The sequence below is a fragment of the Geodermatophilus sp. SYSU D00663 genome (genome assembly GCF_054050655.1).
Genome location: NZ_JBJGZT010000008.1, coordinates 55,257 through 163,895 on the forward strand (window position 1 = coordinate 55,257; position 108,639 = coordinate 163,895).

At 76.0% G+C, this 108,639-nt stretch carries 125 protein-coding genes and 1 pseudogene (2 of these 126 running past the window's edge); 72 read left to right on the plus strand and 54 right to left on the minus strand.

The features are described from left to right. The 8 genes in view from ACI79Z_RS08010 to ACI79Z_RS08045 are tightly spaced (each overlapping or abutting the next) and all read right to left on the minus strand, a layout consistent with a single transcriptional unit that may run on beyond the window. Positions 1-404, minus strand: partial view of a glycosyltransferase family 4 protein gene (locus tag ACI79Z_RS08010; RefSeq protein ID WP_456902280.1) — the start only. It extends 805 nt beyond the left edge of the window; the window shows 404 of its 1,209 coding nt (coding positions 1-404); it begins with the start codon at positions 402-404; its stop codon lies beyond the left edge, outside the window. Then, on the minus strand, positions 401-1,234 hold the full coding sequence (locus ACI79Z_RS08015) for a sugar phosphate isomerase/epimerase family protein (RefSeq protein WP_456902281.1): 834 nt from the start codon (positions 1,232-1,234) through the stop codon (positions 401-403). Before ACI79Z_RS08015 ends, ACI79Z_RS08010 begins: the two co-directional genes overlap by 4 nt. Next, positions 1,231-2,709, minus strand: coding sequence for a YcaO-like family protein (locus tag ACI79Z_RS08020; RefSeq protein WP_456902282.1), 1,479 nt, complete (start codon positions 2,707-2,709; stop codon positions 1,231-1,233). Before ACI79Z_RS08020 ends, ACI79Z_RS08015 begins: the two co-directional genes overlap by 4 nt. After that, positions 2,706-3,680, minus strand: a complete 975-nt coding sequence (locus ACI79Z_RS08025) for an MBL fold metallo-hydrolase (RefSeq protein ID WP_387986395.1) — start codon at positions 3,678-3,680, stop codon at positions 2,706-2,708. Before ACI79Z_RS08025 ends, ACI79Z_RS08020 begins: the two co-directional genes overlap by 4 nt. After that, the gene (locus ACI79Z_RS08030; RefSeq protein ID WP_456902283.1) at positions 3,677-4,681 is read right to left on the minus strand and encodes a Gfo/Idh/MocA family protein; all 1,005 of its coding nucleotides are present in this window, start codon (positions 4,679-4,681) and stop codon (positions 3,677-3,679) included. The genes ACI79Z_RS08025 and ACI79Z_RS08030 overlap by 4 nt, the downstream gene beginning before the upstream one ends. Further along, positions 4,678-5,700, minus strand: a complete 1,023-nt coding sequence (locus ACI79Z_RS08035; protein ID WP_456902284.1) for a methyltransferase domain-containing protein — start codon at positions 5,698-5,700, stop codon at positions 4,678-4,680. The genes ACI79Z_RS08030 and ACI79Z_RS08035 overlap by 4 nt, the downstream gene beginning before the upstream one ends. Beyond that, entirely contained in the window at positions 5,697-6,611 is a 915-nt protein-coding gene (locus ACI79Z_RS08040) for a hypothetical protein (protein WP_456902285.1), read from the minus strand. Before ACI79Z_RS08040 ends, ACI79Z_RS08035 begins: the two co-directional genes overlap by 4 nt. Continuing rightward, the gene (locus ACI79Z_RS08045; RefSeq protein ID WP_387986387.1) at positions 6,608-7,798 is read right to left on the minus strand and encodes an inositol-3-phosphate synthase; all 1,191 of its coding nucleotides are present in this window, start codon (positions 7,796-7,798) and stop codon (positions 6,608-6,610) included. Before ACI79Z_RS08045 ends, ACI79Z_RS08040 begins: the two co-directional genes overlap by 4 nt. A gap of 208 nt (positions 7,799-8,006) precedes the next feature. Here ACI79Z_RS08045 and ACI79Z_RS08050 point away from each other — a divergent pair, with 208 nt between their 5' ends. From ACI79Z_RS08050 to ACI79Z_RS08060, 3 genes are read left to right on the plus strand one after another with little or no spacing between them, the layout of a single operon-like run. Further along, positions 8,007-8,627, plus strand: a complete 621-nt coding sequence (locus tag ACI79Z_RS08050) for an LURP-one-related/scramblase family protein (protein WP_387986385.1) — start codon at positions 8,007-8,009, stop codon at positions 8,625-8,627. Further along, a complete protein-coding gene (locus tag ACI79Z_RS08055; RefSeq protein WP_456902286.1) occupies positions 8,624-9,409 on the plus strand; it encodes a glycoside hydrolase family 16 protein in 786 nt (261 codons plus the stop codon). Before ACI79Z_RS08050 ends, ACI79Z_RS08055 begins: the two co-directional genes overlap by 4 nt. Positions 9,410-9,442: 33 nt before the next feature. Beyond that, complete coding sequence (locus ACI79Z_RS08060; protein ID WP_456902287.1) at positions 9,443-9,772, plus strand: DUF6204 family protein; 330 nt, start codon at positions 9,443-9,445, stop codon at positions 9,770-9,772. A 1-nt stretch (position 9,773) separates the two neighbouring features. Here the strand turns inward: ACI79Z_RS08060 and ACI79Z_RS08065 are convergent, their stop codons facing one another. From ACI79Z_RS08065 to ACI79Z_RS08085, 5 genes are all read right to left on the minus strand, one after another. After that, positions 9,774-10,325 carry a PaaI family thioesterase gene (locus ACI79Z_RS08065; protein ID WP_456902288.1) on the minus strand — a complete coding sequence of 184 codons (552 nt, stop codon included), beginning with the start codon at positions 10,323-10,325 and terminating at the stop codon, positions 9,774-9,776. After that, positions 10,315-10,821, minus strand: coding sequence for a winged helix-turn-helix transcriptional regulator (locus tag ACI79Z_RS08070; protein ID WP_456902289.1), 507 nt, complete (start codon positions 10,819-10,821; stop codon positions 10,315-10,317). Before ACI79Z_RS08070 ends, ACI79Z_RS08065 begins: the two co-directional genes overlap by 11 nt. A gap of 114 nt (positions 10,822-10,935) precedes the next feature. After that, positions 10,936-11,709: a succinate dehydrogenase/fumarate reductase iron-sulfur subunit gene (locus tag ACI79Z_RS08075; protein ID WP_387986373.1), complete on the minus strand. Its 774-nt coding sequence runs from the start codon at positions 11,707-11,709 to the stop codon at positions 10,936-10,938. Continuing rightward, on the minus strand, positions 11,709-13,655 hold the full coding sequence (locus tag ACI79Z_RS08080) for a fumarate reductase/succinate dehydrogenase flavoprotein subunit (protein ID WP_387986370.1): 1,947 nt from the start codon (positions 13,653-13,655) through the stop codon (positions 11,709-11,711). The genes ACI79Z_RS08075 and ACI79Z_RS08080 overlap by 1 nt, the downstream gene beginning before the upstream one ends. Before the next feature lie 11 nt (positions 13,656-13,666). After that, a complete protein-coding gene (locus ACI79Z_RS08085; protein WP_387986368.1) occupies positions 13,667-14,371 on the minus strand; it encodes a succinate dehydrogenase cytochrome b subunit in 705 nt (234 codons plus the stop codon). A 156-nt stretch (positions 14,372-14,527) separates the two neighbouring features. On the opposite strand from ACI79Z_RS08085, the gene ACI79Z_RS08090 reads away from it, so the two are divergent. Then, entirely contained in the window at positions 14,528-15,136 is a 609-nt protein-coding gene (locus ACI79Z_RS08090) for a sulfite oxidase-like oxidoreductase (RefSeq protein ID WP_387986365.1), read from the plus strand. Next, positions 15,129-15,911 (plus strand): FAD-binding oxidoreductase, encoded by a 783-nt coding sequence (locus tag ACI79Z_RS08095; protein WP_456902290.1) that lies wholly within the window; start codon positions 15,129-15,131, stop codon positions 15,909-15,911. Before ACI79Z_RS08090 ends, ACI79Z_RS08095 begins: the two co-directional genes overlap by 8 nt. 12 nt (positions 15,912-15,923) lie before the next feature. On the opposite strand, the gene ACI79Z_RS08100 is transcribed toward ACI79Z_RS08095, so the two are convergent. Next, on the minus strand, positions 15,924-16,076 hold the full coding sequence (locus tag ACI79Z_RS08100; RefSeq protein ID WP_456902291.1) for a hypothetical protein: 153 nt from the start codon (positions 16,074-16,076) through the stop codon (positions 15,924-15,926). An 81-nt stretch (positions 16,077-16,157) separates the two neighbouring features. Here ACI79Z_RS08100 and ACI79Z_RS08105 point away from each other — a divergent pair, with 81 nt between their 5' ends. Next, entirely contained in the window at positions 16,158-16,688 is a 531-nt protein-coding gene (locus ACI79Z_RS08105) for a GNAT family N-acetyltransferase (RefSeq protein WP_387986356.1), read from the plus strand. On the opposite strand, the gene ACI79Z_RS08110 is transcribed toward ACI79Z_RS08105, so the two are convergent. Beyond that, complete coding sequence (locus ACI79Z_RS08110) at positions 16,673-17,392, minus strand: monooxygenase (protein ID WP_387986353.1); 720 nt, start codon at positions 17,390-17,392, stop codon at positions 16,673-16,675. The genes ACI79Z_RS08105 and ACI79Z_RS08110 overlap by 16 nt on opposite strands. Positions 17,393-17,415: 23 nt before the next feature. Here ACI79Z_RS08110 and ACI79Z_RS08115 point away from each other — a divergent pair, with 23 nt between their 5' ends. The 4 genes from ACI79Z_RS08115 to ACI79Z_RS08130 all read left to right on the plus strand — a co-directional run bounded on the left by ACI79Z_RS08115 (position 17,416) and on the right by ACI79Z_RS08130 (position 20,338). Continuing rightward, entirely contained in the window at positions 17,416-18,234 is an 819-nt protein-coding gene (locus ACI79Z_RS08115; protein WP_387986351.1) for a formate/nitrite transporter family protein, read from the plus strand. 40 nt (positions 18,235-18,274) lie between these two features. Further along, the gene (locus ACI79Z_RS08120; RefSeq protein WP_456902292.1) at positions 18,275-19,177 is read left to right on the plus strand and encodes an ATP-binding cassette domain-containing protein; all 903 of its coding nucleotides are present in this window, start codon (positions 18,275-18,277) and stop codon (positions 19,175-19,177) included. Continuing rightward, positions 19,174-19,917: an ABC transporter permease gene (locus tag ACI79Z_RS08125; RefSeq protein WP_456902293.1), complete on the plus strand. Its 744-nt coding sequence runs from the start codon at positions 19,174-19,176 to the stop codon at positions 19,915-19,917. The genes ACI79Z_RS08120 and ACI79Z_RS08125 overlap by 4 nt, the downstream gene beginning before the upstream one ends. 73 nt (positions 19,918-19,990) lie before the next feature. Beyond that, positions 19,991-20,338, plus strand: coding sequence for an iron chaperone (locus ACI79Z_RS08130; RefSeq protein ID WP_456902294.1), 348 nt, complete (start codon positions 19,991-19,993; stop codon positions 20,336-20,338). Here ACI79Z_RS08130 and ACI79Z_RS08135 read toward each other — a convergent pair. The 3 genes from ACI79Z_RS08135 to ACI79Z_RS08145 are packed head-to-tail and all read right to left on the minus strand — an operon-like array spanning position 20,335 to position 24,314. Then, entirely contained in the window at positions 20,335-21,489 is a 1,155-nt protein-coding gene (locus ACI79Z_RS08135; RefSeq protein WP_456902295.1) for a serine hydrolase domain-containing protein, read from the minus strand. The two genes, ACI79Z_RS08130 and ACI79Z_RS08135, sit on opposite strands and share 4 nt — an antisense overlap. A gap of 29 nt (positions 21,490-21,518) precedes the next feature. Next, positions 21,519-22,067 carry a DUF1990 family protein gene (locus tag ACI79Z_RS08140; RefSeq protein WP_456902296.1) on the minus strand — a complete coding sequence of 183 codons (549 nt, stop codon included), beginning with the start codon at positions 22,065-22,067 and terminating at the stop codon, positions 21,519-21,521. Positions 22,068-22,121: 54 nt separating this feature from the next. Beyond that, positions 22,122-24,314, minus strand: coding sequence for an MMPL family transporter (locus ACI79Z_RS08145; RefSeq protein WP_456902297.1), 2,193 nt, complete (start codon positions 24,312-24,314; stop codon positions 22,122-22,124). Positions 24,315-24,777: 463 nt separating this feature from the next. Here ACI79Z_RS08145 and ACI79Z_RS08150 point away from each other — a divergent pair, with 463 nt between their 5' ends. Together ACI79Z_RS08150 and ACI79Z_RS08155 are read left to right on the plus strand one after the other, a co-directional pair. Beyond that, positions 24,778-25,635, plus strand: coding sequence for a HipA family kinase (locus ACI79Z_RS08150; RefSeq protein ID WP_387986331.1), 858 nt, complete (start codon positions 24,778-24,780; stop codon positions 25,633-25,635). Continuing rightward, on the plus strand, positions 25,632-26,024 hold the full coding sequence (locus ACI79Z_RS08155) for a DUF3037 domain-containing protein (protein ID WP_387986328.1): 393 nt from the start codon (positions 25,632-25,634) through the stop codon (positions 26,022-26,024). The genes ACI79Z_RS08150 and ACI79Z_RS08155 overlap by 4 nt, the downstream gene beginning before the upstream one ends. A gap of 34 nt (positions 26,025-26,058) precedes the next feature. Here the strand turns inward: ACI79Z_RS08155 and ACI79Z_RS08160 are convergent, their stop codons facing one another. The 4 genes from ACI79Z_RS08160 to ACI79Z_RS08175 form a co-directional block, all read right to left on the minus strand. Continuing rightward, positions 26,059-26,352, minus strand: coding sequence for a 4a-hydroxytetrahydrobiopterin dehydratase (locus ACI79Z_RS08160; RefSeq protein ID WP_387986325.1), 294 nt, complete (start codon positions 26,350-26,352; stop codon positions 26,059-26,061). A gap of 12 nt (positions 26,353-26,364) precedes the next feature. Beyond that, positions 26,365-27,075, minus strand: a complete 711-nt coding sequence (locus tag ACI79Z_RS08165; protein WP_387986322.1) for a phosphoadenylyl-sulfate reductase — start codon at positions 27,073-27,075, stop codon at positions 26,365-26,367. A gap of 166 nt (positions 27,076-27,241) precedes the next feature. Beyond that, the gene (locus ACI79Z_RS08170; protein ID WP_387986317.1) at positions 27,242-28,915 is read right to left on the minus strand and encodes a nitrite/sulfite reductase; all 1,674 of its coding nucleotides are present in this window, start codon (positions 28,913-28,915) and stop codon (positions 27,242-27,244) included. Positions 28,916-29,172: 257 nt separating this feature from the next. Then, positions 29,173-29,643, minus strand: coding sequence for an RrF2 family transcriptional regulator (locus ACI79Z_RS08175; RefSeq protein WP_387986314.1), 471 nt, complete (start codon positions 29,641-29,643; stop codon positions 29,173-29,175). A 70-nt stretch (positions 29,644-29,713) separates the two neighbouring features. On the opposite strand from ACI79Z_RS08175, the gene ACI79Z_RS08180 reads away from it, so the two are divergent. Continuing rightward, positions 29,714-30,475, plus strand: a complete 762-nt coding sequence (locus ACI79Z_RS08180) for an NUDIX domain-containing protein (protein WP_456902298.1) — start codon at positions 29,714-29,716, stop codon at positions 30,473-30,475. A 56-nt stretch (positions 30,476-30,531) separates the two neighbouring features. On the opposite strand, the gene ACI79Z_RS08185 is transcribed toward ACI79Z_RS08180, so the two are convergent. Beyond that, positions 30,532-30,705 (minus strand): CsbD family protein, encoded by a 174-nt coding sequence (locus tag ACI79Z_RS08185; RefSeq protein WP_387986309.1) that lies wholly within the window; start codon positions 30,703-30,705, stop codon positions 30,532-30,534. A 367-nt stretch (positions 30,706-31,072) separates the two neighbouring features. On the opposite strand from ACI79Z_RS08185, the gene ACI79Z_RS08190 reads away from it, so the two are divergent. The 7 genes from ACI79Z_RS08190 to ACI79Z_RS08220 all read left to right on the plus strand — a co-directional run bounded on the left by ACI79Z_RS08190 (position 31,073) and on the right by ACI79Z_RS08220 (position 38,327). Further along, positions 31,073-32,737 carry a peptide ABC transporter substrate-binding protein gene (locus ACI79Z_RS08190; RefSeq protein ID WP_456902299.1) on the plus strand — a complete coding sequence of 555 codons (1,665 nt, stop codon included), beginning with the start codon at positions 31,073-31,075 and terminating at the stop codon, positions 32,735-32,737. A 144-nt stretch (positions 32,738-32,881) separates the two neighbouring features. Then, positions 32,882-33,805: an ABC transporter permease gene (locus ACI79Z_RS08195; protein WP_387986303.1), complete on the plus strand. Its 924-nt coding sequence runs from the start codon at positions 32,882-32,884 to the stop codon at positions 33,803-33,805. Beyond that, complete coding sequence (locus ACI79Z_RS08200; RefSeq protein ID WP_456902300.1) at positions 33,798-34,769, plus strand: ABC transporter permease; 972 nt, start codon at positions 33,798-33,800, stop codon at positions 34,767-34,769. Before ACI79Z_RS08195 ends, ACI79Z_RS08200 begins: the two co-directional genes overlap by 8 nt. Next, entirely contained in the window at positions 34,766-35,827 is a 1,062-nt protein-coding gene (locus ACI79Z_RS08205) for an ABC transporter ATP-binding protein (RefSeq protein WP_456902301.1), read from the plus strand. Before ACI79Z_RS08200 ends, ACI79Z_RS08205 begins: the two co-directional genes overlap by 4 nt. Then, the gene (locus ACI79Z_RS08210; RefSeq protein WP_456902302.1) at positions 35,811-36,947 is read left to right on the plus strand and encodes an ABC transporter ATP-binding protein; all 1,137 of its coding nucleotides are present in this window, start codon (positions 35,811-35,813) and stop codon (positions 36,945-36,947) included. Before ACI79Z_RS08205 ends, ACI79Z_RS08210 begins: the two co-directional genes overlap by 17 nt. Before the next feature lie 91 nt (positions 36,948-37,038). Continuing rightward, on the plus strand, positions 37,039-37,935 hold the full coding sequence (mshB, locus tag ACI79Z_RS08215) for an N-acetyl-1-D-myo-inositol-2-amino-2-deoxy-alpha-D-glucopyranoside deacetylase (RefSeq protein WP_387986296.1): 897 nt from the start codon (positions 37,039-37,041) through the stop codon (positions 37,933-37,935). Then, positions 37,932-38,327, plus strand: a complete 396-nt coding sequence (locus ACI79Z_RS08220; RefSeq protein ID WP_456902303.1) for a hypothetical protein — start codon at positions 37,932-37,934, stop codon at positions 38,325-38,327. Before mshB ends, ACI79Z_RS08220 begins: the two co-directional genes overlap by 4 nt. A gap of 41 nt (positions 38,328-38,368) precedes the next feature. Here ACI79Z_RS08220 and ACI79Z_RS08225 read toward each other — a convergent pair whose 3' ends face one another. Continuing rightward, entirely contained in the window at positions 38,369-39,118 is a 750-nt protein-coding gene (locus ACI79Z_RS08225) for a GNAT family N-acetyltransferase (RefSeq protein ID WP_456902304.1), read from the minus strand. A gap of 159 nt (positions 39,119-39,277) precedes the next feature. On the opposite strand from ACI79Z_RS08225, the gene fdxA reads away from it, so the two are divergent. The 3 genes from fdxA (at position 39,278) to ACI79Z_RS08240 (ending at position 41,011) form a co-directional block, all read left to right on the plus strand. Further along, the gene (gene fdxA, locus ACI79Z_RS08230) at positions 39,278-39,604 is read left to right on the plus strand and encodes a ferredoxin (protein ID WP_012947287.1); all 327 of its coding nucleotides are present in this window, start codon (positions 39,278-39,280) and stop codon (positions 39,602-39,604) included. 56 nt (positions 39,605-39,660) lie between these two features. Continuing rightward, positions 39,661-40,737 carry a succinyldiaminopimelate transaminase gene (gene dapC / locus ACI79Z_RS08235; protein ID WP_456902365.1) on the plus strand — a complete coding sequence of 359 codons (1,077 nt, stop codon included), beginning with the start codon at positions 39,661-39,663 and terminating at the stop codon, positions 40,735-40,737. A gap of 109 nt (positions 40,738-40,846) precedes the next feature. Then, positions 40,847-41,011 carry a hypothetical protein gene (locus ACI79Z_RS08240; RefSeq protein ID WP_387986287.1) on the plus strand — a complete coding sequence of 55 codons (165 nt, stop codon included), beginning with the start codon at positions 40,847-40,849 and terminating at the stop codon, positions 41,009-41,011. A 1-nt stretch (position 41,012) separates the two neighbouring features. On the opposite strand, the gene ACI79Z_RS08245 is transcribed toward ACI79Z_RS08240, so the two are convergent. After that, complete coding sequence (locus ACI79Z_RS08245) at positions 41,013-41,696, minus strand: hypothetical protein (protein WP_456902305.1); 684 nt, start codon at positions 41,694-41,696, stop codon at positions 41,013-41,015. Positions 41,697-41,830: 134 nt separating this feature from the next. Between ACI79Z_RS08245 and ACI79Z_RS08250 the strand changes: the two genes are divergently transcribed. Further along, positions 41,831-42,937 (plus strand): alpha/beta fold hydrolase, encoded by a 1,107-nt coding sequence (locus tag ACI79Z_RS08250; protein WP_456902306.1) that lies wholly within the window; start codon positions 41,831-41,833, stop codon positions 42,935-42,937. Positions 42,938-42,992: 55 nt separating this feature from the next. Here ACI79Z_RS08250 and dapD read toward each other — a convergent pair whose 3' ends face one another. Continuing rightward, entirely contained in the window at positions 42,993-43,967 is a 975-nt protein-coding gene (gene dapD / locus ACI79Z_RS08255) for a 2,3,4,5-tetrahydropyridine-2,6-dicarboxylate N-succinyltransferase (protein WP_456902307.1), read from the minus strand. A gap of 53 nt (positions 43,968-44,020) precedes the next feature. Here dapD and dapE point away from each other — a divergent pair, with 53 nt between their 5' ends. Genes dapE through ACI79Z_RS08275 form a run of 4 tightly spaced genes read left to right on the plus strand, consistent with a single transcriptional unit; the run spans position 44,021 to position 46,826 of the window. Then, entirely contained in the window at positions 44,021-45,127 is a 1,107-nt protein-coding gene (gene dapE, locus ACI79Z_RS08260; protein WP_456902308.1) for a succinyl-diaminopimelate desuccinylase, read from the plus strand. After that, positions 45,124-45,966 (plus strand): LOG family protein, encoded by an 843-nt coding sequence (locus ACI79Z_RS08265; RefSeq protein WP_387986273.1) that lies wholly within the window; start codon positions 45,124-45,126, stop codon positions 45,964-45,966. Before dapE ends, ACI79Z_RS08265 begins: the two co-directional genes overlap by 4 nt. 7 nt (positions 45,967-45,973) lie before the next feature. Continuing rightward, a complete protein-coding gene (locus ACI79Z_RS08270) occupies positions 45,974-46,369 on the plus strand; it encodes a DivIVA domain-containing protein (protein WP_456902309.1) in 396 nt (131 codons plus the stop codon). Continuing rightward, on the plus strand, positions 46,362-46,826 hold the full coding sequence (locus tag ACI79Z_RS08275) for an SRPBCC family protein (protein ID WP_456902310.1): 465 nt from the start codon (positions 46,362-46,364) through the stop codon (positions 46,824-46,826). The genes ACI79Z_RS08270 and ACI79Z_RS08275 overlap by 8 nt, the downstream gene beginning before the upstream one ends. Here ACI79Z_RS08275 and ACI79Z_RS08280 read toward each other — a convergent pair. Then, the gene (locus ACI79Z_RS08280; protein WP_456902311.1) at positions 46,814-47,539 is read right to left on the minus strand and encodes a cytochrome c oxidase assembly protein; all 726 of its coding nucleotides are present in this window, start codon (positions 47,537-47,539) and stop codon (positions 46,814-46,816) included. The genes ACI79Z_RS08275 and ACI79Z_RS08280 overlap by 13 nt on opposite strands. Then, entirely contained in the window at positions 47,536-48,003 is a 468-nt protein-coding gene (locus ACI79Z_RS08285; protein ID WP_456902312.1) for a DUF2243 domain-containing protein, read from the minus strand. The genes ACI79Z_RS08280 and ACI79Z_RS08285 overlap by 4 nt, the downstream gene beginning before the upstream one ends. A gap of 105 nt (positions 48,004-48,108) precedes the next feature. Here ACI79Z_RS08285 and ACI79Z_RS08290 point away from each other — a divergent pair, with 105 nt between their 5' ends. Beyond that, entirely contained in the window at positions 48,109-48,918 is an 810-nt protein-coding gene (locus tag ACI79Z_RS08290) for a MerR family transcriptional regulator (RefSeq protein ID WP_456902313.1), read from the plus strand. Position 48,919: 1 nt separating this feature from the next. Here the strand turns inward: ACI79Z_RS08290 and ACI79Z_RS08295 are convergent, their stop codons facing one another. Together ACI79Z_RS08295 and ACI79Z_RS08300 are read right to left on the minus strand one after the other, a co-directional pair. Continuing rightward, positions 48,920-49,549 carry a LysE family translocator gene (locus ACI79Z_RS08295; protein WP_456902315.1) on the minus strand — a complete coding sequence of 210 codons (630 nt, stop codon included), beginning with the start codon at positions 49,547-49,549 and terminating at the stop codon, positions 48,920-48,922. 59 nt (positions 49,550-49,608) lie between these two features. Continuing rightward, entirely contained in the window at positions 49,609-50,313 is a 705-nt protein-coding gene (locus tag ACI79Z_RS08300) for a TetR/AcrR family transcriptional regulator C-terminal domain-containing protein (protein WP_456902316.1), read from the minus strand. A gap of 36 nt (positions 50,314-50,349) precedes the next feature. Here ACI79Z_RS08300 and ACI79Z_RS08305 point away from each other — a divergent pair, with 36 nt between their 5' ends. Both ACI79Z_RS08305 and ACI79Z_RS08310 read left to right on the plus strand, forming a co-directional pair. Beyond that, positions 50,350-51,375, plus strand: coding sequence for an ATP-binding cassette domain-containing protein (locus ACI79Z_RS08305; protein WP_456902317.1), 1,026 nt, complete (start codon positions 50,350-50,352; stop codon positions 51,373-51,375). Then, positions 51,372-52,220 (plus strand): ABC transporter permease, encoded by an 849-nt coding sequence (locus ACI79Z_RS08310; protein ID WP_456902318.1) that lies wholly within the window; start codon positions 51,372-51,374, stop codon positions 52,218-52,220. The genes ACI79Z_RS08305 and ACI79Z_RS08310 overlap by 4 nt, the downstream gene beginning before the upstream one ends. A gap of 72 nt (positions 52,221-52,292) precedes the next feature. Here the strand turns inward: ACI79Z_RS08310 and ACI79Z_RS08315 are convergent, their stop codons facing one another. Next, on the minus strand, positions 52,293-52,652 hold the full coding sequence (locus tag ACI79Z_RS08315; protein WP_456902319.1) for a hypothetical protein: 360 nt from the start codon (positions 52,650-52,652) through the stop codon (positions 52,293-52,295). 47 nt (positions 52,653-52,699) lie between these two features. On the opposite strand from ACI79Z_RS08315, the gene ACI79Z_RS08320 reads away from it, so the two are divergent. Continuing rightward, positions 52,700-53,596, plus strand: a complete 897-nt coding sequence (locus ACI79Z_RS08320) for a DMT family transporter (RefSeq protein WP_456902320.1) — start codon at positions 52,700-52,702, stop codon at positions 53,594-53,596. 69 nt (positions 53,597-53,665) lie between these two features. Here ACI79Z_RS08320 and ACI79Z_RS08325 read toward each other — a convergent pair whose 3' ends face one another. Beyond that, a complete protein-coding gene (locus ACI79Z_RS08325) occupies positions 53,666-54,841 on the minus strand; it encodes a DUF222 domain-containing protein (protein WP_456902321.1) in 1,176 nt (391 codons plus the stop codon). Positions 54,842-54,958: 117 nt separating this feature from the next. On the opposite strand from ACI79Z_RS08325, the gene ACI79Z_RS08330 reads away from it, so the two are divergent. The 5 genes from ACI79Z_RS08330 (at position 54,959) to ACI79Z_RS08350 (ending at position 59,579) form a co-directional block, all read left to right on the plus strand. Then, positions 54,959-55,612 carry a DNA-3-methyladenine glycosylase I gene (locus tag ACI79Z_RS08330; RefSeq protein WP_387986240.1) on the plus strand — a complete coding sequence of 218 codons (654 nt, stop codon included), beginning with the start codon at positions 54,959-54,961 and terminating at the stop codon, positions 55,610-55,612. Positions 55,613-55,687: 75 nt separating this feature from the next. Continuing rightward, positions 55,688-55,855, plus strand: a complete 168-nt coding sequence (locus ACI79Z_RS08335; protein WP_012947303.1) for a DUF3117 domain-containing protein — start codon at positions 55,688-55,690, stop codon at positions 55,853-55,855. A gap of 89 nt (positions 55,856-55,944) precedes the next feature. Beyond that, a complete protein-coding gene (locus ACI79Z_RS08340; RefSeq protein ID WP_387986235.1) occupies positions 55,945-57,471 on the plus strand; it encodes a leucyl aminopeptidase family protein in 1,527 nt (508 codons plus the stop codon). Between the two features lie 7 nt (positions 57,472-57,478). Then, positions 57,479-58,942 carry a hypothetical protein gene (locus ACI79Z_RS08345; RefSeq protein ID WP_456902322.1) on the plus strand — a complete coding sequence of 488 codons (1,464 nt, stop codon included), beginning with the start codon at positions 57,479-57,481 and terminating at the stop codon, positions 58,940-58,942. Continuing rightward, positions 58,926-59,579, plus strand: coding sequence for a DUF4232 domain-containing protein (locus ACI79Z_RS08350; protein ID WP_387986230.1), 654 nt, complete (start codon positions 58,926-58,928; stop codon positions 59,577-59,579). The genes ACI79Z_RS08345 and ACI79Z_RS08350 overlap by 17 nt, the downstream gene beginning before the upstream one ends. Before the next feature lie 4 nt (positions 59,580-59,583). Here the strand turns inward: ACI79Z_RS08350 and ACI79Z_RS08355 are convergent, their stop codons facing one another. Further along, entirely contained in the window at positions 59,584-60,093 is a 510-nt protein-coding gene (locus tag ACI79Z_RS08355) for a DinB family protein (protein WP_387986227.1), read from the minus strand. Between the two features lie 27 nt (positions 60,094-60,120). Further along, complete coding sequence (locus ACI79Z_RS08360) at positions 60,121-61,623, minus strand: phytoene desaturase family protein (protein ID WP_456902323.1); 1,503 nt, start codon at positions 61,621-61,623, stop codon at positions 60,121-60,123. A 127-nt stretch (positions 61,624-61,750) separates the two neighbouring features. Here ACI79Z_RS08360 and ACI79Z_RS08365 point away from each other — a divergent pair, with 127 nt between their 5' ends. Both ACI79Z_RS08365 and ACI79Z_RS08370 read left to right on the plus strand, forming a co-directional pair. Continuing rightward, positions 61,751-62,128: a hypothetical protein gene (locus tag ACI79Z_RS08365; protein WP_456902324.1), complete on the plus strand. Its 378-nt coding sequence runs from the start codon at positions 61,751-61,753 to the stop codon at positions 62,126-62,128. Between the two features lie 85 nt (positions 62,129-62,213). Further along, positions 62,214-62,897 carry a DUF6766 family protein gene (locus tag ACI79Z_RS08370; RefSeq protein ID WP_456902325.1) on the plus strand — a complete coding sequence of 228 codons (684 nt, stop codon included), beginning with the start codon at positions 62,214-62,216 and terminating at the stop codon, positions 62,895-62,897. 7 nt (positions 62,898-62,904) lie between these two features. Here the strand turns inward: ACI79Z_RS08370 and ACI79Z_RS08375 are convergent, their stop codons facing one another. From ACI79Z_RS08375 to glgA, 6 genes are all read right to left on the minus strand, one after another. Continuing rightward, a complete protein-coding gene (locus ACI79Z_RS08375) occupies positions 62,905-63,879 on the minus strand; it encodes an MsnO8 family LLM class oxidoreductase (protein WP_456902326.1) in 975 nt (324 codons plus the stop codon). Beyond that, positions 63,879-64,979 (minus strand): spore photoproduct lyase family protein, encoded by a 1,101-nt coding sequence (locus ACI79Z_RS08380; protein ID WP_456902327.1) that lies wholly within the window; start codon positions 64,977-64,979, stop codon positions 63,879-63,881. Before ACI79Z_RS08380 ends, ACI79Z_RS08375 begins: the two co-directional genes overlap by 1 nt. A 70-nt stretch (positions 64,980-65,049) precedes the next feature. Further along, positions 65,050-65,784: a GAF domain-containing protein gene (locus tag ACI79Z_RS08385; RefSeq protein ID WP_456902328.1), complete on the minus strand. Its 735-nt coding sequence runs from the start codon at positions 65,782-65,784 to the stop codon at positions 65,050-65,052. 40 nt (positions 65,785-65,824) lie between these two features. Further along, a complete protein-coding gene (locus tag ACI79Z_RS08390; protein WP_456902329.1) occupies positions 65,825-66,910 on the minus strand; it encodes a hypothetical protein in 1,086 nt (361 codons plus the stop codon). Continuing rightward, the gene (locus ACI79Z_RS08395) at positions 66,907-68,115 is read right to left on the minus strand and encodes a PP2C family protein-serine/threonine phosphatase (protein ID WP_456902330.1); all 1,209 of its coding nucleotides are present in this window, start codon (positions 68,113-68,115) and stop codon (positions 66,907-66,909) included. Before ACI79Z_RS08395 ends, ACI79Z_RS08390 begins: the two co-directional genes overlap by 4 nt. A gap of 56 nt (positions 68,116-68,171) precedes the next feature. Then, complete coding sequence (glgA, locus tag ACI79Z_RS08400) at positions 68,172-69,344, minus strand: glycogen synthase (protein WP_387986204.1); 1,173 nt, start codon at positions 69,342-69,344, stop codon at positions 68,172-68,174. Between the two features lie 73 nt (positions 69,345-69,417). Between glgA and glgC the strand changes: the two genes are divergently transcribed. Both glgC and ACI79Z_RS08410 read left to right on the plus strand, forming a co-directional pair. After that, a complete protein-coding gene (gene glgC / locus ACI79Z_RS08405) occupies positions 69,418-70,638 on the plus strand; it encodes a glucose-1-phosphate adenylyltransferase (RefSeq protein ID WP_387986201.1) in 1,221 nt (406 codons plus the stop codon). 12 nt (positions 70,639-70,650) lie between these two features. Next, positions 70,651-71,205, plus strand: a complete 555-nt coding sequence (locus ACI79Z_RS08410) for a 2'-5' RNA ligase family protein (RefSeq protein ID WP_456902331.1) — start codon at positions 70,651-70,653, stop codon at positions 71,203-71,205. Positions 71,206-71,269: 64 nt separating this feature from the next. Here the strand turns inward: ACI79Z_RS08410 and ACI79Z_RS08415 are convergent, their stop codons facing one another. Continuing rightward, complete coding sequence (locus ACI79Z_RS08415; protein ID WP_456902332.1) at positions 71,270-71,926, minus strand: O-methyltransferase; 657 nt, start codon at positions 71,924-71,926, stop codon at positions 71,270-71,272. Positions 71,927-72,118: 192 nt separating this feature from the next. On the opposite strand from ACI79Z_RS08415, the gene sigE reads away from it, so the two are divergent. From sigE to ACI79Z_RS08440, 5 genes and pseudogenes are all read left to right on the plus strand, one after another. Continuing rightward, positions 72,119-72,718: an RNA polymerase sigma factor SigE gene (gene sigE / locus ACI79Z_RS08420; protein WP_387986193.1), complete on the plus strand. Its 600-nt coding sequence runs from the start codon at positions 72,119-72,121 to the stop codon at positions 72,716-72,718. Next, on the plus strand, positions 72,715-73,287 hold the full coding sequence (locus ACI79Z_RS08425) for a zf-HC2 domain-containing protein (protein WP_456902333.1): 573 nt from the start codon (positions 72,715-72,717) through the stop codon (positions 73,285-73,287). The genes sigE and ACI79Z_RS08425 overlap by 4 nt, the downstream gene beginning before the upstream one ends. 130 nt (positions 73,288-73,417) lie before the next feature. Then, the gene (locus tag ACI79Z_RS08430; protein WP_456902334.1) at positions 73,418-75,055 is read left to right on the plus strand and encodes a S1C family serine protease; all 1,638 of its coding nucleotides are present in this window, start codon (positions 73,418-73,420) and stop codon (positions 75,053-75,055) included. Between the two features lie 50 nt (positions 75,056-75,105). Further along, entirely contained in the window at positions 75,106-75,495 is a 390-nt protein-coding gene (locus tag ACI79Z_RS08435) for a twin-arginine translocase TatA/TatE family subunit (RefSeq protein ID WP_456902335.1), read from the plus strand. A gap of 53 nt (positions 75,496-75,548) precedes the next feature. Continuing rightward, positions 75,549-75,854 (plus strand): annotated as a pseudogene (locus tag ACI79Z_RS08440) (mycothiol-dependent nitroreductase Rv2466c family protein); the annotation flags it as partial. A 108-nt stretch (positions 75,855-75,962) separates the two neighbouring features. On the opposite strand, the gene ACI79Z_RS08445 reads toward ACI79Z_RS08440, so the two are convergent. Beyond that, positions 75,963-77,123 (minus strand): Mrp/NBP35 family ATP-binding protein, encoded by a 1,161-nt coding sequence (locus tag ACI79Z_RS08445; RefSeq protein ID WP_456902336.1) that lies wholly within the window; start codon positions 77,121-77,123, stop codon positions 75,963-75,965. 157 nt (positions 77,124-77,280) lie between these two features. Then, positions 77,281-77,601: a hypothetical protein gene (locus ACI79Z_RS08450; protein WP_456902337.1), complete on the minus strand. Its 321-nt coding sequence runs from the start codon at positions 77,599-77,601 to the stop codon at positions 77,281-77,283. Positions 77,602-77,641: 40 nt separating this feature from the next. Between ACI79Z_RS08450 and ACI79Z_RS08455 the strand changes: the two genes are divergently transcribed. From ACI79Z_RS08455 to ACI79Z_RS08465, 3 genes are read left to right on the plus strand one after another with little or no spacing between them, the layout of a single operon-like run. Then, positions 77,642-78,331: an AzlC family ABC transporter permease gene (locus tag ACI79Z_RS08455; protein WP_456902338.1), complete on the plus strand. Its 690-nt coding sequence runs from the start codon at positions 77,642-77,644 to the stop codon at positions 78,329-78,331. Further along, complete coding sequence (locus ACI79Z_RS08460; RefSeq protein WP_387986176.1) at positions 78,328-78,645, plus strand: AzlD domain-containing protein; 318 nt, start codon at positions 78,328-78,330, stop codon at positions 78,643-78,645. The genes ACI79Z_RS08455 and ACI79Z_RS08460 overlap by 4 nt, the downstream gene beginning before the upstream one ends. Continuing rightward, positions 78,642-79,229, plus strand: coding sequence for a hypothetical protein (locus ACI79Z_RS08465; protein WP_456902339.1), 588 nt, complete (start codon positions 78,642-78,644; stop codon positions 79,227-79,229). Before ACI79Z_RS08460 ends, ACI79Z_RS08465 begins: the two co-directional genes overlap by 4 nt. A 31-nt stretch (positions 79,230-79,260) precedes the next feature. Here ACI79Z_RS08465 and ACI79Z_RS08470 read toward each other — a convergent pair whose 3' ends face one another. Genes ACI79Z_RS08470 through ACI79Z_RS08480 form a run of 3 tightly spaced genes read right to left on the minus strand, consistent with a single transcriptional unit; the run spans position 79,261 to position 81,556 of the window. After that, the gene (locus tag ACI79Z_RS08470; RefSeq protein ID WP_456902340.1) at positions 79,261-79,737 is read right to left on the minus strand and encodes a methylated-DNA--[protein]-cysteine S-methyltransferase; all 477 of its coding nucleotides are present in this window, start codon (positions 79,735-79,737) and stop codon (positions 79,261-79,263) included. Positions 79,738-79,785: 48 nt separating this feature from the next. Further along, positions 79,786-80,325, minus strand: a complete 540-nt coding sequence (locus tag ACI79Z_RS08475; RefSeq protein WP_456902341.1) for a DUF1003 domain-containing protein — start codon at positions 80,323-80,325, stop codon at positions 79,786-79,788. Next, a complete protein-coding gene (locus ACI79Z_RS08480; RefSeq protein WP_387986171.1) occupies positions 80,318-81,556 on the minus strand; it encodes a magnesium transporter MgtE N-terminal domain-containing protein in 1,239 nt (412 codons plus the stop codon). The genes ACI79Z_RS08475 and ACI79Z_RS08480 overlap by 8 nt, the downstream gene beginning before the upstream one ends. A gap of 25 nt (positions 81,557-81,581) precedes the next feature. On the opposite strand from ACI79Z_RS08480, the gene ACI79Z_RS08485 reads away from it, so the two are divergent. From ACI79Z_RS08485 to ACI79Z_RS08500, 4 genes are all read left to right on the plus strand, one after another. Next, positions 81,582-82,460 (plus strand): PhzF family phenazine biosynthesis protein, encoded by an 879-nt coding sequence (locus tag ACI79Z_RS08485; protein ID WP_456902342.1) that lies wholly within the window; start codon positions 81,582-81,584, stop codon positions 82,458-82,460. After that, positions 82,457-83,389, plus strand: coding sequence for a DMT family transporter (locus ACI79Z_RS08490; protein ID WP_387986166.1), 933 nt, complete (start codon positions 82,457-82,459; stop codon positions 83,387-83,389). The genes ACI79Z_RS08485 and ACI79Z_RS08490 overlap by 4 nt, the downstream gene beginning before the upstream one ends. 50 nt (positions 83,390-83,439) lie before the next feature. Further along, positions 83,440-84,393 carry an HpcH/HpaI aldolase/citrate lyase family protein gene (locus tag ACI79Z_RS08495; RefSeq protein ID WP_387986164.1) on the plus strand — a complete coding sequence of 318 codons (954 nt, stop codon included), beginning with the start codon at positions 83,440-83,442 and terminating at the stop codon, positions 84,391-84,393. Positions 84,394-84,553: 160 nt separating this feature from the next. Beyond that, the gene (locus ACI79Z_RS08500) at positions 84,554-85,750 is read left to right on the plus strand and encodes an acyl-CoA dehydrogenase family protein (RefSeq protein WP_387986161.1); all 1,197 of its coding nucleotides are present in this window, start codon (positions 84,554-84,556) and stop codon (positions 85,748-85,750) included. Between the two features lie 109 nt (positions 85,751-85,859). Here the strand turns inward: ACI79Z_RS08500 and ACI79Z_RS08505 are convergent, their stop codons facing one another. Together ACI79Z_RS08505 and ACI79Z_RS08510 are read right to left on the minus strand one after the other, a co-directional pair. Next, complete coding sequence (locus ACI79Z_RS08505) at positions 85,860-87,890, minus strand: ArnT family glycosyltransferase (RefSeq protein WP_456902343.1); 2,031 nt, start codon at positions 87,888-87,890, stop codon at positions 85,860-85,862. Next, a complete protein-coding gene (locus ACI79Z_RS08510; RefSeq protein ID WP_456902344.1) occupies positions 87,887-89,173 on the minus strand; it encodes a glycosyltransferase in 1,287 nt (428 codons plus the stop codon). Before ACI79Z_RS08510 ends, ACI79Z_RS08505 begins: the two co-directional genes overlap by 4 nt. A gap of 87 nt (positions 89,174-89,260) precedes the next feature. Between ACI79Z_RS08510 and ACI79Z_RS08515 the strand changes: the two genes are divergently transcribed. From ACI79Z_RS08515 to ACI79Z_RS08530, 4 genes are all read left to right on the plus strand, one after another. Next, entirely contained in the window at positions 89,261-90,196 is a 936-nt protein-coding gene (locus ACI79Z_RS08515; protein WP_456902345.1) for an NADP-dependent oxidoreductase, read from the plus strand. An 80-nt stretch (positions 90,197-90,276) separates the two neighbouring features. After that, positions 90,277-90,597, plus strand: coding sequence for an EthD family reductase (locus tag ACI79Z_RS08520; protein ID WP_387986154.1), 321 nt, complete (start codon positions 90,277-90,279; stop codon positions 90,595-90,597). Then, positions 90,594-92,144, plus strand: coding sequence for an acetolactate synthase large subunit (locus tag ACI79Z_RS08525; RefSeq protein ID WP_456902346.1), 1,551 nt, complete (start codon positions 90,594-90,596; stop codon positions 92,142-92,144). The genes ACI79Z_RS08520 and ACI79Z_RS08525 overlap by 4 nt, the downstream gene beginning before the upstream one ends. A gap of 75 nt (positions 92,145-92,219) precedes the next feature. Further along, positions 92,220-94,934, plus strand: a complete 2,715-nt coding sequence (locus ACI79Z_RS08530) for a putative bifunctional diguanylate cyclase/phosphodiesterase (RefSeq protein WP_456902347.1) — start codon at positions 92,220-92,222, stop codon at positions 94,932-94,934. 12 nt (positions 94,935-94,946) lie between these two features. Here ACI79Z_RS08530 and ACI79Z_RS08535 read toward each other — a convergent pair whose 3' ends face one another. Then, positions 94,947-95,648 carry a DUF4230 domain-containing protein gene (locus ACI79Z_RS08535; protein ID WP_387986147.1) on the minus strand — a complete coding sequence of 234 codons (702 nt, stop codon included), beginning with the start codon at positions 95,646-95,648 and terminating at the stop codon, positions 94,947-94,949. 354 nt (positions 95,649-96,002) lie between these two features. On the opposite strand from ACI79Z_RS08535, the gene ACI79Z_RS08540 reads away from it, so the two are divergent. The 10 genes from ACI79Z_RS08540 to ACI79Z_RS08585 all read left to right on the plus strand — a co-directional run bounded on the left by ACI79Z_RS08540 (position 96,003) and on the right by ACI79Z_RS08585 (position 101,992). Next, on the plus strand, positions 96,003-96,272 hold the full coding sequence (locus ACI79Z_RS08540; protein WP_387986145.1) for a hypothetical protein: 270 nt from the start codon (positions 96,003-96,005) through the stop codon (positions 96,270-96,272). Positions 96,273-96,512: 240 nt separating this feature from the next. Then, positions 96,513-97,757 carry a CpaF family protein gene (locus tag ACI79Z_RS08545; protein WP_456902348.1) on the plus strand — a complete coding sequence of 415 codons (1,245 nt, stop codon included), beginning with the start codon at positions 96,513-96,515 and terminating at the stop codon, positions 97,755-97,757. Beyond that, on the plus strand, positions 97,748-98,611 hold the full coding sequence (locus ACI79Z_RS08550) for a type II secretion system F family protein (RefSeq protein ID WP_387986141.1): 864 nt from the start codon (positions 97,748-97,750) through the stop codon (positions 98,609-98,611). Before ACI79Z_RS08545 ends, ACI79Z_RS08550 begins: the two co-directional genes overlap by 10 nt. Before the next feature lie 70 nt (positions 98,612-98,681). Beyond that, the gene (locus ACI79Z_RS08555; protein WP_456902349.1) at positions 98,682-99,617 is read left to right on the plus strand and encodes a type II secretion system F family protein; all 936 of its coding nucleotides are present in this window, start codon (positions 98,682-98,684) and stop codon (positions 99,615-99,617) included. Between the two features lie 30 nt (positions 99,618-99,647). Beyond that, entirely contained in the window at positions 99,648-99,866 is a 219-nt protein-coding gene (locus tag ACI79Z_RS08560) for a hypothetical protein (RefSeq protein ID WP_387986135.1), read from the plus strand. Beyond that, complete coding sequence (locus tag ACI79Z_RS08565) at positions 99,856-100,257, plus strand: TadE/TadG family type IV pilus assembly protein (protein ID WP_387986134.1); 402 nt, start codon at positions 99,856-99,858, stop codon at positions 100,255-100,257. The genes ACI79Z_RS08560 and ACI79Z_RS08565 overlap by 11 nt, the downstream gene beginning before the upstream one ends. Further along, positions 100,254-100,712: a hypothetical protein gene (locus ACI79Z_RS08570; RefSeq protein ID WP_387986131.1), complete on the plus strand. Its 459-nt coding sequence runs from the start codon at positions 100,254-100,256 to the stop codon at positions 100,710-100,712. Before ACI79Z_RS08565 ends, ACI79Z_RS08570 begins: the two co-directional genes overlap by 4 nt. A gap of 361 nt (positions 100,713-101,073) precedes the next feature. Beyond that, positions 101,074-101,256: a hypothetical protein gene (locus ACI79Z_RS08575; protein WP_387986130.1), complete on the plus strand. Its 183-nt coding sequence runs from the start codon at positions 101,074-101,076 to the stop codon at positions 101,254-101,256. 125 nt (positions 101,257-101,381) lie between these two features. Beyond that, positions 101,382-101,597 carry a hypothetical protein gene (locus tag ACI79Z_RS08580; RefSeq protein WP_456902350.1) on the plus strand — a complete coding sequence of 72 codons (216 nt, stop codon included), beginning with the start codon at positions 101,382-101,384 and terminating at the stop codon, positions 101,595-101,597. After that, on the plus strand, positions 101,594-101,992 hold the full coding sequence (locus ACI79Z_RS08585; RefSeq protein WP_456902351.1) for a hypothetical protein: 399 nt from the start codon (positions 101,594-101,596) through the stop codon (positions 101,990-101,992). The genes ACI79Z_RS08580 and ACI79Z_RS08585 overlap by 4 nt, the downstream gene beginning before the upstream one ends. 5 nt (positions 101,993-101,997) lie before the next feature. Here the strand turns inward: ACI79Z_RS08585 and ACI79Z_RS08590 are convergent, their stop codons facing one another. Next, a complete protein-coding gene (locus tag ACI79Z_RS08590; protein WP_456902352.1) occupies positions 101,998-102,417 on the minus strand; it encodes a nuclear transport factor 2 family protein in 420 nt (139 codons plus the stop codon). 28 nt (positions 102,418-102,445) lie between these two features. On the opposite strand from ACI79Z_RS08590, the gene ACI79Z_RS08595 reads away from it, so the two are divergent. After that, a complete protein-coding gene (locus ACI79Z_RS08595) occupies positions 102,446-102,925 on the plus strand; it encodes a MarR family winged helix-turn-helix transcriptional regulator (protein ID WP_456902353.1) in 480 nt (159 codons plus the stop codon). Positions 102,926-102,931: 6 nt separating this feature from the next. Here the strand turns inward: ACI79Z_RS08595 and ACI79Z_RS08600 are convergent, their stop codons facing one another. Further along, positions 102,932-103,186, minus strand: coding sequence for a hypothetical protein (locus tag ACI79Z_RS08600; RefSeq protein WP_387986122.1), 255 nt, complete (start codon positions 103,184-103,186; stop codon positions 102,932-102,934). A gap of 318 nt (positions 103,187-103,504) precedes the next feature. Here ACI79Z_RS08600 and ACI79Z_RS08605 point away from each other — a divergent pair, with 318 nt between their 5' ends. Continuing rightward, the gene (locus ACI79Z_RS08605) at positions 103,505-105,667 is read left to right on the plus strand and encodes a protein kinase domain-containing protein (RefSeq protein WP_456902354.1); all 2,163 of its coding nucleotides are present in this window, start codon (positions 103,505-103,507) and stop codon (positions 105,665-105,667) included. A gap of 131 nt (positions 105,668-105,798) precedes the next feature. On the opposite strand, the gene ACI79Z_RS08610 is transcribed toward ACI79Z_RS08605, so the two are convergent. After that, positions 105,799-106,035 (minus strand): hypothetical protein, encoded by a 237-nt coding sequence (locus ACI79Z_RS08610; RefSeq protein ID WP_387986117.1) that lies wholly within the window; start codon positions 106,033-106,035, stop codon positions 105,799-105,801. A gap of 43 nt (positions 106,036-106,078) precedes the next feature. On the opposite strand from ACI79Z_RS08610, the gene cutA reads away from it, so the two are divergent. Continuing rightward, a complete protein-coding gene (gene cutA / locus ACI79Z_RS08615) occupies positions 106,079-106,408 on the plus strand; it encodes a divalent-cation tolerance protein CutA (RefSeq protein WP_456902355.1) in 330 nt (109 codons plus the stop codon). Positions 106,409-106,432: 24 nt separating this feature from the next. Here the strand turns inward: cutA and ACI79Z_RS08620 are convergent, their stop codons facing one another. Both ACI79Z_RS08620 and ACI79Z_RS08625 read right to left on the minus strand, forming a co-directional pair. Further along, positions 106,433-107,332 carry an NADP-dependent oxidoreductase gene (locus tag ACI79Z_RS08620; RefSeq protein ID WP_456902356.1) on the minus strand — a complete coding sequence of 300 codons (900 nt, stop codon included), beginning with the start codon at positions 107,330-107,332 and terminating at the stop codon, positions 106,433-106,435. Between the two features lie 69 nt (positions 107,333-107,401). Next, entirely contained in the window at positions 107,402-107,689 is a 288-nt protein-coding gene (locus tag ACI79Z_RS08625) for a DUF6343 family protein (RefSeq protein WP_387986109.1), read from the minus strand. A gap of 60 nt (positions 107,690-107,749) precedes the next feature. Between ACI79Z_RS08625 and ACI79Z_RS08630 the strand changes: the two genes are divergently transcribed. Further along, positions 107,750-108,169, plus strand: a complete 420-nt coding sequence (locus ACI79Z_RS08630) for a hypothetical protein (RefSeq protein ID WP_387986107.1) — start codon at positions 107,750-107,752, stop codon at positions 108,167-108,169. A gap of 48 nt (positions 108,170-108,217) precedes the next feature. Then, positions 108,218-108,639: the start of a peptide chain release factor 2 gene (gene prfB / locus ACI79Z_RS08635; protein WP_387986106.1), read on the plus strand. The gene runs 691 nt beyond the window's last position; the window shows 422 of its 1,113 coding nt (coding positions 1-422); its start codon is at positions 108,218-108,220; its stop codon lies off the right edge, out of view.

Sequence of the window (108,639 nt, forward strand, 5' to 3'; positions counted from 1 at the left end):
CCGCCCTGGATGCTCACCACCGCCGGCAGCCCGGTCTCGCGCGCGGCGGCCAGCACCGCCAGCCCCGGCGGGTAGCCGTACTGGGCGTGCAGCACGTCGAACGGGCGCTCGCGGTGCAGGCCGACGACGGTGCGCACGATCTCCTCGACGTCGCCCTCCCAGTCGGCCGGGACGACGGTCTCGCCGCGGCTGGGCAGCGCGTGCACCTCCACCCCGGCGGGGACGCGGTCGGGCGGGGGCGGGCCGCCGCCGTAGACGCGGGTGCCGGCCTCGTCGTCGCGGTACTGGCTGACCAGCACCACCTCGTGGCCCAGCGCGACCAGCTCCCGCAGCAGGTTCTCCGCGTAGACGCTCATCCCGCTGACCGCGGGCCAGTAGCGGCGGCTGACGAAGCAGATCCTCATGCTCCCTCGGCCTCCCGGAGCGTGGCGATCGAGCGCGGCACCATCTCGTGGGCGCGGTGCCCGTCGCGGGACAGCTCCAGCGTCACCAGCCGGTCGAACGACGCCTCCCGCAGCGCACGCAGCACCGCCGGCAGGTCGACGTCGCCCTCGTCGAGCGGCAGGTGGTCGTGCACGCCGCGGCGCATCCCCTCGACGGCGACCGTGCCCAGGTGCGGCGCGAACCGGGCCACCGCCTCCTCCGGCGCGTACGCCCCGGCGACGACGCAGTGCCCGGTGTCCAGAGCCAGCGTGATCCCCGGCGCCTCGGCGGCCAGCCGCGCCCAGCCGTCGCAGTCCTCGACCAGCATCCCGGGCTCCGGCTCGACGGCCAGGGCGTAGGAGCGGCCGCCGTGGCTGTCGACCAGGGCGCGGACGCCGTCGACCACCCAGCCCCACGCGGCGTCGCGGTCGACGCCCGGCTTCGGCACGCCGGCCCAGAAGCTCACCGCCTCCGCGCCGAGCACCTCGGCGAGGTCGCAGGCCAGCCGCAGGTAGGCCAGCCGGCGGGCGCGCCCCTCGGCGGAGGCGGTGACGAGCGTCGGCTCGTGCTTGGCCCGCGGGTCGAGCAGGAACCGGGCGCCGGTCTCCACCACCACGCCCAGCCCGAGCTCGTCGCAGCGCGCCCGCGCCTCCTCCGCCCGGGCGAACACGTCGGGCGCGAACGGGTCGAGGTGGACGACGTCGAGGGTGAGCGCCACCCCGCCGTAGCCGCAGTCGGCGAGGAAGGGCAGCGCGTCCGACAGCCGGTGCGAGGTCAGCCCGTTGGTGTTGTACGCGTAGCGCAGGCTCACGGGTCGAGGACCTCCGCGACCACGTGCCGGCCCGGCTCCCGGTACAGCGCGTAGAGCGCGCCCACCCGCCGGTCGGCGCCGGCGCGGTCGAACCAGGCCGGCCCGCCCAGGCGCTCCTCGGCGTCGGCGGTCAGGTGCACCCGCGCCCAGCCGCCCGGGTCGGTCCCGACGGCCACGAGCGGGTCGTCGCGCTCCAGCAGCCGGCGCACGCCGCGCTCGCCGATCCGGCCGTAGCTCATCGTCTCCACCTCGAGGCCGGTCACCAGCACCTTGGCCGCGACCGCGTCGCCGAGCGAGGGCTGCAGCTCGACCAGCACGTCGTGCCCGGCCGTCTGCACCGCGCCGGTGACGAACGAGTGCAGGTCGTCCCCGCGCCCTGCTCCCGGACGCCAGGTGGAGAGGTCGGCCAGCGCCACGGTGGACCGGCGGGACAGCACGGTGTCCTGCAGCAGGTCGACGAGCGCCGAGGTGCCCATCCGGGTCCAGGCCAGCATCGCCTGCAGCGCGCGGTCCTCCTCGACCAGCCGCTCCGGCGGGTGCCCGGTGCGCCAGTGCTCCAGGTAGCCCGGCGGCGTCGCCGGCAGGACGACGTCGAACGGCCCGTGCATGAACGCCTTCCGGCTGCGCGCCGAGGCGAACTCGTGCAGCGCCTTGCGGACGGCGGTGTCCCGGTCCGGGTGCGCCGCCTCGCCGCACGCGGTGGCCATCACCGGCACCGGCTCCGAGCCGTCCCGCGAGCAGCCGACGGCGTACACGTCGACGACGCCGAACTCGGTCGAGGCGAGCTTCACCGTCACGTCGACGCCCGCGGCGTCGAGCCGGTCGAGCAGCGCCAGCGCGTCGGGGTCGGTCAGCCCGGCGAGGTCGACGACGACGCCGCGGTCCATCGCGCGGAACGCCGTCGCGTTGCCGTCGCGCTGCAGCACCTCCAGCAGCGCGTGGGTGACCGCACGGTCCGCGTCGAACGCCGCCCCCTGCCCGTTGGTGATGACCGTGGTCAGCCAGCCGCCGGGCGGCGGGTCGCCGGGCAGGTCGTCGGGCGCGGACGCCACCAGCTCGGCCGGCACCAGCACCCGCTCGCCGTCGCGCAGCCGGGTCGTCGGCAGCCACTGCAGCGGCCGGTCGTCGTCGTACGGACTGCCGGCCTCCAGGCACAGCTCGCGCGGGTCGGCCACCCGGTCGCGGCCGTGCCGCCGCGTCATCTCGGCGTAGGAGCCCTCCTCGCGGGCGGCGCCCCGGTGCGCCCGCAGCGACAGCGCCATCTCCGCCATCTCGCCCATCGCGCCGGTGCGGGCCTCCTCGCGGGTGGCGCCGTAGCCGAGCCCGCTGCCGCCCGGGTGCAGGTCCGAGGGCGGCAACACCGCGGAGTGCAGCGGTACGTCGAGGACGTCGATGCCCTCGATCGCGAAGTCCTCGACCGGGACCGGGAAGCTGTCCCGGTACCGCTGCGACGGCGTCGTCCCGACCGCCGTCACAGCTCGTCCAGCGGGACGGGCGCGGCGTCCGGCGGCCCGGACAGCAGCCGCTGCACCAGGTGGACGACGTGGTCGGTGGTGACCCCGGGGACCATCTCGAACGGCGTCGCGACCACCTCGAAGTCCAGCTCCGCGACGACGGCGAGCATCTCCCGGAGCTCCCCGTGCGAGAGCGGGATCTGGGCGTGGAACGCCTTGTGCGCGCTCAACGCGACCGGGTCGCCGTCGGGGGAGAGGTCGACCTTGAGGGAGTCGCCGCAGAAGAGGATCCCGCGGCGGGAGTCGTGCAGCACCGAGTGCCCGGGGAAGTGGCCGCCGGTGCGGTGCAGCGTGAGGTCGGGAGCGAGGGCCAGGACGTCGTCGGCCGGCCAGGTGACCCGGAAGGCCTTGGTCCAGACCAGGTCGTGCACGTTGACGCAGACGACCCGCGGCTCGAGCTCCTGCTGCAGCTGCCACAGCGCGCCGTAGCCGTGCACGTGGGACGACGCCAGGACGGGGAACCCGCCCTTCTCCCCGGCCATGCGGCGCAGCTCTGCGAGCATGTCGGCGGTGTACCAGGGCGCGCACTCGAAGCCGACCAGGCCGATGTCGGTCTCGATCACCCAGCCGCGGCTGTCCAGCCCGAAGCGTGGCTCGGTGCCGAACTCGGTGACGCCGTCGACCGGCGCCGGCCGCCAGAAGCCGGTGACCAACTCGTCGGCCTCCTTGGCGGGGACGAACTCGAAGCCGTGCTCGGGCAGCGCGTTGCGCACGTCGGCGCAGACCGGGCACACGGCCGGCCCGGGCGCCGGCCAGCGCTGCCAGTGCCCGCAGTTGGTGCAGGCGTAGGCGGGCAGGTCGGGCAGCAGGCCGCGGTAGGGGTTGGTGTCGACCTGGCTGGTGCCGTGCCGCGCGCCGGTGCCGTCGGCAGTGAGGTCGGCGGCGGGGTCGGTGGCCCGGTCGATGGCGCCGGGGACGTCGGGCGAGCTCACGGTTTCCCTCCGGAGAGAGCGGTGAGGAGCAGGCGGTGCAGGGCGAGGTCGCGGGCGGGGTCGTACGGCCACCGCGCGCGGCCCGCGACCGCGTCGGTGAAGGCGGCGAACTGCGCGGTGAACGGGTCGCCGGACGGCGGGGTGTCGGCGAACGGCACGTCCACCGGTTCGGGGCGGTACAGCGTGAGCGAGCCTCCCGCCGTCTGGCCCATCGTGTCGACGGCGACCGCCGCGCCGCGGGTGCCGACCACCTCGAGCCGGCGGCGGGGGAGCGCGTCGGGGGTGTTGAACGCGACGTGCAGGCCGACCAGCACGCCGCCGTCGGTGGTCCCGGTGAGCAGCGCGCCGTCGTCGACGCCGTAGTCGTGCACCCGGGTCTGCAGCAGCGCCGACAGCGACGTGACGTCCTCGCCGAGCAGCGTGCCGGTGAGGTCGAGGCCGTGGGGGGCGAGGTCGATGGCGGCGCCGCCGCCGGCGCGGGCCGGGTCGACCCGCCAGTTGTCGTGCGGGCGGCCGTCGGGCGTCCAGTCCCCGGGCAGCCAGCAGCAGTAGACGATCCGCACCGCGGTGACCGTGCCGAGCTCGGGCACCAGCTCGCGCAGCCGCACGTGCGCGGGGTGCCAGCGCTGGTCGTAGGCGGTCCCGAGCAGCACGCCGGCCCGCGCGCACGCGTCGACCAGCGCCTGCGCGTCGCGGACGTCGGCGGCCAGCGGCTTCTCGCACAGCACGGCCTTGCCGGCCGCGGCCGCCGCCTCGACCAGCGCCCGGTGCCCGGCGTTGGGGACGGCGACGTAGACCGCGTCCAGGCCCGGGGTGGCGAGGAACTCCGCGAGGTCGGCGGTCGCGACGGCGCCCTCCACCGGCATCCGGGCCATCGCGGCGGGGTCGAGGTCGTGCAGCGCCACCACCCGGGCGCCGTCGACGGCGAGCAGCCCGGGCAGCGCGTGGTCGCGGGCCACCCAGCCGCACCCGGCGACGCCCCAGCCGACGGTCGGGGTCACCAGGCCTCCGGCAGGTCGACCAGCAGCCGGCGGCGGGCGGCGTCGGCGGGCAGCGGGTCGGGCCAGCGCGGCGGCAGGTAGCCCGAGCGGGGCCCGTACTCGACGGCGTAGCGCTCGTTCGGCCAGGTCAGCAGGCCGTCGCGGTAGAGCGGGTTGGGCGCCAGCGGCGGCAGCGGCTCGCCGAGGTCGGCCGGTGCGGAGGACAGCGGGTCGCCGGCCACCAGCGCCACCGCCTCGCTGGCGCGCAGGTCCGCGGGCGGCGCCGGCCGCGGCGGGCGGCCCTCGAGCAGCGAGCGGGTCAGCTCCTCGTCGTCGTAGAGCAGGTCGGTGCCGAGCACCTCGGCGTAGCCCTCCGGCGGCAGCGGCTCCCCGTGCGGGTCGGCGACGTGCGCGTGCCCGACGACGACGGTGCCGCCGTCCCCGGCCAGCGCGCGCATGGCCGCGGCCGCGGCCGGCTTGTCGCGGAGGAAGTAGAAGGCGTCGTGGCACATGACGTACGCGGGGGTGCCGACGGCCAGCGACGGCGCGGCGGTGAGGTCGGCGCACACGTAGCGCGCCGACGGGCAGACGAACCGCCGCGCCAGCCACAGCTTGGCCCAGACGACGTCGACGCCGAGCAGGTCGCGCACCCCGCGGCGGGCCAGCTCGCGCAGGTGCGCGCCGATCCCGCAGGCGACGTCGACCACCGGCCGGTCCCCGGGCCAGTGCGCCTGCAGCAGCGCCAGCCCGGCCAGGTGGGTCGGATCCGACCAGCGGTGCGCGAAGTAGTCGGCGACCCGGCCCATGCCGAGCAGGGCCATCGCCTCGCGCAGCGTGCGCGCGAAGGGCACCAGCGCCAGCTGCTCCGGCGGGGGCGGCGGCGCGGTCCACCAGTCGTCGGCGTCCGCGAGCAGCAGCACCCGCGCCCGGTCGGTCTCCCCGGCGGCCACCAGCCCGGCGACCTCGGCGCGCAGGTCGTCCCGGCCGGCGCGGGCGAACGGGATCCCGTCGACGACGGGGGCATCGACCGCGAGAGTCACAGCCCGGCCGCCGCCAGGACGTCGAGGTGGTAGGCCTGCACCGGCCCGGCGTGCACGAGCTCGAGGTCGTCCAGCGCCTGCGCGGCCGTGAACGCCGCCGCCCGGGCGTGGTGGTGCACCTGCAGCACCCGGTCGAGGACGTCGGCGGCGTGGAAGGCCCGCGCCTCGGGCACGTCGGCGCCCGGCCGCAGCGCCAGCACCCCGCGCACCCGGTCCGCCAGCGCGTCCGGCAGCGCGGCCAGCTCGCGCTCCTCGAGCGTGGCCACGACCCGCTCCAGCGCGTCGCCGAGCAGCACCTCGCCGGCGAACCCGGCGTCGGGCAGGACGACGTTGTGCAGGTGGTGGGCCAGGCCAAGCAGGAACGGCGCGACCGGGTCGGCGCCGACCACCGGCGCCACCAGCACCCCGTAGACGGCGACGGTCAGGCAGTGGTCGCCGTGGCTCTCCGGCGGCTCCACCACGATCCGCGGCCTGCCGGGCGCCGTCGCGCCCGCGCGCGGCTGGGCGTTGAGCGTCCCGGCCAGCGCGGGCGTCGCCGTCGGCGCCGGCAGCGGGCCGAGCGCGGCGCGCAGCCGGTCCCGCAGCCCGGCGTCGAGCGGGCCGGCCACCTCGTCGAAGCCGCGGCGCAGCACCGCGAGCGCCTCGTCGTCGGAGAGCCCGGCGGCGGTCAGCACGCCCGCGTCGATGCCGGCCAGCCGGGCACGGGCGACCGCGGCCGCCGTCTCCGACTCCGCGACGTCGGCGACGTCCTCACCCGCCACCAGCCGCCCCCACGCCCGGGCGAAGGCCTGCTCGGCGAGCGAGCCGGGCGTGCCGGCGACGCGCACCCGCTTGGCGTCGCCGATCTCGGCCAGCAGGGGCCGCAGGCCGGCCAGCGCGGTGAGCGTCCCGGGGGTGTCGAGCGCGGTCACCGGGAGGTGGCGCCGGCGGCCAGCCAGTCGAGCAGCGTCGCCTCCTGCGTGTGGAACGCGTGCTCGGGGACGCTGCCGTCGGCGGTCATCGGGGCCTTGAAGAACCAGCCCAGCTGCCGCTGGATGCCGCCCTCGCCGCGCTGCTGCGCGAGGTCGGTGAGCCGGGCGAGCTCGATGGCCAGCGGGGCGGCGAGGATCGAGTCGCGGCACTGGAAGTCGACCTTGACCTGCATGCGCTGCCCGAGGAAGCCGACCAGGTCGATGGCGTCCCAGGCCTCCTTCTGGTCCCCGCGCGGCCGGTAGTAGTCGATCCGGACGACGTGGTCCTCGACCGGGTAGCCGAGGATCGAGTCCAGCACGCTGCCCTTGGTCTGCAGCTTGCTGCTGAGCGAGTCGGGGTCGTCGAGGGCCAGGCCGTCGCGGTTGCCGAGGATGTTGGTGGAGTACCAGCCCTCGACGGTGAGCGAGCGGGCGCGGAACGCCGGCGCGAGGACGGTCTTCACCATCGTCTGGCCGGTCTTGCCGTCCTTGCCGGCGACCGGGACGCCGCGGGCCTCGGCCAGGGCGACCAGCGCCGGGACGTCGGCGGCCAGCGACGGCGTGAAGTTGACGTAGCCGACGCCCTCGGCGATCGCGGCGTAGGCGTAGACCATCGCCGGGGTGATCGCCCGGTCGTCGGCGTCCAGCCCGGCCTCGAACGCCTCGACCGTCTGCAGCGCGGGCGCCGTCGGGTCGGGCCAGCGCTCGGTCGAGGCGAGGTTGACCAGCACCAGGCCGTCGAGGGACTCCTCCTCGCGGAACCGCCGCAGGTCGGCGCGGACCGCGTCGACCTGGTCGCGGCGGGTCTGGGCGAGCACCACGTTGCCGCCGGTGACGTTGCGGCAGAAGTCGGCGTCGCCGGCCGCGGGCCACGGGGTCCGCGCCGACAGGGCCGGCCCGACCTGCTCCAGCTGCCGGGAGTCGAGGACCGCGTGCTGCTCGGCGGCCTTGCGCAGGTCCGAGCCGTCGAGGTCCCAGCCGCGGACGACGAGGGCGTCGTAGCCGACCAGGCCCGTCGTCTCCTCGACCGGGCCGCCGGCCACCTCCAGCCCGGCGAGCGGCAGCCCGTCGGTGCCCGCGGCCCCGATCCGGAGCAGCTCCAGCCCGGCGACGGCGGTCGTGGCGACCGCCCCTCCGAGTCCGACCACAGCGACGCCGACGCGACGGGACCCTTGCGACACCACGACCTCCGCGACTCCTGTCGGTGGACCCGCTCCACCTGAGGCCGACCCTGGCACAGCGGTTGTGCCCTCGCTGGGTGAGAACGAGATTCTCGTGTTCGACCTGGTTGCGCACGGCGTGTCCTGGACGCGGGGACCACGATGGGGGTCTGGACCCGAGCCCGGAGGTGCCGCTGTGACCGTGCCGTACGCCGACGAACCCCGCGCCGCGATGGTCGTCCCGCGCTTCGCCGTCCGTCAGCGGATCACCGTGATGGTCAACCGCTACGAGGTCCGCGCCGTCGGGCCGGACGGCACCGAGGGCGAGCTGCTGGCCATGGCGCAGCAGAAGCGGCTCAAGCTCAAGGAGGAGGTGGTCTTCACCGCCGACGAGGAGCGCACCCGGCCGGTCTTCTCCTTCCGCGCCCGCCAGCGCCTCGACGTGCACGCCGAGCACGACGTCCTCGACGAGCAGGGCCGCCCGCTCGGCACGTTCAGCAAGCGGTTCGGCGCCAGCCTGCTGCGCTCGACCTGGGACCTGTCGGTGCCGGGACTGACCGCCGTCGGCCGGGAGCGGCGGCCGGTGATCGCCGTGCTGCGGCGGGTGTGGGAGCTCATCCCCTACCTCGGCGACGTCTGGGTGCCGTTCGTCTTCCACTTCGACTTCGTCGACACCGCCACCGGCCGGCCGGTGCTGGTCGTCGAGCGGCGGAAGTCGATCCGCGACCGCTACGACGTCACCGTCCCCGACCCCCGGCTGGACTTCCGCGTCGCCGCCGCCATGGCCGTGGCCCTCGACGCGCTGCAGTCGCGATGACGGATCCCCGCGACGACTTCTGCGACGACTTCTGCGACGACTTCGACGGCGAGGACCTCGACCGCGACGTCTGGGTCCCGCACTACCTGCCGCAGTGGAGCTCCCGCGCGGCGACGGCGGCCTGCTACGAGGTCCGCGACTCCTGCCTGCGGCTGCACCTGCCCGACGACACCCCGCTGTGGTGCCCCGACGACCACCCGCCGCTGCGGGTCTCGGGCATCCAGTCCGGCGTCTTCTCCGGGCCGGTCGGCAGCACGGTCGGGCAGCAGCCGGTGCGGCCCGGGGCGGTCGTCCGCGAGGAGCAGCCGGCGCACTGGGGCTGGACGCCGCGGTACGGGCGGCTGGAGATGCGCGCCCGCGCCACCGTGACGCCGCGGTCGATGGTCGCCTGGTGGCTGGTCGGGCTGGAGGACGTGCCCGAGCGCTCGGGCGAGCTGTGCGTGATGGAGGTGTTCGGCGACGCCGTCGACCCGGTCGAGGGCGCCGCCGTCGGGATGGGCACCCACCCGTTCCGCGACCCGCGGCTGGCCGAGGACTTCGCCGCGCCCCGGCCCGGCATCGACGTCGCCGACTGGCACACCTACGCCGTCGACTGGCGGCCCGACGGGGCGGCGTTCTCCGTGGACGGGCGGGTGGTGCGCGAGGTCGCGGTGACCCCGGACTACCCGCTGCAGTCGATGGTCGCCGTCTTCGACTTCCCGGAGAAGGCGGTGCCGGGGGAGCCCTACGTCGTCCCCGAGCTCGTCGTCGACCGGTTCCGGGGGAGCCGGGAAACCGGGTGACCGCGGCCGGTCGCGCCGCTACCGTCGCCCGCCGTGTCCAGCCGCACCTACCGCGTCGTCGTGCGCGGCGTCTTCGACGGTCTCGACGACGGCCGCCGTGCCTGGCTGCGCGAGCGCGCCGCCGGGCACGACCTGTTCGTCTCCGCCTTCACCGAGGAGGGGACGACGACCTACGACGACCGCCTCGCCGCCTTCAGCCACCGCGTCGTCGTGCGGGTCGAGCCCGGCCCCGGCGAGGAGGCTGAGGCGTGCACGGCCGGGGAGCTCTCGGCGCTGCGGTGGCTCGAGCACGCGGGCCTGGGCTGGCGGCGGCTGCGCTCGACGGCCACTTGCACCGACGACGTGCGGATCCGCCGCCGCTGACTCAGGCCGGCAGCGGGAAGACCAGCAGCGAGCTCGACGCCGTCGCGACCACCTTGCCGGCGGCGTCGGTGACCTGCCCCTCGGCGAAGGCGACCCGTCGGCCGGACTTGACCACCGTGCCGACGGCGGTCAGCGGCCCGCTGGCGTGCGTGACCGCCCGCAGGTAGGTCACCTTCAGCTCGATCGAGGTGTAGCCGACGCCGTGCGGCAGCGTGGTGTGCACCGCGCAGCCGGCGACGGAGTCCAGCAGCGTGCAGACCAGCCCGCCGTGCACGACGCCGATCGGGTTGTAGACCGACTCGTCGACGGCGCAGGCGAACTCGACCCGGCCCTCCTCGACGGCGACCAGGTCCATCTGCAGCAGCTGGGCGATCGGGGGCGGCGGCAGCACGCCGTCGCGCACCGCCTCCAGCGTCTCCAGCCCCGAGCGCTCCCGGCCGCCGGCCGCGGTGACCAGCGGGTCGAACCAGGTGACCGTCCGGGAGCGCGGCTCGCCCCACCCGGCGGGCGCGCCGGTGGCCGGGTCGGTCCCGGTGCGGGCCTCAGTGCTCATGCGTCTCGTCCGCCGGCAGCCCGGACAGCGCGCGGCCGGCCGGCGTCAGCACCCGCTCGACCCGCGAGGAGTTGACCGGCTCGCCGCAGGTCCGGCACACCCACTCGGCGTCGACGGTGTGCTCCTCGTGCCCGGCCGGTGCGTGGGTCAGCCGCACCGGCGGCTCCTCGGCGGCCCAGCGGTCGCCCCACTGCAGCAGCGCCTGCAGTACCGGCAGCAGGTCGCGGCCGGAGGCGGTGAGGTGGTAGCCCGAGCGGGGTGGCGAGTCGCTGTACTGCCGGCGCTCGAGCACGCCGGCGGCGACCAGCGCGTTGAGCCGCGCGGTCAACCGGTCCCGGGGCGCCCCGGTGCCGCGGGCGATGTCACTGAAGCGGTGGTTGCCCAGCGAGACCTCCCGGACCACCAGCAGCGACCACCGCTCGCCGACCAGCTCCAGGGCGGCGGCGATGGTGCACGGGCGGCCGGGCAGGTCCGCGAGGTCGTAGAGCGCGGTCACGCCGTCAGTTTGCACCTCGAACCGACCCGGCGCCACCGTCCGGCCCCGGGAACCCCGACGGGCGGGGACCCCGTGAGGGGTCCCCGCCCGTCGGCGGTCGTCAGGGTGCCGCGTTCAGCTCTTGGGACGCGCGCCGGCGCGCAGGGCGCCGAGCAGGTCGTGGTTGAGCCGGGAGATGTTCTCCATCGAGATGCCCTTGGGGCAGCTCGCCGAGCACTCGCCGATGTTGGTGCAGCCGCCGAAGCCCTCGAGGTCCTGCTGGTGGACCATGTTGATCACCCGGTCGTTCCGCTCGGGCTGACCCTGCGGCAGCAGCCCCAGGTGCGTGACCTTCGAGGCCGTGAACAGCATCGACGAGGCGTTCGGGCAGGCCGCCACGCAGGCGCCGCAGCCGATGCAGGTGGCGGCGTCGAAGGCGGCGTCGGAGTCCTTCTTGGCGACCAGGATCGAGTGCGCCTCGGGGGCGGTGCCGGTCGGGGCGCTGATGTAGCCGCCCGACTGGATGATCCGATCGAACGCCGACCGGTCGACGGCGAGGTCCTTGATGACCGGGAACGCCGTCGCCCGCCACGGCTCGACGTCGATCGTGTCGCCGTCCTTGAACGACCGCATGTGCAGCTGGCAGGTGGTGGTCTGCGGGTGGTTGTCGAACAGGCCGTTGCCGTGGGCGCGGCCGTTGATCATGACGCCGCACGACCCGCAGATGCCCTCGCGGCAGTCGTGGTCGAAGGAGACCGGGTCCTCGCCGTTCAGGATGAGCTGCTCGTTGAGGACGTCGAGCATCTCGAGGAACGACATGTCCGGGGAGACGTCGGTGACCTCGTAGGTCACCATCTGCCCCTTCTCCGCCGCACTCCGCTGACGCCAGACACGCAGCTTGAGGTTCATTACTTGTAGCTCCGCTGGGCGAGGTGGACGTACTCGAACTCGAGGTCCTCCTTGTGGAGGACCGGCGGGACGCCCTCGGGCGTCCACTCCCAGGCCGCGACGTAGGCGAAGTTCTCGTCGTCGCGCAGGGCCTCCCCGTCGGGGGTCTGGCTCTCGGCCCGGAAGTGACCACCGCAGCTCTCGTTGCGGTGCAGTGCGTCGACGCACATCAGCTCGGCGAGCTCGATGAAGTCGGCGACGCGGCCGGCGTGCTCCAGGCTCTGGTTGAAGCGCCCGGCCTCGCCGGGGACCTTCACGTTGGTCCAGAACTCCTGCCGGATCTCGGGGATCCGGTCGAGCGCCTTGCGCAGGCTCTCCTCCGACCGCTCCATGCCGCAGAGGTCGAACATCAGCCGGCCGAGCTCGCGGTGGAAGGAGGCGGTGGTCCGGTTGCCGTTGATCGACAGCAGCTTCTCGGTCTGCGCGCGGACGCCCTCGAGCGCCTCGACCGCGGCCGGGTGCTGCGGGTCGACCTTGTCGAACGGGCCGGAGGCCAGGTAGTCGTTGATCGTGTTCGGCAGCACGAAGTAGCCGTCGGCCAGGCCCTGCATGAGGGCGCTGGCGCCGAGCCGGTTCGCGCCATGGTCGGAGAAGTTGGCCTCACCGATCACGAACAGGCCGGGGACGTTCGACTGCAGGTCGTAGTCGACCCACAGACCGCCCATCGTGTAGTGCACGGCCGGGTAGATCCGCATGGGGACCTCGTAGGGGTCCTCACCCGTGATCTGGGCGTACATGTCGAAGAGGTTGCCGTACTTGGCCTCGATGGCCGGCCGGCCGAGCCGCTGCATGGCCTCGGCGAAGTCGAGGTACACGCCCAGGCCGTTGGGGCCGACGCCGCGGCCCTCGTCGCAGACGTTCTTGGCCTGCCGCGACGCGATGTCGCGGGGGACCAGGTTGCCGAACGAGGGGTAGATCCGCTCGAGGTAGTAGTCGCGCTCGTCCTCGGGGATCTGCCGCGGGTCGCGGGTGTCGCCGCGCTCCTTGGGCACCCACACACGGCCGTCGTTGCGCAGCGACTCGCTCATCAGCGTGAGCTTCGACTGGTACTCGCCGTGCACCGGGATGCAGGTCGGGTGGATCTGCGTGTAGCAGGGGTTGGCGAACAGCGCGCCCCGCTTGTGCGCCCGCCAGATCGCCGTGGCGTTGGAGCCCTTGGCGTTCGTGGACAGGTAGAAGACGTTGCTGTAGCCACCGGTGGCGAGCACCACGGCGTCGGCGAAGTGCGTGCTGATCTCGCCGGTGATCAGGTCGCGCGCCACGATGCCGCGGGCCCGGCCGTCGACGACGATCAGGTCGAGCATCTCCGTGCGCGGGAACTGCTCGACGGTGCCGGCCGCCATCTGCCGCTCGAGGGCCTGGTAGGCGCCGTACAGCAGCTGCTGACCCGTCTGGCCGCGGGCGTAGAACGTCCGCGACACCTGGGTGCCGCCGAAGGAGCGGTTGTCGAGCAGGCCGCCGTACTCGCGGGCGAAGGGCACGCCCTGGGCCACGCACTGGTCGATGATGTTGACGCTGACCTCGGCCAGCCGGTGCACGTTGTCCTCGCGGGCGCGGAAGTCGCCGCCCTTGACCGTGTCGTAGAACAGCCGGTGCACCGAGTCGCCGTCGTTGCGGTAGTTCTTGGCGGCGTTGATGCCGCCCTGCGCGGCGACGCTGTGCGCGCGGCGCGGGCTGTCCTGGTACCAGAACGACTTGACCTTGTAGCCGGCCTCGCCGAGCGTGGCGGCGGCCGAGCCGCCGGCCAGGCCGGTGCCGACGACGATGACGGTCAGCTTGCGGCGGTTGGCCGGGTTGACCAGCTTCGCCCGGAAGCGGCGCTCGCTCCAGCGCTCGCCGATCGGGACGTCCCGAGGGGCCTTGGTGTCGGCGATCGGGTCGCCGACGGTGAACAGGTCGAGGGCCATGGGGAGTGCTCCTACTCGATGATGCCGACGAGGACGCTGAGCGGCGGGATCAGGAACCCGGCGGTCAGGACGACGGCGAAGACGGTGGCGAACGCGTTGACCGTCCGCTCGCGCGTCTTGTTGCTCTGACCCAGCGTCTGGGTGGCACTCCAGATGCCGTGCCGCAGGTGGAAGCCCAGGGCCAGCAGCGCGACGACGTAGACCAGGGTGACGAACGGGTTGGAGAACCCGGCGATCGCGCGGTCGTAGGGCGTGGAGTCGTGGCCCTCGGGGTTCGCGACCCCGAGCGTGAGGTCGAGGATGTGGTAGACGATGAACAGCGCCAGGATCACGCCGCCCCAGCGCATGGTGCGCGAGGCGTAGCTCTGGGCCACCGCCTTGCGGGCCACGTACTGGGTGGGCCGGGCGCGCTTGGCCTGCCGCCACAGGGAGATCGCGGCCCAGATGTGCGCGACCACGGCCGCCAGCAGGACGACGCGGATGATCCACAGCACCGTCTGGCCCGGGACGGCCGGCTCGCCGATGCGGCGGATCCACTCCGAGTAGCCGTTGAAGGTCTCCGCGCCGGCGAAGAGCTTGAGGTTCCCCACCATGTGCGCGACCAGGTACAGGACCAGGATGATCCCGCTGACCGCCATCACGGCCTTCTTCGCGACCGAGCTGGTCTTCGCGACCTTCGGGGTCCTGCGCTGGCCCGAGTTCGTCACCGTCACCACGGCACCAAAGTTAGGCTCCATGCCCCGGTGTCGGCCATGTGAACACGACGTGACTCACCTCTCGTAAGGGAACCCTCAGCGCTGGTCAGGACGTTGGTGTCCGCCTGCCGGGGCGTGGCAGCGTGTCGGCACACCCACCCCATCGGAGGAGGACGCGTGGCAGGACCGACCAGGGGCTTCCTCGGCCGACGTCGCGAGCGCGACCCGCGGCTGCCCCCCGGCCAGTACGACGTCGGCCGCGACTGGCCCGTGCTGACCGCCGAGCCCACCCCGCGCATCGCGCCGGAGACCTGGAGCATCACCGTCGACGGCCGGGTGGAGAACCCGACCACCTGGACCTGGGACGACGTCCACCGGCTCCCGGCCTCGGATTACCGCGGCGACATCCACTGCGTCACCACGTGGTCCAAGTTCGACACGCACTTCGCCGGCGTCAGCGTGGACACCCTGCTGGAGGCCGCCCGTCCCACCGCCGACGCGCACTTCGTCATCGCGACGTCCAAGACCGGCTACACCACCAACCTGCCGCTCGAGGACGTCACCGGCGGCAGGGCGTGGATCGTCTGGGAGTTCGACGGGAAGCCGCTGCCGATCGAGCACGGCGGCCCGGTGCGGCTGCTCGTGCCGCACCTGTACTTCTGGAAGAGCGCGAAGTGGGTCACCCGGCTGACCCTCCTGCAGCGCGACCAGCAGGGGTTCTGGGAGCAGAACGGCTACCACGACCGCGGCGACCCGTGGCGCGAGCAGCGGTACCAGGGTGACTGAGGGAGGACCTCGTCCCGAGGCCGACGCGGAGCCGGCAGCGGGGCCGACCGATCCGCCACCCCGCCTGCGGCGGCGGGCACCGGCCGGGGGCTGGCGCACGGCGACCGTCCGCGAGGTCGACCGCCCCACCCCGCGCACCGTCCGGCTGCGGCTGGAGGTGCCCGACCGCGTCGACCACCTGGCCGGGCAGCACTACGTCGTCCGGCTCACCGCCGAGGACGGCTACCGGGCCCAGCGGTCCTACTCGCTGGCGTCGGCGCCGGGGGACCCGCTGCTCGAGCTGCTGGTCGAGCGGCTCGACGACGGCGAGGTGTCCACCTACCTCGCCGACGTCGTCGAGGTGGGTGACGAGTTGGAGGTCCGCGGGCCGATCGGCGGCTGGTTCGTCTGGGAGGGCGACGGGCCGGCGCTGCTCGTGGGCGGGGGCACCGGCGTCGTCCCGTTCGTGTCGATGCTGCGCACCGCGCGCGAGCTGGGCCGCGAGGACCTGCTGCGGGTCGCCGTCTCCACCCGCACGCTGGCCGAGCTGCCGTACGTCGACGAGCTGCGGGCGGCCGGGGCGCTGGTGGTCACCACCCGGGAGCCGTCGGGGATCCGCCCCGCCGGCCGGCTGACCGCCGCGGACCTCGTGCCGCTGTGGGAGCCGGGCCAGACCGCCTACGTCTGCGGGTCCACGCCGTTCGCCGAGGCGGCCGGCCAGCTGCTGGTCGGCCTGGGCGTGCCGGAGCCGGACGTGCGGGTGGAGCGCTTCGGCCCCAGCGGCTCGTCGGGCTGAGGCCCCGCGGGCTCAGCGGCGGGAGCGCAGCCAGGAGCCGAGGGCCACGCCGGCCAGCGCCCAGAACGCGCCGGCGCCCACGCCGGCGAGCACGATCCAGAACGGGACGCGCATCTCGTCCTCGTCGGAGCGCCGGGTCGGGACGGGGCCGGGAGCGTCGGTCATGACGCCGAGCCTGGCCCCGCGGGTGCACCGGGTCCAGGGGCCGGGCGGTCCGTGACGTGCGTCGCGGACGAGAATCGGGGCATGCCGAGCGCCGTGCCGTCTGCCGTGGCCACCGCCGTCGAGGACGTCGACCCGCAGCTGCGCGAGGCCCTGCTGGCCTGCTGGACCGACGTCTCCAACGCCGGCGGCGCGGTCGGCTTCGTCCCCCCGGTCAGCCGGGACGACGTCGCCCCCGTGCTCGACTCCCTGCTCGAGCGGGTGGCGCAGGGCCGCGAGCGGGTGGTGGTGCTGCGCGCGGACGGCGAGCTCGCCGGCTGGGCGGTGCTGTCGCTGTCGGTCAGCCCGCTGCGCCGGCACTGGGCCACCGTGCTGCGGGTGCAGGTCCACCCGGCCCGGCAGGGGCAGGGGCTGGGCCGGGCGCTCATGAGCGGGGTGCACGACGCCGCCCGCGACCTCGGGCTGGAGATGCTGCACCTCACCGTGCGCGGCGGCTACGGCATCGAGGGCTTCTACCAGGGGCTGGGCTACCGCGAGTTCGGCCGGATGCCCGGCGCGATCCGGCTCGCCCCCGGCGACGACCGCGAGGAGATCCACCTCTACGTGGAGCTGTGACCCGCCGCGGGGTCGGCGCCGTCGACGGTGCCGCGGGTCGACAGCACCGCCAGGCGGGCGAACAGCTCCTCGGCGTACCAGCGCTCCTGCGCCGTCCGCCGGACCACCGCGGCGTGCTCGGGGCGGTCGTAGGCGAAGGCGTTCAGCGCCGCCGCGGAGTCCCAGACGCTGAAGGTGCCCTGCAGGCCCAGCGGCGCCTCGCCGATGCCGACGGCCATGCGCAGCCCCGGCGCCCGGTGCAGGTCCGCCGACACCGGCGGCACCGCGGACCAGAACCGGGCCGCCCGGCGCAGCACCAGCCGCGCCCGGGTCACCGCGGCCACCGGCCCGTCCCAGCGCTGCGGCCGCGGCCGGCCGAACGGCTCGCGGCCCGACCACAGCCCGCGCGCCGCCAGCGGGCGCAGCCGCGCCGACCACTCCTCCTCGGCGATCCGCCGCCAGCTCGCGGCGACGGGGGAGTCGTCGAGGGCGTCCGCGGCGGCGTCGTCGTCCCAGACCGCCAGCAGGCCCCAGCGGCGGGGGTCGGCGTCGCGGGCGGTGAACGTCCGCCCGTCGCCGGTGCCCAGCAGCTTGGCGAACCGCAGCCCCGGCAGGCGCGCGAGCGCCGGGCGGACCGAGGCCATCCGCAGCACCGCCCGCGGCACGGCGCGGCCGGGGACACCCCACAGGTGCAGGGTCACCGGTCCGGGCTCGGATGGACGCACGCGGCCGAGGGTAGGTGCGCACGGTGACCGACCAGCGGCGGATCCAGCTCGGCGACACCGACGCGCCCGCGGAGGACGAGGTCGTCCAGGCCTTCGACCGGGTGGTCAGCCAGGGCGCGCAGCGGCTGCACCGCACCTGGCGGGAGGTGCTCACCACCGGGCTCGCCGGCGGCCTGGAGGTCGCGATCGGCGTCCTCGCGCTGCTCGCGGTCTACGCGGAGACCGGCAGCCACCTGCTGGCCGGGCTGGCGTTCTCGATCGGGTTCATCGCCCTCCTGCTGGCCCGCAGCGAGCTGTTCACCGAGGGCTTCCTGCTGCCGGTGACCGCCGTCGTCGCCGGCCGGGCGAGCTGGTCGCAGCTGGGGAAGCTGTGGGCCGGGACGCTGGTGGGCAACCTCGTCGGCGGGTGGCTGGCGATGTGGGTGGTGGTGCACGGCTTCCCGCAGCTCGGGCCCACCGTCGTCGAGTCGGCGCGGCACTTCGTCGAGTCCCCGCTGGACCTGCGCGCGGTGTGCCTGGCCTTCCTCGGCGGCGTCGGCATCACGCTCATGACCCGCATGCAGAACGGCACCTCCGCCGACGGCGCCAAGATCGTCGCCGCGGTCGCCGGCGCGTTCGTCCTGGCCGGGCTGCAGCTGTTCCACTCGATCCTGGACTCGCTGCTGGCCTTCGGCGCGATCCACACCGGCACCGCGCCGTTCGGCTACGGCGAGTGGCTGGCCTGGTTCTGGTACGTCACGTTGCTCAACATGGCCGGCGGGCTGATCGTGGTCACCCTGCTGCGGCTGGTGCGCAGCAAGGAGCTGATCCAGCGGGAACGCGCCGCGGCCGCCCGGGACTAGCCTGCCGGGCTCCCCGGCCTCCGGTCGCCACACTGTCCGCGTGATCGAGGTCGACGGGCTGACCAAGCACTACCGGACGCGGGTCGCGGTCGACGACGTCGGCTTCACCGTGCACCCGGGCCGGGTGACCGGCTTCCTCGGCCCGAACGGCTCGGGCAAGACGACGACGATGCGCTGCGTGCTCGGCCTGACCCGGCCCACCGCCGGGACGGCGACGGTGCTCGGCGTGCCCTACCGCGACCTCGACGTGCCCATGCGGCGGGTCGGCGCGCTGGTGGACCCGCGGGCGCGCCATCCCGGCCGCACCGCGTACGCGCACCTGCTCGCGCTGGCGCAGGGCAACGGCCTGCCCGCCTCCCGGGTGGACGACGTCGTCGAGCTGGTCGGCCTCGGCGCGGTGGCGCACGAGCGGGTGCGCGGCTTCTCGCTGGGGATGGGCCAGCGGCTCGGCATCGCCGCGGCGCTGCTCGGCGACCCCGAGGTGCTGCTGCTCGACGAGCCGGTCAACGGCCTGGACCCGGAGGGCATCCGCTGGGTGCGCGGCCTGCTGCGCGACCTCGCCGACGAGGGCCGCACGGTGCTGGTGTCCAGCCACCTGATGAGCGAGATGGAGGACACCGCCGATCACCTGGTCGTGCTCGGCCGCGGCCGGCTGCTCGCCGACGTCCCGATGGCCGACCTCCTCGGCCGGCACGCCGCGGTGCGCGTGCGCAGCCCGCAGGCGCCGCTGCTGGCCGCCGCGCTGCGCCGGGCCGGGGCCGGGGTGGCGCTGGAGACCGACGGCGCGCTGCGGGTGGAGGGCCTCGCCCCGGCCGCGGTGGGCGACGTCGCCTTCGCCGCGCGGGTGCCGGTGCACGAGCTGACCCCGGTGGTCGCCTCGCTGGAGGCGGCCTACCTGGAGCTGACCGGCGAGGACGTCGAGTACCGGGCGGGTGCGGCGTGAGGGTCGGCCTGACGGCGGTGCTGCGCGCCGAGTGGACCAAGCTGCGGACGCTGCGCTCCACCTGGTGGTGCAGCGCCGTCTACCTGCTCGTCGTCGGCGCGTTCGGGTGGCTGGCCGCGGCCACCACGCCGACGGCGCCGGACCCGGACGCCGCGGTCGGCGTCGCGCTGATCGGGTTCGCCTTCGGCCAGGTGGTGCTCGTCGTCCTCGGGGTGCTCGCGGTCACCGCCGACCTGGGCAGCGGGATGGCGCTGTCCTCGCTGGTCGCCGTGCCGCGCCGCACCCGGCTGCTGGGGGCCAAGACGGCCGTCGTCGCGGCGTGGGCGGCGCTGCTCACCGCGCTGCTGGTGGCCGCGTGCGCCCTGGCCGCGCGGACGCTGGTCGCGGTGCCCGGCGGCGTGCCCCTCGACGACCCGGACGTGCTGCGGTCGGCCGGCCTGCAGGTGGCCGGCGCGGTGCTGGTGACGGTGCTCGCCGCCGGGCTCGGGGCCGTGCTGCGCTCGACCGCCGGCGCGCTCGGGCTGGGCGTCGCGCTGGTGTTCGTCGCCCCGCCCGCGCTGGCGCTGGCCGGCGGGCGGACCGCCGAGCTGCTGTCGCAGGCGCTGCCGGCGCTGCGGGTGGGCGGGGAGCCCTTCCTCGCCGTCCCGACGAGCTGGCAGGTGGGCCTGGCGGTGTCGGCGGCGTGGGCGGTCGCCGCCTGGGTGCTGGGCGCGGGCCTGGTCGAGCGCCGCGACGCCTAGCGCCGCGCGGTCTGGCGCCCGAGCCGGCCACCCGGCAGCATCCCGGCAGCCGCGCGACCCCGAGGAGCCCGCGATGCCCGTCCCCGCCACCGTCGAGGAGTACCTGGCGGCCCTGCCCGAGGAGGCCCGGACGGCGCTGGAGCAGGTGCGTGCCGCCGTGCTCCGCGGCATGCCCGGGGCCACCGAGACGATCCGCTACGGCATGCCGGCCGCCGTGCTCGGCGGCCGCTACGGCCTGCACTACGCCGCCTGGAAGCGGCACGCGGCGCTCTACCCGGTGCCCCTGTTCGACGGCGACCTGGAGGCCGAGGTCGCGCCGCACCGCTCGGGCAAGGACGCGGTGCACCTGCCCTACCGCCGCCCGGTGCCCGAGGACCTGGTCGAGCGGGTGGCCGCGGCGGTGGCGGCCCGGCGCGCCTAGCGGGGACCGGACGCGACCGCGCGGAAGGCCACCGAACGGAAGGCCTCGAAGAGCGCCGGCGGCGCCGGCGAGGACCACATCTGGTTGGTCAGCAGGACCGCGGTGGTGCCGGTGACCGGGTCGGTCCACCAGGTGCTGCCCAGCCCGCCGTCCCAGCCGAAGGAGCCGGCGTGCCGGCCGCCGGGCTCGTCGGTGCGGCGGACGCCGAGGCCCAGGCCCCAGCCGCCGCCCTCGTCGTCGACCGGGCCGGCCTGCTCGGTGAGCATCGCCCGCACCGTCTGCTCGCGCAGCACCGGCTCCCCGCTGGCGAGCAGCACCCGGGCGAGGACGGCGAGGTCGTCGACGGTGGAGACCAGGCCGTCCCCGCCGTCGGGGAAGGGCGGCGGGGACGCCCACTGGCCGTCGGCGGGGTCGTACAGCTGCCGCCGGCCCCGCTCGTCCGGCGGCGTCCAGTGCGGGCCGAACCGGCCGCGGGCCGGCGCCGGCACGCCGAAGCCGGTGTCGGTCATCCCGAGCGGGACCAGCACCCGCTCGGCGAGCACCTCGGGCAGCGGCCGGCCGGCCGCGCGGGCCACGAGGACGCCGAGCACGCTCGCGCCGGTGTGGTAGAGCCAGCGCTCGCCGGGCTGGTGCGCCAGCGGGACGCCGGCCACCCGGCGCAGCCACTCGTCCGGCGGGGGAGCGGCCTGCGGTGCCGGCGGCCCGGCGGGCAGGCCCGCCTCACCGAGCGCGGCGACGGTCGGGGTGGGCCACGGCGCGGTGAAGTCGATGCCCAGGCCGAGCCGGGAGGTGAGGACGTCGCGCACCGTGACCGCCCGCCGCGCCTCGACCGTGCCCGCGCCCGCGTCGGCGGGGTCGGCGAGCACCCGCCGGCCGGCCAGCTCGGGCAGCAGCCGGTCCACCGGCTCGTCGAGGGCCAGCGTGCCGTCGTCGACGAGGGTGAGCGCGGCCGTGGCCACCACCGGCTTGGTCACCGAGGAGATGCGGAAGACGGTGTCCGGGGCGACCGGGTCGTCCCCGCCCGGGGTGTGGGTGCCTGCCGCGCCGCGGGCCACCTCGTCCCCGCGCCGCACCAGCCACGCGGCGCCCGGCACCGCCCCGGCCGCCACGGCGCCGGACACCACCTGCTCGATCTCCTCGGCCGGACCCATGCAGGGGTGACCGCCCGGGGAGCCCGGGCTCATCGGTCGCGGGCGGCCCGGCGCAGCGTCGCCCGGTAGCGGGCGGTGGCCAGCCGCTGCAGGGCCCAGCTCGCCGGCGGCACGAGGCGGGCGGCGGGGGAGGCCAGCCGGGAGAACACCCGGATCGAGGCGACGACGTCGCCGCCGGGGTCGAGCCGGACGGTGAAGCACTCCTCGCCGCTCTCGGGGTGGCCGGGCAGCGAGCCGTAGGCGAAGCCGCGCTCGTCGCCGGTCGTCGACGCCCAGACGACCCGGCAGGGGATGTCGTAGCCCAGCCGCGGCAGCCCCGCGGTGAGGACGACGACGGTGCCGACCTCGCCGGGCGAGCCGGTCGCGCGCACCCGCAGGCCGGTGCTGCGCTGCGGCGCCCAGGCGAACACCGCCGCGGCGACCCGCTCGAACGCCGCGCGGCCGGAGCCGACGACCTCGGTCCACGTGCCGGTGCGGTAGCCGGCGGGGAGCTCGGCGGCGCGCGTGGCGCCGACCTCGGCGTAGGTGAGCGGCGCGTCGCGCAGGTCGGCGGGGGAGACGGCACGGAGGAGACCCATGGGCCGAGTCTGTGCGCCGTGCCACGGCGACGGGCGGTGGCCGGCGCCGCCGGCTCAGCGCACCCCGGCCAGGTGCCGGCCGGCCGCGTGCACGGGCGCGACGTCGGACTCGCGGATGCCGTAGCGGGCGTAGAGCCGGCCCAGCGGCCCCGGCGCCCACCAGTTGGCCCGGCCCAGCAGCCGCATCGTCGCGGGTACCAGCAGGGTCCGCACCACCGTCGCGTCGACCACGATGGCGATGAGCATGGCCACGCCGATCATCTTGATCAGCACGACGCCGGAGACGGAGAACGCGCCGATCACCACGAGCAGCAGCAGTGCCGCGCTGGTGATGATCCCGCCGGTGCGCTGCAGCCCGGTGGCGACGGCGGCGGTGTTGTCGCCGGTCAGGTCGTACTGCTCGCGGATCCGGGACATGAGGAAGACCTCGTAGTCCATCGACAGCCCGAAGACGATGGCCAGCACCAGGATCGGTGAGGTGGCCTCGATGAACCCGGTCGGGGTGAAGCCCAGGACGCCGGAGAGGTTGCCGTCCTGGAAGATCCACACCAGCGCGCCGAAGGAGGCGCCCAGCGACAGGACGTTCACGAGCACGGCCTTGAGCGGCAGCACGACCGACCCGAAGGCCAGGAACAGCAGGACGAACGACGTCACCGCCACCAGCAGCGCCATCCAGGGCAGCAGCGCACCCAGGCTGTCCAGCAGGTCGGCGTACACCGCGCCGGTGCCGCCGACGAGGACCTCGGCGCCGTCCGGCGCGGGCACCTGCCGGACCGCGGCCACCAGGTCCCGGCCCTCGGCCCCCATCGCGTTCACGTCCGCGGCGACCACCACCCGTGCCGTGCTGCCGGCGACCTCGGCGACCGTGGCGCCGTCCACCCGTGGGACGGCCTCGACGGCGGCGACGTAGGACTGCAGCGCAGCGCTGCCCTCCGCCGTGTCGGCAGGAGCGGGGAGGGTGAGGACCGCCTCGACCGGACCGGACGGGCTCGGCGGGAAGTCCCGCTCGATCGTCTCGGCGACCACCCGGCTCTCCGCGCCCTCGGGCATGGCGCGCACGTCGATGCCGCCGAACTCCGCGCGCGTGAACGGCAGGGCCAGCGCGACGAGCAGCGCCCCCACGACCAGCGTGTACAGGATCGGACGGCGCATGACGCTGTGCGCGATGCGGTACCAGACCCCGTTCCGTTCGACGTCCGCGTGCGCCGGGCGCCGCCGTCGACGCACCGGGCGCCGCACCGACAGGGCGTCGACGCGGGGACCGAGCACGGCCAGCAGCGCCGGCAGCAGGGTGAGTGCGGCGAGCATCGCGATGAACACGGCGCTCATGCCGCCGAAGCCCATCGACCGCAGGAACACCTGCGGGAAGATCAGCAGGCCCGCGAGTGAGACCGCCACGGTGATGCCGGAGACGGCGACCGTGCGCCCGGCGGTCGCCATGGTCCGGGCGAGGGCGTCCTCCACCGTCGCCTGCCGGCGCACCTCCTCGCGGAACCGGCTGACCACGAACAGCCCGTAGTCGATGGCCAGCCCGAGGCCGAGCACGGTGACCACGTTGACCGCGAAGATCGACACGTCGGTGACCAGTCCGAAGGCGCGCAGGGCCGCGAACGAGCCGAGGATCGCGGTCACCCCGATCGCCAGGGGCAGGGCGGCCGCGGCGAGGCCACCGAAGACGACGACGAGCAGGACCGCCAGGACCGGCAGCGAGATGGTCTCGGCCGTCGCGATGTCCTCGCTCACCAGGACGTTCATGTCCCGGTTGAGGGTCACCTCGCCGCCGATCCGGGTGGTCAGCCCAGGGGCGGCCAGGTCGCCCTCGATGGCGTCGAGGACGTCCTCGCGCCCGTCCTCGTCGCCGCGCAGGCTGAGGACGGCGTAGGTGCTGCGCCGGTCCTCGCTCACCAGGGAGGACGCGCCCGTGTCGAACCAGGACACCGTGCGCAGCACGTCGTCCTCGGGCAGGGCGCCGAGCGTGGAGGTGACCGCCTCGGCGTAGGCCGGGTCGTCGACCGTCGACGCGTCGCTGGAGTACAGGACGACGACGTCGGCCGCGCTGCGGCCCAGCTCGTGCTCGGCCACCTCGGCGGCCCGGGAACTCTCGCTGTCGGGGTCGAAGAACCCGCCGCCGGTCATCTGGCCGAAGACGCCGGTACCCCAGACGCCGGCGAAGGCGACGAACGCCACCGACAGCGCCAGGACCCACCGGCGCCTCCGGTACACGGCGCGACCCAGTGCCTCGAACACGGTCCCTCCCTCGTCCCGGTGGCCGGGCCGGTCGCCCCTCGGCCGGCGGCGGCAGCCCTGCGTCCGCCGATGGTCGGGGGACGCGGGAGCGGGGGCCGTCGTCCCGGCGACACGGGCGCGGCTCGGGGTCCGGCGTGACACCGGACAGCCGGCACCGGGGGAGCACCCGCACCCGACCCCGTCCGTCCACAGCGCGCTCCGCCCGTCGCCCCCGTGGTGCCCCGGGAGCGTGTGACAGCCGTGCACGTCCCCGTGCGGCCGCAGCATGACGGTCGGGTCCGCGTCGGGGAAGGCGGAGCGACGCGGGATCGTCGCCTCGACGCCCCGGCCGGGTCGGCGGCGGGGTGGCGGGGGCGCGTGGCCCGCCTGGACGGGTGAGCGGTGTGTCGCGCAGGCCCTCGGGCGACACGGCCCGGAACGGGCCCGTGGTCGGGATCCGGACCGGCGTAGGTTGACCGGCACTGTGCTGCCCGCCGTCACCGCCACCCGCTACGTCACCCCGCTGCGCGAGGGGGGCTCGCTGCCCGGGCTCATGGAGGCCGACGACCTCGGCACCTACGTGGTCAAGTGGCGGGCCGCCGGCCAGGGCGTGCGGGTGCTGGTGGCGGAGGTGGTGTGCGGCGAGCTGGCCCGGGCGCTGGCGCTGCCGGTGCCGGCGCTGGTCACCGTCGACGTCGTCCCGGAGCTGGCCGTGGGCGAGCCCGACCCCGAGGTGCAGGAGCTGCTGCAGCGCTCGGCCGGGCGCAACCTGGGGCTGGACTACCTGCCCGGCGCCCTGGACTTCGAGGCCGGGGTGGGCGAGGTCGAGCCCGAGCTGGCCGGCCGGGTGCTGTGGTTCGACGCGCTGGTGGGCAACGTCGACCGGTCCTGGCGCAACCCCAACATGCTGTTCTGGCACGGCCGGCTGCAGCTGATCGACCACGGCGCCGCGCTCACCTTCCACCACTCGTGGGCGGGGGCGCCGGCCGCCGTCGCCCGCCCCTACGACGCCGCCCAGCACGCGCTGGTGGAGTGCTCGCCGGACCTGCGCGCCGCCGACGCCGACCTCGCGCCGCGGGTCACCCGGCCGCTGCTGGAGCGGGTGCTGGCACAGGTGCCCGACGACTGGCTCGAGGGACCGGAGCCCGGCGAGCCGCCGGCCGCCGTCCGGGAGCGCTACGCGTCCCAGCTGCTGGCCCGCCTGGCCGCCCGCGACGCGTGGCTGCCCGGCGTGGTGGCCGCGGCCGCCGCGGGCGCGGGGGCACGCCGCCGCTCGCCGCGCGGGGAGAACCGGCCGGCCTGGCTGGGCCCGCCCCCGCCGCCGGGGGTGACCCAGCGGTGAGCCGGGAGACCTTCGAGTACGCCGTCCTGCGGGTGGTGCCGCGGGTGGAGCGGGGCGAGGCGCTCAACGCCGGCGTCCTCGTCTACTGCCGGCAGCGCGACTACCTGGGCAGCCGGGTGCACCTCGACGTCGACCGGCTGCGCGCGCTGGACCCGACCGCCGACCCCGCCGCCATCGGCCGCGCGCTGCAGGCCGCCGCCGACGTGTGCGCCGCCGACCCCGCCGCCGGCGCCGCGGGCCGGGAGGCGCTCGGCTCGCGGTTCCGCTGGCTCACCGCGCCGCGCAGCACCGTCGTCCAGCCCGGCCCGGTGCACACCGGGCTCACCGAGGACCCCGACGCCGAGGCCGACCGGCTGCTGCGGCTGCTGGTGCTGCCGGTCGAGGACTGAGCACCGTCCGGCGGGCCGGGACGGGGTCCTCCGCCTAGCCGGGCAGCAGCTCGTCGATGCGGCGGGCGAGCTCGAGGTCGAGCGCGCTCACCCCGTCCTCGGAGTGGCTGACGAGGGTGAGGTGCAGCGTCCGCCAGCGCAGGTCGACGTCGGGGTGGTGGTCCATCTCCTCGGCGACGTCGGCGATGGCGACGATCGCCTCCACCGCGGCGCGGAACGAGGACAGCTGCACGGTCCGGTGCAGGCCGGTGACGTCACCGGACCACAGCGGCAGCGCGCGCAGCCCGGCCGCGACCTCGTCGGGGGACAGGCGCGGCGGCCGGGGCACGTCGGGATGCTCCTACAGGTGCAGGCCGCACTCGGTCTTGCCGCGGCCGGCCCAGCGCCCGGCACGCGGGTCCTCGCCCGGAGCGACCGGGCGGGTGCACGGCGCGCAGCCGATCGAGGCGTACCCGATCTCCTGCAGCGGGTTGACCGGCACCTGGTGCTCGGCGATGTAGGCGTCGACGTCGTCCTGCGTCCAGGCGGCCAGCGGGTTGACCTTCACCATGCCCCGCTTGGCGTCCCAGTCGACGACCCTCGTGCCCGCGCGGGTGGCGGCCTCGTCGCGGCGGACGCCCGAGCCCCACGCGGCGTAGCCGGCCAGCGCGGTGGCCAGCGGCTGCACCTTGCGCAGCGAGCAGCACAGGTCCGGGTCGCGGTCGTGCAGCGCCGGGCCGTGCTCGGCGTCCTGCTCGGCCACCGTCCGCGGCGGCGTCACGTTCACGAGCGTGATGGGCAGGACGCTGCTGATCCAGTCCCGCGTGCCGATCGTCTCGGCGAAGTGGTAGCCGGTGTCGAGGAAGACCACGTTGACCCCCGGCACCGCCCGGGAGGCCAGGTGCGCGAGGAGCCCGTCGGCCATCGACGAGGTGACGGCGAAGTCGTCGCCGAAGGTCTCCCCGGCCCAGCGCAGCACGGCGAGGGCCTGCTCGACGGGGTCGGCGATGCCCTCGAAGCGGGCGTCGGCCTCGGCGGCGAGCTCCGGCGTGGGCCGGACGGCGGTCGTCATGCCTGCACTCCTGTCCCGGTGAGCCGGACGGTGAAGGTCCGCAGGCACGCGGCGCAGTGCCACTCGCCCCCGTCCCCGTGCGGGGTCAGCTCCTCGTCCCCGCAGTACGGGCAGTGGAACACGGGCAGCTGGCGCTGCCTTCCCGACGGGGACGGCTCCTCCTCGCTCACAGCAGCCAGGCCTCCTCGGCGCGGGCCACGTAGGCGGCGAACCGCTCGCCGGGCTCGCGCCGCTCCAGGTAGCCGCGCAGCACCCGCTCGCAGTAGTCCGCCGTCTCGGCCTTGGTCACCTTGTGGCCGCGGAACTTGCGGCCGAAGGCGGCGTCGACGCCGAGGTGGCCGCCCAGGTGCACCTGGAAGCCCTCGACCATCTCGCCGTTCCCGTCGCGGACCATCGAGCCCTTGAACCCGATGTCGGCGGTCTGGAAGCGGGCGCAGCTGTTCGGGCAGCCGTTGACGTTGATGCCGATCGGCTCGTCGAAGCCGGGCAGCCGCTTCTCCAGCTCGGCGTAGAGGTCCTGGGCGTGCTGCTTGGTCTCGACGATGGCGAGCTTGCAGAACTCCAGGCCGGTGCAGGCCATGGTGCCGCGGCGGAAGGCGCTCGGGCGCACCAGCAGGTCGTGCTCGGCGAGCGCGGCGACGAGGTCCTCCACGTGCTCGTCCGGCACGTCCAGGACGACCATCTTCTGCTGGGTCGTCGTCCGGATGCGGCCCGCGCCGTACTCGTCGGCGAGGTCGGCGATCCGGGTGAGCACCGTCCCGCTGATCCGGCCGGTGCGCAGCGCGAAGCCGACGGCGTTGCGGCCGTCCTTCTGCCGCGCGACGCCGACGTGGTCGCGGGACTCGTTCTTCGGCGGCGCGGCCGCGGGGCCGTCGGGCAGCGCGCGGTGCAGGTACTCGTCCTGCAGCACCTGCCGGAACCTCTCGGGACCCCAGTCGGCCATCAGGAACTTGATCCGGGCCCGGTTGCGCTGCCGGCGGTAGCCGTAGTCGCGGAAGACCGAGGTGCAGGCCGCCCACACCTCGGTCACCTCCTCGGGTCGCACGAACACGCCGACGCGCTGGGCGAACATCGGGTTGGTCGACAGGCCGCCGCCGACCCACAGGTCGTAGCCGGGCTCGCCGTCGGGACCGACGACGCCGACGAAGGACACGTCGTCGATCTCGGGCTCGGTGCAGTGGTCGACGCAGCCGGACATCGACGTCTTCCACTTGCGCGGCAGGTTGCTGAACGCGGGGTCGCCCACGTACCGGGCGACCGTCTGGGCCATGACGTCGGTGGCGTCGACGACCTCGTCCTCCAGGACGCCGGCCAGCGGGCAGTTGAGCATGCCGCGCGGGGTGTCGCCGCAGGCCTCGGTCGTGGTCATGCCGACGGCCTCGAGCCGGTCCCAGATCTCGGGGACGTCCTCGATGCGGATCCAGTGGTACTGGATGTTCTGCCGGTCGGTGACGTCGGCGACGTCCCGGCCGAACTCGGTGCTGATGGCGCCGAGGGTGCGCAGCTGCTCGCTGGTCAGCGCCCCGCCGTCGGTGCGCACCCGCATCATGAAGTAGGAGTCCTCGAGCTCCTCGGGCTCCAGCACGGCGGTCTTGCCGCCGGGGATGCCCGGGGCCCGCTGGGTGTAGAGGCCCATCCACCGCATCCGGCCGCGCAGGTCGCCGGGGTCGATGCCGTCGAAGCCGGTCCGCGAGTAGATGTCGAGGATCCGCTGACGGACCTCGAGCCCGTCGGAGTCCTTCTTCATCCGCTCGTTGGGGTTCAGCGGCTCCCGGTAGCCCAGCGCCCACTGACCCTGGCCACGCTGGGGCCGGTTGCTCGGACGGGGAGGTGCGGACACGGTGCACTTCTTCCTGCGCCGTCCGCGCCGGTCTGCACCCGCGCGGAGGGCGCTGCCAGGTCGGGGTCGCGGCTGCGGGCCGCGGGGGAGGACTGGTGGTCAGCGCGGGGCGCGACAGACGGCGCTGCTGACGAGGGCGAGGTCGACGTGCAGACGCGCGACGAGGAGGCTGCCGCGGTCCGTCACGCCACCCATGGTCGCACACGTCCGGCTCCGGCCGGTGTGAGCTCGGGAGGCGGCGTCCGCAGGGGGCGTCGTCAGGGGGTCTCGTCGCCGAACGAGCGCCAGGCGCTCTCGACGGCGGCGAGCTCCGCCACGTACCCGGGCAGCTTCCCGGCGACGACGTCGGCGAGGGTGACCTCCTCCAGCACCCGCCGGTAGGCGGCGCGGGCGGCGACCCACACGCTGGCCAGCTCCTCGGCGGCGCCGGGGTAGCTGACGTCCTCGGGCCGCTGCCCGTGCACCTCCGCGAGGAAGCCCTGCTCCACCCGCATGACCCGGGCGATGGAGATCTCCGACGGCGGCAGCGCCAGCCGGTACCCGCCCTCGCGGCCCCGCTGGCTGGTGACCAGCCGGGCGTGCTGGAGGTCGCCGAGGATCCCCTGCAGGAAGCGCGAGGGGAGGCCCTGGTTGGTCGCGATCCGGTCGCAGGTCATGGCGCCCGGCGCCGCGGCGGCCAGCTCGAGGGCCGCGCGGACGGCGTAGTCGACCCGGGCGGTGATGCGCACGGTGCTCCCTCCTGCGGGCCGGCTGCCGGGTCCCGCGGGCCCATCCTGCCCGGTCTGCGAGGGTGACGGCGTGTACCGGCTGCGCTTCACCACGGTCGTGGCGGCGCCGCTGACCGTCGCCTTCGACGTCGCCCGGGCCCTCGGCCGCCCCTGGCCGTTCCCGCTGGAGGAGGTCGAGTCGGTCCGCCCGGTGCGCGACCTGTACGCCGCGGGGCCGGGGCGGAGGTGGCGCAGCCTCACCCACGAGCGCCGGTTCACCGCGACCGGCGCCGGCACCGTCGTCGACGAGCAGGTCGACTGGGACACCGGCCTGCCCGGGGCGCTCGGCGGCCTGGTCGACCAGACCGTCCTGCGCCGGCGGGTGCTGCGGGCGATGCGCCGGCACCTGGACGGCTACGCCGCCGCGGCCGCGCTGCGCGCCCTCGACGTCGTCCAGGTGGTGGGCGCGGCCGTCGTCCGCGGGGACCGGGTGCTGGTCGCCCAGCGCGGGTCGGGGCCGCTCGCGGGGCTGTGGGAGTTCCCCGGCGGCAAGGTGGAGCCGGGGGAGGACGACGTCGCGGCGCTGGTGCGCGAGTGCGCCGAGGAGATGGGGGTCCTCGTGGCGCCCCAGGCGTTCCTCGGCGAGGTGCCGCTGGACGGCCGGGTGGCCGGCGGGGCGCCCGGCGCCTCGACGCTGCGGGTCTGGTGGGCCCGGCTGGCCTCCGGCGAGCCGGTCGCGCACGAGCACCGCGAGCTGCGCTGGGTGGGCGCCGGCGACCTCGACGGCCTGGACTGGATCGCCGCCGACCGTCCCCTGCTGCCCGCGGTCCGGGACCTGCTCGGCCGCCTCTGAACGCACCAGGGGCGCCGTCCCGTGCGGAACGGCGCCCCTGGTGCAGTCGTCCGGGCTCAGCCCTTGAAGACGTCCTTGACCTTCTCGCCGGCCTGCTTGAGGTTGCCGGCGGCCTTGTCGTTGGCGCCCTCGGCCTGCAGGTCGCGGTCGCCCGTGGCCTCGCCGACGCGCTCCTTGCCCTCGCCCGCCAGCTCCTGGGCCTTGTTCTGCAGCTTGTCGATGCCGCTCACGGTGGACTCCTCCCTCTCGGATGGCCGTGGAGTACCCGGGAGTAGGCTCAGCACACCCGGTTCGCCTGAACGGCGGAAGTCCTCCGGGGTGAGCAACTGCAGACCGCAAGCCCTGCGGTCCGCGCCCTCGTCGACCGCTGCTGTTGCACTGGTGTGACAGGAGTCGTGAGCCTCGGTCACAAATCGGTTGCGGACGTGGACGGTCCTCGTCGGGGTGCCTAGGGTCGCCCACGGCGTACCGGCTCCGTTCCGCGGTGTTCACCCGGAGGACGCCGACGCCCGGCCAGTGCGCCCGGGTGCGCGGTGTCCCGGCACGCAGAGACCAGTCCGTTCCCCCCGCACACGCGGGACGAGGGAGGCAACACACGTGAAGTTGAGCAAGCGCCGGTCGGCGCTCGTCGCCGTCGGCCTGTCCGGCGCCCTCCTGCTGTCCGCCTGTGGCGGCGGCAACGACGACAGCGGCTCCGGCGACGGCGGCAGCGGCGGCGCGAGCGGCGGCACCTTCAGCGTCTACATCGGTGAGCCGGAGAACCCGCTCGTCCCGGGCAACACCACCGAGTCCGAGGGTGACCAGGTCGTCAACTCGCTGTGGACCGGCCTGGTGAAGTACGCCGAGGACGGCTCCGTCGAGTACTCGGGTGTCGCCGAGTCGATCGAGTCCGAGGACAACACCACCTGGACCGTCACGCTCAAGGACGGCTGGACCTTCCACGACGGGACCCCGGTCGACGCCGAGTCCTTCGTCAACGCGTGGAACTACACCGCCTACAGCCCCAACGCCCAGGGCGCCGCGTCCTACCTGTCGCGGATCGCGGGCTACGCCGACCTGCAGGCGCCGACCGACGACGCCGGCAACGTGACCGGTGAGCCGGCCGCCCAGCAGATGAGCGGCCTGCAGGTCGTCGACGACCGCACCTTCACGGTGACGCTGTCCGCGCCGTTCTCGAACTTCCCGGCGGTCGTGGGCTACAACTCCTTCTACCCGCTGCCGCAGGCGTTCTTCGACGACCCCGAGGCCTTCGGCACCAAGCCGATCGGCAACGGCCCGTTCAAGGCCGACGAGGACTTCGTCCCGGGCCAGGGCATCACCCTGACCCGCTACGAGGACTACGCCGGCGACGACGCCGCGCAGGCCGACGGCATCGAGTACGTCGTCTACGCCGACGTCAACACCGCCTACACCGACGTGCAGGCCGGCAACCTCGACATCGTCGACGTCATCCCGCCGGACGTCATCGAGTCGGCCCGGTCCGAGTTCGGCGACCGGTTCATCGAGACCGAGTCCTCGCAGATCACCTACCTCGGCTTCCCGACCTACGACGAGCGCTTCGCCGACCCGCGGGTCCGCCAGGCGATCTCCATGGCCGTCGACCGGGACGCCATCTCGGAGGCGATCTTCCAGAGCACCCGCGTCGCGGCCGACTCGTTCATCCCGCCGGTCGTCGACGGCTACCGCGAGGGCAGCTGCACCTACTGCACCTTCGACCCGGACCAGGCCAACCAGCTGCTCGACGAGGCCGGCTTCGACCGCAGCCAGCCGGTCGACCTCTGGTTCAACGCGGGCGCCGGCCACGACGCGTGGATGGAGGCGGTGGGCAACCAGCTGCGCGAGAACCTCGGCGTCGACTACGTCCTGCAGGGCAACCTCGACTTCGCCGAGTACCTGCCCCTGCTGGAGTCGCAGGGCGGGACCGGGCCCTTCCGCTACGGCTGGAGCTTCGACTACCCGGCCCCGGACAGCTACCTGACGCCGCTGTTCACGACCCAGTCGCTCGCCCCAGCCGGCTCGAACTACTCCTTCTGGACCAACCCCGAGGTCGAGAGCCTGATCAGCCAGGGTGACCAGGCCGAGAGCCCCGAGGCCGGTGTGGAGAACTACCAGGCGGCGGAGGACATCATCGCCGAGGAGATGCCGATGGCGCCGATGTTCTTCACGGAGGTCCAGTCCGTGACCTCCGAGAACGTCTCCAACGTCCGCCTGGACCTGTTCCAGCGGATCGTCACCTCCGAGGTCACCGTCAACAACGCCTGACCCCACCCCGCAGGACCTGCACCACCCGCCGGGGGCGCCCGTCCGACCAGGACGGTCGCCCCCGGCGGCGCGTGTGCGGGCCTGCGGGCACGATGGACACCGGCGCCGCCGCGACCCGGCGGCGCACACACCCCGAGGGGGACCATGGGCCGCTACGTCGCGCGCCGCCTGCTGCTCACCATCCCGGTTCTGCTGGGCGCCTCGTTCCTGATCTTCGCGATGGTCTACGCCCTGCCGGGCGACCCCATCCGCGCACTGGGTGGTGACCGTCCGCTCTCGCCCGCCGTGGTCGCCGAGCTGCGCGAGCGGTTCAACCTCAACGACCCCCTGTACGTCCAGTACTGGGAGTACCTGAAGAACCTGTTCCAGGGCGATCTGGGCACCGACTTCCGCGGCCGGCCGGTGTTCGACACCATCGAGCGCGCGCTGCCGGTGACCGTGAAGCTCGCCCTCACCGCGGTCGTCTTCGAGATCCTCATCGGCCTGGTCGCCGGCGTGCTGGCCGGCATCCGGCGCAACAGCTTCTTCGACAACGTGGTGCTGGTCTCGACGACGCTGATCGTCTCGATCCCGATCCTGGTCCTGGCCTTCTTCGCCCAGCTGCTCTTCGGCCTCAAGCTCGGCTGGTTCCCCATCGCCGGGACCAACGAGGGGCTCTACAGCTACCTGCTGCCCGGCCTGGTCCTCGCGTCCGGGTCGCTGGCCTACGTGGCCCGGCTGACCCGCACCAGCCTCGCGGAGAACCTGCGCGCCGACTACGTGCGGACGGCGCGCGCCAAGGGCCTGCCCAAGCGGACGGTCATCGTCCGCCACACGCTGCGCAACAGCCTGATCCCGGTCGTCACGTTCATCGGCGCGGACATCGGCGCGCTGTTGGGCGGGGCGATCGTCACCGAGACGGTGTTCAACCTGCCCGGCATCGGCCGGGAGGTGTTCAACGCGATCCGCTCCCAGGAGGGCGCGGTCGTCGTCGGCATCGTCACCCTGATGGTGTTCTTCTTCATCTTCTTCAACCTGGTCGTGGACGTGCTCTACGCCGTCCTCGACCCGAGGATCCGCTATGACTGACCAGCAGCAGCTGGACCTGCGCAAGGACGAGGTGGAGGCCGGCACCACGACCGGGCTCGCCAGCCCGTCGGTCGACGTCACCGAGGAGCGGCAGAACAGCCTCTGGAGCGACGCCTGGGGCGAGCTGCGGCGCAACCCGCTGTTCTGGATCGGCGCCGTCCTCGGGCTGTTCTTCCTCCTGATGGCGCTGTTCCCGCAGGTGTTCGCGCGCGGCGCCGACCCGCGCTCCTGCGACCTGTCCAACTCCCGGGCCAGGCCCTCGGCGCAGCACTGGTTCGGCTTCGACACCCAGGGCTGCGACTACCTGGCCAACGTGGTCTACGGCGCCCGCAACTCGCTGATCATCGGTGTCATCGCCGTGCTGGTCATCCTGCTGCTCGGCGTCCTCGTCGGCGCGATCGCCGGCTACTACGGCGGCCTGACCGACGGGATCCTCGCGCGGATCGCGGACATCTTCTACGCGCTGCCGCTCATCCTCGGCGCGCTGGTGCTGCTGCGGGTGGGCCCCTCGACCGACATCCCGGTCATCAACAGCCGCGGGCCGGGCGCGGTGGCCATCGCGCTGGCACTGTTCGGCTGGATGACGGCGATGCGGCTGGTCCGCTCGCAGGTCATCGCGGTCAAGAGCTCCGACTACGTGTCCGCCGCCCGCGCGATGGGGGCGTCCGGCCGGCGCATCCTGCTGCGGCACATCCTGCCCAACGCCGTCGCCCCGGTGCTGGTCTACGCGACGATCACCATCGGCGTGATCATCGCCGCGGAGGCGACGCTGACCTACCTCGGCGTGGGCCTGCAGCGGCCGGCCATCTCCTGGGGCCTGCAGATCGAGGCGGGGCAGGACTCCATCCGCACCGCACCGCACCTGGTGCTGTTCCCCAGCCTGATCCTGACCCTGACCGTGATGGCGTTCGTGATGATGGGTGACGCCCTGCGCGACGCCCTCGACCCGAGGCAGCGCGCATGACCAACCTCGACCTGACCAAGCCGACCGCGGAGCTCGCCGGACAGGGCACGCCCCTGCTCGAGGTCGACGACCTGCACGTGGAGTTCCGCACCCGCGCGGGCACGGTGCACGCCGTCAACGGCGTGAGCTACAGCCTGGCGGCGGGGGAGACCCTGGCCATCCTCGGCGAGTCCGGCTCCGGCAAGTCCGTCTCGGCCCAGGCGATCATGGGGATCCTCGAGACCCCGCCCGCGGTCATCACCGGCGGCGGCATCTGGTTCCAGGGCAGGAACATGCTGGAGATGTCCGCCGAGGACCAGCGGAAGATCCGCGGCCCGGGCATCTCGATGATCTTCCAGGACGCCCTGTCGTCGCTGAACCCCGTGTACAGCGTGGGCTTCCAGATCGGCGAGATGTTCCGGGCGCACCGCGGGACGAGCAAGAAGGAGGCCCGCCAGCGGGCCATCGAGCTCATGGACCGGGTGCGCATCCCGGCGGCGGCCCGCCGGGTCGACGACTACCCGCACCAGTTCTCCGGCGGCATGCGCCAGCGCGTGATGATCGCCATGGCCATCGCTCTGGACCCGCGGATCCTCATCGCCGACGAGCCGACCACCGCCCTCGACGTCACCGTGCAGGCGCAGGTCATGGACCTGCTCAAGGACCTGCAGGAGGAGACGGGGATGGGGCTGATCCTCATCACCCACGACCTCGGCGTCGTCAACGAGGTCGCCGACAACGTCGCGGTCATGTACGCCGGCGAGATCGTCGAGCGGGGTACCGTCGACGACGTCTTCACCCGCCCCGCGCACCCCTACACCGAGGGGCTCATGGGCTCGGTGCCGCAGGTCGAGGCGAAGGGCGGGCGGCTGCAGCCGATCGCCGGCCAGCCCCCGAACCTCGCGCGCATCCCCAGCGGCTGCCCGTTCCACCCGCGGTGCCCGCACCGCCGGCTCGGCGCCGCGGCCGCGCCGGGGCGGGAGTGCGCCACCGACGTCCCGCCGCTGCGGCTGGTCGTGCCGGGACGCGAGGCGGCCTGCCACTACAGCGAGGAGGTCCTCGGTGTCGCAGCCGAGTGAGTCCGGCGCCACCGCGGCGTCGTCCCTGTCGAAGTCGTCGCCGTCCACCGAGGCGGTGCCGGGCGCCCCGACGCTGGCCAAGCCGGCGCCGTCGGGTGCCCGGGGCGCGATGGGGGAGCCGCTGCTGGAGATCCGCGGGCTGCAGAAGCACTTCCCGCTGACCCAGGGCATCGTCTTCAAGCGCACCATCGGCCACGTCCGCGCGGTCGACGGCGTGGACCTCACCCTGCGCCGCGGCGAGACCGTGGGCCTGGTCGGCGAGTCCGGCTGCGGCAAGTCGACGGTGTCGAAGCTGATCGTTGCGCTGGAGCGGCCGACCGCCGGGTCGATCCTCTACAAGGGCAAGGACGTCGCCCGCATGGGCGGCCGGGCGCTGAAGGACTACCGGCGCGAGGTCCAGATCATCTTCCAGGACCCGTACGCGTCGCTGAACCCGCGGATGACCGTCGGCGACATCGTCGCCGAGGGCTGGGCCGTGCACGACGACGTCGCCCCGCGGAAGGGCCGGCTCAAGCGCACGCAGGAGCTGCTCGACCGCGTCGGCCTCAACCCCGACTACGTCAACCGCTACCCGCACCAGTTCTCCGGCGGCCAGCGGCAGCGCATCGGCATCGCCCGGGCGCTGGCGCTGCAGCCGGAGGTCATCGTCTGCGACGAGCCGGTGTCGGCGCTCGACGTCTCGGTGCAGGCGCAGGTGGTCAACCTGCTCGAGGACCTGCAGGACGAGTTCGGCCTGTCCTACCTGTTCATCGCGCACGACCTGTCGGTGGTGCGGCACATCTCCGACCGCGTCGCGGTGATGTACCTCGGCAGCATCGTGGAGGAGGGCACCGACGAGGAGGTCTACGCCTCGCCGTCGCACCCCTACACCCAGGCCCTGCTGTCCTCGGTACCGCTGCACGAGCCGCACCTGCGTGGGCAGAAGGACCGGATCCTGCTGCAGGGCGACGTCCCCAGCCCCGCGGACCCGCCCTCGGGCTGCCGCTTCCGCACCCGCTGCTGGAAGGCGCAGGACGTCTGCGCGCAGGAGGCCCCGGCGCTGGTCGACCGCGGCCAGGGCCACCCCTCGGCCTGCCACTTCGCCGAGGCCCGGACGGTCGTCCCGGTCGACGCGGAGTAGCGCCTGCCGCACCACGACGGCGCGGTGGCCACCTCCCGGGGTGGTCACCGCGCCGTCGTCGCGTCCGGGCGCGGTGGGAGACTGTGCGCCCGTGACCGCCGCCCGCCGCATCCTCCTGGTCCACGCCCACCCCGACGACGAGACGATCACCAACGGCGCGACGATGGCGCGCTACGTCGCCGAGGGAGCGCAGGTCACGCTGCTCACCTGCACGCTGGGGGAGGAGGGCGAGGTCCTCGTCCCGGAGCTGGCGCAGCTGACCTCCGACCAGGCCGACCAGCTCGGCGGCTACCGGATCGGCGAGCTGGCCGCCGCGATGGCCGCCCTCGGCGTCACCGACAGCCGCTTCCTCGGCGGCGCCGGCCGCTACCGGGACTCCGGGATGGTGGGGACGCCGGCCAACGGGCACCCGCGCGCCTTCTGGAACGCCGACCTCGACGAGGCGGTGGGTGCCGCGGTCGCCGTCGTGCGGGACGTGCGGCCGCAGGTCGTGGTCACCTACGACGAGAACGGCGGCTACGGGCACCCCGACCACATCCAGGCCCACCGGGTCGCGATGGCCGCCGTCGAGCGCGCCGCCGACCCCGCGTGGCGACCCGAGCTGGGCGCGGCGTGGGACGTCGCCAAGGTCTACTGGGCGTGCGTGCCGCGGTCGGTGCTGCGCGAGGGCGCCGAGGCCCTGGCCGCGCTGGGGGAGGCCGCGCCGTTCGAGCAGCTCGGCGAGGTCGACGACGTCCCCTACGCCGTCCCCGACGAGCTGGTGACCGCCGCCGTCGACGGCCGCGCGTACGCCGCCCGCAAGGACGCCGCCATGCGGGCGCACGCCACGCAGATCACCGTCGACGGGCCGTTCTTCGCGCTGTCCAACAACCACGGCCAGGAGGTGCTCGGCGTCGAGCACTACCGGCTGGTGCGCGGCGAGCGCGGCCCCGCGGGGGACGGGCCGCACGGCTGGGAGGACGACCTGTTCGCCGGCCTGGACGCGTGAGCCGGGTCCCCGGGCTGGTCCTCGCCGGGCTCGCGGCGGTGCTGACCGCCGGGTGGCTGGCGCTGGTCGAGGTCTTCTGGCTGCCGCTGCGGGTGGCCGGCGTTCTGCTGCCGCTGTCGGTCCTGGCCGCCGTCGCCGGCAACTACCTGCTGGTCACCGGCGCGCACCGGCTCACCGGCTCGCGCGTGGTCGCGCTGCTGCCGGCGGTCACCTGGCTGGTGGTCGCGGTCGCCGCGATGGTGCCGCGGCCCGAGGGCGACCTGGTCGCCGTCGGCACCGGCGGGCTCGGCGCGGTCACCCTCGCGTTCCTCGGCCTCGGGGTGCTCGCCGCGGCGGTCGCCGTGGGCCGGGTGCTGGCGACGCCACGCCGTCCGGCCGGCCCGCCGGCCTGAGGGTCGGCGCGCCGCCCGCTGCTGCGGGGACACCCGGGCGTTCAGTCCGGCGCCCACCGGTAGTGGTAGCGGTGGTGCTCGACGTGGCCGGCCCGGCGGTACAGCGCCCGGGCCGGGGCGTTGGAGGCGGTGACCTGCAGGTACACCCAGCGCGCGCCGTGGGCCGCGCCCCACCGGGTCACCGCCGCCATCACCGCCGTCGCGAGGCCCCGGCGGCGGGCGTCCTCGGCGACGGTGACCGCGCTGACGCCCAGCCAGTCGTCGGTGACCACGCCGCGGGCCACCGCGACCGGCGCCGCGCCCGGCTCCGGCCGCACGGCCGCGAACACGACGACGGGGGCGTTGCCGAGCACGGCGGGCGCGGTGGGCGGCAGCGCGCTCCCGAGGTGCCGGTAGGCGCCCAGCCAGCCGTCGTCGGGGCTGGGGGAGAGCTCGACCGGCACCCCGTCGTCGCTGCCGGGGACCAGCGGGGCGGTGAGCACCAGGACGTCCTCGCCCCGCTCCCACCCCGCGGCGGCGAACGCCGCGTCGGCGGGGCGGGCCTGCGCCCCGGGCAGCGCCGCGCCGGGCCGCAGCCCGCGCCCGCGGTACCAGGCGGCCACCGCGCCGACGGCCTCCGGCAGCGGCCGGCCGGGGTCGCCGGTGACCAGCGCGGTGTTGGCCCGGCCCGTGAACCCGCCCCCGGCGCGCAGCAGCCAGTCGCCGAGCGGCTCCTCCTCGGTGCCCCGCCAGCCGCGCGCGGCCACCCGCTCCAGGTCGGCCACGCCGAGGGGCGATCGGCTCTGTCCCACGCCCCGATCCTGCGGGTGCGTCCCCGGCGTCCCTCCACCGGGGCGGGCGGGGTCCACCCGTCGCGCCCGGCCCCGGGAGCCGGGGCCATACTGGCGGGCGACACGCGGGCCCGGCGGGAGCCGGGGCCGCTGCCCGCACGTCCCCAGGGAGGACCCACCGTGACCTACGTGATCACCCAGGCCTGCGTCGACGTCCTCGACAAGGCGTGCATCGACGAGTGTCCGGTGGACTGCATCTACGAGGGCGACCGGATGCTCTACATCCACCCCGACGAGTGCGTCGACTGCGGCGCCTGCGAGCCGGTCTGCCCCGTCGAGGCCATCTACTACGAGGACGACGTCCCGGACAAGTGGAAGGACTTCTACAACGCCAACGTGGAGTTCTTCTCCGACCTCGGCAGCCCCGGTGGCGCCGCCAAGACCGGGAAGATCGGCAAGGACCACCCGCTGGTGGCGGCCCTCCCGCCGCAGGGCGAGGGGCACTGACGACCACCGCCCCGGGGACGGCGGCCGGCCGGCTGCCCGACTTCCCCTGGGACAGCCTGGAGGCCGCCCGGGCGCGCGCCGCGCAGCACCCGGGCGGCCTCGTCGACCTGTCCATCGGGACGCCGGTCGACGAGACCCCCGAGGTCCTGCGCACGGCGCTCGCCGCGGCAGGCGACTCACCGGGCTACCCGACGGCGCTCGGCACCCGTGAGCTCCGGGCCGCGGCGGCCGGCTGGCTGCGGCGCCGGCTCGGCGTCACCGTGGCCGACCCGTTCGGCGCGGACCCGTCGGTGATCCCGACCGTGGGCTCCAAGGAGCTCGTCGCCCTGCTGCCCACGCTGCTGGGCCTGCACGAGGGCACGGTGCTGATCCCCGAGGTGGCCTACCCGACCTACGAGGTGGGTGCGGTCCTGTCCGGGCTCGCCGTGCGCCGCACCGACACCCCGCCCGACGACCCCGCGGGCGTCGTCCTGGTCTGGCTGAACTCCCCGGGCAACCCGCACGGCCGCGTCCTGTCCGACGACGAGCTGCGCACCTGGGTGGCCTGGGGCCGGGCGCACGGCGTGCCGGTCGTCGCCGACGAGTGCTACGCGACGCTCGGCTGGGACGTGCAGCCGCGCTCGCTGCTGCACCCCGCCGTCGCGGGGGAGGACCACACCGGCCTGCTGGCGGTCCACTCGCTGTCCAAGCAGTCGACGGCGGCCGGCTACCGCGCCGGGCTGCTGTCGGGCGACCCGGCGCTGGTCCGGCAGGTGTGGGAGGTGCGCCGCCACCTCGGGCTGCTCATGCCCGGGCCCGTCCAGGCCGCCATGGCCGCTGCGCTGGCCGACGACGCGCACGTCGACGCGCAGCGCGAGCGCTACGGCGCCCGCCGGGAGCGGCTGGCCGCGGCGGTGCGCGCGACCGGCGCGCGGATCGACCACTCCGAGGCGGGCCTGTACCTGTGGGTCACCCGCGACGAGGACTGCTGGGCGACCGTCGACTGGCTGGCCGGGCTCGGCATCGTCCCCGCGCCCGGCTCGTTCTACGGCCCGGCCGGCGCGCGGCACGTGCGCATGGCGCTGACCGCCACCGACGAGCGGATCGACGCCGCGGTGCAGCGCCTCACCGCCGGGGACCGCGGCCGCCACTAGCGGCCCGCAAGCAGGCGTCAGTCCTCCGCCAGAGCCCCGCAAGGGCGCACCGACACGGTGGTCCACGTCAGCCGGGCAGCCCGCCCGGCCCCGTCGCGGAGGCCCTGCCGTGTTCCTCGTGCTGTTCCTGCTGTTCCCCGTCGCCGTCCTCGTCGCGCTGGTCGCGCTCGAGGCGCACCTGCACCGCAACCGCAGCCTGGCCGGCTCGGCCGGGGTGCCCGTGGCCCTCGACCGACCCGAGCTCCACGGCAGGAGCCGCGCCCGGCTGAGCTGAGCTACCCGCAGTTGCGCTCGCGCTCGTCGGAGCCCAGCGCCGTGGTGAGCGCCTGCGCGAAGCCGTCCCAGCGCTGGTAGGCCTCGGGGAAACCGGAGCGCTGCACCCACTGCGCGGCGTCGGTCAGGCGCATCGTCTCCCAGCCGGGCACCCGCACCAGCCGGTCGTAGAACTGGCCGGCCGCGTACACCGGGTCCTGCACCTGCGCCGGGGTGCCCCAGCCCTGCGAGGGCCGCTGCTGGAACAGGCCGAGGGAGTCGCGGTCGCCGTGGTCGAGGTTGCGCAGCGTCGACTCCTGCATCGCCGTGGCCAGCGCGATGACCACGGCCCGCTCGGGCAGCCCGCGCTGCCGGGCGACGGCCGCGATCGTCTGGGCGTTGCTCCACTGCTCGGCGGACAGCGTCACCGACGTCGAGGGGACGGTGCAGATCCCGGTCGCCGCCGGAGCGGGCGGCTCGGACCGGTCGGCCTTCCACGCCAGGGCGAACACCACGACGATCCCGATCAGGTAGGCGGGCCACCACGTGCGCAGGGCGGCCGGGCCGCCGCGCCGCGGGGTGCGGCCGGCGGGACGGCGGGCGGGGGTGCGCTTCGGGGTGGGCCGGCCGCCGGAGGGGCGCTTCGCGGGCGGGCGCCGGGTACCCGTCGCCGGCCGGCGGGGCGGAGCCGTCCGTGCGCTGGTCATCGCCCCCGACTGTAGGTGCGCTCCCCGGCGGGACCCCGGACGTCGCGGTGCGGACGGGTGTCGTGGGACGGGCGTGATCGCTACCGTGACGGCCGCCTCCGCCGTCCTCCCGCCCGCGATCCCCTGGAGCCCGCATGCCCGACGTCCTGCTGCCCGGCATCACCGCCACCCGCGTGCCCACCGCGCGGCTCACCCAGAACGTGCTGCACCCCGAGGGCACCGACCCGGCCGGCCCCGGCGAGGCGGTGCTCCTCGTGCACGGCAACGTGAGCTCCGCGCTGTTCTGGCAGCAGACGCTGCTGGCGGTGCACGGGACCGGGCGGCACCGGGTGCTCGCCGTCGACCTGCGCGGCTACGGCGACACCGAACCGCTGCCGGTCGACGCGCGCCGCGGGGTCGGCGACTGGGCCGACGACCTCGGCGCGCTGCTGGACGCGCTGGGCCTGGACCGGGTGCACCTGGTCGGCTGGAGCATGGGCGGGGGCGTCGTCCTGCAGCACCTGCTCGACGCGCCGGGCCGGGTGGCCTCGGTGACGCTGGTCGCGCCGGTGTCACCCCACGGTTTCGGCGGCACCACCGGACCGGACGGCCGGCGGCTGGCCGACGACGGCGCCGGCTCCGGCGGGGGACTGGCCAACCCGGAGTTCGTGGCGGCGCTGGCGGCAGGCGACACCTCCGACGCGTCGCCGTCCTCACCGCGGTCGGTGCTGCGCGCCTTCTACGTGGCGCCGGGCTCGCTGCCGCTGGACCCGGAGCTCGAGGACGTCTTCGTCGCCGCGATGCTGTCCACCCGCACCGGCGAGGACCACTACCCGGGCGACGCGGTGCCGAGCGACACCTGGCCGGGGACCGCGCCGGGGACGCGCGGGGTGCTCAACACCATGGCGCCCACGGTATTCGACGTCTCCGGCGTCGCCGACCTGGCCGACAAGCCGCCGGTGCTGTGGATCCGCGGCGACGCCGACGCGATCGTCTCCGACACCTCGGTCTTCGACCTGGCGTACCTCGGGCAGCTCGGCGCCGTGCCGGGCTGGCCGGGCGCCGAGGTCTGCCCGCCGCAGCCGACGGTCACCCAGACCCGCGCCGTGCTCGACCGCTACGCCGCGTCCGGCGGCGCCTACCGCGAGGTGGTCCTGCCCGGGGTGGGGCACTCGCCGCACGTCGAGCGGCCGCAGGAGTTCGTCGTCGCGCTGCTCGAGCACCTCGACGCCCCCGCCGAGGAGCCCGCCGGCCTCACCTGAGGTGCATCTCCGCGGGAGTGCACGGGGCACTCCCGCGGAGATGCCCACGGAGTCCCTAGTCGTTGGCGTGCAGGGCGGCGTTGAGGGCGCCCCACTGGCCCGAGCGCGGCAGCGCCTCCAGGGCACCGGAGACGCTGTTGCGGCGGAACAGCAGCCCGTCGCGGCCGGACAGCTCGCGGCCCTTGACCACCGACCCGTCGGGCAGGGTGATCCGCGAGCCCGCGGTGACGTAGCAGCCGGCCTCGACGACGCAGTCGTCGCCGAGGGAGATGCCGATGCCGGAGTTGGCGCCGAGCAGGCAGCCGGTGCCGATCGAGACGACCTCCTTGCCGCCGCCGGACAGCGTCCCCATGATCGACGCGCTGCCGCCGATGTCGCTGTCGGCGCCGACGACGACGCCCGCGCTGATCCGGCCCTCGACCATCGAGGGGCCGAGCGTGCCGGCGTTGTAGTTGACGAAGCCCTCGTGCATGACCGTCGTCCCCTCGGCCAGGTGCGCACCGAGCCGCACCCGGTCGGCGTCGGCGACCCGCACGCCCGACGGGACCACGTAGTCGACCATCCGCGGGAACTTGTCCACCGACAGCACGGTCACGTGCCCGTGCGCCGCGCGCAGGGTCGCGCGGCGGGCGGGGGTGAGGTCGGTGGCGAGCACCGGGCCGGCGCTGGTCCAGGCCACGTTGGCCAGCAGGCCGAAGACGCCGTCGAGGTTGATGCCGTGCGGGCGCACCAGCCGGTGCGAGAGCAGGTGCAGCCGCAGGTAGACGTCGTGGGCGTCGGCCGGCGGGGCGTCGAGGTCGGCGATGACCGTCCGGACGCCGACCACGCGCACGCCGCGGGCGTCGTCGGTGCGCACCAGGCCGGAGAACTCGTGCCCGAGCTCGCCCTCCAGCTCCAGGGTGCCGAGCTGGTGGGTCCCGGCCGGCCCGTCGCCGCCGAGGGCGGGTGAGGGGTACCAGGTGTCCAGGACGGTGCCGGAGGCGGTGATGGTCGCGATGCCGGCCGCGGCGGCGGAGCGGGGAGCGGTCACGGTCCCGACGCTACCCAGCGACGCCGTGCCGCCCGCCCGTAGGCTCGGGCACCGTGACCGGCGCGCTCGACCTGGACCTGTCCGCCGACGTCCTCACCCTCACCCGGGCGCTGGTCGACACCCCGTCGGTCTCCGGCGACGAGCGGGTGCTCGCCGACGCCGTCGAGGCCGCGCTGCGGGCGCTCGGCGGGCTGGAGGTCGAGCGGGTCGGGAACACCGTGCTGGCCCGCACCACGCTCGGCCGCGACACCCGGATCGTGCTGGCCGGGCACCTGGACACCGTGCCGATCGCGGACAACGTCCCCAGCCGGCTCGAGGACGGGCGCGTCTACGGCTGCGGCACCAGCGACATGAAGTCCGGTGACGCCGTCATGCTGCGGCTGGCCGGCCGCTTCGGCGTCCCGGGGGCGGAGCCCGCGCACGACGTCACGTTCGTCTTCTACGACAACGAGGAGGTCGAGTCCGCGAAGAGCGGCCTCGGCCGGGTGGCCCGCGAGCGGCGCGGCTGGCTCTACGGCGACCTCGCCGTCCTCCTGGAGCCCACCGACGGCGAGATCGAGGCCGGCTGCCAGGGCACGCTGCGGGCGGTGCTGGAGGTGACCGGCCGCCGGGCGCACTCGGCGCGCAGCTGGCTCGGGGTGAACGCGATCCACGGTGCCGCGGGGATCCTCGGCACGCTGGCGGCCTACGAGGCGCGGCAGGTCGAGATCGACGGCTGCACCTACCGCGAGGGGCTCAACGCCGTCCGCGTCGAGGGCGGGGTCGCGGGGAACGTCGTCCCGGACCAGTGCCGGGTGACGGTCAACCTCCGCTACGCCCCCGACCGGGACGAGGACGCCGCGGAAGCCCACGTCCGCGAGGTGTTCGCCGACGCGCTGGCCGCCGGCGCCACGCTGACCGTCGTCGACAACGCCGGCGGCGCGCTGCCCGGGCTGACCGAGCCCGCCGCCGCGGCCTTCGTCGCCGCCGTCGGCCGGCCGGCGCGGGCCAAGCTCGGCTGGACCGACGTCGCCCGGTTCGCCGCCCTCGGCATCCCGGCGGTCAACTACGGCCCCGGGGACCCCCAGCTCGCGCACACCCGCGAGGAGTCCGTGCTCGTGGACCGGCTGCAGCCGGCCGAGGACGCCCTGACCGCCTACCTGTCCGGAGGCAGCGCATGACGACCACCCCGCCGCCCGACGGGGCGCGGAGGCCGCGCCCGACCCGTCACCGGGGCCCGATCATGCTGCGCGGCGGCGAGCCGGACCCGCAGGCGGTCGGGACGACGACCGACCAGCGGCTGCTCGACCGCCGCGGGCCGACCGACTGGGTGCACACCGACCCGTGGCGCGTGCTGCGCATCCAGAGCGAGTTCGTCGAGGGCTTCGGCCTGCTCGCCGAGCTGCCGCGGGCGGTCAGCGTGTTCGGCAGCGCCCGCACCAAGCCCGACCACCCGCACTACGCGGCCGGCGTGGAGATCGGCGCGGCGCTGGCGCGGGCCGGCTACGCGGTCATCACCGGCGGCGGGCCGGGCGCGATGGAGGCGGCCAACCGCGGCGCCTCGGAGGCCGGCGGGCTGTCGGTGGGCCTGGGCATCGAGCTGCCGTTCGAGCAGGAGCTCAACGAGTGGGTCGACCTCGGCATCAGCTTCCGCTACTTCTTCGTCCGCAAGACGATGTTCGTGAAGTACGCGCAGGCCTTCGTCATCCTCCCCGGCGGCTTCGGCACCCTCGACGAGCTGTTCGAGGCGCTGACGCTGGTGCAGACCCGCAAGGTCACCCGCTTCCCGGTGGTGCTGTTCGGCAGCGCGTACTGGTCGGGCCTGGTCGACTGGATCCGCGGCACGCTGGTCGAGGCGGGCACGATCAACGCCGGCGACCTGGACCTGTTCACCGTCACCGACGACGTCGACGAGGTGCTCGCGCTGGTCCGCGAGGCGGAGACCGCCCGGCAGAACGGGGACGGCGGCGGGGGCATGCGGGCGCCGCTGGCCCCGCCGGTCGAGCCGGTCGAGGGCTGAGGCGGCCGTGCTGTCCCTGCTGGTCGGGACCGCCGCGGTCGCCGTCGTGGGGGCGCTGCTGTTCCTCGGCGGGTCGCTGCTGCTCGGCCGCGGCGAGACCCAGCCGCCGGCCGAGCTGGACCGCTCGCCGGTCGAGCTGCCCGACGACCGGCCGGTGACCGGCGAGGACGTGCGCGGCCTGCAGGTGTCGGTGGCCGTCCGCGGCTACCGGATGAGCGAGGTGGACTGGTTGCTCGAGCAGCTGGCGCTGGCGCTGGACGAGCGGGACGAGGCGATCGCGGCGCTGCGCGCGGTGCCGCCGCCGCGGGCCGCCGACGCCGACACCGACCCCGACCTGCCCCTGCCGGACGGCGGCGGGGCGGGTGGGGCACCGACCGGGGACGGGGCGCGCCGCGATGCCTGAGCTGGTCCTGCCGGTGCACGTGGCGGCGCCCCCGGAGCAGGTGTGGGCGGCGCTCACCGACTGGCGCGGCCAGGGGCGGTGGATGCCGGCGACCGACGTCGAGGTGGTCACCGCCGCGGAGGAGGGGGTCGGCGTGCGGCTGGCCGCGCGGACGGGCGTCCCGCTGCCGTGGCGGCGCGGCCGGCACCTCGGCGTGCTGGACACGATGGTGGTCACCGAGTGGGACCCGCCGCGGCGGGTGGTCGTCCAGCACACCGGCCGGATCGTGCGCGGGCCGGGCATCTTCGAGCTGACGCCCGCCGGGGGCGGCACCGACCTGGTCCTGACCGAACGGTGGTACCCGCCGTTCGGGCTGCTCGGCCGGGCCGGCTGGCCGCTGGCGCGCCCGTTCGTCGTCGTGGGCTTCCGGGTCGCGCTGCGCCGGTTCGCCCGCTTCGCCCGCACCTATCCCGGCTGAGCGGCCGCCCGGACCGCGTCGCGGCTGACGTACCACCGCCGCCACAGCAGCACCGCCGTCAGCACGGTGACCACCGTGCCGCCGTCGTACATGAGCCGCGCGCCCTCCTCGGCGCCGACGGTGCCCGCGGGCGGGGAGGCGTAGAGGGCCTTGGCCAGGACGTCGTGCGCGGCCGCCCCGCCGGCCAGCGCCAGCGCGCGCACGGCGACCGGCCGGCGGTGCGGCGCCGGGTCGACGGCGAGCACCGCGGCGGTGGCGAGGTACCCGCTGACCAGCACGTGCAGCCAGACGAGCGCGGCCGGGACCGGCCGGTGCGCGACGGCGGTGTGCAGCCCCGTGCCGTAGAGCAGCCACAGCCCGGCGGCGTTGAGCGGGACGGCGACCAGCGGGTCAGCCAGCCACCGGGCGGGGGCGGTGCGCAGCAGCCGGGCCAGCCGGCGCGCGGCCGGCGGCGGCAGGGCGCGCAGCGCGAGGGTGACCGGGGCGGCGAGCACGAGCAGCAGCGGGGCGACCATGCCCACCAGCAGGTGCGCGGCCATGTGCGCGTGCAGGTCCGTGTGGGCGGTGCCCGGGCCGGCGACCGCCCCCGCCGCGGCGGCCAGCCCGGCGAGCCACGCGGCGGTGCGGGCCAGCGGCCACGGACGGCGGCAGCGCCAGGTGGCGGCGACGTAGGCGGCGGCCGCGGCGAGCAGCAGCGCGAGGACGGCGGTCACGGGCGCGGGACCGGGCGTCCCCGCGCGCGCAGGAGCAGCAGGACCCCGGCGGCCAGCAGCGCCACGCCGGGCAGCACCCACGCGACGTCGTAGCCGGTGAGGTCGACGCCGTAGCGGACCTGGTGCAGCCGCAGCAGCTTGTGGTGCACCAGGCCGTCCCACACCTGGAAGGCGCCGGCGCCGGTGAGCACCGCGCCCCACCACAGGACGGCGGCGAACGGGCCGCGGCGGCGGGCGTCGGCCAGCAGCGCCAGCCCCGCGACCGCGGCGGAGAACGTGCCGGCGTGCAGCAGCCCGTCGGAGACCAGGCCGGCCGCGCCGCTGGCCCGGTCGTAGAAGTGGTGCCAGTGCAGCAGCTGGTGGAAGACGATCTCGTCCACCGCGCCCGCGGTGCCGGCGCCGAGCAGCAGGCCGGAGACCAGCAGCCGGCGCCGGGGCGCGGGCCGGGGGAGTGCGTCGGGCACGGGGCCCTCCCGTCGTCGCGTGTCCCCGGGCGCTGCCCGGCCGGTGCCGCCGGGAAACGGGCCCGGCTGGACCGTGCCCCTGGGGCGTGCCGCACGCTCGTCGGCGTGAGCGGAGACCTGCTGCGGGCCGGCGAGTTCCTGCGGCGCACCCGGCTGTCGGCCAAGGCGCTGCGGCTGTACGCCGAGCAGGGGCTGCTCGTGCCCGACGCGGTGGACCCGTGGAGCGGCTACCGCGGCTACGCGGCCGGGCAGGTCGAGCGGGCCCGGCTGATCGCCGCGCTGCGCCGCGCGGGCATGCCCCTGGCCCGCGTGCGCGACGTCGTCGACCTCGGCCCGCGGGAGCGGCGCGCCGCCGTCGCCCGCTGGTGGGCCGGCGTCGAGGACGACGTCCGGCGCCGCCGCGCGCTGGTCGACGCGCTGACCGCGGAACCGGCGGAGGAGGACGACGTGTACGAGGTGTCCCTGCGCGCGGTGCCCGAGCGGACCGTGCTGACCGCCGAGCGGCGGCTGACCGTGGACGAGCTGGACGGGTTCGTCACCGGCGCGTCCGGCGAGATCGCCGCCCACCTGGAGCGCTCCGGCGCCGCCCCCGCCGGCCCCCTGCGGGTCGTCTACCACGGCATGGTCACCGAGGACGGCGACGGGCCGGTCGAGGTCGTGCGGCCGTTCACCGGCCGGGTGGAGCCGGCGGGGGAGCTGCGGATCCGGCTGCAGCAGGCCGGGCGCGAGGCGGTCACCTGCCTGTCCCGCCGGCGAGCGGAGTTCCCCGGGATCCTGGGGGCCTACGACGCGGTCGGCGCCTGGGTGGACGCCCGCGGGCTCGAGCGCGCGGGCAGCCCGGCGGAGGTCTCCCCGAGCCCGCGGGACGCCGACCCGGACGCCCCGCACGTCGAGGTGGCCTGGCCGGTGGCCTGAGTCAGGCGCGCGAGACCGCCAGCCGCGCGCCGAACGCGAGCAGCGCGCAGCCGGTGAACGCGTCGAGGGCCCGGCGGACCGGGCGGCGCGCCAGCACCCGTCGCGCCCGGGACAGCCCCGCCACGAGCAGGAGCAGCCAGACCAGCCCGACCGCCGCGTGGGTGAGCGCGTAGGCCAGCAGCACCGGCACGGCGGTGCCCGGCGCGAGGAACTGCGGCAGGACGGCGAGGTAGAAGGCGAGCACCTTCGGGTTGGTCACGTTGCTGAGAAAGCCCTGGCGCAGGCCGGTGAGCGCGGCCCGCCCGGCGTCGGGCCCGCCGTCGCCGAGGTCGGGGTAGCGGCCGCGCACCGCCGAGCGGAACGCCTGCAGCGCGAGGAACGTCAGGTAGGCGACCCCCGCCCAGCGGATCGCCTGGAACAGCGGCTCCACGCGGACGACCAGCGCGGCCAGGCCGGTCGCGGCCGCCGCGCCCTGCAGGACGTTGGAGACGGTGATGCCGACCGCGCTCCACGAGCCGCGCACCCGGCCGCCGCCGAGGGTGTTGCGCATGACGACGGCGACGTCCGGCCCCGGCACGAGGACCAGCACGACGGCGAGGACGACGAAGGTCCCGTATCCCGACCACTCCACGCGGCCGACGGTACGCACCGGGCCACCGCGGGCCGGTGCGTCCCGAGGGGGCGCCGGGGTCAGTCCCGTGCGGTGACCGGCGCCCCCGGGCCCAGGCGCCCCACCTCCGGAGCCGGGCAGTCGAGGGCCGCCTCGCGCCGGGCGCGGTCGCGGCGCTCCAGGCGGGCGCGCAGCCCGTCGAGGAACAGCGCCAGACCCTCCTCGAACCGCTCCTCGTCGCCGCCGGCCGTGGGGACCGCGGCCGCGAGGGTGGGGAAGCGGTCCGGGTCGCCGGGCGGTCCGCCGTCCGGCTCGCCCGTCGGCCGGTCCAGCGCCGTCTGCGTCTCCAGCGCGTCCCCGAGGACGAACGAGCCCAGCGCGGTGACCACGCGCACCGCCTCGCCCGGCTCCAGCCCCGCCTCCACCAGGACGCGCAGCGTGCGCTCGATGCCGGGCAGCGCCACCTCGGTGGGCCGGTTGCCGGCCACCACCTGGACGCTGTCGCGGTGGGCGAGCAGCAGTGCCCGGCGCACCCGGCTCGCCTCCGCCAGCCACTCCCAGACCGGCTCGCCCGGGCGCGGCGCCCGCGTGCTCTCCGGCACCTCCGCCAGGACGGAGTCGGCCACCAGGTCCAGGAGGTGCCGCTTGTCCCTGACGTGCCAGTAGAGCGTCGGCGCGCTCACACCCAGCCGCGCGGCGACCCCGCGGAGGGTCAGCCCCGCCAGGCCCTCCTCGTCGAGCACCTCGACGGCGGCGCGGACGACGTCGTCCCTCGAGATCGGCACCTTGACACTCTAACGGTGTTCGAGGACGCTGCCAGAGTGACTCTAACGGCGTTAGGGACCCCCTCGGGGGAGGCCGCTGCCGACCGTCCGCCCGCGGTCGAGGTCACCGGTCTGGTCAAGACGTTCGACGAGGTCGAGGCCGTGCGCGGCATCGACCTGTCGGTGCGCGGGGGAGAGCTGTTCGGCTTCCTCGGCCCGAACGGTGCGGGCAAGTCCACGACCATCAAGATCCTGTGCACGCTGCTGCGGCCCACCGCCGGCACCGCGCGCGTGGCCGGCTTCGACGTCGTCCGCGACCGCACCGAGGTGCGCCGGCACATCGGCCTGGTGTTCCAGGAGACGACCCTCGACGACCACCTGACCGCCGAGCAGAACCTCCGCTTCCACGCCGACATCTACGGGATGCCCAGGGCCGAGGTCAGGCCGCGGATCGACGTCGTCCTCGAGATGGTCGGCCTGACCGACCGCCGCGCCTCGCTCGTGCGCACCTTCTCCGGCGGCATGAAGCGCCGGCTGGAGATCGCCCGTGGGCTGCTGCACTCCCCGCGCGTGCTGTTCCTCGACGAGCCGACCATCGGGCTGGACCCGGAGTCGCGGGCGTCGTTGTGGCGCTACGTCGACCGGCTGCGCGCCGAGGAGGACATCACCGTCTTCCTCACCACGCACTACATGGACGAGGCCGAGCGCTGCGACCGCATCGCGATCGTCGACGCCGGCCGGATCGGCGCGCTGGACACGCCCTCGGCGCTCAAGGCCAGCGTGGGGCACGACCGGGTGCGGGTCGTGACCACGGACGACGATGCCGCCGAGGCGCTCGTGGGCGAGCGGCTGGGCGTGGAGACGGAGCGGGAGGGCGGCGCGCTGGTCGTCCTCACCCCCGACGGCGAGCAGTTCGTGCCGCGGCTGTTCGAGCTCGGCCTCACGGTGCGCTCGGTGAGCGTGTCCCGGCCGACGCTGGACGACGTGTTCCTGGCCTACACCGGCGCGCGCATGGCCGACCGCCAGGCCGCGGCCGGCCGCAGCCCGATGGTGGCGGCGATGTTCCGGGGAGGCCGGCGATGACGGCGACCACCGCCCCCGTCCGGCTCGCCGGCCGCGGGCTGCGGCACGAGCTGCGCGCGGTGAAGGTCGTCTGGCACCGCGACATCCTGCGGTTCCGCACCGACCGCGGCCGGATCCTGTCGTCGTTCGCCCAGCCGCTGCTGTTCCTGTTCGTGCTGGGCGAGGGCCTGGGCGCCACGATCCCGGTCGACGCCTTCGGCGACGCCGACTACTCGACGTTCCTGTTCCCCGGCGTGCTGGCCACCTCGGTCATGTTCACCGCCGTCTTCTCGGCGATCTCCATCGTCTGGGACCGCGAGCTCGGCTTCCTGCGGGAGATGCTCGTCGCGCCGGTCAGCCGGACCAGCATCGTGCTGGGCAAGGCGCTGGGCGGGGCGACCGTGGCGACGCTGCAGTCGGTCGTGCTGCTGGCGCTCGCCGGGCTGGTCGGCGTCCCGTACGCGCCGCTGATGATCGTGGGCACGGTCGCGCTGCTGTTCCTCGTCGCGTTCTCGATCACCGCGCTCGGCCTGGTCATCGCCGTCCGCGTCGACCAGATCCAGACCGTGATGCCCAGGGTGCAGCTGCTGCTCGCGCCGCTGATGTTCCTGTCCGGCGCCTTCTTCCCGGTCAGCGGCGCGCTGCCGGGGTGGCTGCACGTGCTGGCGCTGGCCAACCCGATCACCTACGGCGTCGACGCCGTGCGGCGGCTGGTCCTCCGGTACGTCGACCCCGCCGCGGCCGACGCCGTCGCGCTGCACTGGGGCGACTGGCCGGTGCCGGTCTGGCTCGACGTCGTCGTCGTGGCCGGGGTGGGCGCCGCGCTGCTCGCCGTCGCCGCCTGGCTGTTCAGCCGCCCCGAGTAGGGGAAGGACCACCCCTCCACCCCACGCCTCGCGAGCTCGGCGCGGGCCCTGGAGGGTGGCCGTTCCAGCGCCTCACCTGCGCCGGCGGGCGGCCACGAAGGCCATGGCCTCCTCGGCGAGGGCGAGGTCGGACTCGGGTGTGCCGTGGTCGAGGGCGACCCACTCGCGCATCGGGGTGCCGTTGGCCGCGGCGAAGGGCAGCCCGGTGCCGGCGGTGACCAGGCCCTCCACGCGGTGACGCGGCAGCTTCAGCACCAGCGCGCCGCCGACGACCATCGCGAAGATCGACCCGTCGACGGTGAGCGCGGCCGAACCGAAGCCCCGCCCCCCGCCCGCGCCGGGTGGACCGACGCCGGGCCGGGTGGCGAGGGCCTCCACCAGGAGGTCGAAGCGCCGGCCGGGGTCCACGACGAGGAGTCCAACGCCGGTCACCGGGGATGCGCAACGGGAACGCGCACCGGATCGGTGAGGATGTCGCGGTGAGTCGTCGCGGATGGGCGCTGTTCCTGGCCATGTCGGTCATCTGGGGAGTGCCCTACCTGCTGATCAAGGTGGCGGTCGAGGAGACGTCGCCGGTGGTCGTCGTCTTCGCCCGGTGCGTGATCGGGGCGGCGCTGCTGCTGCCGTGGACGCTCGCCCGCGGGCAGGTGCGGCCGGCGCTGCGGCACTGGCGGGCGCTGCTGGTGTTCACGGTCCTGGAGATGACCGGGCCCTGGCTGCTGCTGTCCTACGCCGAGGTGTCGCTGTCGAGCTCGCTGACCGGGCTGCTGGTGGCGTCGGTGCCGTTCGTCGCCGCGCTGGCCGCGCGGCTGCTGGGCGGTGACGAGCGGCTGACGCCGGTGCGGCTCGCGGGCATGGGGCTGGGCGTCGTCGGCATCGCCGCGCTGCTCGGGCTCGACGTGGAGGGCATCGCGCTGCTGCCGGTGCTCGCCGTGGTGCTGGTGGTCGTCGGCTACGGCACCGCGCCGCTGGTGGCCAGCCGGTCGCTGGCCGACGTCCCGGGTGTGGCGGTCAGCGCGCTCGCGCTGACGATCACCGCCCTGGTGTACGCGCCGTTCGCGCTGCCGCGGGTCGGGGAGGTGGCCGACGCGTCGGTGCCCGCGCTGGCGTCGCTGGTCGCGCTCGGGGTGGTGTGCACGGCGGTGGCGCTGGTGCTGTTCTTCGCGCTCATCCGCGAGGTCGGGCCGCAGCGGGCGCTGGTGATCACGTTCGTGAACCCGGCGGTCGCCGTGGTCGCCGGCGTCCTGCTGCTCGGGGAGCCGTTCACCCTCGGCCTCGCCGTCGGGCTGCCCCTGGTGCTCGTCGGCTGCGTGCTCGCCACCCGGCGCAACGCCCCGGCTCCGGCTCCCGCCGCGGTGGACGCCGCGGTCCCCTGAGGCCCGCGGTCACGGCCGGACGGTCCGTGCTCCGACGCCGCGCACGCTCGCCCCTGGTCCGGGAGGCGGTCAGGCGGCGGGAGCGAGCAGGGGTGCCGGGGTGGTGATCTCGGTGCCGTCGGGCCGGCGGGTGCGCCAGGTGCCGCTCGGTTGTCGCTCGACGCGGAACCCGTGGTGGACCTTGGTGTGGTGGCGCTCGCACAGCAGGGCTGCGTTGTCGAGGCTGGTGTCGCCGCCGTCGATCCAGTGGACCAGGTGGTGGACGTCGCACCACCACGTCGGGGCGCCGCAGCCGGCGAACACGCACCCGCCGTCGCGGAGCTCGGCGGCCTTGCGGATGTGGCGGCTCATCAGCCGCTGCTCCCGGCCCAGGTCCAGTGGTGCGCCGTCGGGGCCGAACACCACGCGGGAGACGGCACCGTCGCAGGCCAGCCAGCGGGCGCGGGCGGCGGAGATGGTGGCGCCGAAGCCCATCCGCCCGGCGTTCGGCCCGCCGGCCGGGTCGACCAGGTCCGCCACATTGATGACGACGGCGATCTGCGGCTTGTGGCCGCGCAGCGTCGGCAGCGAGCCGGCGGCCAGGGCGTTGTCGGCGACCTGCACCAGTGCGTCCCCGAGGCGCTGGGCGCGGGTGCGCTGATCGCCGGCCGGGCGGTCGGCCTGCACATGGGCCTCCAGCGCGGTCTGCAGCCTCTCCCCGCCGACGGAGTCGAGGTGGAACCGGCCCGACACGGATCCGTCGGCATGCTTGGCCAGCGTCAACGACCGGCCCTCGGTGGGGTCGGGCTCGAGCCCGTCCGGGTCGAGGTCGTTGCAGTAGTGCTGCACCACCTGGACGAGGTCGGCGTGCGACTGCTCGACCGCCACCCCGGTGAGCACCGCGTCGACCGCGGTCAGGTCCACGCCCTGCTCGACAGCGGAGGCCAGCCGCTCCGGGGTCACCGCCTCAGCAGCCCTGGCCACCTGCTCGGCGGACACCAGTCCGGCGTCGTGCGCCTCGGCCAGCGCCGGCAGGTGCTCGAGCGCCCGCCCGGTGCGCACCAGCCGCGACGCCTCCGCCGTCGACAGCCGGCAGTGGCCGCGCAGCCACGAGGCCATCGACGTCAGGCCGTCCCGTTCCGGCGCCTGGGACAGCTCCGCCGCCCGCACCGCGCGGGCCAGGCGGGCGTCGATCCGGTGGCGCTCGGCGACCAGCGCGGCGACGTCGTCGAGAACGTCCCCGCCCCCCGGCTCACCCGAACACATGATCGAAGTCTAGTGGGTTCGACGACCGCCTGCACCCTGAATCCCCAGGTCAGCGGTCCGTCCACAGATCTCCGATCGCCGTCGTGCAGCCGGGCCGGACGGCCGTAGGAGGTGTCCATGACGACCGACCTGTCGGACGGCGGCACTAGCGTCGCCGTCGTGGAGCCCGTGCCGACCACCGACCGCGTGCGCTGCGCCTGGGGCGACAGCGCCCCCGAGTACGTCGCCTACCACGACGAGGAGTGGGGCACCCCGCTGCACGGCGACGACGCCCTGTTCGAGCGGCTCTGCCTCGAGGCGTTCCAGTCCGGCCTGTCCTGGATCACCATCCTGCGCAAGCGCCCCGCGTTCCGGGCCGCCTTCGCCGGCTTCTCCATCGACGCCGTCGCGGCCTTCACCGCCGACGACGAGGCCCGCCTGATGGCCGACGCCGGCATCGTCCGCAACCGCGCCAAGATCGCCGCCGCGATCCGGAACGCCCGTGCCGCGCAGGAGGTCCCGGAGGGCCTCTCGGCGCTGCTGTGGTCGTTCGCGCCGACGGGAGAGCGTCCGCGACCGGCCACCCTCGCCGACGTCCCGGCCACCAGTCCGGAGTCCACCGCGATGGCCAGGGAGCTCAAGCGGCGGGGCTTCGCGTTCGTCGGACCGACCACCGCCTACGCCCTCATGCAGGCCACCGGCATGGTCGACGACCACGTCGCGACGTGCTTCCGCGCCACCCGGGAGGGGGCTCCGGTTGGTTCCGTGGCGGTCATACGGGATCATGGGTAGCGGAGCTCACTGCACCGAGACACAGCCACACCGCAGCCGCACAGGGGCGACGGGTGGCCGGCGAAGGAGGCACGCATGGCGGCCATGAAGCCGCGCACGGGTGAAGGTCCCCTGGAGGTCACCAAGGAGGGGCGCGGCCTGGTCATGCGGGTGCCGCTCGAGGGCGGCGGCCGCCTGGTCGTCGAGTTGTCCCCCGACGAGGCCGCGGCGCTGTCCGAGGCGTTGAAGGGCGCGACCAGCTGAACGTCCCCGCGAGCTCGCCCTCGGGCAGCACCGCGCAGGACGACGCGGCCCCGGCCGCCGGCAGCACGCCGGCGACCGGGGCCGCACCCTTGCCGCGGGTCGAACTGCTGGCCCGCCTGCCGCGCCTCACCGAGGACGACGTCCTCGCCGTCCCGGTCGGCTCCGGCGGCACGCTGCCGACCTGGCTGACCTCGCCCGCCCCCGGCACCGCCCCGCCGGTCCCGGCCGGCCTGCTCGCCGGCGCGCTGCAGGACACCGGCAACACCGGCCGGCCCGGCAAGGTCACCGACCTGCCCGTCCCCGGCCGCTCCCCGCGCAGCGTCGTCGCCGCCGGCCTCGGCGACGGGACGCTGCCGCACCTGCGCGGCTACGTCGCCACCGCGGTGCGCCGCGCGCAGACCCTCGCCGAGCACGGCGCCACCCGGCTGGTCCTGCCCCTCGACGGCGCTGCCGCCCCTGCCGGCGCCGACGAGGTCCGCGCCGCCGTCGAGGCCGCGCTGCTGGCCGGCTACCGGTTCCGCCAGACCTCCCGGCCGCACCCGCCGCGGCTGGCCACCGTCACCGTGGTCGCCACCGACGCCGACGACCCGGCCGTCGTCGCGGCCGCCCGCGCCGGGGAGGTCACCGGCTCCGCCGTCGCCTGGGCCCGCGACCTGGTCAACACCCCGCCGAACACCGAGGACCCGGCCTGGCTGGCGGCGCAGGCCGTCGAGCGGCTCTCCGGCCTGCCGCACGTGACCGTCACCGTGCTCGGCCCCGAGGAGCTCGCCGCGGGCGGCTTCGGCGGCGTGCTCGCCGTCGGCGGCGGCTCGGCGTCCCCGCCGCGGGTCGTCGTCGCCGCGTACGAGCCGCCCGGCGCCGGGCCCGGCCGGCCGGTTCTGGTCGGCAAGGGCATCACGTTCGACACCGGCGGCCTGCAGATCAAGCGCGGCCCCGGCATGCGCGAGATGAAGACCGACATGGCCGGGGGAGCGGCGGTGCTCGCCGCGGTCGACGCCGCCGCGCGGCTGGAGCTGCCGGTCGCGGTCACCGCCGTCGTCCCGGCCGCGGAGAACGCGGTGTCCGGGTCGTCCTACCGGCCCTCCGACGTCGTCCGGCACGTCGGCGGGCGCACCACCGAGGTCAGGAACACCGACGCCGAGGGCCGGATGGTGCTCGCCGACGGCCTCGCCCACGCCCGGCTGCACCTCGGCGCCACCGCGCTGGTCGACGTCGCCACGCTCACCGGCGCGATGCGCACCGCGCTCGGGGCCCGCACGGCCGGGCTGTACGCCACCACCGACGGGCTGGCCGGCGCGCTGTCCACCGCCGCGCTGCACGCCGGCGAGCGGGTCTGGCGGATGCCGCTGGCCGAGGAGTACGCCGACCTGCTCGACAGCGACGTCGCCGACGCCAACAACGCCCCCGGCAACCCCGGCGGCACCACCGCCGCGCTGTTCCTGCGCCCGTTCGCCGGCGACCTGCCGTGGGCGCACCTCGACATCGCGGGCCCGGCCCGGGCCGGCTCCGACGACGCCGAGGTGGTCAAGGGCGGCACCGGGTTCGGCGTCCGCACGCTGCTGCGCTGGCTGGAGGCCGGCGCCCCGCTCGACCCGCCGCCGACCGTGACGGACTGAGGAGCCCATGAGCACCGACGACACCGGAGTCGTCTTCCCCGCCGGCCCCGACGGGCGGCGCAGCACCGCGGCGGTCGGGCGCGCCGTCGTCGCCGACGCGCTGCGCCCGGTCGACCCGACCGGCGCCCGCGCCGCCGAGTCCGAGACCAACTGGCGGGCGGGCTACCTGGTGCACTTCCGCCGCCTGGTCGAGGCGGGGCTGGCCTCCCCGGACGCGGCCCGGGCCATCGCCGCGGCCGGCCTGGACGCCGTGCACGCCCGGCTGCGGGTGGCCACCGACGACGGCGAGCAGCCGCTGGCCGCGCTGCCCGCGGCGCCGGCCGGCCGGGTGCTGCGGACCCGCGAGGTGGCCGGCACCGCCGAGCCCGAGCGCGAGTTCACGCTGCCCTTCCACGGCCGGCGGCTGCGCGGCGACGACCTGCTGCGCCAGGTGGACACCTGGGTCGAGGGCGGCATCGCCGAACCCAGCCTCGGCGAGGCGGTGCGCACCGTGGCCGCGCACCCGGAGTGGCTGTCGCTGCCCGGCCGGACCGTCGTCGTGCTCGGCGCGGGCGCGGAGATGGGCCCGCTGACGGCGCTGCTGCGGTGGGGCGCCACCGTGGCCGGGGTCGACCTGCCGCGGCCGGACCTGTGGCGGCGGGTGCTCGACACCGCCCGCCGCGGCGCCGGACGGCTGCTGCTGCCCGCCACCGCCGACGACGGCGACCTCGCCGGCACCGCGGGCGCCGACCTCGTGCGCGAGGTGCCCGCCGTCGGCGACTGGGTGGCCGGCCTGCCCGGCGACCCGGTGCTCGGCGACTACGTCTACGCCGACGGCGCCACCAACGTGCGGGTGTCGGCGGCGGTCGACGCGCTCACCCTCCGCCTGCAGCGCGACCGTCCCGACCTCGCGCTGGCCTTCCTCGCCACGCCCACCGACGTCTTCGCCGTCCCCGGCGACGCCGTCGAGCAGTCGGCGCGCGCCTACGCCGGCCGCTCCCGCGCCGGCAAGCTCCTCGGCCGGCCGCTGCGCACCCTCTCGGCCGGGCGGCTGCTGCAGCGGGCGTACGTGCCGGGCACCGACCCGGGCATCAGCGACAGCCTGGTCGCGCAGCAGGGCCCGAACTACGCGCTGGCCAAGCGGCTGCAGCGGTGGCGGGCGACCGTCGCGCGGGCGGCCGGGACGACGGTGTCGATGAACGTCGCGCCGCCCACCCGCACCCGCTCGGTGGTGAAGAACCGCGCGCTGGCCGCCGCCTACGCGGGGGCGCACCGCTTCGGCGTCGAGGTGTTCGAGCCGGCGACGTCGAACGTGCTCATGGCCGCGCTGCTGGTGCACGACCTGCACACCGGAGGCGGGCCGCGGCACGAGCAGCCGTGGCAGGACGAGGCGTACGCCGCCGTCCACGGCGGGCTGTGGCGGGCGGCCTACGCCCCGCGCAGCGCGCTCGGGCTCGCCGCGGTGCTGGGCCTCGGTGCCGCGCGGGGCTGACACCCCGCGCGGGGCTGGGACGCCGCGGGCCCGGTGGCTCGTCCCGCTGCTGGTGGCCCTGGCCGTCGTCGCGGTGACGGCCGGGGTGCTGGCGGCCCGCGTCCCGGGTGGCGCCGAGGCCGCGGGCACCGGCGTGCCGGGCGGACCCACCCCGGCCGCGGAGCCGACCGGGCCCACCCCGGCACCCGGCGCGCCGGAGGTGCCGCAGCCGGTGACGCCGACCTGCTCGCCGCTGGGCCTGCTCGTCACCGCCGGCCCGGTCGACGCCGGGCTCGGCCACCGCGGCGTCGTCGTCACCGTGACCAACTGCGGGGACGCGCCGCGGGACGTCACCGGCTACGCCGGAGTCGAGGTGCTCGACGGGACGGGCCGGCCGATGCCGTTCACCGTGGCGCACGAGTCGAGCTACACGGTCATCGACCCGGGGCCGGCCCCGCTGGTGCTGCAGCCGGGCCAGAGCGCGGTCACCGGCGTCTCCTGGTCGGCCACGGTCACCGACGGCGGGCTCACCGAGGGGCAGGCGCTGCGCGTCGTCCCGGTGCCCGGTGACCCGGGTCAGGTCCTGCCGGTGTGGGTCGACGCCGGCACCACCGGGGAGATCGCCGTCGCCGCCTGGGCGACGGAGCTCGCGCGGTAGCGCCTCACTCGCCGGTGACGCCGTCCACCGCCTCGCGCAGCAGGTCGGCGTGGCCGTTGTGCCGGGCGGTCTCCTCGACCAGGTGCAGCAGCATCCAGCGCAGGCTGAACCGGTTGCCGTTGCGCAGCGGCACCACCGACAGCGCGTCCAGCGACCCGGCCGCCGCGACCACCGCGTCGGTGCGCCGGCCGGCCTCCCGGTAGCGCTCGCGCAGCACCTCCGGCTCGAGGTCCACGGCGGCGTCGAACTCCCAGTCGGGGGTCGCGTCCCAGTCGACGCCGTCCCACGGCGCGGGCTCCGGCTCCCCGGCGAACCGCTCCACCGCCCAGGTCTCCTCCACCAGCGCGAGGTGGTACAGCAGCCCGGCCAGGGTGAGCGACGACGGCGGGTGCGCCCGGGCCAGCTGCTCGCGCCTGAGCCCCTCGGTCTTCAGCAGCAGCGTCTCGCGCTGGTAGGAGAGGTAGCCGGTCAGCGTGGTGGTCTCGTCGGCGGTCTCCGGCGGGTCGGTGCGCACCGGAGGACCCTCGCACGCCGGGGCGCGTCAGGCCGGGCCGACCAGCCCCGCGACGATCTCCGCCGACAGGGTGACCAGCGGCAGCCCGCCGCCCGGGTGCGACGAGCCGCCGACCAGGTACAGCCCGCGCACCGGGGCGGCGTTGCCCGGGCGCAGGAACGCCGCGCGGGCGCCGTTGCTCGAGGTGCCGTAGATCGAGCCGCCGACGCTGCCGGTCTCGCGGGCGAGGTCGGCCGGCGTGCGGGCCACCGACCAGCGCAGCCGGGACCGGACGTCGAGCCCGCGCGCGGCCATCACCTCCAGCACCCGGGTGGCGTAGCGGTCGGCGAGGCCCGGGGTGTCCCAGTCGACGCCGCACTCGGGGTCGTGCCGCGGCGCGTTGACCAGGACGAACCACGACTCGCTGTCGTCGTCGGGCCGGGTGGCGGGGTCGTCGGGAGCGCTGACGTAGACGGTCGGGTCGGGCACCGGGCAGGGCAGGCCGCGGTGCCGTCCGGTGCCGAAGACCGCGTCGAACTCGGCGTCGTAGTCGGCGGGGAAGGCGACGGTGTGGTGCGCCAGGCCCGGCGTGCGGCCGCGCAGCGCGAGCAGCAGCACGAAGCCCGACAGCGACGGCGTCGCCCGGGTCAGGCCGCGCCGCACCGCGCGGGTGCGCCGGTCCGGCGGCAGCAGCCCGGCGTACAGGGCGGTGGCGTCGGCGCCGGAGACGACGACGTCGGTGGTCACCTCGCCGCCCTCGGCGAGCTCCACCCCGGCGACCCGGCCGCCGTCGCGCAGCACCCGCCGGACCGGCGTGCCGGTGCGGACGTCGGCGCCGTGCTCGCGGGCCCGCTCGGCCACCGCCTCGGCCAGCCGGTGCAGCCCGCCGCGGACGTACCAGGAGCCGAACGCCTGCTCGACGTAGGGCACGGTGGCCAGCACGGCGGGCGCGCGCCGCGGGTCGGAGCCGGAGTAGGTGGCGTAGCGGTCGAGCAGCACGCGCAGCCGCGGGTCGCGCAGGTAGCGGGCGCCCAGGCCGCGCAGCGTCTGCCAGGGCGCGACGGCGGCGACGTCGGCCGGGTCGCGGGCCAGCCGGGCCAGGGTGGCCGCGCCGCGCAGCGGCGAGCGGAGGAACGGCTGCTCGGTGATCGCCCACATCGCGCCGGCGCGTTCGAGCAGCGCCTGCCACTGCGTGCCGGCGTCGTCGCCGAGGGCGGCGTCGAGCGCGCTGGGGACCGCCTCGAGGTGCCCGGGGACGGCCAGCCGGGTGCCGTCGGCGAACCGGTAGTCGACGGCGGGGTCGAGCCGGACGAGGTCGACGGACTCCTCCAGCGGGCCGCCGGTGGCGTCGAACAGGTCGCGCAGCACCTGCGGCAGCGTGACCAGGCTCGGGCCGGTGTCGAAGGCGTGGCCGTCGCGGGCGTACCAGCCGAGTTTGCCGCCGACGGCGCCGGACTGCTCCAGCACGGTCACCCGGTGCCCGAGCGCGCCGAGCCGCGCCGCGGCAGCGAGGCCGCCCAGCCCGGCGCCGACGACCACCACCCGTGCCACAGCGTCACCGTAGTGCCGCGGCTCACCGCCCGATCGGGTGATCACCCGAGGTGGCGGGGCCCGGCTCCCCGGCCCACGATCGGCACACCTGCGGAGCCGACGCGGGAGCACGACAGGAGGACGACCCGTGCGGACGGCGGTGTGCTCGACGGCGGTGCTGGTGGTGGTGCTGACCGGGTGCTCGGACGTGCACCTGCCCGACGTCGAGCAGGTGGCCGGGGACTTCGCGACGGCCGATCCCGCCACCCGCTGCGACCTGCTCACCGACGCGGCGGTGCGGGCGCTGGAGCACGAGGAGCCGACCGGCTGCCCCGTGGCGCTCGAGGAGCTCCCGCTCGGCACCGGCGGCGTCGTCACCGCGCAGGTCTGGGGTCAGGAGGCCCAGGTGCGGCTCACCGACGACACGCTCTTCCTCTCCCGCGCGCCCGACGGCTGGGAGGTGGCCGCGGCCGGCTGCCGGCCCTCCGGCGAGGGGCGCTACGACTGCCTGGTGGAGGGCTCGTGAGATCCGTGCGCGGGGTGTTCCTGGCCTACCTGCTGGTCGTCTTCGGCGGCGTGGCCTACTGCCTGGTCCTCGCCCTGCTCGGGCGGTGAGCGGAGTGCGGCGGTTCGTCCGGGAGAACTCGCTGAGCCTGGGCTTCGGACTGCTGTTCCTGCTCAGCCTGGCCGGGCAGGCGGTGGCCGGGGCGGCCCAGACGAGCGAGGACCGCCAGGCCGAGGGCCTCGCCCCGGTCACCCTGGCGCACTACGTGACCTCGTCGTCGTTCGCCGTCGACGTCATGGAGAACTGGCAGTCGGAGTACCTGCAGTTCTTCCTCTACGTGTTCGCCACCGTCTGGCTGGTGCAGCGGGGGTCGCCGGAGTCCAAGGAGCTGGACGACGCCGGGACCGAGAGCGACGAGGACCAGCTGACGGGCGCCCACGCCCGCGACGACTCGCCGGCGTGGGCGCGGCCGGGCGGCTGGCGCGGCGCGCTGTTCTCCCGGTCCCTGGGGCTGCTGTTCGCCGGGATCTTCCTGCTGACCTGGGCGGCGACCTCGGTCGCCGGCTGGGCGGCGTACAACACCGGGCAGCTGCAGTCGCACGCGGACCCGGTGAGCTGGGTGGCCTACCTCGGCCACGCCGACTTCTGGAACCGCAGCTTCCAGAACTGGCAGTCGGAGATGCTGGCAGTCGGCTCGATGGCGGTGTTCGCCGTCTACCTGCGCCAGCGGGGGTCGCCGGAGTCCAAGCCGGTCGGCGCGTCCCACTCCGACACCGGCGCCACGGGGTGAGGACCGCTCAGGCGAGCAGCCCGGCCAGCGCCGCGTCGGAGGCGGCCAGCGCCGTCCGGTCGTGCGTGCTGCCCGCGGCGACGAGCTCGGTCGCGCCCGTGCGCTCGGCCAGCTCCGCCAGCCGCGCGGCCACCTGCGAGGCGGTGCCGGCGACCGCCGTGGCCGCCGTCCGCTCCGCGTGCCGCCGCTGCACGGCCGTCATCGGCGCTGCCTCCACCGCGGCCACCGGCTCCAGCGGCGGGAAGACGCCGGTGGTGCGCGCCTGCGCCATCGCCCACGCCTCGGGCAGCAGCAGGTCGGCGGCCTCGGCCGCGGTGTCGGCGACGAGCACGTCCAGGCTGATCGCGACCTCCGGCTCCGGCGCCTGCTCCGAGGGCCGGTAGGCGCGGCGGTAGCGGGCCAGCGCCTGCAGCCCCGGCTCCGGATCGCCGGCCACCCCCAGCAGCGGCCCGCCGACGACGACCGGCAGGCCGAGTGCCGCGGCGACCTCCAGGCCGCGCCCGGTGGCCAGCACCCACATCGGCACGTCGCCGGCCGGGCGCGGGTGCATCGTGATCTCCGCGGTGCCGTCGAGGTGGGCGCGCAGCTCGGCGAGGTCGGCGGCGAAGTCGCGCTCGGCCTCCCGCAGCGCCCGGCGCACGGGCGGGGTGAAGCCCGGCGAGCGGCCCAGGCCCAGGTCGACGCGGCCGGGCGCGAAGGCGGTGAGGGTGGCGAACTGCTCGGCGACGACGAGCGGCTGGTGGTGCGGCAGCATGACGCCGGCCGAGCCCAGCCGGATCGTCGTCGTCCGGCCGGCGACCGCGGCCAGCAGCACCGCGGGCGCGGCCCCGGCGATGCCGGGCACGCCGTGGTGCTCGGCGACCCAGAACCGCCCGTAGCCCAGCCGCTCGGCCACCACGGCCCGCTCGACGGTGCCGCGCAGCGCCGCCGCGTCCGGCTCGCCGGCGCGGGTGCGCGAGCGGTCGAGCAGCGAGAGGCGCATCAGAACGCGTACCGCACGCGCAGCCAGGGCGCGTGGGAGGCGATGAGCTCCCGCAGCCGCTCGACGCCGGCCCGCTTGACGTCGTTGCGGTAGCGCACGTTCCACTGGCCGTTCTGGCTGCGCTTGGGCTGCTGCATGTCCGGCCGCCACAGCAGGTCCTCGGCCTTCGGGTGCCAGCCGAGGTTGACCTCGTGCAGGTCCCGGTTGTGGGTCAGCATGATCACCTCGGCGGCCGCCTGGGCCTTGGCCGCGGGGGAGAGGGTGTCGTCGAGCTGCCGCAGCAGCTGCGCCCAGTCGGCCTCCCACCCGTCGCGCAGCACCACCGGCGAGAGGTTGAGGTGCACCTCGTACCCCGCCTCGACGAAGTCGTCGACGGCGGCGACGCGCTCGGCGATCCGGCTGGTCCGCACGTCGACGACCCTCGAGTCGGCGTCGGGCATGAGCGAGAAGCGGATGCGGGTGCGGCCCTGCGGGTCGAGGTCGAGCAGCTGCCGGTTGACGTACTTGGTGGCGAACGACGCCTTGGCGGTGGGCAGCCCGCGGAAGGTGGCGACCAGGTCGCCGACGTTGTCGCTGACCAGCGCGTCGACCGAGCAGTCGCTGTTCTCGCCGATGTCGTAGACCCAGCTGACCGGGTCCACCTGGTCGGGCTCGGTCTTGAGCCCCTGCCGGGCGACGTGCCGGCGCAGGTAGCCGGTGATCTGCTCGATGTTGGTGAAGACGGTGATCGGGTTGGCGTAGCCCTTCTGCCGCGGCACGTAGCAGTAGGCGCAGGCCATCGCGCAGCCGTTCGCCGTCGAGGGGGCGATCCAGTCGGCCGAGCGGCCGTTCGGGCGGGCGGTGAGCGACTTCTTCACGCCGAGCACCAGCGTCTCGGTCTTCACCCGCACCCAGCGGTCCACGTTGCCCTCGTTGCCGTGCAGGTCGGGGATCTTCCAGTGCGAGGGCACCTCGACGACCTCCGCGCCGGGGAAGCGGGCGAGCACCTCGCGGCCGCGGGCGGAGTCCAGGGCGGCCGGCTCGGCGTAGACCGTGCGGACGTCGAGCAGGCGGGTGGGGGAGGGGACGGGCGCGGCGGACGGCGGAGGCGCTGCGGTCACGCGGGGTACAGCGCCCGCGCGCGAGCCCGGATTCCGCCCCTGACCTGCGGGGACGGTCACACGGTGCGGATCAGCGGTGCCGGTCCGGGGCGAGCTCGTGGACGTCGAGGCGGCCCTGCTCGATGTCCTCGGCGACGTCCTCCACGGCGCGTCCGCCGGCGTAGGCCTCGGCGCGCAGCAGGTCCAGGGCGGTGGCCGGGTCGGTCTCCAGCGCCATCGCCGCCCGCCCCGCGGCCCGCACCACCGCGGCCCGCCGGCGCGCCTCGGGGCCGTGCAGCCAGTCGGGGCCGCGCTCGGCCGGCCAGTCCGACCAGACGGCGGCGTCGCTGAGCGCCGCGGTGACCAGCTCGCCGACGGCCATCGCCGCGAAGACGTCCAGGCCCGGCACGGCGGCCTCGTCGGTGAAGTACAGGTCGAGCGCCCCGGCGCCGGCGAGGTCCTCGCGCAGCGGGAGGGCGACCACCGCGCGGAACGGCGTCTGCGCGGTGAGCAGGTCGGCGAAGGGCATCCAGCGCCGCCGCAGGTCGGCCAGCAGCGCGAAGACCGGCTGCCGGGTCTCCTGGGCCTCCCAGCAGGGCCCCGCGCCGACGGTGAACTGCAGGCGCTCGGCGCAGGCGGCCACGGTGGTGCTCGCCCCGATCGGGATGCGCAGGCCGGACGCGTCGACGACCGACAGTCCCGCCGCGTCGACCCCGAGGGTGGTGACGCACGCCCGGGAGAGGCGGACCGGCAGCAGCTCGGCCGACCCGGGGCCCCGGGTGGCTTCCGCGTCCAGCGCCGCGGCGAACCGTGTGGCGATGGTCACACGTCATCCTCACCCGCTGCGGCCCCCGCGGCCATCCCGGTCACCCCGTCGCGTCCGGCCGGTGCGTGTACGCCGCCTCGCGGACCGCGTCGTCGTCCTCCAGGCCCGCGCCCAGCGCCCCGCCGACCGTCGCCAGCGAGCTGGTCAGCCACGCCAGCTCCAGGTAGTCGCCGATCGCGGCCGGGTGGCCCAGCCCCTCGGCGAACAGCGCGGACGGCACCAGCAGCAGCGAGCCGACCAGCGCGAGGGTGAACAGCGCGGCGTAGAGGGTGAGCACCCCGATGACCACGGTCGCGACGGTGGCCAGGTTGAACAGCGCCACCTGCTTGCGCACCCGGCGCGACCGGGCCCGCTCCCACAGCCCCGCCCCGACGACCAGCGTCGCGCAGATGGCCACCACCGACCCCAGCCCGACGGTGGACAGCCGCAGCCAGCCGAACCGGTCGGCCAGCCGCCAGATGTCGGCGGTCACCAGGGCGAAGACGCCGGCCGCGACCGCCGCCGTCAGCGCGCGGGACAGCCGGATGGTCAGCCGCCACGGCCGGTTGGCGCGCACCATGCCGACCAGCAGCCGCAGGTTGCCCGACAGCACCCGGGCGGTGAACCGGATGCCCTCGGCGGTGTCGGCCGGGTCGGTGGCCAGCTCGCGCACCCGGCGGCGCAGCGCGGCCGGGTCGTCGTCGCCCTCGGCGTCACCGAGCAGCGTGCGGACCAGCCCGACCGTCGTCTGCAGCGCGCGGCGGCGCCGGCCGACCGCGCCCAGGGCCGGCAGGGACAGCACCGCGACGCCGTGCACCGGGCTCGCGTGCGCGACGACGGTGCGCCGGTCGACCGCCAGCGGCAGGTCGGTGACGACGACGGCGAGGTCCCACTCCTCCGACAGGAGCCGGTCGCGCGCCGCGGCGACGATCTCCGCATCGTCGGCCGGTGGCTGGACCAGCCCGTCCTCGACCACGCGGACGTCCCACGCGACGTCGGGGTGCCGCTCGCGCAGCGCGCCGGCCAGGTCGCCGGCCAGCTCGTCGGCCACCTCCACCGGCGCGCCGGGCGCGGCGACCAGCCCCACGACGACGTCGGCCGGCCCCGCCGCCTCGCCGGTCAGGGGGCTCTCCGGTGCCGTGCTCACAGCCTCAACTGCTCCTCGCGTCCGGTCTGCCACTCGACCATGACGATGCTCGCGTCGTCCTGCAGCCGGCCGTCCTGGTGCTGCATGACGCTGCCCATGAGCCGGCGCATCGTCTCCGGCGGCGGGTCGCCGGCGAGCTCGGCGCGCACCACCAGGTCCGCGAGCCGGTCCTCGCCGAAGAACGCGCCCTCGGGCGAGCGCGCCTCGACGACCCCGTCGGTGTAGAGCAGGACGCGGTCCCCGGGGCGCAGCTGCATCCGGCACACCGCGGGCGCCGCCGCCAGCAGCCCCAGCGGGCGCGCCGGCGGGCAGGCCGGCGGCCGGATCAGGGCGCCGTCGCGCACGACGATCGGGTCGGGGTGCCCGCAGTTCACCCAGGTCACCAGTCCGGTGTCGAGGTCGAGCCGGGCGACGGCCGCGGTGGCGAACCGGCTGCCGGCGAACTGGCCGGCGACGACGGCGTCCATCGCGGCCGCGATCGCCGGGAGGTCGAGGCCCGTGCGCCGGGCGTGCCGGTAGGCACCGACGGCCGCGGTGGCCAGGAGGGCGGCGGGCAGGCCGTGGCCGACGGCGTCGAGCACGGCCAGGTCCACCAGCGCGCCGTTGACCGCGTAGTCGAAGGTGTCCCCGCCGATCTCGTAGCTGGGCTCGAGCGCGCCGGTGATGACGACGCGGTCGCTGGCGTAGGTCAGCGGCGGCAGGAGCTCCCACTGGATCTCCGCGGCCAGCGTGAGCTCCCGCCGCCGCCGCAGCCGGGCGAACAGGTCGCTGTAGGCGTCGCGCGTGACGACCAGCTCGGCGACCAGCGAGGCGAAGGACCGCGCGTCGTCCGCGAGCTCCGGCGTGGGGTCGCCGTCGAGCACGTACTCGACCACGCCGATCCGCTCGGCGCCGTCGAGCAGCGGCACCCACAGGCTGGCCGGGCCGTCGCCGGCCGGCGCGGGGACCGGCTCGACCCGCCGGAACGCGCGCCCGGCCACCGACCCGTCGATGGTCACCTCGTGCCGGAGGGGCACGCCCTCGCCGCCCAGCGGCAGCAGGACGTGCTGGGCGTAGTCGGCGAGGTAGACGACCGCCCCCAGGACGCCCAGCCGCCGCGCCTGCTCCGCGACCACGGCGCCGAGGTCGTCGGCGGACAGGTGGTGCGACGCACGGACGAGCGCCCGGACGGGGTCCCGGTCGGACGGGCGCGGATCGGTGGCCACGAGGGGTCAGGATCGCATCCCGGCCCGCGGCGGGCGCGGGGAGCGGGTCGCGGGGATCATCCCCGGGCGTCGAGGACGGCCCGGTAGACGCCGACCGTCTGCTGGGCGATCGCCGGCCAGCCGAACTCCGACAGCACGCGCTCCCGGCCCGCGGCGCCCATCGCCGCGGCCCGGGTCGGGTCGGCGAGCAGCTCGGCGATGCGCGCGGCCAGCCCGGCCTCGAAGGCGGCGACGTCGTCGGGGTCGTAGGGGACCAGCAGCCCGGTGACGCCGTCGGCCACGACCTCGGGGATCCCGCCGACGGCGCTGGCGACCACGGCCGTGCCGCAGGCGGCGGCCTCAAGGTTGACGATGCCCAGCGGCTCGTAGACCGAGGGGACGACGAACACCGTCGCCCCGGTGATCAGCGGCACCAGCTGCTCGCGCGGCAGCATCGCCTCGATCCAGACGACGCCCGGCCGGCGGGCCTGCAGCTCGGCAACGGCGTCGGCGACCTGCTGCCGCTCGGCCGGGGTGTCGGCGGCGCCGGCGCACAGCACCAGGCCGGCGTCGGCCGGCAGCTGCTCGGCCGCCCGCAGCAGGTGGACGACGCCCTTCTGCCGGGTGATCCGGCCGACGAACAGCGCGTAGGGCCGGTCGGGGTCGACCCCGAGCGAGCGGACGACGTCGGGCGCGGGGGTGGGCCGGTAGGCCTCGGCGTCCACGCCGTTGCCGACGACGTGCACCCGGGCCGGGTCGAGGTCGGGATAGGCGTCGAGGACGTCGGCGCGCATGCCGTGGCTCACCGCGATGACGGCGTCCGCGGCGAGGTAGGCGGTGCGCTCCACCCACGACGACAGCCGGTAGCCGCCGCCGAGCTGGTCGGCCTTCCACGGCCGCCGCGGCTCCAGCGAGTGCGCGGTCACCACGTGCGGCACCCCGTGCACGAGCCCGGCGAGCAGCCCGGCGCCGTTGGCGTACCAGGTGTGGCTGTGCACGAGGTCCACCCCGGCCAGGGCCGCGGCGATCTCGACGTCGGTGCCCAGCGCCTGCAGCGCGCCGTTGGCCTCGGCCAGGCCCGGCGGCACCGCCCAGCCGCGGGCGTCGGTCCGGGGGCCGCCGAACGCGTGCACCTCCAGGTCCGGGCCCGCGGGCAGCGAGCGCAGGGCCGCGACGAGGTGCTCGACGTGCACGCCGGCCCCGCCGTAGACGTCTGGGGGCCACTCACGGGTGACGATGCCGATCCGCACGGCGGTCACCCTAGGGGGCGGGGAGTGCGGAGGCGGGGCGACGGCGGACGCGTGGAGCGGCTAGGTTCCCTCCATGCGTGGCGGTCCTCGAGTTCTCGGCATCGTCCTGGCCGGCGGCGAGGGCAAGCGGCTCGCGCCCCTGACCCAGGACCGCGCCAAGCCGGCGGTGCCGTTCGGCGGCAACTACCGGCTCATCGACTTCGTGCTGTCCAACCTGGTGAACGCCGACATCCGGCAGATCGCCGTCCTCACCCAGTACAAGAGCCACAGCCTCGACCGGCACATCACCACGACGTGGCGGCTGTCGCAGATGCTCGGCAACTTCATCACCCCGGTGCCGGCGCAGCAGCGGCTCGGGCCGCGCTGGTACACCGGCAGCGCCGACGCGATCTTCCAGAGCCTCAACCTCATCTACGACGCGCGCCCCGACGTCGTCGTGGTGTTCGGCGCCGACCACGTCTACCGCATGGACCCGGCGCAGATGATCGACCAGCACGTGAGGACCGGCGCGGGGGTCACCATCGCGGGGCTGCGCGTGCCGCGGCGCGAGGCCACCGGGTTCGGCGTCATCGACGCCGGCGCCGACGGCAAGGTCCGCGGCTTCCTCGAGAAGCCGGCCGACCCGCCGGGCCTGCCCGACAGCCCGGAGGAGTCCTTCGCCTCCATGGGCAACTACGTCTTCACCACCGACGCGCTGCTCGAGGCGCTGCGCGCGGACGCCGAGGACGCCGACTCGGCGCACGACATGGGCGGCTCGATCATGCCGATGCTCGCCGAGACCGGGGACGCGTACGTCTACGACTTCTCCACCAACATCGTCCCCGGGGCCACCGAGCGCGACCACGGCTACTGGCGCGACGTCGGGACGATCGACTCCTACTTCGACGCCCACATGGACCTGGTGTCGGTCACCCCGGTCTTCAACCTCTACAACGACCGCTGGCCGATCCTCACCCTGCCCCCGCAGCAGCCGCCGGCGAAGTTCGTGCTCGGCGGGCGGGCCGAGGAGTCGATGGTCAGCGCCGGCGCGATCATCGGCGGCGGGTCGGTGCACAGCTCGGTCGTCTCGCCCGGCGTGCGGGTCGAGCGCGGCGCGCGGGTCGAGGACAGCGTGCTCATGGACGGCGTCCAGATCGGCGAGGGCGCCTACGTCCGGCGGGCGATCCTCGACAAGAACGTCGTCGTCCCGGCCTGGGCGCGGATCGGGGTGGACTCCGACGCCGACCGCGAGCGCTACCACGTGAGTGCCGGCGGCGTGACCGTCCTCGGCAAGGGCGCCCGGGCGATCGTCTGACGAAGGACCCTCGTGCCCCCCACCCCTCGCTCCGCTCGGGTCGGGCCCCTGCACGAGGGCGGTTCCAGCACCTCCCCACTGGTCGTCACGCTGCTGCTGGGGGCGGAGGCGCAGGCGCGGTTCGACCGGCTGCGCGCCGAGCACTTCCCGGCCGACCGCAACCACCTGGCCGCGCACGTCACGCTGTTCCACGCCCTCCCGGGCGACCGGCGCGACGACGTCGACGCCGCCCTGGCCGCGGCCGCCGCCCGGCCGCCGTTCGCCGTCGCGGTGACCGGGCTGCAGCTGCTCGGCCGCGGGGTCGCCTACCGGCTGGCGGCGCCGGAGCTGTCGGCCCTGCACGCGGGGCTGGCCGCGGAGTTCGACCCCTGGCTCACCCGGCAGGACCGCCAGCGGCTGTCGGCGCACGTCACCGTGCAGAACAAGGTGGAGCCCGCCGTCGCCCGGGCGCTGCGCGACCGGCTGGCCGCGGAGTTCGTCCCCGGGGAGGTGCCCGCCCGCGGGCTGGGGCTGTGGCGCTACCTCGGCGGCCCGTGGGAGCCGCTCGTGGAGCGCCTCTTCCGCTGACCGGCCTCCCTGCAGGGGCCCGCCGCGAGCGTGCGAGCGGTGGGGGGGCAGGGCGGTCCTTCCCCTAGGGCCGGCGGGTCGCCACCAGCAGGCCCGCGCCGATCGGCAGGACGGCGGAGGTCAGCCCCTCGTCCTCGCGGACGTTGTGGGCGAGGTCGCGCCAGGCGACGGTGTCGGGGTCGCGGGCGGCGCGGTCGCCGATGCGGTCCCCCTTGAGCAGGCCGTGGCAGGCCAGCGTCCCGCCGGTGCGCACCAGCCCGAGCAGCGCGGCCAGGTGCGGGGCGTACTCGGTCGGCGGGCCGGCGCAGACCACCAGGTCGTAGGCGCCGGGGGACAGGCGGGGCAGCACCTCGGCCGGGGTGCCGAAGATCAGCCGGGTCCGGGACTGCGGCACGCCGGCCTCGGCGAACGCCCGCCGCGCGCCGCGCAGCTGCTCGGGGTCGGCGTCCAGGGCGGTGAGGACGCCGTCGGGCCGCATGCCGCGCAGCAGCCACAGGCCGACCACCCCGCCGCCGCTGCCGATCGACACGACCGCGCGGGCGCCGGCACCCGCCGCCAGCACGGCGAGGGTGGCGCCGGCGGCCGGGCCCGGCGGGGGCGGGCCGCCGAGCGCCACGGCCCGGGCGCGCGCCGCGGCCACGACGGGGTCCTCGGCGGCGTAGCGGTCGGACCAGGCGGCAGCGCCGGTCCCGCCGGCGCGCGACGGTTCCTCGGCGCTCATCACCGGCCGAGGGTAAGGGGACCGCGGCCCGCGTTCCGGGAGGCGTTCCTGTGAGGAACCTGGCAAGAACTGACGACGGGAACACGGAATGGCGTCAGGGCCGTTGGTCCGGACGTGACACCCGAGCGTGCCGCCGTCCCCGTCCATCCCGCGGGGGAGGTCGGCAGCGTGCGCGTCCGCGATACTGAGGACGTGCCCGAGGCCGCCGTCCCCCCTGCCGCCGACCAGCAGTCGGCCGCGTCCGGCGCCGGCGAGGTGTGGGTGGCGCCGACCTGGGAGCAGGTCGTGCGGGACCACTCGGCGCGCGTCTACCGGCTGGCCTACCGCCTGTCGGGCAACGCCCAGGACGCCGAGGACCTCACCCAGGAGACGTTCGTCCGGGTCTTCCGCTCGCTGGCCGACTTCTCACCGGGCACCTTCGAGGGCTGGCTGCACCGCATCACCACGAACCTGTTCCTCGACATGGTCCGCCGCCGCCAGCGGATCCGGTTCGACGCGCTGCCCGAGGACACCGAGCGGCTGCCCGGCACCGCGCCGAGCCCCGAGCAGGTCTACGCCGACACCCACCTCGACCCGCAGGTGCAGGCGGCGCTGGACGCGCTGCCGCCAGAGTTCCGCGTGGCCGTCGTCCTCTGCGACATCGAGGGCCTGACCTACGAGGAGATCGCGGCGACCCTCGGCATCAAGCTCGGCACCGTGCGCAGCCGCATCCACCGCGGCCGCGTGCAGCTGCGCCAGGCCCTCGCGCACCTCGCCCCGCGCAGCGTCCCGGCCCCGGGGGCTCCCGCATGAGCCTGCCGGAGAGCCACCTGGCGCAGGAGGCGATCGCCGCGCTGGTCGACGGCGAGCTGGCCAGCGGCCCGGCCGCGCGCGCCGCCCGGCACCTGGCCGGCTGCTCCGAGTGCCGGATGCTCGTGCAGGCCCAGCGCGAGGCTAAGGACGCGCTGCACGCCGCCGCCGACGTCGCCGTCCCCGGCGACCTGCTCTCCCGGCTGTGCGCCATCCCGTTCACCGCCGACGTCCCCGGCGGCGGCGGGCTCGGCACCGTCACCGCGTCGGCGGGGGAGCTGACCGTCACCGGGTCCTCCGGCCGCTGGACCGTGTCGCTCGACGACCCGCCGGCCCGTCCCGCGTCGCCGCACCACGCGCGGTGGCTGCGCCGCAGCGTCGCCGGCACGCTGGCCGGGCTGGGCCTCGGCGTCGCCGTCCTGGCGCTCAACCTGCCGGACCCGGGGGAGCGGGCGACCCGGACGCCGTCGTCGGTGGCCGGCCCCTCCTCGCCCGACGAGCGCACCGAGGTCGTGCCGCCGGTGGTCCGCACGCTGAGCGGCCCGTCGGCCGCGCCGGGCGCCACGCCGTGACGACCGGGCCCTGATCCCGGGGCCGTGACTCCGGGGGCCTGACCCCGGACCCCCGCGCCCGCGGGCGGGTACCGTCGCGCCGGCACCCGTAGTCCACGTCCGCCGCCAGGTCCGGGAGGACCCTGAACCCGTGACCGCACCCGACGACGCCCGCGAGACCGGTCCCTCGGAGCCCGCTCCCGGCGGCGCCCCCCGCGACGGCGAGCGCACGGTGGAGGCGGTCGTCCGCCCGCCGGTCGCCGCCGGCACGGGGGGCGACGACGTGGTCTTCGCCCGTCCCGCCGGGGCGACCGGCTCCTTCGCTCCGCCGGAGCGGCCACGCCCCGCCGCGGTGCCGGCGCAGCCGCCCGCGAGTCCCGCCCAGGCCGCCGCGTTCGGCCGCCCGCCGGCCGTCCCGGGCAGCTTCGCCGGCGACCGCCCGACCCCGCCGCCGCGGCCGGTGGCCCCGCCGCCGCCGGAGGCCGTGCTGCGCGCCTTCCGCGCCCCGGCCGGGCAGGCCGGGCTGCAGGAGCCGCCCGGCGGCCGCCCCGGGCGCCGCCGCACCTCGGCCGGGCCGTGGTGGAAGCCGGACGCGAAGAGCGACCCCTGGCGCGACCCGCACGCCCCGGCCGGCCTCACCGGCCCGGCGGTGTTCGAGGAGGAGTCCGAGCAGGAGGGCCCGGTCGTTGTCGACCGGAAGGGCCGGAAGAAGCTGCGGCTGCGCGACCTGTCGGTGCGGGTGGCGTTCCTGGTCGTCCTCGCCGTGCTGCTCGCCGGCGCGCTCGGCGGCGGCGTGGGCTACCTGCTGACCCGCGAGGCCAGCGAGACCCCGCTGCTGGCGCCGGGCACCACCCTGTCGGAGACCGACGAGGGCATCAGCCGCGAGCCGGGGTCGGTGTCGGACATCGCCGGCCGGGTGACGCCGGCGGTCGTGTCGATCGAGGTGCGCATCGGCGACGCCGGCGCGACCGGCTCCGGCGTCGTCATCGACGGCGAGGGCGGCTACATCGTCACCAACAACCACGTCATCTCCGGCGCCGACGGCGTGGACGGCGCGGAGATCCGGGCGGTGTTCAGCGACGGCAGCGGCTCGGCCGCGCGCATCGTCGGCCGCGACCCGGCGAGCGACATCGCCGTCGTCAAGGTGGAGAGGCCGGGGCTGGTCACCGCCTCGCTGGGCAACTCCGACGACGTCGTGGTCGGCGACCCGGTGGTGGCGATCGGCTCGCCGCTGGGCCTGGCCGGCACGGTCACCAGCGGCATCGTCTCCGCCCTCGACCGGCCGGTGCGGCTGGCGGGGGAGGGCAGCGACACCAACGCCGTGATCAGCGCGGTGCAGACCGACGCGCCGATCAACCCGGGCAACTCCGGCGGCGCGCTGGTCGACGCCACCGGCGCGGTCATCGGCATCAACACCGCGATCGCCTCGCTGGGCGGCGGCAGCGTCGGCCTGGGCTTCGCCATCCCCATCGACACCGCCCGCGACGTCGCCGAGCAGCTGATCGCCACCGGCAGCGCGGTGCACGCGACCCTCGGGGTGAACACCCGGTCGGTCACCGACGGCACCCGCGACGGCGCGCTGGTCCTCAACGTGGAGCCGGGCAGCCCCGCGGCCCAGGCCGGGATCCGCGAGCAGGACGTCGTCATCGCCGTCGACGACCAGGCCGTGGGCAGCTCCGAGGAGCTCGTCGTCGCCGTCGACGCCCACGACCCCGGGGACGTGGTGACCATCGAGCTGGTCCGCAACGGGTCGTCGACGACGGTCCAGGCCACCCTCGCCGAGGCCTGACCCGGCCCGGGCACCGAATACCCTGGGACCCGCGGAGGAGGGAGCGGCGCGTGTTCGACTCGATCGGCTGGGGCGAGATCGTCGTCCTGGCGCTGGCCGCGCTGTTCATCTTCGGGCCCGAGCGACTGCCGACCCTGGCGCGGGACGCCGGGGCCGGGCTGAAGAAGGTCAAGCAGGCGATCACCGGGGTGCGCGCCCAGGTCGACGAGTCCCTCGGCGAGGACCTCGCCGGCCTGCGTGACCTGGACCTGCGCAAGTACCACCCGAAGACGTTCATCCGCGCCCAGCTGTTCGAGGACGACGACGCCCCGCCGGTGCGCCGCGGCGCCGCCGCTGCCGCGGGTGCGACCGCGGCGAGCCTGGTGAAGCCCGCGACGCGCCCGGCCGTCGTCGAGCACGACCGGAGCGCCCCGCCGCCGTTCGACGTCGACGCGACCTAGCGGGTCCCGCCGCGGCGGCGGTCGCGGCAGGCTCCGCGGGGTGACCCGCGCCGATGGTCGCGCTCCACCGGGCCCACGGCGAGGCCGTGCACGGGCGCGGCGAGTGGCCGGACACGCGGGACCTTGCTGCGCGCGGTCGACCTGCCGGAGGCCCTCTGGCCGGGGCCGCGCACACGTCCGCCCACGACGACCTGGTGCGGGCCCACCGGCTGGGCGTCGAGCCGGTGGGCCCGCACGTCGGCACCCCGATCGTGGCCACGGGGTCCGGGACGCCGTCGGCCTGGTTCGGTCCCGTGCTCTCCCGCGTGCCCGTCGGCGAGGAGGCGGGCCGGCTGTGGGACGGCGTCGTGCTCGTCTCCGGGACCGGCGGCTCCCACGGGCTCGAGGGCGCCCGCACGAGCCGCCGCGCGGCTGAGACGCGCCGAGGCCCGCCCCCCGCGGGGGCCGGGCCTCGGTCCGAGTGGGTCCTAGCGGCGGACGGGGGTGAGCCCCAGCGACATGCCCGACAGCCCGCGCTGGCGGACGGCGAGGGAGTCGGCGACCTTCGTCAGCGCCTTGGCGGCCGGGGTCTCGGGGTCGGCGAGCACGATCGGCGCACCGGCGTCCCCGGCCTCCCGCAGCCGGGTGTCGAGCGGGACATGGCCGAGCAGCGGCACGGTGGCGCCGAGCAGCCGGGTGAGCGCGTCGGAGACCGCCTGGCCGCCGCCGGAGCCGAAGACCTCCATGCGGGAGCCGTCGGGCAGCTCGAGCCACGACATGTTCTCGATGACGCCGACGACCTGCTGGTGGGTCTGGGTGGCGATCGCGCCGGCCCGCTCGGCCACCTCGGCGGCGGCCTGCTGCGGCGTGGTCACCACGAGGATCTCGGCGTTGGGCAGCAGCTGGGCGATGGAGATCGCGACGTCGCCGGTGCCGGGGGGCAGGTCGAGCAGCAGGACGTCGAGGTCGCCCCACCACACGTCGGCGAGGAACTGCTGCAGCGCGCGGTGCAGCATCGGGCCGCGCCACACGACCGGGGTGTTGCCCGGGGTGAACATGCCGATCGAGATGACCTTCACGCCCATCGACTGCGGCGGCATGATCATGTTGTCGACCTGGGTCGGCTTGTCGTCGACGCCCAGCATGCGCGGCACCGAGTGGCCGTAGATGTCGGCGTCCACGACGCCGACCGACAGGCCCCGCTTGGCCAGCGCCGCGGCGAGGTTGACCGTGACGCTGGACTTGCCGACGCCGCCCTTGCCGGAGGCGACCGCGTAGACGCGGGTCAGCGAGCCGGGCTGGGCGAAGGGGATGACGGGGTCGGCCGCGTCGGTGCCGCGGACGGTGCGGCGCAGCTCGGCGCGCTGCTCGTCGCTCATCACGTCCAGGCCGACCTGCACCGACGTCACGCCGGGGACGGCGGAGACGGCGGCGGTCACCCGGTTGGTGATCGTCTCGCGCATCGGGCAGCCGGCCACGGTGAGGTAGACCTCGACGCGCACGGCGCCCGGGTCGCCGCCGACGCCGATCTGCACGTCCTTGACCATCCCGAGGTCGGTCAGCGGACGGTTGATCTCCGGGTCCTGGACGGTGGCCAGAGCGGCGTTGACGGCGTCGAGCGCCGGCGAGCCGGTCAGCGTGTCGGACATGGGGGGATGTGTCTCCTTCGACGGGGGACCCGGTCCGCGGCACCACACGTCGGCGACCTGCACTCCGGTCCACCTGCCACTGTACGGCGGCGGGCACCCGGTGCCGCCGGCTGCGGAGGTGATGTGCTGCGCACCCGGCCGGCGCCGTACCGGGCGGTCAGCCGCCCACGCGGTTCCAGCGGCGGTGCTCCACGCCGGCGTCCCGCAGGAGCCGGGTCAACCCGCGGCCGCCACCCCGCGAGTACGCGACGAGCGCGTCGAGGACGTCGGCGGCCGCGGGCGCACCGAGGGCGGCGAGCAGGGCGGGGACCTGCCCGGGGGCGACGTCGACGGCGAACTCGTACTCGTCGTCCCCGCTCAGGCTCTGGCCCTCGACGCGCAGGCCGGCGCCGGACAGCGTGGCCCACTCGGACCAGGTGCCCCGCGGCCCCCGGTCGTCGCGCAGCACCACCCGGCGGTCGCCCGCGGCTCGGGTCACGCGCCCGACCGTACGCAGCCGGGCCGTAGGCTGCGGCGACGTGTCCGCTCCCGCGCGTGCCGCCGTCCTCCGCGACGCGATCGGGCTCGGGGTGGCCGTCGGCCTCTACGGCGTCGCCTTCGGCGCGGCCGCCGACGCCGCCGGCCTGGACCCCTGGCAGGCGCTGACCATGTCGCTGCTCATGTTCACCGGCGCCTCGCAGTTCGCGCTGGTCGGCGTCCTCGGAGCCGGCGGCGGGGGCGCGGCCGCGATCGGCAGCGCGCTGCTGCTGTGCACCCGCAACACCGTCTACGGCGTCCGCCTGGCGCCGCTGCTGGCCCCGCGCGGGCTGCTGCGCAGGCTGGGCCTGGCGCACTGGGTGATCGACGAGACGACGGCGCTGGCCGTGGCCGCCCCCGACCGCGACCTGTCCCGGCTGGCCTTCCTCGCCGGCGGGGCGTCGATCTTCACGGTGTGGAACGCCACCACCCTGGCCGGCGCGCTCGGTGCCGGGGCGCTGGGGGAGACCGCCGAGGCGGCGCTGGACGCCGTCGTCCCGGCCGCCTTCCTGGCGCTGCTGTGGCCGCGGCTGCGCGCCGGCGCCGAGGAGCCGGCCGTCGCCCGCCGGGTGGCGCTGGGCGGCGCGGCCGTGGCGCTGGCGCTGACCCCGTTCGTGCCGCCGGGCGTGCAGGTGGTGGCCGCCGTCGTCGCGGTGGTGCTGGCCGGCCGGCCGCGGGAGGAGGCGGCGTGAGCAGCGGGACGCTGTGGACGGTGGTCGTCGTCGGGTCGCTGGGCTGCTACCTGCTGAAGCTGGCCGGGCTGTCGGTGCCCGCGGCCTGGGTCGAGCGGCCGTGGGTGACCCGGCTGGTCACCTTCGTGCCCGCGGCGCTGCTGGCCGCCCTGGTCGCGGTGCAGGCGCTGACCTCCGGACAGGCCCTCGTGGTCGACGGCCGGCTGGCCGGGGTCGCGGTCGCGGCGGTCGCCCTCGCGCTGCGCGCGCCGTTCATCGTGGTGCTCGTGCTGGCCGGCGCCACCGGTGCGCTGGTGCACGTCCTGACCGCGTGACGCCGCTGCGGGCCGCGCTGCTGGGGCTGCTGGCCGGGGTCGCCGCCAAGGCCGCCGACGAGTCGGGGGTCGCCTGGGCCGCCGCGCTGGGCAGCCAGCCGGCCGCGTGGGTGCTGGCCGTCGCCGCGCTCGGCCGCTGGGCGCCGTCGGCCTGGGCTGCCGCGGTCCGCGCGGCCGCGTTCTTCGCCGCCATGACGGTCGCCTACTACACCTGGGCCGCGGTCGTGCTCGGGTTCGCCTGGACGCCGGGGCTCCTCGCCGCCTGGCTGGTCCTGTCCGCCACCGCCGTCCCGGCGACCGCGGCCGCCGCGTGGCTGGGCACCCGCGCGGACGGGCCGCTGCCCGGGGCGCTGGTGGCGGGGATCGCGGGGATCGCGCTGGCCGGTGGGGACGCGCCCGCGCTGTGGCCGGGCGGGACGGACCCGCGCCCCGTGCAGGCGGCCGCCGACGTCGTCGCCGCGGTGCTGCTCACCGCCGTGCTGCCGCGCTGCCGGGGCACGCGGGCCTGGGCCCTCGCGCTGGTCGTCCCGGCCACGGCGGCGGCCGCCGCCGGGCTGCACGTGCTGCGCGCGGTGCTGGGCTGAGCCCCCGGCCGCCGGGCCCTCCGGCGCAGGCTCAGAACAGCCGGGCGTCCCGCTGCTCCAGGTCGAGCAGGAAGCGCTTACGGGACAGCCCGCCGCCGAAGCCGACCAGGCTGCCGTCGGCGCCTACCACCCGGTGGCACGGGACGACGATCGCCAGCGGGTTCCTCCCGCACGCCAGGCCGACGGCCTGCGCGCCGCCCGGCTCGCCGACGGCTCTCGCCACCGCCCCGTAGGTGGTCGTCCGGCCGTAGGGGATGCGGGTGAGCTGCTCCCAGACGGCCAGCTCGAAGTCGCTGCCGCGCGGGCGCAGCGGCAGGTCGAACGCCTCCCGCTCGCCGGCGAGGTACTCGCCGAGCTGGCTAGCCACGTCCGCGAGCGCGGCGTCGTCCCGAGCGCCCAGATCGGCCTGCGGGTCCGGTGGTGAGAGGTACAGCCGGACGAGCACGCCGTCGTCGGCGACGACGGTCAGCGGCCCGATGGGCGAGGCCACCACTGCGTGCGCGCGCATGCCCGGCAGTGTGCCGCGGGGGGACGACAGCCCGGGCGGCCCGGTGCGCTACGCCGTCGGGTCCGCGAGCGCCGGCTGGACGGGGTCCTTCTGCTTCTTCTTGGGCTTCTTCTCCCGCTCCTCGGGCGAGCGGTTCTCGGCGAGGCGGCCCAGCTCGCCGCGGATGAAGTCGCGGGTGGCCAGCTCGCCGATGGCCACCCGCAGCGCGGCGAGCTCGCGGGCCAGGTACTCGGTGTCCGCGCGGGTCTGCGCGGCGCGGGCGCGGTCCTCCTCGGCCTGCACGCGGTCGCGGTCGGCCTGCCGGTTCTGCGCCAGCAGGATCAGCGGCGCGGCGTAGGCGGCCTGGGTGGAGAAGGCCAGGTTGAGCAGGATGAACGGGTAGGGGTCCCAGCGCAGCCGGACGGCGAAGACGTTGAGGGCGATCCAGAGCACCACGATCACCGTCTGGACGGCGAGGAAGCGCCCCGTGCCGAGGAAGCGGGCGATCCCCTCGGCGAACCGGCCGATCGCGTCGGGGTCCAGCCGCAGGTAGCCGGTGATCCCGCGGGACGAGCCGCGGGGGACGTCGAGCCGGCGGCCGTCAGCCACGGCGGGCCCGCTCGCGCCAGTCCTCCGGCAGCAGGTGGTCGAGGACGTCGTCGACGCTCACCGCGCCCACCAGCCGGCCCTGCTCGTCGACCACCGGCGCGGCCACCAGGTTGTAGGTGGCGAAGTACCGGGTGACCTCGGCCAGCGGCGCCTCCGGGCGCAGCGGGTCCAGGTCGTCGAGCACCCCGCTCACCAGGCCGGACGGCGGCTCGCGCAGCAGCCGCTGGATGTGCGCCAGGCCCAGGTAGCGCCCGGTCGGGGTGGCCGACGGCGGCCGGCAGACGTACACCTGGCTGGCCAGCGCGGGCGTGAGCTCGGGCTCGCGGACCCGGGCCAGCGCCTCGGCGATGGTCGCGTCCGGCGCGAGGATCACCGGCTCGCTGGTCATGATCCCGCCGGCGGTGTCCTCGGAGTACTGCAGCAGCTGGCGCACCGGCTCGGCCTCGTCGGGCTCCATCAGCTCGAGCAACCGGTTGCGGTCGACGTTGGACAGCTCGGCGAGCACGTCGGCGGCGTCGTCGGGGTCCATGACCTCGAGCACGTCGGCGGCCCGGGACTCGTCCAGCGTGCCGAGGATGACGACCTGCTCGGCCTCGGGCAGCTCGCCGAGGACGTCGGCCAGCCGCTCGTCGTCGAGGGCCTCGGCGACCTCGTGCCGCCGCTTGATCGGCAGGTCCTGCAGGGCGTGCGCGAGGTCGGCGGCGTTGAGCTCGCGGTAGGTGGCGATCAGCGTCTCGGCGCCCTGCCCGCTCTCCGGCAGCGCGAGCCCGGCGACCTCGTCCCACGCCAGCTGGTGCAGCTGCCCGCGGCGGCCGAGCCGGCCGGGCTCCTGCACGGCCAGGCGGGTGACCTGCCACTCGCCGGTGCGGGTCTGCTCGATCCCGGCGTCGACGACGGTGGCCCGCCGGCCCGACTCGCGGACGGTCACGGTCCGGTCCAGCAGCTCGCCGAGGACCAGCGTCTCGCCACGCCGCTGCTCGAAGCGCTTGAGGTTGAGCGTGCCCGAGGCGAGCACCACCGCGCCCGGGTCGATGCTGGTCACCCGGCCCATCGGCACGAAGATGCGGCGGCGGGCCACGACCTCCACGACCAGCCCCAGCACCCGCGGGGAGGCGGTGTCCACGCGCAGCGCCACGACGACGTCGCGCAGCCGCCCGACCCGGTCCCCGTTGGGGTCGAAGACGGGCAGGCCGGCGAGCCGCGAGACGTACGCCCTGGTCACCGTGCTCACACTCGGTGAGGCTACCGTCGGGGTCGTGGCGAGCCCTGTGTCCGTCGGATCGGCGTCCGTCGAGTACGAGGTCGTCGACGTGTTCGCCCCCCGGGCGTTCGCGGGCAACCCGCTCGCGGTCGTGTTCGACGCCGACGCGCTGACCACCGGGCAGTGCCAGGCGCTGGCCAACGAGTTCGCGCTGTCGGAGACCTCGTTCCTCTGCGCGCCGACCGAGCCGGGCGCCTCCTACCGGGTGCGGATCTTCACCCCCTTCGCCGAGCTGCCCTTCGCCGGGCACCCGAGCGTCGGTGCCGCGCACACGCTGGTGCGCACCGGCCGGCTGGCCGCGGGCACGCTGCACCAGGAGTGCGGCGCCGGCGTCCTGCCGATCGAGGTGACCGGCGACGGGGCGACGCTCACCGGCGGGCGGCCGACGCTGGAGGACGGCCCCGACCCGGCGGCGCTGGCCGCGGCGCTGGGACTGTCGGCGGCCGACGTCGTCGGGCTGCCCGCGCACGTCGCCGGCTGCGGCCTGCCCTTCGCCTTCCTCGCCGTGCACCCGGACGTCGTCGACCGCGCCGCCCCCGACCCCGCCGCGCTGGCCGCCTTCGGGGTGGGGGAGGGCGTCTCGGTGCTGTCGTGGAACGGCTCCACCGCGTACGCCCGCGTGTTCGCGAACGACCTGCGCTGGGGCGAGGACCCGGCCACCGGCTCGGCGGCGCTGGGCGCCGGCGTCTGGCTGGTCGCCACCGGACTGGTCGCCCCGGACGGGACGTCGTCGTACACGGTGCGGCAGGGCGAGGCGATGGGCCGGCCGTCGGTGCTGTCGTGCACGGTCACCGCCGACGGCGGCCGGGCGACGGCGGCCACGGTGTCCGGAGCGGTGGTGCCGGTGGCCTCCGGGCGCATCCGCGTGCCGTGAGCGCCGGCTCGACGGCGGCCGTCTCCCCGTGGGCGGTCCACCGGCCCGGCTCCCGCGACGTCGCGCTCATGGCGGTCGCCGTCGTCGGGGTCTCCTTCTCCGGCCCGCTGACCGCGCTGGTCGGCGCCTCGTTCCTGGCGCTGGCGTTCTGGCGCAACGCCGCCGGTGCCGCGCTGCTGGTGCCGGTGCTGCTGGGCCGCGAGCGCGCCACCCTCACCGGGCTGCGGCCGCGGGACCTGGGCAGTTCTGTCGTGGCCGGGCTGTTCCTCGCCGCGCACTTCGCCGCGTGGCTGCCCAGCCTGTCGATGACCACGGTCGCCGCGTCGACGGCGCTGGTCACCACCACGCCGATCTGGACCGCGCTGGCCGCGCGGGTGTCCGGCGTCCGGCTGCCCGCGCAGGTGTGGACCGGGCTCGCGCTGGCCGTCGTCGGCGCCGCGCTGATCGCCGGGGTCGACGTGGCGGTCAGCCTCGAGGCGCTGGCCGGGGACGGGCTGGCGCTGCTCGGGGCGATCTGCGCCGGCGGCTACATGCTCGCCGGGGCCCGCGCCCGCGCCCGCCTGGCGACGTCGGCGTACTCGGTCGTCTGCTACTCCACCTGCGCGGCCGTGCTGGCCGTCGCCGCGCTGGTCACCACCACCCCGCTCGCCGGGTTCCCCGCCCGCGACTGGTGGCTGATCCTGGCGATCACCGTGTGCGCGCAGATCCTCGGGCACACGCTGCTCAACCTGGTGCTGTCCACCGTGGGGCCCACCGTCGTCGGGCTGGCGGTGCTGCTCGAGGTGCCCGGCGCGCTGCTGGTCGCGCTGGTGCTGCTCGGCCAGACCCCGCCGCTGCTCGCGCTGCCGGGGATGGTTGCCGTGGTCGCGGGAGTGGCGCTGGTGGTCCGCGCCGGCCGGCCGCAGGTGCCGGTCGAGCCGGTCACCTGACCGTCGTTACCCTCCGGTAGCCGAAGATCCCGATCACCAGCGGAGGCACCGTGGCCGAGCTCCGATCCCGTCGTTCCAACCTCGCCGTGCCGGGCAGCAACCCGCGCTTCCTGGAGAAGGCCAAGGGCCTGCCGGCCGACCAGGTGTTCCTGGACCTCGAGGACGCCTGCGCGCCGCTGGCCAAGCCGGGTGCCCGCAAGAACATCGTCGCGGCGCTCAACGAGGGCGGCTGGGGCGAGAAGATCCGCACGGTCCGGGTCAACGACTGGACGACGGAGTGGACCTACCGCGACGTCATCGAGGTGGTCGAGGGCGCCGGCGCGAACCTCGACTGCATCATGCTGCCGAAGGTCGTCGACGCCTCCCAGGTCGCGGCGCTGGACTTCCTGCTGACCCAGATCGAGAAGGCCAACGGCCTGGAGGTCGGGCGGATCGGCATCGAGGCGCAGATCGAGACCGCGCAGGGCCTGATCAACGTCAACGACATCGCGTTCGCCAGCCCGCGGATCGAGACGATCATCTTCGGCCCGGCCGACTTCATGGCCAGCATCAACATGAAGTCGCTGGTGGTGGGCGCCCTGCACCCCGACTACCCGGGCGACCCGTTCCACTACATCCTCATGCAGATCCTCATGGCCGCCCGCGCCCGCGGCGTGCAGGCCATCGACGGCCCCTTCCTGCAGGTCCGCGACGTCGACGCCTTCCGCGAGGTCGCCAAGCGCTCGGCCGTGCTCGGCTTCGACGGCAAGTGGGTGCTGCACCCCGGCCAGATCGACGCCGCCAACGAGATCTACGCGCCGTCGCAGGAGGACTACGACCACGCCGAGCTCATCCTCGACGCCTACGACTGGTACACGTCCGAGGCCGGCGGCAAGAAGGGCTCGGCGATGCTCGGCGACGAGATGATCGACGAGGCCAGCCGCAAGATGGCGCTGGTCATCGCGGGCAAGGGCCGCGCCGCGGGGATGTCCCGGACGTCGTCCTTCACCCCGCCCGACGCCTGATCCACCCCGACCCACAGGCGGCCCGTCCGGGACTCCCGGGCGGGCCGTCGTCGTTCCCGGGGCGACCGGGCCCGAGTGACCGGGGACACGGCGACCGGTGCGGGGAGGTCGCCCATACTCCCCGGTAGCAAACGGACACCGGAGTCCCGGAGGAGTGAGCGTGGCCCGACTGGCGCAGACCGCCGACCTGACCGACATCCAGCAGGAGATCCTGTCGACGGTCAGGAGCTTCGTGGACAAGGAGATCATCCCGCACGCGCAGGAGCTCGAGCACGCCGACGAGTACCCGCAGGAGATCGTCGACGGGCTCAAGGAGCTCGGCATCTTCGGGCTGATGATCCCCGAGGAGTACGGCGGCCTGGGGGAGTCGCTGCTGACCTACGCGCTGGTGGTCGAGGAGATCGCCCGTGGCTGGATGAGCGTCTCCGGCGTCATCAACACCCACTTCATCGTCGCCTACATGATCCGCCAGCACGGCACACAGGAGCAGAAGGACCACTTCCTCCCGCGCATGGCCACCGGCGAGGTCCGCGGCGCCTTCTCGATGTCCGAGCCGGGCCTGGGCTCCGACGTCGCCGGCATCCGCACCAAGGCCGTCAGGGACGGCGACGAGTACGTCATCGACGGCCAGAAGATGTGGCTGACCAACGGCGGCTCCTCGACGCTGGTGGCGGCGCTGGTGCGCACCGACCTGGGGGCGGACAAGCCGCACCAGAACCTGACGACGTTCCTGGTCGAGAAGCCGGCCGGCTTCGGCACCGTGGCCCCGGGCCTGACCATCCCCGGCAAGATCGACAAGATGGGCTACAAGGGCGTCGACACCACCGAGCTGGTGTTCGACGGCTACCGCATCGGCGCGGACATGATCCTGGGCGGGGAGCCCGGCCGGGGCTTCGCGCAGATGATGGACGGCGTCGAGGTCGGCCGGGTGAACGTCGCCGCCCGCGCCTGCGGCATCTCCATCCGCGCGTTCGAGCTGGCCGTGGAGTACGCCCAGCAGCGGGAGACCTTCGGCAAGCCGATCGTGCAGCACCAGGCGATCGCGTTCCAGCTCGCCGAGATGGCCACCAAGGTCGAGGCCGCGCACCTGATGATGGTCAACGCCGCCCGGCTCAAGGACGCCGGCAAGCGCAACGACGTCGAGGCCGGCATGGCCAAGCTGATCGCCAGCGAGTACTGCGCCGAGGTGACCACGCAGTCCTTCCGCATCCACGGCGGCTACGGCTACTCGAAGGAGTACGAGATCGAGCGGCTCATGCGCGAGGCGCCGTTCCTGCTCATCGGCGAGGGCACCAGCGAGATCCAGAAGACGATCATCAGCCGCGGCCTGCTCAAGGAGTACGGCCTCAAGCGCTGACGGACCGCACGCGAGCGGCCCGGGACCGGCACGGGTCCCGGGCCGCTCGTCGTCTCCGGCTCGCTCGTGCTCTGCACACACCGGTGTCCGGAGCACGAGCGGGCGGGACTCAGCTCGCCGGCCGGCTCAGGTCGTAGACGGTCACGCCGTCGACGGTCCGGGCGGTGTAGTTCTCCGCCACCCAGGCCGCGATCTCCGCCGACGCCGAGCTGCCGCCGTCGCTGACCATCCCCGTCCCGCCGCCGATGAACCAGTGGATCTCGCCGTCGGCGACGTACTGCTGGAACTGCTCGAGGGTGGGCGAGGGGTCGCTGCCGTTGAACCCGCCGATCGCCATGACGGGCAGCCCGGTGGCCAGCTGGTAGCCGGCGGCGCTGTTGGAGCCGACCGTGGCCGCCGCCCAGGTGTAGCCGGCGGCGTCCTCGGTCAGCGCGGCGACCATCTCCTCGCCGACGTCGGCCGTGCCCAGCAGGCCGCCCGTGCCGCCGCCCGCACCGCGGGTGACGTTGCCGGGGGTGGTGGTGCCGCCGGGAGCGGGGAGCGTGCCGGCCGCGGGTCCGCCCGCCGGCGGCCGGCCGCCGGGGAACCCGCCCCGGCCGCCGTCCCCGCCCGGGCCGCCGAAGCCGGCGCCGGTGACCGTCGGGCCGGCGCTCGGGATCGACCCGGTGTGCGCGGTGCCCGCGGTCTGCACCGCGTACGCGGCGGGCCCCGCGACGCCGGCCAGCAGGCCGACGGCGAGGACGGCGGCGGCCACGGCGCGGCCGAGCCGGCCGACGGCGAGCAGGGCGACCGCGGCGGCCAGGCCGGCGACCAGCACGACCCACCGCAGCCAGGGGAGGAACTCCGCCGAGCGGCCCAGCAGCACCCACGCCCACAGCACGGTGCCGGCGAGCGTTCCCGCGAGCACCAGCCGCGCCCACGCCCGGCCGCGCCGCTGCCACAGCAGCGCGCCGCCGGTCGCGACCAGCGCGGCGACCGCCGGGGCCAGCGCCACCGTGTAGTACGCGTGGAAGATGCCGGCCATCAGGCTGAAGGTCAGCCCGGTGACGCCCAGCCAGGTGCCCCAGGTGAGCAGCGCGGCGCGGCGCGGGTCGGTGCGCGGTGCCCGGCCGACGGCGACCAGCCCGGCGACCAGCAGCGCCAGCGCCGCGGGCAGCAGCCAGGCGATCTGACCGCCGATCTCGGAGTCGAACAGCCGGGTCAGGCCGGTCTCGCCCCAGCCGCCGCCGGCGCCGCCGCCGACGCTGCCGGTCTCCTCGCCGGTGAGCCGGCCCAGGCCGTTGTAGCCCCAGATCAGCTCCCAGACGGAGTTCGTCTGGGAGCCGCCGACGTAGGGCCGCCAGGACTCCGGCACCAGCTCCACGACGGCGACCCACCAGCCGCCCGCCACGACCATCGCGGCGCCGGCGCCGAGCAGCTGCAGGACCCGGCGGCGCAGCGTCGTGGGCGCGGCCACCAGCCACACGAGCGCGAAGCCGGGGACCACCAGCACCGCCTGCAGCGTCTTGGTGAGGAACGCGAAGCCGACGAGCACGCCGACGCCGACGAGGCCGCGGGTGGAGGCCCGCTCCAGCGACCGGGTGAGCACGTACGCGGCCGCGGTCATCAGCAGCACGAGCAGCGCGTCGGGGTTGTCGAAGCGGAACATCAGCGCCGCGACGGGGGTGAGCGCGAGCGCCGCGCCGGCGACCAGCCCGGCGCCCGGGCCGCTCACCCGGCGCACCGCCAGGTACAGCAGCCCGACGGTGGCCACGCCCATGAGCGCCTGCGGCACCAGCAGCGACCACGAGTCCAGCCCGAACAGCCGCACCGACAGCGCCATCACCCACAGCGAGGCCGGCGGCTTGTCCACGGTGATCGAGTTGGCGGCGTCGGAGGAGCCGTAGAAGAACGCCTCCCAGCTCTGCGAGCCCGCCTGCGCGGCCGCGGCGTAGAAGGCGTTGGCCCAGCCCGACGCCGAGAGGTCCCACAGGTACAGCACGCCGGTGGCGGCGAGCAGCCCGAGCAGCGCGGGGCGGACCCAGCGCGGGTCGGCGGGGCGGCCCCGCAGCAGGCGCGCGGCCCGCCCGGACCGGGCCGGGGCGGGGAGTGCGGCCCCGGGCGCGGCGGGCGCCGCCGGGGGCGTCGCGGTGGCGGTCATCGGGCGGTCTCCGTCTCGGGGGCGGTCACGGCCTCGGGAGCCGGCCGGGCAGGGGTGGGGGAGGTGCGGAAGACCCAGCCGCGCAGCAGCACGAAGCGCAGCAGCGTGGCGACGGCGTTGGCGCCGACGAGCACGGTGAGCTCGAGGCCGCGGGCCGGGGTGGGGTCGGCGAGGTGCAGCAGGCCCAGCGCCCCGCTGGTCAGCGCCAGGGCGAGGCCGAACACGACCAGGCCCTGCAGCTGGTGGCGGCCGGCGCCCGGACCGCCGCGGATGCCGAAGGTGACCCGCCGGTTGGCCGCGGTGTTGGCCACCGCGGTCACCAGCAGGGCGAGCAGGTTCGCCGGCTGGGCGGCCACGACGCCGCGCAGCAGGACGAACAGCAGCAGGTACGCCAGCGTCGACAGCACGCCGACGACGGCGAAGCGGACGAGCTGGCCGGCCAGTGACGACGAGACACCGGGCAGCGGGTCGGGCAGCGGCTGCCGGCCGATGGTGGCGCGCAGCTGCGCCAGCGGCAGCCGCCCGGTGGCCAGCGCGCGCAGCATCCGCACGATGCCGGCGACGTCGGCGCGCGCCGTCCTCACGATGTCGACGCGGCTGTCGGGGTCGTCGACCCAGTCGACGGGCACCTCGTGGATGCGCAGCCCGGCACGCTCGGCGAGCACCAGCAGCTCGGTGTCGAAGAACCAGCCGGTGTCCTCGACCAGCGGCAGCAGCCGCGCGGCGACGTCGGCCCGGATGGCCTTGAAGCCGCACTGGGCGTCGGACAGCGAGGTGGCCAGCGTGCGGCGCAGCAGCAGGTTGTAGCCGCGGGAGACGACCTCGCGCTTGAGGCCGCGCACCACCCGCGAGGAGCGGGAGAGCCGGGTGCCGACGGCGAGGTCGGAGTGGCCGCTGATCAGCGGGGCGACCAGGGGCAGCAGGGCGTTGAGGTCGGTGGAGAGGTCGACGTCCGTGTAGACGAGGACCGGCGCGTCCGACCCCAGCCAGGCGGTGCGCAGCGCCCCGCCGCGGCCGGGCTCGGGGATCTGCAGGACCGTCACCCCGGGCAGCTCGGCGGCGACCCGGTGCGCGACCTCCAGGGTGCGGTCGGTGCTGGCGTTCTCCGCGACCGTGATGCGGAACGGGTAGGGCAGGGACTCGGTGAGGTGGGCGTGCAGGCGGCGCAGGCACGGCTCGAGGTCGGTCTCCTCGTCGTGCACCGGGACGACCACGTCGAGGACGGGGCGCCCGCGGCCGGCGGCACCGGCGCGGTCGTGCGCGCCGAGCAGGAGCGGTGGCATGGGGAGGACGGTCCGGCCCGCTCCTGGGGTGCTCCGGTGCGGGCGCTGGAGATCGACTGTGAGTGGCAGGTCACTACATTCGGTCGCGTGCGAGCCGTGGGAGTGACCGAGTTCGGCGGGCCCGAGGCCCTCACCGTCGTCGACGTGCCCGACGAGCCCCTCGGGCCGGGGCAGGTGCGGCTGCGGGTGCGGGCCGCGGCGGTGAGCCCGACCGACACCCACCTGCGCGAGGGCGCCTACGCCGGCCGCGACCCGGTGAAGACCCCGCCGTGGGTGCCCGGCATGGACGCCGCCGGCGAGGTCGTCGAGGTTGGCGAGGGCGTCGACCGGGTGGCCGCCGGCGACGCGGTCATGGCGATCGTCGTCCCCACCGGCGCGCACGGCGGCTACCGCGAGGACCTCGTGCTGCCCGCCGGATCGGTGGCCCGGGTGCCCGCGGGCGCCGACGCCGTCGCCGCCTGCACCCTGCCGATGAACGCGCTCACCGCCCGGCTGGCGCTGGACCAGATGGCCCTGCCGCCCGGCTCGGTGGTCGCGGTGACCGGCGCGGCCGGTGCCTTCGGCGGCTACGTCGTCCAGCTCGCGAAGGCCGACGGGCACACCGTCGTCGCCGACGCCTCCGAGGCCGACGAGCAGCTGGTGCGCGACCTCGGCGCCGACGTCGTCGTGCGGCGGGGCGACGACGTCGCCGGGCGGATCCGCGCGGAGTTCCCCGACGGCGTCGACGGGCTGGCCGACGGCTCGGTGCAGGACGCGCTGGTGCTGCCCGCGGTCCGCGACGGCGGGAAGGTGGCCACCGTGCGCGGCTACCGCGGCGACGGGACCGGCCGGGTCGAGGTGCTGCCCACGATGGTGCGCCGCTACGCCGAGAACGGCGCCGCGCTCGACCGGCTGCGCGAGCAGGTGGAGTCGGGTGCGGCGACGCTGCGGGTGGCCCGCACCTTCGCGCCGGAGGAGGCGCCCGAGGCGCACCGGGTGCTGGCCGCCGGCGGCGTCCGCGGCCGGCTGGTGATCACCTTCTGAGGTCGCGCGCCCGGGCCCGTGTGCCAGGGTGGGGGAGCCCCCGGCAACGGTGCCCGGGGAGGAGCGCGGAGGAGCGGCAGATGGTGCACAGGCTGGTGGTCAGCTACGGGCAGCCGGAGGACCCGGCGGCGTTCGACGCCCACTACCGCGACACGCACGTCCCGCTGACCGTGCAGATGCCCGGCCTGGTCCGGTTCACCACCGGCAGCCCGCAGGCGCTCGACCCGCGCCAGCCCGCGCCGTACCTGGTCGCCCACCTCGACTTCGACTCCGAGCAGGCGATGGGGGCCGCGTTCGCCTCCGAGGCGGGCAGGGCCGGCGCCGCCGACCTCCGCAACTTCGCCAGCGGAGGCGTGACCATGGCCCACTACGAGGTGAACGAGGTGCACGTCTCCCGGTGAACGGCGCCCAGGCACTGATCCGCACGCTCGTCGACGCCGGGGTCGACGTCTGCTTCGCCAACCCCGGCACGTCCGAGATGCACTTCGTCGCCGCCCTCGACGACGTCCCCGAGATGCGCGGCGTCCTCACCCTGTTCGAGGGCGTGGCCACCGGCGCCGCCGACGGCTTCGCGCGGATGGCCGGCCGGCCCGCCGCCACGCTGCTGCACCTGGGCCCGGGCATGGGCAACGGCCTGGCCAACCTGCACAACGCCCGGCGCGGCCGGACGCCGGTGGTCAACGTCGTCGGCGACCACGGCCGCTCGCACAAGCGGCTGGACGCGCCGCTGGAGTCCGACATCGACGCGCTGGCCGGCACGGTGTCCGGCTGGGTGCGCCGGTCGCTGGCCCCCGAGGACCTCGCCGCCGACGCCGCGGACGCCGTCGCGGCCGCCGCGCGGGGGCAGGTCACCACGCTGGTGCTGCCGGCCGACGTGTCCTGGTCCGAGGGCGCCGAGGTGGCAGCCCCCCGGCGGGTGCGGCCGCGGCCGCGGGTGGCGCCGGACGTGGTCGAGGACGTCGCCGCGGCGGTGCGCTCCGGCGAGCCGACCGTGCTGCTGCTCGGCGACGACGTCGTCGCCTCGGAGGCGGGGCTCGTGGCCGCGGCGCGGGTGGCCGCCGGCACCGGCGTCCGGCTGATGGCCGAGACGTTCCCGGCGCGGATGGTGCGCGGCGCAGGGCTGCCCGCCGTCGGCAAGCTGCCCTACCCGCCGGAGGTGGCGATCAAGGCGCTGGCCGGCACCCGGCACCTGGTGCTGGCCGGGGCGACCTCGCCGGTGCACTTCTTCGCCTACCCCGGCACGCCGGGCACCCCGGTGCCCGAGGACTGCACCGTGCACGTGCTGTCCGCGCCCGGTGAGGACGGCGTCGCGGCGCTCGAGGAGCTGGCCGCGAAGGTGGCCGCCGGCGCCGAGCCGGAGCTGCGCGAGGCCTCCCGCCCGGAGCTGCCGACCGGGCGCCTCACGCCGCGGGGGATCTCGGCGGTGGTCGGCGCGCTGCTGCCCGAGCGGGCGATCGTGGTCGACGAGGCGATCACCTCCGGGATCGGCGTCGTCGAGCAGACCGCCGGCGCACCGCAGCACGACTGGCTGGCCCTGACCGGCGGCGCGATCGGCGACGGCCTGCCGATGGCGGTCGGCGCGGCGGTGGCCTGCCCCGACCGGCCGGTCGTCGTCCTCCAGGCCGACGGCAGCGCGATGTACACGCTGCAGGCGCTGTGGACGATGGCCCGCGAGCAGCTCGACGTCACCGTCGTCCTCTACGACAACGCGTCCTACGCGATCCTCCAGGGGGAGTTGGCGCGGGTCGGGGCCGCCGGCGGCGGGGAGCGGGCCGGGCAGCTGCTCGACCTGGGCGGCCCCGCGCTGGACTTCGTCGCGCTGGCCACCGGGATGGGCGTGCCGGCCACCCGGGCCGAGACCGCGGAGGAGCTGGCCGAGCAGCTGCGCACGGCGCTGCACGAGCCGGGTCCGCACCTGGTGCAGGCGGTGCTGCGGCCCGGGGAGTAGGCCCGGCTCACCCTCGCGGGGGAACACTCGCTGTCCCTGTTCCAGACGCATTCGTTTCGCGTCGATGTCCGGCGTGTGTCGAAGGGGACCGGGGGCGTCGGCGTGGACGCCGGCGTCGTGGGCAGGCGGCCGGGGGCCGTCGTCGCGTGCACCCTCCTGCTCGCGGTGGTCGCGCTGCAGGGGCTGCTGTACGGGACGGCCGCCGGCACCGCGCTCTACTTCACCGTCGTCGGGCTGGCCGTCGTCGCCGCGTGGGCCTGGGTGCAGCGCGCGGGGCGGCGGCCGGTCGCCGTCCTGCTCGCCCTGGGCGTCAGCCTGTCCGCGCTCGCGGACGTCGTCTGGCAGGTGCAGGTGTCGCTGACCGGGTCCGGCACGGACGTCGGGATCGCCGACGCCGTGTACCTGGGCAGCTACGTCTCCCTCCTCGCCTCGCTCGCGCTGCTGGCCCGCGACCGGCACCCCGACCGCGACCAGCGCCTGGCCGGCTGGATCGACGCGCTGGTCGTGTTCGTGGCCGCGCTGCTCGTCGTGTGGGAGCTGTCGATCGCCACCACGGTCGCCGACGCCGGCCTCCCCCTGCTCGACCGCGTCGTCCTCGCGCTCTACCCGGCGCTGGACGCGGCGCTGATCGGCCTGGTCGTGCGGCTGCTGGTCACCCGCCGGCAGGGGGAGCGGACGTCGCTGGCGGTGGCCGCCGCGTGCGCCTGCTGGCTGGTCTCCGACGTCGCCTACCTGCTCGACGCCGACGCCGAGGGCTTCGGCGGATGGCTGGACTCCGGCTGGCTGCTGGGCAGCGCACTGCTCGCGCTCGCCGTCCGGCACTGCGCCGCCGGCGTCGCCGTCGCCGGCCCCCGCGAGGACGACCGGACGGGCCTGGCGCGGCTGGCCGTGTGCCTGGGTGCGCTGCTGGTGCCGCCGGGTGTGGACGCGGTCCTGCACGTCCGCGGGCACGGTCACGACTCGGGCGTGGTGTTCCTGGCCGTGGTCTCGCTGACCGCGCTGGTCTTCGTCCGCGCCGCGCTGCTGCTGCGCGGCGAGGCCGCCGCCCGGGCGCTGGTGCGCTCGCGGGAGCGGTTCGCCGCCAAGCTCACCGCGCACTCCTCCGACGCGGTCCTCGTCGTCTCCCGTGACGGGCGGCTGCTCAGCGACCCGGCGCCGCTGGCCGCACTGCTCGGGACCGTGGCCGGCGGTGTCACCTCCGCCGCGGACGCCGTCCGCCTGGCCGGGGTGGACCCCGAGCTGACGGGCGAGCTGTTCGCGCGGGCCCTGGCCGCCGGCGGTGGCGTCGTCGACGCCGAGCTGCCCGCGCGCCACCGCGGCGGGGACCGCTGGATCGGCATCCGGCTGGTCGACCTCGGGGACGACCCCGACGTCGGCGGCGTCGTCGTCCACGTGACCGACGTGACCGGACGCCGCCGCGCCGAGGAGGCGCTGGCCCACTCGACGCTGCACGACGGGCTGACCGGCCTGGCCAACCGCGCGCTGTTCAGCGACCGCGTGGGACAGGCGCTGCGCCGCACCGTGCGCGGCGGCGGCTCGGCCGCCGTGCTCTCCCTCGACCTCGACGGCTTCAAGGCCGTCAACGACTCCCTCGGCCACGCCGCCGGCGACGCGCTGCTGCGCGAGGTGGCGGCGCGGCTGCGCGGCGCCGTCCGCGCCGACGACACCGTGGCCCGCCTGGGCGGGGACGAGTTCGCCGTGCTGGTCGAGCAGGCCGGCGTCGGCGACGACGAGGCCCTGGTGACCGCCTCCCGCGTGCTCGAGGTGCTCTCCCGGCCGGTGGCGCTGCCCGGCGGCACGGTGACCGTGTCGGCCAGCATCGGCGTGGCCGTCGGCCGCGGGGCCGTGGCCGGTGACGCGCTGGTCCGCGACGCCGACCTCGCGCTGTACGCGGCCGAGCTCGACGGGCGCAACCGCGTGCGGCGGTTCGAGCCCGGCATGCGCGCGGCGGCGCAGGCCGCCCGCGAGCTGGAGCAGGAGCTGCACGGCGCGGTGGCGCGCGGCGAGTTCCGGCTGGTCTACCAGCCGGTGGTCGCCCTGGCCGACCGGCGGCTGACCGGCTTCGAGGCCCTGCTGCGCTGGGACAGCCCGCGGCTGGGCCCGGTGGGCCCCGACCGGTTCGTGCCGGTGGCCGAGGCGGCGGGCCTCATCGACGAGATCACCGGCTGGGTGCTGCGCGAGGCGTGCGCGACCGCGGCGGCCTGGCGGCACCTCGGCGACACCACGATGGCGGTCAACGTGTCGGCCTCGCAGCTGACCTCGCCGGACCTGGTCGGCTGCGTCGCCGCGGCGCTGGCCGGGAGCGGGCTGCCGGCCGGTGCGCTGGTGCTCGAGGTGACCGAGACGGCGCTGGTGGGCGACCCGGAGCGGGCGGCCGCGTGCCTCGGCGCGCTGCGGGCGCTGGGCGTGCGGCTGGCGCTGGACGACTTCGGCACCGGCTACTCGTCGCTGGCCCACCTGCGGCAGTTCACCGTGGACGTGCTCAAGGTCGACCGCTCGTTCGTCGGCGCGATCGCCGAGGGCGAGCCGCTGCCGGCGATCGTGCGCGGCACCATCGACCTGGGCCGCACGCTGGGCCTGGAGGTCCTCGCCGAGGGCGTCGAGTACGAGCACCAGGCGCGGCTGCTGGCCGAGGGCCGCTGCGACACCGCGCAGGGCTACCTGTTCGCGAGGCCGCTGGAGCGCTGCGACGCCGAGGCGCTGCTCCTCGAGCAGGCCACGGCCCGCGGCGGGGTGCCCGCGATCGTGCCGCTGCCCCGCGCGCCGCGGGCGCTGAGGTCCCCGGTCTGACGCCGGGGGAGGTCAGCCGGCCGCCCCGGGCGCGGGCTCGAAGGTGACCGTGACGTCGTCGACGCCGAGGGACCGGGCCAGCGTGGTGAGCATGTCGCGGGTGCCGTCCTCGGCGCGGTCGAGCAGGTCGCTGTCCGCGGCGGCGGACTCCAGCCGGCGCTCGGCGAGCGCGAACAGCTCGCTCTCGTCGGTCGGGTCGTCGGCGAACGCGTCGCCCAGCCGCTCCACGAGGCCGCGGTCGCGGTCGAGCACCCGGCTCTCGTCCGGGTCGATCCGCGCCTCGGCCAGCTGCGGGGCGGGGAGGGTGATGGTGGCCGCCGTGCCGTCGGGGGAGAGGTCGACGCTCTCCTCCCCGAGGGCGCCGAAGTCCACGTAGGCGTCGACGTCGCCGGTGGCGAGGAACTGCACCCGCTCGCCGCTGATCGCCGACGGCACCCAGGCGGTGTCGGTCTCCTGGTCGACGACGACCTGGAAGGTGCCGGTGGCGGCGTGGTACTCGTCGAGGTCGGCCATGGCCAGCAGCAGCGGCCTCGTGCTGCGGTCGACGGTCTCCTGCTCGAACGGCGGCGTCCAGTCACCCACCCTGTCGGCCACGACCACCCCGACCGGGACGACGACGGCGGCGGCGATGCCCGCCCTGAGCCATCCGCGGCGGCGCCGGCGCACCGGCGCGGCGGAGGGAGCGGGGACACGGGACTGGAGCAGGACCGGCATGCGCGCGATCTCCTCGCGGTCGTGGGGGTGTGCCGTACAGCACCCCGCCCGCCGGTTCTGTTCCCGCCGAGCGTGTGCGCTCGCGCCGCACCCGGGGCGCCGGAACGCTGCGTCGGCGCACCCGCTCGGCGGCGCCGCCGTCAGGAGCGGCTGCGCCGGCCGTCACGGCTGAGGTCCCTGGGACCTGATCGAACGACTGTGGACAGCGATACCGCGTCGTTCCGGAAATCCCACGCGCGGCTGACCTGCCGACCTAGCGTTCCGGCGCTCGCCGACGACGGCGGGTGACCGGCGACCGTGCCTCGGTCCCGGTGTGCGTGTCTCGCACCGAGACGTCCCGAACGGAGAGAGTCGATGTCCCAGACGGCCCCTGCCCCGGTCAAGAAGAAGCGCCACGTCTTCCGCTGGGTCTTCCTCGCGATCCAGGCGCTGTTCCTCATCTGGATCATCGGGGGCGCCTCCAGCGCCGCCGACAACTGCGACGGCCAGGTGGGCGACGCCCTCACGGCCTGCCAGGCCGGCACGGCGGTGGGCGCCGGCATCGGCGTCATGGTGATCGTCTTCCTCTGGGTCGCCGTCGACGTGATCCTCGGTATCGGTTACCTGATCTTCCGCAAGCGCTGAGTTCCCGCCGGGCGGAGCCCGGCATCCCGGAGGTCTGGCGACGGAGGGCATCCGCCCTCTCGGCGGTTCGATCCTGCCGCTCCGACGAGCCCTGACGGGTGTCACCTGGCCGGGTGGCGTGCGACCGCGGCCGCGCACGCGCTGTCCACAGATCGGCTGATCGCCCTCCCGCGGAACGCCTCCGTCTCCCTATCGTCCCGACGTCCCGAACGGGGTCGGGACAGGGAAGACGGGGGTGCGGTGCCGACTGCGACGAGTGCCCTGGACGTCGTCGACGGCGAGGTGCGCGAGCTCATCCGGCGCCGCGGGCTCGACCCGTTCACCGATCCCGCGCCGGTCCGCGTGCTGGTGCGCGACGTCGTCGCCGACTACTCCGAGCGGTCGCTGACCTCGGCGCTGCCGCCGATCGGGGACCCCGAGTCGGTGGTGCGCGACGTGCTCGACCGGGTGGCCGGGTTCGGTCCCCTGCAGCGGCACCTGGACGACCCCGAGGTCGAGGAGATCTGGGTCAACGAGCCGGGCCGGGTGTTCGTCGCCCGCCGCGGCCGCAGCGAGCTGACGACGACGATCCTCGGCGCCGGCGAGCTGGCCGACCTGGTCGAGCGGATGCTGCGCAGCTCCGGGCGGCGCATCGACATGAGCCAGCCCTTCGTCGACGCGGTGCTGCCCGACGGCTCGCGGCTGCACGTGGTCATCCCGGACATCACCCGGCGGCACATGGCGGTCAACATCCGCAAGTTCGTGCTGCGCGCGCACGGCCTCGACGAGCTGGTCGCCACCGGGACGGTGACGACGCAGGCCGCCCGCTTCCTCGAGGCCGCCGTCGCCGCGGGCCTGAACGTGCTGGTCTCCGGCGGCACCCAGGCCGGCAAGACCACCCTGCTCAACTGCCTGTGCGCGGCGATCCCGGCGAGGGAACGGGTGATCACCTGCGAGGAGGTCTTCGAGCTCCGCGTGCCGCTGCCCGACGTCGTCGCGATGCAGACCCGCCAGCCCAACCTCGAGGGCGCCGGGGAGATCCCGCTGCGCCGGCTGGTCAAGGAGGCGCTGCGGATGCGGCCCTCGCGGATCGTCGTCGGCGAGGTGCGGCAGGAGGAGTGCCTGGACCTGCTCATCGCGCTCAACTCCGGCCTGCCCGGGATGTGCACGCTGCACGCCAACAGCGCCCGCGAGGCCGTGGTGAAGATGTGCACGCTGCCGCTGCTGGCCGGCGACAACATCGGGCACGCCTTCGTCGTCCCGACGGTCGCGGCCAGCGTCGACCTGGTGGTGCACGTGGCCACCGAGGCCTCCGGCCAGCGCCGGGTGCGGGAGGTCGTGGCGGTGCCCGGCCGCGCCGAGGACGGCGTCATCGAGCTGGCCGACGTCTTCACCACCCGGGACGGGCGGCTGGTCCGCGCCGAGGGCTTCCCGCCGCACGCCGAGCGCTTCGCCGCCGCCGGGTACGACCTGGCCGCGCTCCTCGGGACGCCGGCGTGGAGCTGACCGGCGCGCTGCTCGGGCTGCTGCTCGGCGTCGGCCTGCTGCTCGTCTGGCGCAGCGGGCCGCGGGCACCGCAGCGGCGCGCCGTCCCGCGCCGGCCCGGCCGCCGGGCGCGGCTGCTGGCCGAGGCGGGCCTGACCGGGATCAACCCGGCGCAGCTGGTCGCGCTGCAGGCCGGCCTCGGGCTGCTGGCCCTCGTCGTCGTCCTGCTGACCACCGGCACGGTGACGGTCAGCCTCGCCTTCGGCGTGTTCGCCGCCGCCCTGCCGCCCGTGCAGGTGCGCCGGCTGGCCGCCCGTCGCCGGGCCGACCTGCGCGAGGTGTGGCCCGAGGTGGTCGACAACCTCGCCTCAGCCGTCCGCGCGGGGCTGTCGCTGCCGGAGTCGCTGGCCGCGCTGGCCACGCGCGGGCCGGAGGTGCTGCGCCCGCCGTTCGCCCGGTTCGCCGCCGACCACCGCTCCACCGGCCGCTTCGGCGAGAGCCTCGACCGGCTCAAGGCCGACCTCGCCGACCCGGTGGGGGACCGGATCGTCGAGACGCTGCGGGTGGCCCGGGAGGTCGGCGGCAGCGACCTCGGCCGGGTCCTGCGCACACTGGCCGGCTTCCTCCGCGAGGACGCCCGCGCCCGCGCCGAGCTGGAGACGCGGCAGGGCTGGGTCGTGCAGGCCGCGCGGCTCGCCGTCGCCGCGCCGTGGGCGGTGCTCCTGCTGCTGGCCACCCAGTCGACGACACTGGCCGCCTACGACTCACCGCTGGGCACCGCGCTGCTCCTCGGCGGAGGCGTGGTCTGTCTCGTGGCCTACCGGCTGATGATGCGGATCGGGCGGCTGCCGCAGGACGTGCGGGTGCTCCAGTGAGCGAGCACCGCGGCGAGCGCCGGCGAGCGAGGAGCGGAGCGAACGGGCCGCGGAGCGGCGGGGTGTCGCGGTGACGCTGCTCGGGATGCTGCTGGGCGGTGCGGCCGCGGCCGGTCTGCTGCTCGTCGTCACGTTCGCGCCGCCGTTCCGCTCCGTGCGGCTGGTCGACCGGCTGGCGCCCTACGTGCACGACACCCCGCCGCCGTCGCGACTGCTCGGGACGGCGACCGAGCCGGGCCTGCTCACCGCCGCGCGCCGCGTGTTCGGCCCGGTCGTGACCGACGGCGCCCGCTTCGTCGACCGCGTGCTCGGGGGGCGCTCCGCCGTCCGGCGCCGGCTCGACGCGCTCGGCAGCGACCAGACGGTGGAGGACCTGCGCGTCGAGCAGGTCGTCTGGGGCGGGCTCGGCCTGCTCGGTGCGGCGCTGCTCGCGGCACTCGGTGCGCTGCTGGCCGGCAGCGTCAACGTGCTGTCGGTGGCGCTGCTGTGCCTGGCCGGCCTGCTCGGCGGGGTGCTCGGCCGCGACTGGTGGCTGACCCAACAGGTGCGCCGCCGCGAGGACCTGCTGCTCGCGGAGTTCCCCGTCGTCGCCGAACTCCTCGCGCTGGCCGTGACGGCGGGGGAGGGGCCCGCCGCGGCGATCGCCCGGGTCACCCGGCTCTCGGGCGGCGAGCTGGCCCGCGAGCTCGGCGGCGCGCTCGGGCGGGCGCGGGCCGGCGTCCCGCTGACGGCGGCGCTGCAGCAGGTGGCCGACCGGACCTCGGTGGACGCGCTCGCCCGCTTCGTCGACGGCCTGCTGGTGGCCATCGAGCGCGGCACCCCGCTCGCCGAGGTGTTGCGCGCGCAGGCGGCCGACGTCCGCGAGGCCGGCAAGCGCCGGCTGCTCGAGGCCGGCGGCCGCAAGGAGATCGCCATGATGGTGCCGGTCGTCTTCCTGGTGCTTCCGGTCACCGTCCTGTTCGCCCTGTTCCCGGGGCTGATCAGCATCGTCTCGCTGGCGCGGTGAGCGCCGGTGCACAACGGAGGAGGACGACGGATGCGGGCGCTGACCTGGCTGCTCACCCTGACCACGGCCCTGAGCAGGGCGGCTGCCGCGCGGTTGCGGGACGAGGATCCCGAGCGGGGCGACGTCCCCGGCTGGGTGATGATCACCGTGATGACGGCGGCCCTCGTGCTGGCCATCCTCGTGCCGTTCCGCGAGGCGATCGTGTCGGCGGTGCAGAACGCACTGGCCTCCGTCACGAATGGCGGCTGAACCGGTCGACGGGGAGCGGGGCAGCGCCGTCGTCGACTTCGTGCTGGTGTCGGTGCTCGTCGTCGTGCTGCTGCTGGCGGTGCTGCAGGTCGCCGTCTACGTGCACGTCCGCAACGTGGTGACGGCGAGCGCGCAGGAGGGCGCCCGGTACGCGGCCAACGCCGACGTGCCCGCCGACGCGGCGACCGGCCGGGCGCTGGAGGCGGTGGCGCGGGCGACGACGGCCGGCACCGCCGAGGGGCTGGTGTGCACCGCCGCCGAGGAGGTCGACGACACCGGGCTGGCGCTGGTGAGCGTGCGCTGCAGCGGCGCGGTGCCGACGCTGCTGGCCGGTCTCGGCGACCTGCTGCCGCTGGACGTCACCGGCCGCGCGGTGGAGGAGGCCGCGTGAGGTGGCTGCGCGCCCGGCTGGGGTCGGGGGAGCGCGGGTCGGCGGTCGTGGAGTTCGTCTTCGTCGCGCTGGTGGTCTTCGTGCCGCTGGTCTACGTCGTCGCCGGGTTCTCCGCCGTGCAGCGCGGGGTGTTCGCCGCGACCGCCGCCGCGCGGGAGGCCGGCCGCGCGCTGGCCACCGCTCCCGATGTCGGCACCGGGCTGGCGCGGGCGGAGCGGGCGGCGCAGCTGGCGGTGGCCGACCAGTCGGTCGACGCCACCGACGTGCGGCTGTCCTTCGCCCCCGCGGGCGCCGAGTGCGGGGCGGCGGCGTACGCGCCCACCCTCGCGCCGGGGGAGGAGTTCTCCGTCTGCGCCACGGTGACCGTGCGAATCCCGCTGCTGCCGGAGTTCGTCGACGCCAACACCGCCACCGGTCGGTTCGTCGTCGAGACCGACCGCTACGTCGACCGCTGAGGACCGGCCCCGGGCGTCCCGACGGAGGTCAGGTCAGCCGATCGCCTTCCGGCCGTCGATCGACTCCCGCAGCACGTCGGCGTGGCCGGTGTGCTGCGCGGTCCCGCACCTCCTCGTGACCCGCCGGCACGCTCCCCGACGACTCCCCGCGCTCGGGGTGCCAGTGGGTCGGCCCGCTCGCGCGTGAGGGGGGTCGGTCACGGGACCGCCGTCCGTCGTCCTCCGGTGGGTCGGTGGCGACGCCGGTGAGGAGGAGGTGCCGGACGGGACGGATCGGCATCCGCCGGCGTCCTCGGGGCAACGGAACCGTCACACCCGGGGCCTAACGTGCAGCTCACAGGCACGGATCGCGGAGGTCGTGATGAGCCCGTCCATCACCAGCATCGACCAACTCGACTACGACATCTCGGTCGCCTACATCGCGCTCGGCGTCGCCCGCACCTCGTGGGACCGGTGCCCCAGCGGGGAGAACGCCCGCGCCGTCGACGAGGCGGAGGCCTGCGTGAACCGTCTGCTCGAGGAGCGGTTCGCGGCCCAGCAGTGACCCGCCGCGAGGGGCGCCTCGCCCGACGAGGGCGGCGCGGGCCCCGCAGCCCGGGACGTCCGGCTCCGGCTCGCCGTCGGGTGTCTACTCGTGCGCAGGGACTGCCGTCCGGCCGAGGGGGACCCGTGGCGATCGTCCGGTTCACGGATCGGGACCGTCAGGACACGGCCGACGCCCGCGAGGAGCGCCGCGTGCTGGACGAGTTGACCGAGAAGCACACGGTGTACCGAGAGGCCGACCGAGACCAGGAGCCGTTGACGGAGGGACAGCTGCGGATCCTCGACGGCGAGCTCAGGATCGACCCGTCACGCCGCACGAGGGCGGAGGGCGGGGAGCGGTGACCACGACGCGCGGCGCCGTCCGCCTGGGCGCCGTCGCCCTCGGCGCCGTCCTCCTCTACGTGCTCGGCGTCGTCGTCCCGTACGTCGCCAACGGCCTGCACCACCTGCCGCTCGCCGAGGTGGCCTCCGGATCCCACGACCCGAAGGACCTGTGGCCGGCGACGATCCCCCACCTCGGCGGGTGGCTCCGCCTGGCCGCGGTGCTGTCCATCGCCCTCGCGCCGCTGACGCTGGTGTTCGTGCTCGTGGCGTGCGGCTTCAGCGTCGGGCGGACGCTCCGCCCGGCACCGCGCACGGCGCTCGCGTACGCCGCCGTCGCCGTGGCGTGCGTCCTCGTCCTGGCGTGGTTCCTCGGACCGACGTCCCAGGCGCTGATCGGCTGGCAGATGGACTGACCGGCCTAGGGCAGGGGCTCGTAGCAGTCGAAGGTCTCGTGGTGGACGACGCGGCCGTCCCGGACGGTGAGCAGCGCGGCGACGTGCGCGAGGAGCTCCTGGCCGGCGCGGGAGGGGCCGGCGTCGACGCCGACGGTGCCGCGCCAGGTTGCCCGGACGGCGGCGCGGTCGCCGGAGGTGAGCACCTCGTGGACCTCGAACGACTGCTCGGCCAGCAGTGCCTTCCCGGCGCGGAACCCGGCGAGCGTCCCCGCGAGGTCGCGGGTGGCGCCGCGCGGCGTCACGGCGTTCGGGTGCTCCACCACCCGCAGCCGCGCGTCGAGCAGCGGGCGCAGGTCGTCCTCGCTCGCGGCGAGGTCGGCGACGGTGGCGTAGTAGCGGCGGACGACCGTGGCGACGTCCGTGTCCGGTGCCGTGGTTGTCATGGACGCAAAGTTGCACAACCATGGTTGTGTGTCCAGGTCTGCGGAGCTCGACCTCGCCTCCGTCCTCTCCCTGCTCGGCACGGCCGTCGACGACGCCGTCCTGCAGGCGCTCGACGGCACCGGGCTGCGCCGCGGGCACGGCTACCTCGTGCAGCGCCTGCTGGCCGGGCCGGCCACCGCGACGGAGATCGCCGTCGAGCTCGGCGTCAGCCAGCAGGCGGTGTCGAAGGCGCTCGGGGAGCTGGCCGACCTCGGCTACGTCGGGCCGGCCGGCGACGCCGACGACCGGCGGCGGCGCCCGGTGGCGCTCACGGCGGCCGGGCGGCGGGTGGTGCAGGTGGCCCGAGACGCCCGCGCCGACGTCGACGCGCGGGTGCGCGCCGCGGTCGGCGACGAGCGGTTCGAGGCGTGCCGGGACGTGCTGCTCGACGCGCTCGACGTCCTCGGCCTGGGCGAGCAGGTGCGCCGGCGGGCGGTGCGGCCGCCCGACGGCGCGCTGTCGGGGTGAGGGCGGTCAGCCGTTCCAGGGCACGTAGGTCGTGCCGCCACCCAGCGCGGTGAGCACGATCATCCCGGCGAAGGCGAGCACGATGAAGGTGACCACGATCGCGAACAGCAGCCAGCCGCGTTCCTCGATGCCGCGCTTCTCCGGGGTGAGCGGGGTGGCCGCGTCGTCGGCGGGCCGCTGGGACTGCTCGGCCGCGGCGGGCGGTCCGGCGGCGGCGGGCTGCTCGACCGCGGTGGGCGGCCGTTCGGTGGAGGTGGTCATGGCGACTCCCCGGGGTGGCGCCTCGGGCGCCGCGTGATCGGCGTCCGGGGCCGACGCTAGGACCGCCGCGCGACGCCGCGGAGGGTCGAAGGGCCCTGCCGGACCGGGGCTCCCGGCGGGGGCGTCGTCGCTCCGCGCCGGTGACGGAGCGCCCTCGAGGCGGCCGCGAGGGTCACGCCACGCACGGGCCCCGCGCCGGCCGCGCGGAGCCGGCGGGAACGGGTCCCGGCCGGGGCGGCGGGCGGGCCTACGGTCCGCCTCCTCGGGTCGCCTCCGAGGCGGACGGCGGGGACCGGGGCGGGGCGACGGGGGGCGGGGATGGAACTCGCGCCAGGGGACGTCTTCGCGGGGTACCGCGTCATCCGGCCGCTCGGGTCGGGCGGCATGGGGTCGGTCCTGCTCGTGCAGCACCCGCGGCTGCCGCGGCAGGACGCCATGAAGGTCATCCACGCCCACCTCTCCGCCGACCCGTCCTTCGCCGCGCGCTTCGAGCGCGAGGCCGAGCTGGCCTGCCGGCTCGACCACCCGGCGCTCGTGCGGGTCCACGACCGCGGCTGCGACGAGGGCCGGCTGTGGCTGACCATGCAGTTCGTCGACGGCCCCGACCTCGACGCGGTGCTGCGGCAGGAGGGCCCGCTGGCGCCGCAACGCTTGGTCCGGGTCCTCGAGGCCGTGGGCAGCGGCCTGGACCACGCCCACGAGATGGGGCTGGTGCACCGGGACGTCAAGCCCGCCAACATCCTGCTGGCCCGGGGCGGCACCGGCGGGGAGCGGGCGATCCTCACCGACTTCGGCATCGCCCGCGACAGCAGTTCCTCGCGCCCGCTGACAGACACCGGCGCCCTGCTGGCCAGCCTCCCGTACGCCGCGCCCGAGCAGCTGCTCGACCGCCCGATCACCGGCGCGGTCGACGTCTACGCCCTCGGTTGTGTCGCCTACGAGCTCCTCACCGGGCGGCGGCTGTTCGACCAGCAGTCCTCGCTGGCCGTCATGGGCGCGGTCCTCGCCGGGCCGCGGCCGGAGGCGTGGGACGCCCTCCCGCCCGGCCGGCCGGCGCTGCGGGACGTGCTGCGGCGGGCCCTGGCGCCCGACCCGGACGACCGCCCCGCGTCCTGCGCCGCCCTCGCCGCCGCCGTCCGGGACGTGTTCGCCCCGGCGCCCACGACCGTGTCCTCGGGCCGCGCACCGGTCGCGGCGTACCCGGGACCGCCACCGCCCGGGCCGGGACCGGTCCCGCCGCGCCCGGGGCAGGCCGGGGTCCCGGCGTGGACGGCGCCCACCGTCGCCGGGGTCCCGGGCCCGCGGAGCGCGCCGGCCGGGCCGTACGACACCGGCCCCCCGAGCGGGCCGTACGACACCGGCCTCCCGAGCGGGCCGTACGGCGCCGGCCCGTCGACCGGTCCCCAGGGCCCGCCGCCGACCGGCCCGCAGGGCCCGCCTCCCCTCCCGCCGCCCGCCGGCGGGTCCCGTTCCCGGCCGCGCCGCCGGTGGCTGTGGCCGGTGGCGGCCGCCGTCGTGCTGCTGCTCGCCGCGGCGGCGGTCGGCGTCGTGCTCTGGCGTCCGTGGGCGCTGGACCGCCCGGCCTCCGTGACGGCCGACGTCCGGGCCGGCGGCGTCGAGCTCCGCTGGCAGCAGGTCGAGGGTGCCGCCGGCTACGAGGTGCACCGCGACGGCGTCCCGCTCGGCCGGTCCGACGGGACGTCGTACCTCGACACCGACGTGGGCAGCGGCGTCCGCGCCGAGTACTCGGTGGCCGCCGTCGCCGACGACGGCGAACGCTCCGACCTGACGACGGCGGCACCGGTGGTCAGCGCGCTGCACCCCGTCGGCGACCTGTCCGCCGAGGTGCTGATCTCGGGCGTGGAGCTGTCGTGGACGCCGGTCGACAACGCCGGCCACTACGAGGTCCGCCGCGACGACGAGGTGCTCGACGCGCAGGCCGCGGGCACGACCTTCCTGGACGAGGACCCGCCGCCGGGGCGCCACGACTACACGGTCGTGGCCGTCGACGACTCCGGCGACGCCCCGTCGTCCAGCGCCACCGTCCCCCTCGAGGTCAGCCCCTGGCTGGCGGCCGCGGACCTGGCAGCCGCGTTCAACGCCCTGGTGCCACCCGCGCCCGGTCCCGGGGGCTGGGGCGACGCCACGTGCGACCTCTCGGAGCCACGCAGCACGGTGCAAGCGGTCGCGGTGATCGTCTGCACGCTCCCCTCGGGCATCTACGCCACGTTCGTCCAGTACCCCGACCAGGCGGCGCTGGACGCGCGGATCGCCGAGCTCGACGGGCTCGCCGACCCGGCGCTCACCACCACGGCGGAGGGCGGGTGGTACCGGCAGAGCCCACCCGGCGTCGACCCGGCCTGGGAGGCGTGGGGCCCCGTCGAGCCCGAGCGCCGGCTGATGGAGATCCACATCGAGTGGGCCGGCCACACGGTCGCCGACCTGGACGCCGCCTGGTACTACGCGGCGCCCTGGGGGTGAGCGGCGCCTCGGACACCGGGCGGCACCCACGTCCCCGGGGACGCGCGCCCGTCGCGCGGGCGCTCGCGCCGTACGCGTACCGCTGACCGGGACGGCCGCCGGGGGGACCGGGCGGCCGTCCCGGGCGGAGGTCAGCCGCCGCGCTCGACCTCGGCCTGGACGATGCCGCCGAGCGCGGTGCGCAGCGCCTCGTTGGAGGTGTCGCCCTCGGCGAGCGCCGCGCGGGCGTCCTCGGGCAGCAGGGCCGGGTCGACGTCGTCGAGCCAGCTCACGTCGCCGCCGTTGCGGCGGCCCACCTGCAGCCCCTCGGCGCCCTGCCGCACCACGTACGTCTCACCGTCGATCTCGAGTGTCAGGTCGTCGCTCATGGGCGGCCCCTACCCGGCGCGGGGCGGCGCACGCACCCGGAGGATGGCCGCCGTGGACGTCGTCGAGGTGGTGGTCACCGGGCCGGACGCCGACTGGCTGGCCGGCTACACGCGGACCCTGGTGGAGGAGCGGCTGGCCGCCTGCGGCCACCAGCTCGCCGCGATCCGGTCGGTGTACCGGTGGGCGGGGGAGGTGCACGACGACCCGGAGGCCCGCGTCGCGCTGCACACCCGCGCCGCGCTGGTGCCGGCGATCGTCGCCCGCACCGCCGAGCTGCACCCCTACGACGTCCCGTGCGTCATCGCGCTGCCGCTGGTCGGCGGCGGCCCCGACTACCTGCGCTGGGTGGTGGCCGAGACGCGCGAGCCCTAGTCGGGGGCCCGGGCGGGGGCCCGGTCAGGGCACGAGCACGAGCTTGCCGCGGACGTGGCCCTCGCGGCTGCGCCGGTACGCCTCGGCCGCCCGCTCGAACGGGTAGCTGCCGGCGACCGGGAGCCGCAGCCGGCCCTGCCGCGCCAGCCCGGCGACCTCGGCCAGCCGGGGCGCGGCGCCGGCGCTGGACGTCGTCACGTGCACGCCGAGCCCGCCGGCGCCGAAGTCGGCGATGGTGACCACCCTCCCCGGGTCGCCGGTGAGCGCGACCAGGTCGCGCACCGACCCCCGCCCGGCGGTGTCGACCGCGCCGTCCACGCCGTCGGGGGCGAGCTCGCGCACGCGGTCGGCCAGGCCCTCGCCGTAGGCGGTCGGCAGCGCGCCGAGCGAGCGGACGAAGTCGGCGTTGGCCGGCGACGACGTCCCGATCACGCCGAGCCCGCGGCTGACGGCGACCTGCACGGTGGTCGCGCCGACCCCGCCGCTCGCGCCGTCGACGACGACCGTGCGGCCGGCGTCCAGCCCGAGCAGGTCGAGCACCCGGACGGCGGTCTCCCCGGCGACGCCCAACCCGGCGGCGACCTCGAACGACACCTCCGGCGGCCTCGGCGCCCACGCGGTGAGGACGGCGTGCTCGGCGGCGGTCCGCCGGCCCAGGCCGAACACCGCGTCGCCGACCTGCACCCCGGTCACGCCCTCGCCGACCTCGTCCACCACCCCGGCGGCGTCCGCGCCGGGCACGGTCGGCCCGGCCGGCCGGTCGCCGCGGGCCACCAGGCCGGTGACCTGCTTCCAGTCGAACGGGTTCACGCTCGCCGCGCGGACGGCGACCCGGACCTGCCCCGGCCCGGCGTGCGGCTCCGCCACCTCGGCGACGTGCAGGACCTCGGGCTCCCCGTACTCCTCGTACACGACGGCGCGCATGCCGCGCTCCTCCCGCTCGGCGGTCGACGTCGCGCTGCAACCGCCGTCACCGCGCGCGCGTTCCCGCCGTCAGCCCGGCTCGCCGCGGAGCTTGCGCCGGGCGACGACCACCAGGTCGACCAGCGCGACCGCGGCGAGGACGAACAGCACCACCGCGGGCCACGTCGGCAGGTCGGTGCGCCACCACAGGACACCGAACACCGTGCAGACGACCAGCCCGAAGGCGGCCAGCACCAGCCGGAGGGTGAGCGCCGACTGCGCCGGCGCCGCGCCGCCGATGCCCGCCGTCGGGTCGTGGTGGTCGGGGAGGCCCCGCGCGTACTCCTCGCGGGTGCGCCGGCGCCGCGGCTCGCTCATGGGGGAGGGGTACCCGGTGCCGGCCCGGTCACCCGGGCGGCCGCTGCGAGGATGGCGGGCGTGACCCCGCCCGCCCGCGACACGACCGCCGTCCTCCGCGACCTCGGCGCCGCCCTGCTCGCCGCCGTCCCGGCCGACGCGGCCCGCGTCCGCTACCGCGCCACGGTGGTCGGCGACGTCCGGCGCGACCTGCTCACCGCCGGGCCCGCCGACGGCGAGCCGGTCCCGGTGCCGGCGACCGCCGCCGTCCGGACCGCCGTCGAGGAGCTCAAGCGGGTCATGTGGACGCCGGAGCGCGGCACCTGGCTGCAGACGGACATGACCCTCGACCGGGCCACGAGCCGGCTGCTGCCGATCTTCAACGCCGACGCCGAGCCCGACGGCCCGCCGCTGCCGCGGGAGGCGCTGGTCGCCGAGCTGCGCGACCACCCGCGGCCGCCGGACGCCGTCCCCCGGTGGATGGCCGAGCGGATCGGCTGACCGCGCGCCCGGCGCTCCCGGACGGGCGGCGCACTACCCTGGATCGACGTGGCCGCAGACTTCTCCGTCGTCCTCGACGAACTCGACACGACCCTCTCGAGCATCGAGTCCGTCCTCGACGTCGACCGGCTCCGCCGCGAGGTGGCCGAGCTCGAGGAGCAGGCCGCCGCGCCGGACCTCTGGAACGACGTCGAGGCCGCCCAGGCGCTGACCTCCCGGCTGTCCTACCTGCAGGGCGACCTGCGCCGGGTCGAGGAGCTGCGCCGCCGGCTCGACGACGTCGGCGTGCTGCACGAGATGGCCGAGGAGGAGTCCGACGAGGCCACCGCGGCCGAGGCCGAGCGCGAGCTGGCCGCGCTGCGCAAGGAGATCGACGAGCTCGAGGTCCGCACGCTGCTCAACGGGGAGTACGACGCCCGCGAGGCGCTGGTGACCATCCGCTCGGAGGCCGGCGGCGTCGACGCCGCGGA

Excerpts from the sequence above, each read along its gene's own strand:
- ACI79Z_RS08055 (WP_456902286.1), top strand. The coding sequence starts at position 8,624 with ATGACGGATCCCCGCGACGACTTCTGCGACGACTTCTGCGACGACTTC.
- ACI79Z_RS08065 (WP_456902288.1), bottom strand. The coding sequence starts at position 10,325 with ATGAGCACTGAGGCCCGCACCGGGACCGACCCGGCCACCGGCGCGCCC.
- ACI79Z_RS08075 (WP_387986373.1), bottom strand. The coding sequence starts at position 11,709 with ATGAACCTCAAGCTGCGTGTCTGGCGTCAGCGGAGTGCGGCGGAGAAG.
- ACI79Z_RS08080 (WP_387986370.1), bottom strand. The coding sequence starts at position 13,655 with ATGGCCCTCGACCTGTTCACCGTCGGCGACCCGATCGCCGACACCAAG.
- ACI79Z_RS08100 (WP_456902291.1), bottom strand. The coding sequence starts at position 16,076 with ATGACCGACGCTCCCGGCCCCGTCCCGACCCGGCGCTCCGACGAGGAC.
- ACI79Z_RS08105 (WP_387986356.1), top strand. The coding sequence starts at position 16,158 with ATGCCGAGCGCCGTGCCGTCTGCCGTGGCCACCGCCGTCGAGGACGTC.
- ACI79Z_RS08130 (WP_456902294.1), top strand. The coding sequence starts at position 19,991 with ATGCCCGTCCCCGCCACCGTCGAGGAGTACCTGGCGGCCCTGCCCGAG.
- ACI79Z_RS08135 (WP_456902295.1), bottom strand. The coding sequence starts at position 21,489 with ATGGGTCCGGCCGAGGAGATCGAGCAGGTGGTGTCCGGCGCCGTGGCG.
- ACI79Z_RS08140 (WP_456902296.1), bottom strand. The coding sequence starts at position 22,067 with ATGGGTCTCCTCCGTGCCGTCTCCCCCGCCGACCTGCGCGACGCGCCG.
- ACI79Z_RS08165 (WP_387986322.1), bottom strand. The coding sequence starts at position 27,075 with ATGACGACCGCCGTCCGGCCCACGCCGGAGCTCGCCGCCGAGGCCGAC.
- ACI79Z_RS08195 (WP_387986303.1), top strand. The coding sequence starts at position 32,882 with ATGGGCCGCTACGTCGCGCGCCGCCTGCTGCTCACCATCCCGGTTCTG.
- ACI79Z_RS08200 (WP_456902300.1), top strand. The coding sequence starts at position 33,798 with ATGACTGACCAGCAGCAGCTGGACCTGCGCAAGGACGAGGTGGAGGCC.
- ACI79Z_RS08205 (WP_456902301.1), top strand. The coding sequence starts at position 34,766 with ATGACCAACCTCGACCTGACCAAGCCGACCGCGGAGCTCGCCGGACAG.
- ACI79Z_RS08245 (WP_456902305.1), bottom strand. The coding sequence starts at position 41,696 with ATGACCAGCGCACGGACGGCTCCGCCCCGCCGGCCGGCGACGGGTACC.
- ACI79Z_RS08250 (WP_456902306.1), top strand. The coding sequence starts at position 41,831 with ATGCCCGACGTCCTGCTGCCCGGCATCACCGCCACCCGCGTGCCCACC.
- ACI79Z_RS08265 (WP_387986273.1), top strand. The coding sequence starts at position 45,124 with ATGACGACCACCCCGCCGCCCGACGGGGCGCGGAGGCCGCGCCCGACC.
- ACI79Z_RS08275 (WP_456902310.1), top strand. The coding sequence starts at position 46,362 with ATGCCTGAGCTGGTCCTGCCGGTGCACGTGGCGGCGCCCCCGGAGCAG.
- ACI79Z_RS08310 (WP_456902318.1), top strand. The coding sequence starts at position 51,372 with ATGACGGCGACCACCGCCCCCGTCCGGCTCGCCGGCCGCGGGCTGCGG.
- ACI79Z_RS08325 (WP_456902321.1), bottom strand. The coding sequence starts at position 54,841 with ATGTGTTCGGGTGAGCCGGGGGGCGGGGACGTTCTCGACGACGTCGCC.
- ACI79Z_RS08330 (WP_387986240.1), top strand. The coding sequence starts at position 54,959 with ATGACGACCGACCTGTCGGACGGCGGCACTAGCGTCGCCGTCGTGGAG.
- ACI79Z_RS08335 (WP_012947303.1), top strand. The coding sequence starts at position 55,688 with ATGGCGGCCATGAAGCCGCGCACGGGTGAAGGTCCCCTGGAGGTCACC.
- ACI79Z_RS08345 (WP_456902322.1), top strand. The coding sequence starts at position 57,479 with ATGAGCACCGACGACACCGGAGTCGTCTTCCCCGCCGGCCCCGACGGG.
- ACI79Z_RS08375 (WP_456902326.1), bottom strand. The coding sequence starts at position 63,879 with ATGCGCCTCTCGCTGCTCGACCGCTCGCGCACCCGCGCCGGCGAGCCG.
- glgC (WP_387986201.1), top strand. The coding sequence starts at position 69,418 with ATGCGTGGCGGTCCTCGAGTTCTCGGCATCGTCCTGGCCGGCGGCGAG.
- ACI79Z_RS08415 (WP_456902332.1), bottom strand. The coding sequence starts at position 71,926 with ATGAGCGCCGAGGAACCGTCGCGCGCCGGCGGGACCGGCGCTGCCGCC.
- ACI79Z_RS08425 (WP_456902333.1), top strand. The coding sequence starts at position 72,715 with ATGAGCCTGCCGGAGAGCCACCTGGCGCAGGAGGCGATCGCCGCGCTG.
- ACI79Z_RS08445 (WP_456902336.1), bottom strand. The coding sequence starts at position 77,123 with ATGTCCGACACGCTGACCGGCTCGCCGGCGCTCGACGCCGTCAACGCC.
- ACI79Z_RS08470 (WP_456902340.1), bottom strand. The coding sequence starts at position 79,737 with ATGCGCGCGCACGCAGTGGTGGCCTCGCCCATCGGGCCGCTGACCGTC.
- ACI79Z_RS08505 (WP_456902343.1), bottom strand. The coding sequence starts at position 87,890 with ATGACCGCCACCGCGACGCCCCCGGCGGCGCCCGCCGCGCCCGGGGCC.
- ACI79Z_RS08510 (WP_456902344.1), bottom strand. The coding sequence starts at position 89,173 with ATGCCACCGCTCCTGCTCGGCGCGCACGACCGCGCCGGTGCCGCCGGC.
- ACI79Z_RS08520 (WP_387986154.1), top strand. The coding sequence starts at position 90,277 with ATGGTGCACAGGCTGGTGGTCAGCTACGGGCAGCCGGAGGACCCGGCG.
- ACI79Z_RS08535 (WP_387986147.1), bottom strand. The coding sequence starts at position 95,648 with ATGCCGGTCCTGCTCCAGTCCCGTGTCCCCGCTCCCTCCGCCGCGCCG.
- ACI79Z_RS08540 (WP_387986145.1), top strand. The coding sequence starts at position 96,003 with ATGTCCCAGACGGCCCCTGCCCCGGTCAAGAAGAAGCGCCACGTCTTC.
- ACI79Z_RS08560 (WP_387986135.1), top strand. The coding sequence starts at position 99,648 with ATGCGGGCGCTGACCTGGCTGCTCACCCTGACCACGGCCCTGAGCAGG.
- ACI79Z_RS08565 (WP_387986134.1), top strand. The coding sequence starts at position 99,856 with ATGGCGGCTGAACCGGTCGACGGGGAGCGGGGCAGCGCCGTCGTCGAC.
- ACI79Z_RS08575 (WP_387986130.1), top strand. The coding sequence starts at position 101,074 with ATGAGCCCGTCCATCACCAGCATCGACCAACTCGACTACGACATCTCG.
- ACI79Z_RS08590 (WP_456902352.1), bottom strand. The coding sequence starts at position 102,417 with ATGACAACCACGGCACCGGACACGGACGTCGCCACGGTCGTCCGCCGC.
- ACI79Z_RS08600 (WP_387986122.1), bottom strand. The coding sequence starts at position 103,186 with ATGACCACCTCCACCGAACGGCCGCCCACCGCGGTCGAGCAGCCCGCC.
- ACI79Z_RS08605 (WP_456902354.1), top strand. The coding sequence starts at position 103,505 with ATGGAACTCGCGCCAGGGGACGTCTTCGCGGGGTACCGCGTCATCCGG.
- ACI79Z_RS08610 (WP_387986117.1), bottom strand. The coding sequence starts at position 106,035 with ATGAGCGACGACCTGACACTCGAGATCGACGGTGAGACGTACGTGGTG.
- cutA (WP_456902355.1), top strand. The coding sequence starts at position 106,079 with ATGGCCGCCGTGGACGTCGTCGAGGTGGTGGTCACCGGGCCGGACGCC.
- ACI79Z_RS08620 (WP_456902356.1), bottom strand. The coding sequence starts at position 107,332 with ATGCGCGCCGTCGTGTACGAGGAGTACGGGGAGCCCGAGGTCCTGCAC.
- ACI79Z_RS08625 (WP_387986109.1), bottom strand. The coding sequence starts at position 107,689 with ATGAGCGAGCCGCGGCGCCGGCGCACCCGCGAGGAGTACGCGCGGGGC.